We start from the raw sequence: 113666 nt of genomic DNA, 5'->3' as shown, positions 1-113666 counted from the left end.
GACCTACGCGGATTACGTGGCCTCCGGACGGGCGCTGCGCAGCGTGGAGGAGAGGGTCATGACGCTGGCCCTGCCCCTGTACGCCAACACCCACACCGAGGACAGCGCCACCGGAGCGCACAGCACCCACATGAGCCACCAGGCCGCCGACTACATCCGGGGGCAACTGGGCGGCGACGCGACATGCAAGCTGGTGTTCTGCGGTTCGGGCAGCACGGCGGCGGTGCGGCGCATTCAGGACATTCTGGGCCTGACCGTCTGCAGCGATTACCGCGCCACGGTGCTGGCCTCCATGCCGGAACACGAGCGCCCGGTGGTGTTCGTCGGCCCCTACGAACACCACAGCAACGAGGTCAGCTGGCGCGAGACGCTGGCCGAGGTGGTCGAACTGCCGCTGTGTGAGCGGGGCAACCTCGACCTCGACGCGCTGGTAGGGGCGCTCAAGTCACCGCAGTACGCCCGCCGCCCCAAGATCGGCTCGTTCAGCGCCGCCAGCAACGTGACCGGCCTGCTGACCGACACCCGCACGGTGGCGCGGATTCTGCACCAGCACGGGGCCTATGCCTTCTTCGACTTTGCCGCCAGCGGTCCCTACGTGAAGATCGACATGAAGCCGGGCAGGCCGGACGGCTACGACGCCGTGTTCCTCAGCCCCCATAAATTCGTGGGGGGGCCGGGAACACCGGGTCTGCTGTGTTTCCAGGAGCATCTGTATCATCTGAACGTCCCCAGCACGGCAGGGGGCGGCACGGTGCGCTACGTGAGCCGCACCCGACAGGTGTACATCGAGGACATCGAGGCCCGTGAGGACGCCGGCACCCCCGCGATTTTGGGCAAGGTCCGCACTGCACTGGCCTTCAAGGTCAAGGAGGAACTGGGCGTCGATGCCCTGACAGCGCGGGAGCACGAGCTGTTCGCGCGGGCGCTGGAGCGGCTGGGCCGCAATGAAAGGGTGAAGCTGCTGGGCAACCCCCACGCCCAGCGTCTGGCCTTTCTCTCTTTCCTGATTCGCACCGAGGGCGGCACCATGTTGCACCCGCGGCTGGTGGTCCGGCTGCTCAATGACCTGTTCGGCATTCAGGCCCGGGGCGGCTGCGCCTGTGCCGGTCCCTACGGACATGTGCTGCTGGACATCGACGACGAGCGCAGCGAGCGCTACATGCAGTGTGCGCTGTCCAACATCGACGGACTCAAGCCCGGCTGGACCCGCCTGAACCTGGCGCCCTGGGCCAGCGATGAGGAGGTGGAGTTCCTGCTGAGCGCCATCGAATTCGTGGCCGAGCACGGCGCGCGCTTCCTGCCCCTGTACGATTTTGACTGGATGAGCGGGGCGTGGACCCACGCGCAGGACGAGGCCCCGCTGGACCTGTTCGGGGAACAGCGCCCGCTGACGGCTGAGGAGAATGTGCCCTTCGCCGCCTATCTGACCGAGGCCCGGCGGATCCTGGAGACCCTGGCTCCCGCAGGGGAGGGGAGGGCTGTGCCCGATTACGTTCCTGGCGACCTGGTGTTTTTCGCCCACTGATCAGAGTTTTCAACCCTGAAGTACCACCCCTGGTCCAGCATCGTCCGGGGTGAATGGACAGAGCCGTCTCCTCTCTTGCCTATGTCCAGCGGCTAGAATGCCTAACGCCCGTTAGGTTAGACATCAGTTAGACATATTCCGCCGATGGCAGAGCAGGTTGGGCGCTCTGCCGCCCGTACAGGAGGCCCGCCTCAAATGACCACATCCCCTCCGGTTGAATCCCTTGCTACTGCGGGTATTCAGCCTTTCACTGCCGAACCGATCCGCTACGTGGGCGAGGACGGCCTGCCTGTTCAGCCCCTGCCAGCCGCCTACACCCCCGAACGCCTGCGTGAGCTGCACGCCGTGATGCTGCGGGCCCGCGAGTTCGACCGCAAGCTAATCACGCTGCTGCGGCAGGGGCGCACGACCTTCTACGCGCAGTCCAGCGGCATGGAGGCCACCCAGGTGGGGCTGGCGCACTCGGTGCGCCCCGGCCACGACTGGGTCTGGCCGTACTACCGCGATCACACGCTGGCGCTGGCGCTGGGCGTGCCGATGTTTGAGCTGATCAGCCAGTGCCTGGGCAGCAACTCCGATCCCAGCCGGGGCCGCCAGATGCCGCACCACTTCGCCGCCCGCAAGCAGAACTTCGTGTCGATCAGCAGCTCCATTGCCAACCAGGTGCCGCCCGCCACCGGCACTGCGATGGCGCAGAAGTACCTGGGCACCGACGAGATCACCGTCTGCACCTTTGGGGACGGGGCCACCAGCGAAGGCGACTGGCACGCCGGGATGAACATGGCCGGGGCGATGGCCGCGCCGTGCCTGTTCGTCTGCGAGAACAACCAGTGGGCCATCAGCACCAACCTGCGCGGCCAGACCGCCAGCGAGAACATCCATATCAAGGCCAAGGCCTACGGCATGCCCGGTTTCTACGTGGACGGCAACGACATCGTGGCGGTCATGGAGGTCTGCACGCACGCTGCCGGGTGGGTGCGTGCCGGCAACGGCCCCGCGCTGGTGGAGTGCCTGACCTACCGCGTCGGTTCGCACAGCAACGCCGACGCCGACGCCGAGAAGAACTACCGCACCCGCGAGGAAGTGCAGGAGTGGCTGGGCCGTGATCCGGTGGTGCGTGTCGAGAAACTGCTGGAGCATCTGGGCCATCCCATTGAGTCCGAGGAACGCGCGGCCATGATCGCCGCCGTTCACCGGGAGGTCGACGAGCAGGTTATCCGCGCCGAGGCCACCGGGCAGCCGGACTGGCGCATCATGTTCGAGGACGTCTATTCCGACATGCCCGCCCACCTGCGCGAGGAGGCCGCCATGATGCGTGCCGAGCAGGAAGGGGGCAGCCGATGATCGCCACCCAGGAGAGACAGGACATGCCCGCCGCCGAACCCCGCACCATCAACCTGATTACCGCCGTGACCGAGGCGCTGCACGAGGAGATGGAGCGCGATAGCCGCGTGGTGCTGTTCGGGCAGGACGTGGGCGCCCGCGGCGGCGTGTTCATGGCGACGGCAGGCCTGCAGGCCACCTTCGGCAAGGACCGCGTGTTCGACACCCCCCTCAGCGAGGCCAGCATCGTGGGCGCGGCGGTAGGCATGGCGGTGCGCGGGCTGCGGCCCGTGGCCGAGATCCAGTTCGCCGATTACATGGGGCCGGGCTTTGACCAGATCATCAGTCAGGCGGCCAAGATGCGCTACCGCAGCGGCGGGCAGTACACCGCGCCGCTGGTGATCCGCACGCCGTCTGGCGGCGGCGTCAAGGGCGGGCACCACCACAGCCAGAGTCCCGAGAGCTACTACACCCACACGCCGGGCCTGAAAGTGGTGATGCCCAGCACGCCCTACGACGCCAAGGGGCTGCTGAAGGCCGCCATTCGCGGAGAAGACCCGGTGATCTTCTTTGAGCCCAAGCGGCTGTACCGTGCCTCCAAGGGCGAGGTGCCGGGCCACGACTACATCGTCAGGATTGGCGAGGCCGTTATCCGCCGCGAGGGCACGGACCTGAGCCTGATCGGCTACGGCGGCGTGATGCCGGATCTGGAACGCGCCGCCGACGCGCTGGCCGCCGAGGGCGTCAGCGTGGAAGTCATTGATCTGCGCAGCCTTGTGCCCTGGGACAAGGAGCTGGTGGTGGCCAGCGTGCAGAAGACGGGCCGCGCCGTGCTGGTCAGCGAGGCGCCGCGCATCAGCAACTTCATGGGTGAGGTGGCCTACAGCATTCAGGCCGCCGCCTTCGACTCGCTGCTGGCCCCCGTCGGTCAGGTGGCGGGTTTTGACACGCCGTATCCCTACGTGCAGGACAAGGTCTACCTGCCCGGCCCCAACCGCATCACGGCGGCCTGCGTGCAGGCCCTGAACTATTAACGCCCCTGCCTCCCGCGTTAGGCTGCGCCCATGAAGCCCAAGCTGAACCCGGAGTTGCTGCGCCCGCTGCTGGGCACCCTTGGCCTGATGATCGGCTTCGGCGTGTACGCCGTGGCGGGCAAGCTGCCGCAGCCGTGGCAGAGCCTGAGCATCGGCGTGATGTTTGTTGCGCTGGGCCTCAGCGCCTACCGGTACGCGAAGGGCGAACGCTGGATTCAGGTGCTGGGCGGCGTGCTGATGCTGTACGGCGTCCTGCGGGCCTTCCTGAACGGGTAGGGGAGGGCAGGCGTCCCACCCCCTAGTCTCCCTCCCGAAATTTGTCCGCACCCCATAAGCCCCATCCCATCTCCGAGGTAATCCGTGAAAGAAATTCTGCTTCCTGAACTGGCCGAGAGTGTTGTCGAAGGCGAAATCCTGAAATGGCTGGTGGAGGAGGGCGACACCATTGCCCTGGAACAGCCGCTGTGCGAGGTCATGACTGACAAGGTAACGGTGGAACTGCCCAGCCCGGCGGCGGGCATCCTGAGCAAGCGCATGGCCCAGGAGGGCGACGTGGTGGCTGTTCACGCCGTCATCGCCCTGATTGATGAGGGCGGCGAGGCTGCCGCGTCAACGCAGCCCAGCGCCACCCAGGCCATTCAGGACAGCGGCGAGAATCCCACGACCGCCGACGCCCAGCTGCCTCCCCAGGCGCAGGAGGAACGCGAGCAGATTGCCCAGGAGGACCAGGGCGGCAGCATCGTGGAGGCGGGCCACATGAAGGGCGGGGCCGACGACGATTCCAGCAGCCTGTTCAAGGCCTTTGCCTCGGACGAGCAGGTGAAGGTGCAGGGGCTGGGCAGCCGCAGCGGCAGCGGTGCGCCGGGCAGCTCTACTGCCGGGACAGGCACGCTGAACCGCGAGCCTGCGCCGCCCGCCCCAGCCCGTGCCGATGGCCGCGTCCTCGCCGTTCCTGCCGCTCGCCAGCTGGCCCGCGAGATGGGCATCGATCTGGCGCAGGTGCAGGGCAGCGGCCCCAACGGGCGCATCCGCGTGCAGGACGTGACGGCGCATGGGCAGGGTGGGGCCGCGCAGGCCGCCGCGCCTCAGCCGCCGGCCCAGGCCCCTCAGACCCAGGCTCAGGCTGCCCCGACTCCGGCCAGCCCACCCCAGCCTGCCGCCAAGGGGGCAGGCGGCATGCCTGTCGCGCCCGTGCAGTACCGCACGCCCAAGGGCTACGAGCACCTGGAAGACCGCGTCCCGCTGCGGGGCATGCGCCGGGCCATCAGCAACCAGATGCAGGCCAGCCACCTGTACACCGTCCGCACGCTGACCGTGGACGAGGTGAACCTGACCAAGCTGGTGGAGTTCCGGGGCCGGGTCAAGGGTGAGGCGGCGGCGGCGGGCGTGAAGCTGTCGTACCTGCCGTTCATCTTCAAGGCAGTCACGGCGGCCCTCAAGAAGTACCCCAGCCTGAACACGTCCTTCGACGAGGCCAGCGGCGAGATCGTGCAGAAGCGCTACTACCACATGGGCATGGCGGTCGCCACCGACGCGGGCCTGACCGTGCCGGTGCTTAAGGACGTGAACCAGAAAAGCATCTTCGAGCTGGCGCGTGAGGTCGTTGATCTGGCGGGCCGCGCCTCGGCCGGCAAGCTGGCCCCGGACGAACTGGCGGGCAGCACCTTCTCGATCACCAACATCGGCTCGATCGGGGCGCTGTTCTCGTTCCCGATCATCAACGTTCCCGACGCCGCCATTCTGGGCATCCACAGCATCGTCAAGCGCCCCATCGTGGACGAGCATGACAACATCGTCGTGGCGCATATGATGTACCTGAGCCTGTCGTTCGATCACCGTCTGGTGGACGGCGCGGAGGCCGCCCGCTTCTGCAAGGAAGTGATCCGCCTGCTGGAAAACCCCGACCGGCTGATGCTGGAAGCGATGTGACTCTCCCGGCCCGCTGCCTCAATGGGCCTCACAGCATCCCAGGCTGATCTACAAGCTGATCTAAAGGTGCGCCCGTGATTCGTCAAGGGCGCATCAGCTTGAAAGAATAAAGTGAGGCGGCAGGAGGGCCCACCAGGCTTCTCCGTTCCCGCCCCCCCACCCAGGAGACTTCGTTACACTGCCATGATGACCCGCATTCTGTTTTTCCTGCTGTGCCTGACAGCCCTGGCCCCTGCGGCCGGGGCGCTGAAGGTGCAGGTCTGGGACCGCGAGTTGCAGACCAAGGTGGGAGACGGCGAGAGCAGCGGCAGCAAGCTGGTCATGCAGTTTGTCGGTGACTATGACGGCCCGGTGGTGGTGCTGTTTGCCCAGACCGACGAGGAAAAGGCGCGCGTGACCTTCCCCGGCCTGAAAAGCAGCTACAACGGCACCCTCAGCAAGGGCCAGCTGACGTTGCAGGTGCCGGCCAGCGCGGCCTCTGCCGCGGCGGACCGCAGCGCGAACACCACCCTGACCCTGGGTAAGTTTCTGCTGCCCTACAAACTCACCCTCAGTGCTCAGCCGGCCGGACAGTCGCTGAGCCTGCCGGGCCTGAGGAACGCCGAGACCCCGTTCAGAGACAACGCTGCCAAGGAAGGCAAGTAGCACCCGTTTGACCCCAAGGAGACCCCATGCTGGCGCAGATTCTGGTTGTAGAAGACGATCCACACCTCGGGCCGCTGCTCAAGGAGTACCTGTCCGGCGACTATCAGGTGCACCACTCTGCCACCCTGCGGGACGCGCAGTCGTGGCTGGGTATGCACAGCGCACAACTGATCCTGCTGGACCTGAACCTGCCCGATGGCGACGGCCTGGATCTGGTGCAGGCGCTGCGGCAGTACAGCAGCACCCCGGTGCTGGTGCTGTCGGCCCGCAGCGGCGTGCAGGAGCGTGTGGCCGGGCTGAATGCCGGGGCAGACGACTACCTGACCAAGCCGTTTGCCATGCCGGAACTCGACGCCCGTATCACCGCCCTGCTGCGCCGCACCGCTGCCGGCACCGGCGTGAACCTGGGCAACACCAGCCTCAGCACCTCCAGCCTGCTGCTGACGGTGAACGACAAGAGCATCAACCTGACCGAGCACGAGGCGCGCATCCTGGAACTGATGATGCGCACGCCCGAGCGGGTCTTCTCGCGGGCCGATATTGAGTCTCACCTGTACGGCTGGGAGACCCCCAACAGCAACAGCGTGGAGGTCCGGATCTCGCAGCTGCGCAAGAAGCTGGAGCAGTCCGACAGTGACCTGAAGATTCGCACCATCCGCAACGTCGGCTACGTGTTGCAAGCCTGAGCATGCCCCTGCCCCCGCGCCCTGCCCCGAACGTGCCCACCGCACCCTCGCGGCGGGGCGCCGTATTGATACCGGGAGCCGGATTGTCCTCGGCGCGGGTGGCGTGGCGCCACAGTCTGCGTTTCCGGCTGGCGGCCACCTACAGCCTGCTGGCGCTGGCGCTGATCATGCTGATCAGTCTGGGCGTGGTGTCGCTGCTGCTGTCGCGTATGGACCAGCAGTTCAACGCCCGCCTGAATGACCGCGCCGACACGCTGGCCGAGGCCTTTGCCAATCCCGGCGCGGGCCTGGGCAAGACGGCAGGCGGGGCCAACGCCTACACCATGCTGATTGACGGTGACGGCACGGTGGTGGCGGCCAGCCCGATTCTGCGGGTATTCGAGAAAACGCGCGATCCTTTCGGGAACCAGTCGCGGGTCAACATCGGGGACACCCCGGTGCGGGCGGTGCGGCGCGAGGCAGGGGCGTTCGGCACGCTGTGGGTGGGCCTGCCAGAGGATGATCTGGTCTCTGCCCGCCAGAGTGCCATCAGCGCCCTGCTGATCGCGCTGGTGTGCACGCCGCTGATTCTGCTGGTGGTGGGCTGGTGGGTGGGCCGCCGGGCGCTGGCAGGCCTGCAGGGCGCGGCGAACCTGGCCGATCAGATCGACCCCACGCGCAGCCTGGCCACGCTGCCGCTGCCGGCCCGCGAGGACGAGGTGCACCGCCTGCTCAGCGCCATCAACCGCCTGCTGGTCCGCATCGAGGCCGGGCAGGCCCGCGAGAAGCAGTTGCTGGGCCAGATCGTGCATGAGCTGGGGGCGCCGCTGACCGTCCTGAAGGCCAGCCTGCGCCGCGCCGAACAGCGCACCGACGATCCCGAGGTGCGCCGCGCCGCCCTGGTGGCCGACGAGCTGACCTTTACCACCCAGGACCTGATGCAGCTGGCACGCGGGCAGCTGGAGCTGAAGTTGGCGTGGCACTACATTCCGGCGCGGACCCTGCAGGAGCGGCTGGAACGGCTGGTGCCCGGCACCGACTTCATGGGCGACTGGACCGGCGGCATCCTGTGCGATCCCGACCGGTTGACCCAGGCCGTCCGCAACCTGCTGGCCAACGCCCGCCGCGCCGCCGGGCCGGAGGGGAGCGTCACGCTGACCCTGGCCGAGACGGCGGACCACATGACCTTCACGGTGCGCGACAGCGGTCCCGGCCTGCCGCCCGAACTGGGGGAGCGCATCTTCGAGCCGTTCGTCAGCGGCGCGGGCAGCAGCGGGCTGGGCCTGAGCGTGTCGCGCCAGATTGCAGTGATGCACGGCGGCGGCCTGAGCGGCGGCACCCACCCGCAGGGCGGGGCGGAGTTCGTGCTGACCATTCCCGGTGCGGCGCTGGGCGACGAGGACTGACCCGGAATGCGGCCGAAGTGTGAATGTCCACCCGACGGGGAAGGGCCGCCACCCGTCTGAAGCGGGGCCGGAAAGGAAGCTGAAAGTGTCACTGCCTATCCTGACAGGGTGACCCGTGCCGCGCCCATCGACGACATTTCCGAACTGCTGGCCCTGTTGACCCTGCGCCTGACGCCGAACCTGGGACCGCGCCGGATTGAGGCGTTGCGGCGGCATTTTGGCAGTGCGCAGGCTGCCCTGAGCGCGCCGCTCACCCGACTGCGCGACGTGCCGGGCCTGGACGCCCGAAGTGTTGCGGGCATGGGCCACGCCAAGGCGGCCGCCGGCGCGCAGGCCGAACTGGCCAGGGCCGGGCGTATGGGCGTGACCCTGCTGGGCCGGGGCCTGGACGGCTATCCGGCGGCCCTGGAGGCCCTGGGAGACCCGCCGCCGGTGCTGTGGGTGCGGGGCGAGTTGCCGGAGCTGGCGGTCGTGCCGTATGCGGTCGGCATCGTGGGCACGCGGGCGGCCAGCCCCCACGCCATCAGCCTGACGCGCCGCATTGCGGGCGATCTGGCACGGGCGGGCGTGGTGGTGGTCAGCGGTCTGGCGCGCGGCGTCGACACGGCGGCGCACGGGGCGGCGGTGGAGGCCGGGGGCCACAGCATCGGCGTGCTGGGCAGCGCCGTGAACGTGATCTACCCCCGCGAGAACAGCGCCCTGGCCGAACGGTTGACGTTGCTCAGCGAGTATCCGCTGGACACCGGCCCGGCCCAGCACCACTTTCCGACGCGCAACCGCCTGATCGCGGCCCTGTCCGCCGGGACGCTGGTGGTGGAGGGCGAACGCAAGTCCGGTTCGCTGATCACGGCCACCCACGCGCTGGAATGCGGACGCACGGTGTTCGCGGTGCCGGGCCGGGCCGGCGATCCCCGCGCCGCCGGCCCCCACGCCCTGATTCGCGACGGCGCGGTTCTGACCGAATCGGCCCAGGACGTGCTGGACGAGCTGGGCTGGGGTCAGGCGCCCGCCGCTCCCGTACCGGATCTGCCGCCCGAGCAGACCCGCGTGCTGGCTGCCCTGGGTGCCCCCGCCACCCTGGACGATCTTCAGGCTGGAACGGGCCTGCCGCTGCCAGACCTGCAGACCGCGCTGGTCATGCTGCAACTGATGGGTCTGGCCGAGGAGGTCGGGGGGCGCTGGGCGCGGCGCTAGGCCGCTTCAGGCATGTTGAGGCCCGAAATCTTTCTCCACGTCCACCCGCGGCGGCCCCTCCAACATGACGCCCTCGTGGGCCGGATCGGTCAGCTGGGGCAGGAGCTTTCTGAGGCCGACCCTCAGCCCACCGCCAGCACCCGACACGCCGTCTGACAGCGGATCGAGGCTAAGCGCCCAGCCTCCACCCTCCCAGCGTGTTTCGAGCGTCAGCCCCTCGCCCCGCTCCAGCGCCGCGAGCTGCAGATCATCGATACGGACGCGAACGCCCCGGTTGGTGAAGCGAACTTTCATGCGTCCTATTGTGCCCGCTCTATGGTGGGGGCATGAACATCCTGATTCTGGGCGGCACGCAGTTCGTGGGGCGGCACATCGTGGAGGCGTTTGTGGACTCGGGCCACGCGGTCACGGTGCTGACACGCGGGAAGTCGAAGGACGAGCTGCCTGCAATGGTTGAGCGCGTGCACGGCGACCGCGACGACGGCCCGGCGGGTCTGGCTGCCCTGGACGGCCGGGAGTGGGACGCCTGCGTGGACGTCAGCGGCTACACGCCCAGGCAGGTGCGCGCGAGTGCGGAGGGGTTGCAGGGCCGGGTGGGGCGCTACGTCTTTATCAGCACCGTCAGCGTCTACGCCGAGCCGGGCCGCCACCCGGTGCGCGAGGACGATCCGCTGTCCGCGCCCACCGCCGAGGACGTGACCGAGGTGTCGGGCGCAACCTATGGCCCCCTGAAAGTGGCCTGCGAGAACATCGTGCATGAAGTCTACGGCGGGCATTCCACGGTGCTGCGCCCGCAGATCGTGGCCGGCCCCTTCGATCACACCGCGCGTTACCCGTACTGGGGGGACCGCGCCGCGCGTGGTGGGGCCGTGCTGGCCCCCGGCGACGGCTCGGATTTTTTGCAGGTCATCGATGCCCGTGATCTGGCGCGCTTCACGGTTCGGGTGGTCGAGCACGGCATCGACGGCATCTTCAATCTGGCCGGGCCGAGACTGGGCTGGGCCGATTTCATGGTCCTGCTGGGCGTCACTGATCCGGTGTGGGTGGACGCACAGGCGCAGAAGGCCAGTGGGCTGAGCTCCCGCGAACTGCCTGTCTACGTGCCGGCGGGTGGCGAACAGGGCGGCCTGATGGATGTCGACCCGGCCAGGGCGCTGGCGGCGGGCCTGACCCTGACCGATCCGCTGGTCACGGCGCAGGACACGCGGGCCTGGAGCAGGGACGCGGGCCTCCAGTACGCGCTGACACCGCAGAGAGAGGCAGAGGTGCTGGGGGCACTGGGGCAGGGTTAGTCACCTCAGGTGATGGTTGCCGTTGCGGTGGCGCTGGACCGGGCCAGTGAGTTCCGGCCCAGCGCCACCGCGAAAAAGAGGCACTACTGAGGCTGCAACTCCGCGTGACCCGCCAGCTGGCGCTCGATCTCGGCCACCGCCAGATCGGCGTGGTGGCGTCCGTTCTCGATGAACACCTGGTTGGTCTTGCCCGCAAAGCCCGCGCTGCCCACCACGAACAGACCCGGCACGCTGCTCTGATAGTGCCCGTCCAGCACCAGACACTCGTCGGGCTGCTGGGCCAGATTCAGCCCCCCCAGGAACGACAGGTCCGGGCGGTACCCGGTCAGCGCGAAGGTGAAATGGGTGGGCAGCTCGAAGGTCTCGCCGTCCTGACCTTCCACCCGTACCGTGTCCTGGCCGATGTCCACCACGCGGGCGTTGAAGTGGGCGCTGATGCTGCCCTCCCTGATGCGGTTTTCCAGATCCGGACGGACCCAGTACTTGATGGTGCTTTTCAATTCCGGGGCCCGGACGACCATCGTGACGTTCGCGCCGCCCCGCCACAGGTCCAGCGCCGCGTCGGCGGCCGAATTGCCGGCGCCGATCACGGTCACGTTCAGGCCCATGAAGGGGTGGGCCTCGGTGTAGTAGTGGCTGACGTTGGGGCCGTCCTCGCCGGGAATGCCCAGGTGCAGCGGATTGTCGTAGTAGCCGGTGGCCACCACCACGCGCCGCGCCTCCAGCACGTCCGGCGTGCCGTCGCGCCGCTCGATGGCCACGGTGAAGCCCGCCGGGGCGGCGTGAACGGCCGTCACGGCGGTGTACTGCGCGACGTTCAGCGCCTCGCGCTGCGCCACCAGGCGGTAGTACATCAGCGCGTCGCGGCGGTCCGGCTTGTCGTGGCCCGTCACCATCGGGTGGTTGCCGATTTCCAGTTCGGGGGCGGTGGTGAAAAAGGACATGTAGGTGGGGTACTCGAAAATGGCGTTGACCACGCAGCCCTTTTCCAGCACCACGTAGCTCAGGCCCGCGCGCTTGCAGGCGATGGCGGCGGCCAGCCCCACCGGGCCAGCGCCGACGATGGCGACATCGAACAGATCAGAGGGAGGCGCAAGATTCATCCGGCCATTGTGTCAGCCCCGGCCCCCGTGAACCGTGAGATTTATAGACGGTGGGCGTGGGCAGGAGAGAAGCGAGGTGGCCCCGCTGATGGGTCAGGCCACCGCGCTGCGCCCCGGCGGCCACGGGAAATCTCTCAGGGCTGCGGACCGCGCCAGCACCTGAAAGACTTTCTTTCTGGGGCGTGCTGGCGGTGCCCCGCCTACTCCTTGCTCAGCTCCCGCCACAGCGTGCCGGTGAAGCCGAAAGAACGCATGGGGTTGCAGGCGGCGGCCGACGCACCCTGCAGGTTGCTGCGCACGGCGCGGATGTTGGTCTCGGCGGCCAGCACGATAAGGGGGCTTTCCTGGTACGCACGGTCGGCCACCTGCTTGTACAGTCGGCGCGGGAAAAAGAAACGCTTCTTGCTATGAATGGGGACGGCCCATCGAACGGCATGAGAGTTCGGCCGGAAGGGGGCGGAGGATGACGCCTGCACGGAAAAAGCCCCCAGCTGATGAACGGGCTGGGGGCGGGAGGCAGCAGCTGCGCTCAGGGCAGGCGGTAGTTCAGGCCGATGCGGGCGGTGCTGCCGAAGCCGATGTTGGTGGTGTTGGCCCCGCTGCCGACGCGGATGTAGGGACCGGCATTGCCCTCGACGAAGACGCTGAGCGGCGCGGAGATGTTGTAGTTCAGGCCCAGGGTGACGTGGGGGTACGCGCTCAGGCCCAGGTTGCTGCCCAGCCCCGCGCCCGCGCTGAGGCCCACGCCGTAGTACGGGGTGAAGCCGCCCAGCGGGCCAGTGCCGGCGAAATCGGCCAGGTAGTCCACCGAGGCGTTGACAGACAGCGCGTTGAAGTTGAAGTTCACTGCGTCGAGGTTCAGGCCGTAACGAATGGCCGAGTTGGTGGTCAGGTCGCTCTGGTAGTGCACGCTGAGGCCAGAGCCCACGGAACCGCCGATGTAATTTGCGGCGGAGGCGGTGGAAAAGGCGGTGAGCGCCAGCAGGGTCAGGGTGACTTTCTTCATGAAGCCACCATATCCAGAATCACCCTCGCGCTGAAAGGTCACGGGCTTCACATAAACAACCAGAGACCTTTACGGCTCACTAATCTTTGAGCCAAATATGCAGGTGACTTGCGGTGGTTGGGAGTGAGGAGGTTACGCCGTGGCCGCCGTGATTGCTGTGAGCCGCTCCAAGGCCTGCACGATCTCATCGCGCGATTTGCAGAACGCGACTCGCAGCAGGCCCTCGGGTGCCGGGTGCTGCGCGTAGAACGCCTCACCTGGAATCACGGCGACCCCGCGTTCCACCAGCGCCTCGGCCCGCCACTCGGGGTGAATGGCCGTCAGAAAATAGGTGCCCTGCGGCTGGAACACGGTGGCGCCCAGCCCTCTCAGGCCACCGGCCAGCAGATCCTGCCGGGCGCGGTACTCGGCCCGCAACCCCGCGTAGAAGCCCTCGGCGCGGGCCAGCGGCAGGGCCGCCGCCACCGCCGCCTGTAGGGGTGTGGGCGAGCAGAACGAGCCCTGCTGGCGCACCCCGGCGATGTTGGCCGCCACCCCGGCTGCGGCCCTGTGCGGGTCAGCGCTGGCCGGCGGGCACGCAATCCAGCCCACGCGCCAGCCGGTGGCCTCCAGCCGTTTGCCCGCGCTGCCCACCGTGAAGGTGCGCTCGGGGGCCAGTTCACGGAGAGGGACGGGTTTTTCGCCGAAATACAGCTCGTCGTACACCTCGTCGCTGATGATCCACAGGTCGTGCCGGCGGGCCAGCGCCACGATCTCTGTCAGTTCCTCACGGGAGAACACCGTTCCGGTCGGGTTGTACGGGCTGTTCAGCAGCAGCGCCCGCGTGCGCGGGGTCACGGCGGCCTTCAGCGCTTCCAGGTTCAGTGACCAGCCCCCGGCCTCACTGAGCGTCATGGGCACGGTGACGGGCGTGGCTCCGGCCAGCCGCGTCTGGGGAATGTACACGTCGAACACCGGCTCCAGCATCAGCACCTCGTCCCGGCTGCCATCATCACGGGGACCGTACAGCGACAGGGCCAGCACGTTCAGCGCCTCGGTAGCCCCACAGGTCACGATCACGTCACCTCCGTCTACCCCCAGGTCCGCGCCAATGGCGTCGCGCAGGGCAGGCAGGCCCGCAGGAGGGCTGTACTGGTCCAGCGTGCCCACCGCCCGCCGCGCCGCGTCCAGCAGGAAGGCCGGGGGGGCGTCGGCTGGAAAGCCCTGGCCCAGATTGACGGCCCTGTGGTGCGCGGCCAGACGGCTCATGCGGGCAAACACGCTCTCCTGAGAGGCGCGGGCGCGGGGCAGCAGTTGGGGCATGGTTCAGTCTGCGCCCCGGCGACGGGCGGCGGGGCCAGGTGGGTCAGACAGGGGAAGGTTGACGGTTCTGGCGACATGGGACGGCCTCCAGACCTGAGCGGCCCTGACCGCGTGGGTGCCCTGCACTATGCGAGGATGCGCCCCGTGAGTGGCGCCCTGACCCCCGGCTCAACCTCCCTGCCCGCCGTTCCCCGCACCTTGAGCCTGGGTCTGGTGCTGGTGGTGCTGATCGTGGCCTTCGAGTCGATGGCGGTCAGCACCGTGCTGCCGCGTGTGGCCGGGGAACTGCGCGGGCTGGCGCTGTACGGCTGGGCCTCCAGCGCCTTCTTGCTGTCCAGCCTGTTCGGGGCGGTGCTGGGCGGCGTGCTGGCCGACCGGCGCGGGCTGGCCTTTGGGGCCGTGCTGGCGCTGCTGCTGTTCGCCGCCGGCCTGCTGGTGGGCGCAGCGGCCCCCACCATGCTGGTGTTCGTGCTGGCCCGGCTGCTTCAGGGACTGGGGGCCGGCGGGCTGGCCACGCTGCCGTGGGCGGTGATCAGCACCCGCTACCCGCCGGCGGCCCGCGCCCGGATGCTGGCGGCCATCTCCAGCGCGTGGCTGCTGCCGGCCCTGATCGGCCCGCTGATCGCCAGCGTGATGGCGGACCAGTGGTCCTGGCGGGTGGTGTTCTGGGGGCTGGTGCCGCTGCTGGCCCTCAGCGCGCCGCTGTGCGTCCTGCCGCTGCGGGTGCGGGTGCGTCAGCCCAGCGGGGGCAAAGAGGCGAGAGGCGGCCGCCGCCTGCTGTGGTCCGCGCTGGGCCTGGCGGTTTCGGCGGGTGCCCTGGTGGAGGGCCTGCGCCGCGCCGACGCGCTGGGCCTGGGGCTGGGCGCGGCGGGGCTGCTGGGCGTGGCCCTCAGCACCCGCACGCTGTTCCCGGCGGGCATGTGGCGCTTCGGGGCCGGGCTGCCCAGCGCCCTGATGGTCCGGGGGCTGGCGGCCTTCGCTGTGATGGGGACGACCTCCTTTCTGCCGCTGGCCCTCAATGAACTGCGCGGTCTGACGCTGACCGGGGCAGGGCTGGTCCTGTCGCTGGGCGGCGTGACCTGGACCCTGGGGTCATGGATTCAGGCCCGCATCGAGGACGCGTACGGCGAGGCGTCCCGGCCCCTCCGCATCCGCGCTGGTCTGGCAGGGGTGGCCGCCGGTCTGGCCCTGTCCGCCCTGAGTGTGCTGGGCCTGCTGCCGCTGTGGGTGCTGTATCCGGGCTGGGTGCTGGCGTGTCTGGGCATGGGCATCGGGTACACCAGCACGTCGCTGTTCGCCATGTCCAGCACCCCGCCGGAGGGCGCGGGGCAACTGTCCGGGCAACTGGCGAACATCGAGTCGTTGATGGTGGCCCTGGCTGCCGGCATCGGCGGCGCACTGATCGCCCGCGTGCGCCCGCTGGACGGGGCCTTCACGCTAGCCTTTGGCGTCACGCTGCTGGGGGCGGTGCTGGCGCTGGCCATGGTGGGGCGGTTGAGGCGTCCACCCCAAGCCTGAAGCGGCGTGCGGTGCCGCTAGCCCAGCATCAGCGCGTGCAGCTCTTCCATCAGGGCCTCGCCCTCGTCGGTGGTGCGGGCCACCACGAAGATGGTGTCCTCGCCGGCAATGGTGCCCACGATGTCGTCGCGGCGCAACCGGTCCATCAGCAGCGCCACCCCGGAGGCGTGGCCCTCGGCGGTGCGGACCACCAGCACGTTCTCGCCGCGGTCCACGTCCTGCACGAAGTTCTGGAACAGCCGGGCCAGCTCGCCCTGCACGTCGCCGTGCCCGCCCGACTGCGACAGGGCGTAGCGGTGGCGGCCCTTGCCCACCGGCACGCGCACCAGCCGCAGCTCGTTGATGTCGCGGCTGACGGTGGCCTGCGTGACCAGCACGTCCTCGCGCCGCAGGAATTCCACCAGTTCCCCCTGCGTGGCGACGCTCTCGCGGGCGATGATGTCCTGAATGCGCTTCTGACGCTGGTCCTTGCTGAGCTTGCCTGGCACGCCGGACACTCTATGCAGTGGCGGTGAATAATGCAATTGGGGGCGGGGCTTAATCTGCCGTCCTCTGCGCCCTCACCCGCAGGGCCTCGTCCAGCAGCCGCCGCGCCACCTCGCGCTTGCTGGTGCGGGGCCAGTCCTCAAAGGTGCCGTCGGCGCGGACCAGGGTGACCTGGTTGTCGTCGCCGCCGAACGCGGTGCCGGCCTGCGTGGGGTAATTCAGCAGGATGAAATCGGCATTCTTGCGCGCGGCCTTGGCGGCGGCCCGCTCCACGCCCGCGTGCGTTTCCATCGCGAAGCCCACCAGCACCCGTCCACCCTTGTTTTGCCCCAGTTCGGCCAGGATGTCGGGGTTGGGGGTCAGGTGAACGCTCACATCACCCGCCACCTTGGCCTGTTTCTCGCCCTTCAGTTCGGCGGCGCGGTAGTCGGCCACGGCGGCGGTCATCACCACGATGTCGGCGGTCTGCGCGGCCCGGATCACGGCGTCGCGCAGCTCCAGCGCCGCCCCGATCCGCACCACCTCCAGGCCATGCGGCTCCGGCAGATTCACCGGCCCGGTGACCAGCGTGACCCGCGCCCCCCGGTCCCGCGCGTCCTCGGCCACCGCGAAGCCCATCTTGCCGCTGCTGGGGTTGCTGATGAAGCGCACCGGGTCCAGGTACTCGCGGGTGGGGCCTGCCGAGACCACCACGTGCAGGCCGTCCAGATCACGCGGGGCGGTGGGCTTCAGCAACTCCAGCACGGCGGCGGCAATCGTCTCCGGCTCGGCCATGCGCCCGATGCCCGCGCCCTCGCCGCGTGTGCCGAACGCGCCCACTGCCGGCCCCAGGAAGTGATGGCCCCATTCCCTCAGCCGCGCCACATTGGCCCCCACTGCGCGGTTGTTCCACATGGCGTTGTTCATGGCCGGCACCCACAGCACTGGCCCCTGAACGCTCAGCAGCGTCGCCAGTGCCAGATCGTTCGCGTGCCCGTGTGCGGCCCCGGCCAGCAGCTCGGCAGAGGCCCCCACGATTACCGCCGCATCGGCCCGTGCCAGCGCCAGGTGCAGCGCGTCGGGGCGGGGCGAGAACCACGCCGCGTCGGTGCCCACCGGGCCATCGGCGGCGGTGGACAGGCTCAGTTCAGTCACAAAGGCCAGCGCGGCGCGGGTGGCGATCACGTTGACCTGCACGCCGCCCTCGCGCAGCCGCCGTAGCACGGACGGCGCTTTCACGGCGGCCATGCTGCCGCCCACGATCACCAGCGCCGTCTTATGGGGTCCTGCCGCTGCATCTGCCATCACCCCAGGAGTCTAGCGGGCGGGTGGTTGCCACAGGGTCAATCGCTGCCATCTCGGTTGTGCTTGACCCCAGCCTCTTACCCCAGCCCCTTATCTCAGCGCTGGCAGCAGCGCCACCACCGCCGCCAGCGTCAGTACCGACCCCAGCGTTGTCACCAGCACCACACCGGCCACGGTCTCAGAGTCGCCGCCGTACTCCTGCGCGATCAACAGGGCGTTGACGGCAGTGGGCATGCTCGCCGAGAGAATCAGCACCGCCAGCGATTCGCCGCGCAGCCCCACCAGAAAGCCGACGCCCAGCGCGATCAGCGGCCCGCCGATCAGCCGCGCGGCCCCCGCCAGCCACACACGGCGGTGCAGCGGCGGCCAGCCGCCCGCGCCCAGTTGCAGGCCCAGCGACAGCAGCACCAGCGGCAGGGTGGCCTCGGCCAGCAGGGAGACTCCGCGCGTGACCCCCTGCGGCAACGGCACGTTCAGCACCCGCAGGCCGACGGCAACCAGCGCCACCCACAGCGTGGGCAGCCGGAACACCGAACGCAGAATGTCGGCCACGCCGTACCGCTGCCCCGATCTGGAGGCCGAGCCGTAGATGGCCGGGCCGACGATGTACATGGCGACGATGGAGACCAGGAAGACCACCGTGGCCCGGTCAAACCCGCTGTCCCCGAACACGAACAGCGCAATCGGCAGCCCCATGTTGCCGCTGTTCCAGATGCCCGAGGAAGCGCTCAGGCTGCGGCGCTCGGCAGCCGGGCGACCCAGGCCCGTCAGCCAGCCCAGCGCCAGTGACAGCCCCATCACCAGCACAAAGGCCAGCCCCAGTTGCCCGGCCTCGGCGGCCCGCACGGGCGTGCGCAGAATCACGTCCAGCACCAGCGCCGGAATCAGCAGGTACATGGTGAGGCGCGAGACGGTGACCTGATCGATGCGCATCCGTGAGGCCAGCAGCGCCCCCAGCCCGGCCACGATCATCACGGGCAGCAGCACGTTGCTCAGGGCCTGGAACATTCGGCCCGCATCCTGTCACAGATGGGGTGCGGGAAGGCCGCCCGCTCTGGGCTGCAGACATGAACAGGCCCTCTTCACCGGGAAGAGGGCCTGGGGGGGAGGGCTTCTTCCCGGCTGCCCGGTTAGTTGCCCTGCTCGATGTACGCCTTGAGCGCGTCCATCCGGACGATGATCGGCGTGCGGGCGCGCACGATGGCCCCGTCCTGCTTGAGCTTGCCCAGCGAGTGACTGACCGTCTCGCGGGTGGCCCCCACCATGCGGGCCAGGTCTTCCTGATTCAGTTTCAGGTTCAGCTCGACGCCTTGGCTGTGGGGCCGCCCGAACTCGCGGGCCAGGCGGTACAGCAGGCTGGCCACGCGCTCGGGGGCGCTGTAGGCACTCACGGTGGCACTCCACGACTGCGCCTCGAACAGCCGGGCGGCCATCAGGCGGATCAGCTTCATGGCCAGATCGGGTTTGCTGTTCAGCAGGGACTGCAGTTCGCTGCGCGGCAGCACGATCAGCGTGGTGCGCTCCAACGCCTCAGCCTGGGTGGGGCGGCGTTCCTCGGGCTGCAGCAGCAGTTCGCCGAAGGTGTCGTGCTGCCCGATCACCCCCAGAATCGCCTCCTTGCCGTTGGGAAACAGCTTGCTGATCTTGACCAGCCCGCTTTTCACGAAATACAGCGCGTCGGCGGGATCGTCCATGCGGTAGACCACCTCGCCCGGCCCGTACGAGCGGTACGGGGTCGTGGCTGCCACCTTTTCCAGCTCGGCAAGCTCAAGGTCGGCAAACAGCTCGGTGCGTTTGAGGTGCCAGACCAGGCTCGGATAATTCATGATCTCCAGCAGGATACTCGAACCGGGCTGTCCGGGGGGCAGATGTACCTTCGTGCCCCTGCGGCCCGGCGCGGTCCGGTTGCCGCACGCAGCCGCGTAATGGATGCCTGGAGCCACGCCTTCACCTGCCCGGACACCTCTTCTGCAGCATCCATGCGGGGCAAAAGGGGATGGGCCTACGTGACTTTCGCCCTCAGAAGTTTTATACTCAGTCTAAACAACAGTGCCGGGTATCGTGCCAAGAGGGCATGGGTCCTGCACCACAAGGAGACTGCATGCCCACCTACAAAGCACCGCTGCGCGATATCAAGTTCCTGATCAACGAACTGCTGGACGCCCCCGCCGAACTGGCGAAGATGCCCTACTACGCCGAGAACGAGACCGCCGACGCCGCCCTGATGGAACAGGTGCTGGATGAGGCTGCGCGCTTCGTGGAAGGCGAACTGGTGCCGCTGAACGCGGTTGGCGATCAGCAGGGCTGTGTCCGGCACGATGACGGTGAGGTGACCACCCCAGAGGGCTTCAAGGCCGCCTACGACAAATACCGCAAGGCCGGCTGGACCGCGCTGGACGCCGATCCCAACTACGGCGGCCAGGGCATGCCCCATCTGGTGTCCAACGTGCTGGTGGAACTGCTGAACAGCGCCAACGTGGCCTGGAGCATGTACCCCGGCCTGAGCCACGGCGCCTACAGCGCCCTGCACGCGGTGGGCAGCGACGAGCTCAAGGACCTGTACCTGCCCAAGATCGTCTCGGGCGAGTGGACCGGAACCATGTGTCTGACCGAGCCGCACGCCGGAACGGACCTGGGCATCATCCGCACCAAGGCCAAGGACAACGGCGACGGCACCTACGCGGTCAGCGGCACCAAGATCTTTATCAGCGCCGGCGAGCACGACATGGCCGAGAACATCGTGCATCTGGTGCTGGCCCGTCTGGAAGGCAGTCCGGAAGGCACCAAGGGCATCTCTCTGTTCCTGGTGCCCAAGTACCTGCCCACCGCTGACGGCAAGGTCGGCGAGCGCAACGGCGTGGTCTGCGGCAGCCTGGAGCACAAGATGGGCATCAACGGCAATGCCACCGCCCTGCTGAACTTCGACGGCGCCACCGGCTTCCTGGTCGGCGAGATCAACAAGGGCATGAACCACATGTTCATCATGATGAACGCGGCCCGGCTGGGCACCGGCCTGCAGGGCCTGGGACTGGGCGAGGTGGCCTACCAGAACGCGCTGGCCTACGCCAAGGACCGCCTGCAGATGCGTCACACCCCGCGCGTCAACCCGGCCGAGAGTGCGGACCCCATCATCGTGCACCCCGACGTGCGGCGCATGCTGCTGACCGGCAAGGCCTACACCGAGGCGGGGCGCGCGATGGCAATGTGGCTGGCCCTGAGCATCGACACCGAGCACCACCATCCCGACGAGGCCGCGCGCAAGGAGGCCGGCGATCTGGTGGCCCTGCTGACACCCATCGCCAAGGCGTTCATGACCGACAACGGTTTCCACATCGCCGTGCAGAGCCAGCAGATTTTCGGCGGCCACGGGTACATCCGCGAGTGGGGCATGGAGCAGTTCGTGCGCGACGCCCGCATCGGCCAGATCTACGAGGGCACCAACGGCATTCAGGCGCTGGACCTGCTGGGCCGCAAGGTCCTGATGGACGGCGGCAAGAAGCTGCAGAAGCTGGCCGGTATGTTGCAGGAATTCGTGGACGCCAACGAGGAAGACGAGCACATCGGCGAGTACGTCACGGCGCTGGGCAAGGCGTCACAGCAGCTGGGCAGCATCACCATGGTCGTGGGCCAGAAGGCCATGAGCGGGCCGGAAGGGGCCGACGAGGTCAACGCCGCCGCCGTGGATTACCTGCGCTTCTTCGGCCACGTGGTGTACGGCTACCTGTGGGCGCGTATGGCCAAGATTGCCCAGGAGAAGATTGACGCCGGACAGGACAAAGACGGCTTCTACCTGGGCAAGGTCCAGACCGCGAAGTTCTACTTCACCAAGCTGTTCCCCGAGATCAAGGCGCTGGCCGCCACCATCAAGGCCGGTAACGAGCCGCTGGCCGTGGATGACCGCCTGTTCGGTCTGGAACGAGCACTCATCACAGCCTGAATGATTCAGGGTTGACCGGGCGGCGCCCACCCCTGCGGGGGTGGGCGCCGCTTCGTGGAGCGCGTTGCATCCAGGCAGTACATTCGGGCTGAGGACTTTCTCCGTGTATCAGGCGACGGGGCGAGGTCGCAGCCCGCGGGCCGCCCTGAATCCTCAGCGCTGCTGGCCCTGGCGCCCGTGGTTGACAGTACGACTGGCCTGCCAGTAGTGCAGAAACTTCTCCAGCTGTTCCAGAAATCCGGCGAAACTGGAGGACTTGACCAGATAGGAGCTGGCGTGCAGGGTGTAGGCCTCGCTCACGTCCTGCTGAGCGCTGGAGGTCGACAGGATCACCACTGGAATATGGACCAAGTGCGCGGCGCTCTTCATCTCGCGCAGCAACTCGAAGCCACTCATGCCGGGCATGTTGAGGTCGAGCAACACCACGTCAGGCTGAAAGTGGGGGGCCTGCAATAGTTCCAGCGCTTCTCGGCCGCTGCCCGCACAGGTCAGCAGGCACTCAGGACACAGGTGTTCAAAGGCCTCCCGCGCCAGGAGCTGATCTTGCAGGCTGTCGTCTACCAGAAGGTAGTGAAAGGGAAGGGCCATTCCACAGATCATAGAGCCTTCAGGTCATACAGCACGCACAGTGTGATGCTGCTGTAGCCTCGAATCACGTTGGGACGGTGACTTCCGGAAAATTCGGTTGTTTCCTAATGCAGAAGGTACAGATGGGAATGATGTCCATCTACGGTTCAGGGGAAGCCCAGGGAGGCCTGGACAGGTCAGCCTGCGTGAGGTCCTTCCAGAGCCGGGCGCGGCGCATGGGCCACAGGGCTGGACATGTCCTGATTCGGCAGCTGGGCCACCAGACTGTGCCGGGCTGGTGGCAGGGGTGTCAGCAACAACAGAATGGCGGCAACGCCAAACAGGACCGTGACAAGGAGAAGCAGGCTGAACATGCAGAGAGTATTCCAGCACAACCCGCACACGCCAATTACGAACTGCTTCATGAGGGTTGAATGGGGCGCCGGGCGACATCGCCAGCCCAAGTCGGCGGGGCTGAGTCCATCCACCAGAACAGGCTCCCAGGACCACCGACAGAGGGCAGTCGAAGGACCGCCTGTGAACAGGAAATCCGCTCCATGAGCGGACCTGTGCCGTACGGCTGTCGTCGCCTGCGGCTGGTTAGACGTGGATCTGGCTCTCGTGAATGGCCGCGTGCAGCAGGGCACGGATGGAGGGCCCATTGTCCTGGCCCGCAGCTGCGGTGAGCTCCGCGAGCAGGCAGGCAAGCTCGCCCGGCTGCACCTGCTGCAACTGTGCCGAGAAGATCTCGGTGTGCCGGGTGGGAATCACGTCCTCGCCGCTGGTCAGCAGTTCCTCGTACAGCTTCTCGCCGGGGCGCGTGCCGCTGTACACGATCTCGATGTCCTGTGCCCCTGACAGACGGATGACGTCGCGGGCCAGATCGGCGATCTTGACCGGCTCGCCCATGTCCAGCAGGTACACGCTGCCGTTATTGGCCAGTCCACCTGCCTGCAACACCAGGCGGCTGGCCTCCGGAATGGTCATGAAGTAGCGGGTCATGTCGGGATGGGTGATGGTGACGGGACCACCCAGCCGGATCTGCTGCAAGAAGGTGGGTACCACGCTGCCCCGGCTGCCCAGCACGTTGCCGAAGCGCACCGAGACGAAGGCCTGTCCCGGCGCGGCCCGCGTCGCAGCGTCGGCGATCACCATCTCGGCCACGCGCTTGCTTGCTCCCATGACCGACGTCGGATTGACCGCTTTATCGGTTGACACGTTGACCAGGCGGGTGACCCCGTACTTGAGGCACAGCTCCGCCACGTTGCGGGTACCTAGCACGTTGTTGTGGATGGCCTCGCTCGGCGCGGCTTCCATCAATGGGACGTGTTTGTGGGCGGCAGCGTGAAACACCACGCCTGGGCGGTACGTCTCGAAGATGAACTCCAGCCGGGTGGGATGACGGACGTCGGCGATCAGGGCGTTAATCTGGACCTCCGGCCACTCGCGACGCATCTCCTGCTCAATAGCGAAGATGCTGTTCTCGCCGCGCCCCACCAGCACCAGTCGGGCCGGACCAAAGCGGGCCAGTTGCCGCACCAGTTCCGAGCCGATGGACCCGCCCGCACCCGTGACCAGGACGGTCTGCCCACTCAGGTAGCCCGAGATGTTGCCCTGATCCACCTCCACCGGATCACGCCGCAGCAGATCCTCCACGCTGACATTGCGAATCTGCTCGGTGGTGACCTGTCCACCCATCAGTTCGTACAGACCGGGAATCGTGCGGGCCTGCAGGCCCGCCTGACGCGCCGCGTTGACGTATTCGCGGATGATCTGGCCGCCCGCTGAGGGCATGGCGATCACCAGCAGCGTGGCCCCGGTGTCGTGCGCCGCCTGGGCCAGGTGGGACAGTGAACCCAGCACCGGCAGCCCCACCAGCACCCGGCCCGTTTTGACCGACGAATCGTCGATGAAACCCACCGGCAGCATGCCCTTGTCCGGCGAACGCAGCAGTTCGGCGGCCATCAGCCGCCCAGCATCGCCGGCCCCGGCGATCAGGACCCGTTCCGGGGTTTGTGTGGACTGCCTGTGGGCGCGGCTGCGGCTGCGGCGACGTCCCAGGTGCCAGCGCGTCAGCAGCCGCAGGCCCGAGAGCAGAGCCAGGGCCAGCACGCCCTCGATTAGGGGAATGGACCACGGCACAAAGAGCTGTGATCGCAGCACCGGCGTCAGCAGCAGCAGGGCCAGGGTGACCACGCCGGTCATGCGGGCCAGTTGACTCAGGTCCTCGAAGGTGACGTAGCGCCAGATGTGCCGTGAGACCTTGAAATAATGCAAGGCCAGCCACTTGATCGGTATTCCGATCAGCGTGTAGATCAGGACCGAGCGGGCCGTGTCGCCCAGTACAACGTCAAGCCGTAAGACGTAGGCCAATGCCGCAGCGGCTGTAAAGACCAGCAGATCAAGTAGAAACTTGCCGTGGACAGTGTTGATCGTCATAGTTTGTTTATCGCCTCTACATCAATCTGCCGTTCACTGGCGTCGGGATAGATGAAGTCGCGTGTCATTTTACTCATACACTACTCCCGAACCCACTGCCCTCACAATTCAAGCCTAAGGCGAGAACATATCGTGTCCTAATCTAGCAGAAGAATAGAAGCTCTTTTAACTCAAAGTTTGCATCAGGCCAAGGGTGCGGTGCTGAAGTCAGCTCTCATGTCATGACATTGAAGGCACCGAATAGTCCGGGAGAAGCCCCTTTCCATGCCCTGTAGATGGAGGCCTGCGGTGGGTGCCGTTGCCATGTCGCTCATCCACTCTGAAGTCCGCTGTTCAGATAAAAGAAAACCCCCCGCCTGAGCGGGGGTTCTTGCGTGGTAGACCCGAGCAGATTTGAACTGCTGACCCCTACAGTGTCAATGTAGTGCTCTACCCCTGAGCTACGGATCTGAAACGAGGGTTGGAGTTTGGAGGCGCTGACCGGACTCGAACCGGTGGTGGAGGTTTTGCAAACCTCTGCCTTACCACTTGGCTACAGCGCCGAACTGTGGGCGGCCACCTAGCAGGGCTTTCCTCTCCAGCGCAAAGAATACTAGCACGCCCTTGTTGGACTGTAAACCAGGGTGCGGCTTTCGCCTGTTGCCGCGCGCGTTCCTTCCTCTTTCGCCCCCGGATAAACGGTGCGGCGGCGCTGAGACGGCAGGGCAGGGTCCGTCCTGTAAGGGCGGGTCCAGGCGTGTGACAGGTGAGGAACGTCGCTACGGCGCACGTTCCGGGTTCGCCACACGCTCCATGCCGCCGTTCTGCTAAACTCTTGGGCGGCACCGAGCGGCTCCCACCTGGTGATCTGCCTTCAAGGCAGGGCGAAGTTGAGGCAGCCCCGGTTGGCACAGCGTCTGGCGCGGCCCTCACTGACCGTCAGACCTTCAAGGAGCAAACATGATCAGCGTTACCGAACTGAGAAACGGCACCAAGGTGGAAATGGACGGCGGACTCTGGGAGTGCCTGGATTACTCTCACCTCAAGATGGGCCGCGGCGGTGCGAAGGTGGTGACCAAGTTCCGCAACATGGAATCCGGCAGCATTGTGGACCGGACCTTTAACAGCACTGAAAAACTGCAGGACATCTACGTGGAAGGCAAGACCATGCAGTACCTGTACAAGGACGGCAACGACTACATGTTTATGGACATGGAGACCTTTGAGCAGGTCACGCTGCCCCCCAGCCTGGTGGGCGATTCCTCCAAGTTCATGAAGGAGAACACCGAGGTTGAGGTGGCCATGTACGGCGACAAGGCCCTGAGTATTACCCTGCCCAACCAGGTCATCCTGAAGATCGTGGAAACCGATCCCGGTCTGCGCGGCGACACCGCCTCCGGCGGCACCAAGCCCGCCAAGCTGGAAACCGGCGCCACCGTTCAGGTGCCGCTGTTTGTCGAGCAGGACATTGACATCAAGGTGGACACCCGCACCGGTCAGTACCTCAGCCGCGCCTAGAGCGTGATACTGGGCCGCCCCTGCCTGCGGGTGGGGGCGGCTTTTTAATGAGCATGGTTTGATGGGCACAGCATGCTGATCTGCACCGACACGGATCATCGCCCGGACCGCCCGGTGTGTGCGTGGTGATTCAGGACTGGACAGGCCACACGCCGGGGCAGAAGCTGACCGTTCCGCTGGCGGAGGAGGCGCCCTCTCGGGCCAGGGCGCTCTCCCGGCAAAAACTGCGTGTGTCTTCTGGGCCTTCCTGGGTTGGCGGCCCAGACTGATGCCCTGGAGGCGGTGGCCGTCACGCGCGGCGGCAATCTGAGTTCCCTGCTCCTGACCTCAGGGGGATCTGGGCCTGACTGGGCAGCGCGGAACCTTGTGCGGGTGGCAGAGTCAACAGCCCGTGTCTCCTGCTCAGGTGTGCTGGCCCTCAGGGGACCAGCACCTGTCAACTCCGGCTGGGACGCGATTTGCCACGGGCACTCTTGAATCTCCCTTAAACCTGAGCGTACTACACTCAAGTCTATTGACTCTAGGGAAGTGTAGCGTTATGCTGTTCGGAGTTTCAGAACTGTTGCCCCTGCGGCGGCAGAATCCTCTCTAATCCAAGGAGTCAGACACATGGCTAAAGCTGTTGGGATCGACCTGGGCACCACCAATTCCGTTATCTCTGTCATGGAGGGCGGCCGTCCCGAAGTGATCGTGAACGCTGAGGGCGCCCGTACCACCCCGTCTGTTGTGGCGTACAAGGGCGACGAGCGCCTGGTGGGGCAGATCGCCCGCCGTCAGGCCGCGCTGAACCCTGCGGCCACCCTGTTTGAAGTCAAGCGCTTTATTGGCCGCCGCTGGGACGAGGTCAAGGAAGAGGCGGACCGCAGCCCTTTCAACGTCAAGGAAGGCGAGGGCGGCTCCGTTCGCATTGAGGTGAACGGCAAGGACTATGCCCCCGAGCAGGTCAGCGCCGAAGTGCTGCGCAAGCTGGTGGCTGATGCCAGCGCCAAGCTGGGCCAGAAAATTACCGACGCCGTGATCACAGTGCCCGCATACTTCGACAACTCGCAGCGTGAAGCCACCAAGCAGGCTGGGGAAATCGCAGGCCTAAACGTGCTGCGCGTGATCAATGAGCCCACCGCTGCCGCGCTGGCCTACGGTCTGGAGCGCAAGGGCAACGAGACCGTGCTGGTCTTCGACCTGGGGGGCGGCACCTTCGACGTGACCATCCTGGAACTGGGCGACGGCGTGTTCGAGGTAAAATCCACCGCCGGTGACACCCACCTGGGTGGAGCGGACTTCGACCACCGTATCGTCGACTGGCTGGCCAGTGAGTTCGAGAAAGAGCACAAGTTCGACCTCCGCAAGGACAAGCAGGCCCTGCAGCGCCTGATCGAGGCCGCCGAGAAGGGCAAGATCGAGCTGTCCAACGCGTCCGAGACCTCCATCAGCCTGCCGTTCATCACCTTTGATCCGGAAACGCGTACGCCGATGCACCTGGAGCGCACGCTGACCCGCGCCAAGTTCGAGGAACTGACTGCCGACCTGCTGCGCCGCGTGCGCCAGCCTGTCGAGCAGGCCCTCAAGGACGCCAAGCTGGACGCCAGCAAGATCGACGAGGTGATTCTGGTGGGCGGCTCGACGCGTACCCCCGCCGTCAAGCGCATCGTGCAGGAGCTGATCGGCAAGACACCCAACGAGTCGGTCAACCCCGATGAGGCTGTGGCCCTGGGCGCGGCGGTGCAGGCCGGCATCATCCAGGGTGATTCCAGCCTGGGCGACATCGTGCTGGTGGACGTGACCCCGCTGACGCTGGGGGTGGAGGTCAAGGGCGGCATGATCGCGCCGATGATCACCCGCAACACCACTGTTCCTGCCAAGAAGACCGAGATCTACACCACCGCCGAGAACAACCAGCCGGGCGTGGAGATCAACGTGCTGCAGGGTGAGCGCCCGATGGCGAATGACAACAAGAGCCTGGGCCGTTTCAAGCTGGAAGGCATTCCGCCCATGCCTGCTGGGCGCCCGCAGATCGAGGTCACCTTCGACATCGACGCCAACGGCATCCTGCACGTGACCGCCAAGGAAAAGAACAGCGGCAAGGAAGCCAGCATCCGTATCGAGAACACCACCACGCTCGACAAGAGCGACGTGGAGAAGATGGTCAAGGAAGCCGAGGAAAACGCCGTGGCCGACAGGCAGCGCCGCGAGAAGGTCGAGAAGCGCAACAATCTCGACAGCCTGCGCGTTCAGGCGCTGGGCCAGATTGAGGAGAACGCCTCGGCCCCGCAGGACGCCAGGGACAGGCTCAAGGCTGCTGCTGACAGCGCCGAGGAAGCGGTTCGCAGCGACGACGACACCCAGATCGCCGAGGCGCAGAAGCGGCTGGAAGAGGAACTGCGCGAGTTCATGACCGCCAACCAGAACGCGGCCCAGGCCGAGGGTCAGCCGGAAGGGCAGGACGGCGGCGTGAACATGGGCAAGGATCAGGCCGAGGACGACGTGATCGACGCGGATTTCAAGCCCGCGCCCTGAGCTGACGTCCACCCCACAGCACCCCACCAGGGAGAGGACGGCCCATCCGGCCTCCTCTCCCTCTTTCCATACAGCCTTACGGCAAAGTCCCCGCACCAGAAAAGTCCCTATGCTGGTGTGATGTTCAGAAGGCGAGGTAACCCCGTGGCAGACAACGACATGAAGAACGGCAAACCCAACCCGGAAGCCGAGACCGAGACAGCCGAGAACCTGAAATTCACCCCCGCGCGTGACGGCGAGCAGACCATTGACGCGGACGGCGAGATCCTGGATGCCGAACTGCTGGACGAGGACGGCGAGGACGCCGATTTCGCGGGCTTCCCCGGCATGGACGAGGGCATGATGGCCCAGGTGCAGGAAATGATGGGCAAGCTGGAACGCGTCGAAGTGCTGGAGAAGGAAAACGCCGACCTGCGTTTCAAGCTGGGCCGCCTGGCCGCCGACTTCGACGGGTACCGCACCCGCACCGGACAGGACCTCGAATCCGCTGAGGACCGGGGCACCGCCCGGGCCGCCGAGCAGCTGATGCCCGTCTATGACGACCTGGACCGTGCCCTGACCATGGGTTCGGAGGACCCGGCCAAGCTGATTCCGGGCGTTAAGGCCGTTCAGGGTAGGATGCTGACCATTTTCTCGAAACTGGGTCTGGAACTGACCGGTCAGGAGGGCGAGCACTTTGATCCCCAGTGGCACGAGGCGCTGCAGGTGGTGACCGGCGACGAGGACGACCGGATTGTGCAGGTGTTCCAGGCAGGCTTCCGCATGGGTGACCGGCTGGTGCGCCCGGCCCGCGTGGTCGTGAGCCGCAGGGGCTGAGCGCGTGACCTCCTCCGATCCCCTCCACGGCGTCACGTTGCAGCTGATGCTGGAGCGGCTGCACGACGCTTACGGCTGGGATGGGCTGGCCCGCCGGGTGCCGATCAACTGCTTCAGTTCCAATCCCAGCATCCAGAGCAGCCTCAAATTTCTGCGCCGGACCCCGTGGGCGCGGGCGAAGGTGGAAGGGCTGTACCTGGAACTGGTCAGCGTCTAGACGCTGTAGTGCTCGGGCCACCGTCCAGGCCCTGACTTGCAACGTCGCCCCATTTTCCCGCCAAGGAGGCGCGATGGCTTACAAAGATTATTACGACGTGCTGGGCGTCTCCCGTGGGGCGTCCGATGCAGATATTAAAGCCGCTTACCGCAGGCTGGCGAAGCAATATCATCCTGACAAGAATGCGGGCGACCAGAAGTCTGCCGAGCGCTTCAAGGAAATCGGCGAGGCGTATGCCGTGCTGAACGATCCCGAGAAGCGCAAGGTCTTTGACCAGTTCGGTCACACCGGGCAGGTGCCGCCGGGCTACGGCGACATGGGTGGCGGCTTCCAGGGCGGCGACTTTGCCGGATTCGATCCGGGGCAGTTCAGCGACTTTTTCCAGGGACTGTTCGGTCAGGCCGCGCGGGGCCGGGGCAGTGCTGGCGGCATGGGCGGCGGCTTTCCCGGCGGGCAGCAGGTCAATCTGGACGATCTGCTGGGTGGACTGGGCGGCGCAGGGCAGCAAAGGCGGTTCGTCCAGAACGTGGAGGGCGAGTTGCAGGTCACGCTGGAGGAGGCCTTCAGCGGCAGCGACGAGGTAATCAACGTGGACGGCAAACGCTTAAGTTTGCGTGTTCCGGCCGGCACCCGTGACGGCGCCCGCCTGCGGCTGGCCGGGCAGGGGCCGGGGGGCGGCGACGTGTTGCTGACCATTCGCGTGCTGGAGGACGCCCGCTTCGAACTGGAGGGCGATCACCTGACCACCAGCGCCGACGTGCCTGCCCCGGTGGCCGCGCTGGGAGGTGACATCAGCGTGCAGACCCTGAGCGGGCGCGGCGGGCTGAGCATTCCCCCTGGCAGCAGCGGGGGCCGCCGCATGCGGCTGCGTGGTCAGGGCTGGCCCAGGAAGGACGGCACCCGCGGCGACCTATACGTGCGCCTGAACGTGACTGTGCCTGCCACGCCCAGCGACGAGGAGAAGGAACTTTACCGGAAGCTGCGGGACTTGCAGAAGTAGTGGGGTCCCCAGTCAAAATGGGGAGACAGGCGATTTCGCCTCCCCATCCCGTTTGACCTACCCCCTGCGGCTACGGCACGTCGTCGTCGTGCAGCACCGGCACGTCCCCGATAGGCAGCTGCACGTGGGCCGCCGTGCCCTGACCCACCTTGCTTTCCAGCCAGATGCGGCCCCCATGCGCCTCCACGATGCCGCGCGCAATGCTCAGGCCCAGGCCCGCGCCGCCCACATCGCGGCTGCGGCTGTCTTCCAGGCGGTAGAAGCGGTCGAACAGGCGGTCCAGCTGGTCTTCAGGAATGCCTGGGCCATCGTCTTGCACGCTCAGGCGGACCTCTGTGCCGTCCTCTTCAGGGCGGCTGCTCAGGGTGATGGTCCGTGCGCCGGCCTTCAGGGCGTTGCTGACCAGATTGATGATGACCTGCTTGAGCCGGTCCGCGTCCCCCTCGAAGGTGACCTCCTGCCCGGCCACCATCAGGGCCGTGCGCTGGGCCTGGGCCAGCGGCATCAACTCCCGCACGATCTCCTCTAGGAACAGGCCCGACAGGATCGGGTCGCGGGCCATCACCAGGGCGCCGCTGTCGCTGCGGGCCAGTTGCAGCAGGCTGGCGATCAGGTTGGTCAGGCGCTCGGACTCGCTGCGAATGATCTTGAGGCTCTCTTTTTGCTGCTCGTTTGGGCTGGTGCGCCGCAGCAGGTAGCTGGCGTGCCCGCTGATGGCGGTGACCGGGGTCCGCAACTCGTGGCTGGCGTCGCTGGTGAACCGGCGCTGGGCCTCGAAACTGTCCTCCAGACGGGCCAGCATGTTGTTGAGCGCTCCGGCCAGCGCCTGCACCTCGTCGCCCGTCTCGGGCTCCGGCACGCGCTCCGTCAGGTTCTGCCCGCCAATGCCCTCGGCAGCGCGCTGCACCAGTCCCAGCGGCTGCAGCGCCCGCCCGGCCAGCAGGTACGCCCCCACCCCCGCCGTGACCAGGCCGGCCAGAAACAGCAGCAGAATAACGGTGCGCAGGTCCGACAGCGTGTGCTGGATATCGTCCAGGCTGCGGCCCACATACACGATGGTCAGCGTGTCGTTGCTGCCCGGCAGCCCCAGCGGTGAGGGTTGCAGCGCCAGCGGGGCCAGCCGCACCAGCACCCGCATGGGCGTGGGTTTGTTCAGGTACGCCTCCTGCACGTTCTGGTCAATCAGCAGCTGGCCGCTCGGTGACCGGATCAGCTCGGCCAGCTGCTCGTCGGACAGGGTGATGGGCTGATCCCGGTCAATGCCTGTGGAATCTCGGCTCCCGCTGCGCAGGAAATTAAGATCGTCGAACAGGCTCTCGCGCTGTGCGGGCGTTTCGGCCTCTTCCAGTCTCTCGGTCAGCAGCGGCAGATCGTAAAAGGTCAATTGCTCAATCTGAATGGCGTAGCTGGGAAACTGGTAGCGCACGCTTCGGAGATCGCCCGCTGCGTCCCGGTTGACAGTGTTGGCCGGCGTCAGGCCCAGCGAGGGCAACACCTGCACGAAGCGGCCGTAGATGTCGCTCAGGTCGCGGTTGACGCTGGTGATCAGGTTGTTGCGCATAATTACCAGCGTGGTCACGGCCACGGTGGTCAGCAGGACGGCCAGCAGCGCCGTGTAGAACACGGTCAGTCGCCAGCGCAGGGTGATGCGGCGCCGGCCCGGCCGCTGCCCTGTGCCCCCGGTGGGCCGGACTTTCCTGGCGGCGCGGGCGGCCCCAGTCAGCTGGCGTGGAAAACGGACCCTCACGCCCGGCAGTGTAGCGGTCAGGCGTGAGGGTCACGGTGATGGGGCTCTGGAAAGGCAGGCGGAAGGGAAAACAGGAAGGCGGCGCGCGTGCCGACCTACTGCCTACTCCTCGCGCAGCACGTAGCCGACGCCGCGCACGGTGTGGATCAGCCGCCGCTCGCCTCCTTCTTCAAGCTTGCGGCGCAGGTAGCCGATGTACACGTCCACCACGTTGCTGCCTCCGGTGTACTCGGGCCAGACCTTTTCCTCGATCTCGAAGCGCGAGAACACCTTGCCGGGGTTGCGGGCCAGCAGTTCCAGCAGTTCGAACTCCTTGGCCGACAGTTCCACGCGGCGCCCGCCCCGGAAGATCTCGCGGCCATCAAGGTTCATGACCAGATCGGCTACGCGCACCTCGCCGGTCACCGCCGGATTGACCCGGCGCAGGTGCGCGCGCACGCGGGCCAGCAGTTCCTCGATGGAAAAAGGCTTGATCAGGTAGTCGTCTGCGCCCGAATCCAGCCCCTCGACCTTGTCCTGAATGCCGTCCTTGGCCGTCAGAATAATGATGGGGGTGTTGCTCGTCTTGCGGATGCGGCGCGCCACTTCCAGGCCGTCGAGGACCGGCAGCATCAGGTCGAGAATCACCAGATCGGGGTTCACTTCGCGGAATTTGGACAGACCGGTCACGCCGTCGAAGGCCACTTCGGTGGCGTAGCCCTCGGCGGCCAGTTCGAGTTCAATAAATCGGGCGATGTCTTTCTCATCCTCAATCACGAGGACTAGCGGCTTGCGTTCCATGCCGCCAGTGTAGGGACCGTTCTCATGAGAAGACGCGAGGGGTGCTTAATCGACTTTCATCCGGGTCTGAGAATGCAGCGTGTCGTGCAGCGTCAGGCGGTTGACCCGGCAGCCCCCGCCGAAGCCCGGCAGGGCCAGCGGCTCACAAGGCTTGGCAGCGACAGTCGCCCCGAGGTGCTCAGCCGTCCCGGCACAGGCCAGGGTCTCGCCGGACCGGGCCGCGTCGCACAGCCGCCGGGCGTAGTTGACCGGCAGGCCATAGGCACTGGGCTGTCCGCCCACCAGTCCGACAATCACCTCGCCCAGCGCGACACCTGCCCGCAGCCGCATCTCCGCGCCCAGCAGGCCCGCCAGCGTCAGCCGCGCGGCCCGGTCATGCGCTTCCAGTGCCACCCGGCAGGCATCGTCCGCTGCTGCGGCAGGCCAGTACCCCAGCACCGCGTCCCCCTGGTGTTGCAGCACCGTTCCGCCGTTGGCCTCGAAACTGAGGATCATCACCTGCACAAATTCGGTCATCAGCGCCATGTAGTGAGGCAGTGGCAGCGTGTGGGCCAGCCGCGTGCTGCCGGTCAGGTCCACCAGCACCACGCAGGCGAGGGTGGCCTCCGGCGGCCGGGCAGACAGGGGGAGTAGCAGTTGCGGCATCGAATGACCCCATTCTGAACCCTTTCCCGTCAGAATGAAAGCTGTGTGTGCGTTGTCTTCAGATCTGGCATGGTGTTGGGGTGTTAGTTATCTAGACCTCTCCGGGAGCGCATCATGTGACGACGAAACCGTGGAGCGGCGGCAGCGTCTTGAAAGTGATCCACTGGCCCGGTTCCAGCCTGGGCAGGTCCCCGAAAGACGCCAGCACCAGCGGCAACCGGGCCTGCACCACCCAGATTCGCCCCACCACATGGGTCACCTGTCCGCAGCCTTCCAGCGCTGAGACGCCCTGAACACTCAGGGTCTCGCGGTGGGCCGCGCCCGCGAGCAGCACCACCGAGTCCGGCTCCAGCACACCGTGCACCACCACCTGTGCATCACCGGGCGGCGCCGCGTAGGGACCGCAGCGGTCAAACAGATACAGCACCCGGCCGCCCGCCACGAATTCCAGCAGCGGGCTGCCCTCCGGTTGCGGGTAGACCATGCCCTGGGCGGCGTGGGGTGCGAAACGCGCCATGAATTCCCGCTCGGAGCTTTCCAGCGTCAATGGGTCCTCCGGCACGGATTGGTGTTCCGGCGCGGGGTGCAGGCAAGCGCGGCGCAGGTCATGGGCGAAGTCTAGCGGACGCGCCGCGCTCAGGCTCCAGCCGGTCGTCGAGCAGCGTGAGGGTAGGGCGCGGGGCCTGCGGCGTCCACCGGTCCAGCAGCGCGTCTGCCCGCTCCAGGGCAAAGGTGCCCTCGACCTCACGCAGGACATGAATCAGGACCAGACCGTGCAGCCGCTCCAGCACCGCCCACCCCCGGCTTCCAGCCGGCTGAAGGTCACGGGCGCGGGCCAGCAGCGTCAGCGCCAGCCGCTCGTCGCCGTCCGCAAACGCCTGGGCCGCTGCCCGTGGAATGAGCGTCAGGTCAGCGTGCGCCACGTCACGTCCACGATGACCCCCGCGAGCATGGTCAGCGCCAGCCACATGTTGGCGTCGAAAAAGGCCACGTTGACCCGCCCCAGATCGTTCGGGTTGACGATGCGGTGCTCGTACAGCAAAATCGCGCCCATTGCCAGTGCCGCCAGGTAGTACCAGCCGCTGGCCCCCGCCACCACCCCCACCAGCAGCAGCAGCACGAAGGTCAGCGCGTGGCTGGCGGCGGCGATCTTCAGCGCCCGCGGAATGCCGAAGCGGGCGGGAATGCTCTTGATGCCGTTTCTGACGTCAAAATCGCGGTCCAGCGTGGCGTAGATCACGTCCAGGCCGATCATCCAGAAGATCACGACGGCCCACAGCACCCAGGCGGTGGGGCCAAAGGAACCGGTAACGGCGATGTAGCCTCCCGCCGCCGCCGCGCCGTCGCTCACCCCCAGCCACGCGTGGCACAGCCAGGTATAGCGTTTGGTGTACGGGTAGCCGATCAGGAATACCACGGCCAGCGGCAGCAGCGCCAGACACAGCGGATTAAGCTGCGCCGCCGCAAAGGTCATGACGGCGAGGCTGACCACCACCAGCGCCCAGGCCTGGGCCGGGCTGACCTTGCCTGCTGGAACCTCTCGCCCCGCCGTGCGCGGATTGCGGGCGTCAATGGCGCGGTCAATCACACGGTTGGCGCCCATCGCCGCCGTGCGGGCCGCCGCCATTGCCACCGTGACCCATAGCACGACACCCAGGCCAGGCCAGCCGCTGCCAGTGTGGGTCATGCTGGCCAGCAACATGCCTGCGTATGCGAAGGGCAGGGCAAACACGGTGTGCTCGAACTTCACCAGATCCAGATAGGTTTTCAGACGCGGGGCCACGCTCATGCTGGGGGCAGCATACGCCGAATGGCCAGGGCGGGCAGTGCACACGCGACATAGCGCCCAGACTTTTGCTATAGTGCCGCCTGCGCGTGAATGTCGAGGCGTAGCGCAGGCTGGTAGCGCACTTGGTTTGGGACCAAGGGGTCGCTGGTTCGAATCCAGTCGCCTCGACCACACTTTCCCCGTTTCCCAGCGGGGCACGCGCAACGGGCGAGATTGGTGTAGTGGTAGCACAGCAGCCTTCCAAGCTTCTGGCCTCGGTTCGAATCCGTGATCTCGCTCCACACCCTGTTAAGGCTCCCCCCGTGGGAGCTTTTGCCCTTTCGAGATGTGCGGGTCCGGTTTGCACCCTTAGCTCAGTTGGATAGAGCAACCGCCTTCTAAGCGGTCGGTCAATGGTTCGAGTCCATTAGGGTGCACCACAAGAACAATGCCGTCCAGGACGGCAAGCGCAGAAAGAGACCCCGGGGCTGAACAGGCCTCCTGGGGTCTCCGACTGTAATAGCGACTGTAGTAGGTCAGTCTTGAGGGTCTGGCGGCGTAAACAGGTCGATGACCTGCTCCCTGGCCTCGCTGGGCAGCACATGCCGGTAGATGTCGTTGGTGATCGACACCCGGGCGTGTCCCAGCGTCTTGCTGACCACTGCGAGCTGGATTCCACGGCGCAGCGCCGTCGTGGCGTAGGTGTGCCTGAGATCATGGGGGGAGAGCTGGGGCAGGGCGCCCCGGTCCCTGTGGATCGCCTGCAGCGGCTCGATCATCCCGGGGGGACAGTTCCATTTGCGGCCGGGCACCGTGGCCGCACCCTTGCGGCTCCACGCCACCATGCTGCTGAGGGCGCGGTTGAAGTTGTCTGGATGCGTGAAGGTGCCGCTGGCTGTTGCGAACACCGGGCTGTCCGGGGTCCAGGGCAGGCCAAGGGCGGTGCGTTCCGCCCGCTGCTGCGCCTGGTGCTGCTTTAAGAGCGTCACCAGGCTGAGCGGCATGTGAATGTCCCTGCGGGCGTGGTCCGTTTTCAACAGATCGCTGACCCTGGCCCCGCCGCGGTGCCCGGTGATCTGCTGCTGGATGCGGAGCAGGCCGTGCGCGAGCTCTACATGGGCCCAGGTGAGTCCCAGGACCTCGCCGCGCCGCAGGCCCACACTGAGCGCCGTGAACAGCGCCGGCCACAGGCGGCAGAGTCCAGCCTGCCACAACAGGGTTCCGAGGGCGTGGAACTGCGCCAGTTGCGGCTCATCCAGGACCCGCCCTTCCGGGGCGATTGCGGGGCTGGGCACGCGCTGGCGTCGGACGCCGTTCATGGGCGAGACCTTGATGATTCCGTCGGTCACGGCCTCGGCGAACACGGCGCGCAGCCGGGTCACGATCTTGCCGAGGGTGCGCGGCGACATGGGTTTTCCCCTGCCGAGTCCTCCGGCCATCTCACGCCGACTCAACCCGGCAACCAGGTCCTTCATGGTTGCCACGGTGACCTTCTGGACCCGCTCCCCGCCGATGATCGCCAGAGCGTAGCCGAGCTCCTGGCGATACAGCGCCAGAGTGCGCGGCCGTGCCGTCGTCAGACGGTTGAGCCAGACCTCGGCGTACCTCGCCACGGTAATGGTATTCGGGTCCTGCAGGTCACCTTGTTCGTGGGCAACGAGCGCGGCCCGCATGGCCTTCACCGCCCCCGTCTTCGTCTCAGCCCTGCCGTTAAGGGTCTTGCGCCGTCCGCCAGTCAGCGTCTGAAGCGTGATCTGCCACCTGTATTTGCCGATGGCCACATCCCACCAGACCGTTCCGCTGCCGTTACCGCGCCGCTTGGTCTTGCGCTGTTTGCTGGCGTCAGCGAGAAGGGCGGGGGCGTCGTTTCTGGTTGGACGCTTTGCTTTTCCTGTCATGGTGCCCCCGGGCAGGTCCCGCTGGAGAAGGGCTGCCTGTAAAAGATGGCGTTGATTCTTGCTGTGAGCTTTGATTTAAGAGGGGTGGCCCATCGCTGGTGACCACCCCCCGGGAGCCGTTCAGGCGGCGAATGTGTTCAGGGCTAGAACGGCTCGAACATCAGGTTGTCGAGCATTGTCCCTTCCTGTCCTGATGAAAGAGAAGAAGGAGGTACAGGGCCAGAGGCCGTTGGAGTGGAAGAATTCTCCCCGACGGTCCCTGCTGTCCCGGTGTCGGGGGCAAACACCTCCCAGCGGATGTGCCAGAGGTCAGCCCGTCCGGCGGCGCCGTGAACCGCACGGCGGTGGGTGGTCTTGCCCGTTTCGCACGGCCCCAGAATCCCAGCTTCTTTCAGGCGGGAACCGAGCGGGCCGCTCGTGAGCGGGAGGGGAGCGCCGCTGTCTGCAGCAAGCTTGCTCACGGCCGCCACCGTGGTGTCGGGCTGGAGAAACAGGCACAGCTCACCTTTGCCCGAGTGACCCACCCAGCCGAGCCGTGCAGCCGAGGGCTCCCGGAGAAACCCAAACTGGGGGTCTGAACGCCATCCCAGCGTTTCAGGGTGGTCTCTGGGCCCCCTGCCTTCACGCGCGTCTTCCACGAACGCCCGCCGACTGGCGAACAGCTCGCGTAGCAACTGCAAAAAGCGCTGGACAGGGTCCACATCCTTGTGATGGGCGCTTTGCGTGGCTGCCACATCGCGCAGTGCCTTGATGACCCGCGCCAGCAACGCGTCGGCGTCGAGACGGGTCACGGTGCCGCTGGACACGGCGAAGTCCAGAAAAACCTGCCAGCCCCGGGCCAGTTCGCCGCACATGCGTGGCGTCCGGTCGTGCGCCTGAATGTCATCGAAGTGTGCCGTCAGGGCCCGCACGGCCTGTTGGTGCGCCGCACCTCCGGCATGCAGGCTGGTCCAGTTCTGCGCGATGTACTGCACGAACCCTGCGAGCGTGCCGGCGTAGGTTCCAGACTGACCGAGTTCTGCCGCCGCGTAGAATGCCCCTGATTTCTGGCGGCCAGGGCCCAGCAGCGGCGCGGTGACGTTCACGAACAGCGCCCGGGCCTGATCGCTGTGTTCCTTGGGAACGGTCTCGGCCGACGTGATCATCAGGCCGCGGGGATGGTACGTGGTCTGCGAGGTCTGGCCCCCCTGACCGAGTCTGGAACGCCCGGCACCATCCGCCTGACCCCGCAGCAGTCTGGAAAGAACCCCGTACACAGGATCATTCGGATCGCGCGGCTTAAAATCATCGACCCCGAACAGGGCGTCCTTGACGATATATGCGTTGCGCTCCAGGGCGTTGGCCGTACTTGCCCAGCTCTCAGGCATGTGGTCATGTCGCCAGGCCCCGCCGAAGTGCGCCAGCGCCAGCGCCGTGAACGTCGTTTTGTGGCTGCCTGTTCGCCCGACCAAGAACAGCGTGAAATCACTCTTGCCAAGGACAGCGCGAAACACCGCGCCGAGGACTGGCACGCTGATGGAGTCTGGCGCGAGGTCCAGCAGGGCCAGGGACGCGCGCACACAGCGGACCAGTTCGGAATGCTCCGGAACGGGTGGCAGCGCATAACCAGTCAAACGTCCGGGCACCTCCACCGTGATTCCCGGCACCACCCCCTGCGCGCCGATGACCGCGCCGGCGGACAGGTACAGCGCCTTGTGTTCGGGATGCAGGGTCCAGCCGAGGTGGCGGTAAATGGTGCGGGTCACGAAACCCTGATGAACACTCAGAGCCTGGATGGCACAGCGGACGTGGTCACGGTTGCCAGCGCCGGCAAACACGTTGGCGTGGGCCCCCCACTGCGCCAGCGGCCAGCCCATGGCCTCAAACTCGCTGGCCTTCAGGGTGATGGGCGAGAACGCCTGCCCTGATGGGCGCTGACCAGCGAGCTCGAAATGAAGCTCCCGGCCACCGTCGCCATCGTCGTAGCGGATCTCCGACGTGATCCAGGCGGCGAACGAGGTCAGGGGGACTTCCAGCACGCCGGCTCTGGTGGACTTTTCCTTCAACATCTGGCCGTCACGCATGATGTAGGTCCCAGTGCGAACTGTGCTGTCCTGCACGTCGAGCTCAGCGCCGACAGCGGCGCGCGCGGCACCCTCGTCGCCGGCATGCTCCAGCAGCGCGCGCGCGCTGAAGGCATCGTGCGGATACCCCGTCGCCAGCACGTCTGCGGCGTGGTGCGAATACACCTGCGCCGGGCCAGTTGTAGTGGGCGGCAGCAACGTCACGCCGGGCATGCCCGTGGTGCTGTGCGGCGCGGTCCAGCGGCCAGAGCCCTGGGCTTCATACCCGTTGCGTTCGAGCACCCTGGCCACTGGGTAGGTGGCGTTGAACGCCTGACGGACGCGGTCAGTGGTGGGAACCCGACGCAACCGGCTGGAACCCCTGGACCGGGGGAGGGCTTTCGCCGGGGGCTGAGGTGCGTCCGAGCAGGCCGCTGCCATCTGGGCTTTCAGATGGTCAAAGTTCTGCCAGAGCCAGGCCAATGGGTCAGGCAGTTCGGGGATGTCCTCGCGGGTGAGAGGCATCCCGTCGGACCAGGTGTACAGCACGCCGCTGGGATGCATGCTGGGTGGCAACTGGTCCTGCAAATTTCCCACCCGCAGTTCAAACACCGTGTGGTTCGTGCCGTCCCTGTCGCGTGCAATCAGCTTGCGTGGCCTGAGGTCCAGACCCCCGGGCACGCGGTACAGCGGTTTTTTGCCGTTGCGGCTGCAGATGCAGCATTTCGATGTCAGGATTCCGTCCAGGTCGAGGCCGACGCTCGCCAGCGCGCGGCGCGTTCCTTCCAGATGATCAATGTCAAGGACGGCCGTGCCGCTGGTGGCGTGATACAGCGCGATGTTAGGCGGTTTTCTGTCCTCCCTGTTGTGGTGCCAGTGGGACTCGGCCTGTTCGGGCGTGATGACGAGTTGCTCAGGCTGGTTCCAGCCCTTGGTGATCGGTGCCTTCGAACCGTGAGGCGTCGGCGCCAGCGCCAGCCCCAGCGTGATGTAGTGCTGCACCGCCTCGGGGTGTTTCAGCGGCTCGGTGGATTCCATGGGGCTCTGCTGTCCACTGTCGTGGCCGAACGCGCTCACCCCCGGGCCCCGCTGAGGAACTCTTCGAGGGCCGCGGCGGGGATCAGCCACTTGCTGCCCACCCGCACCCCCCGCAGCTGGCCGGAGCCGATCAGCTTGTAGATCAGGTTGCGCCCGAGTCCAAGGTAATCCCCGACCTCGCTGGGGGTGTAGATGAGCTTCTGCTGTTGCGTCGCGTTCTTTTCTTTGGGCCGTCCTTCTTGTAACGTGTTCACGTATGCCTCCTGGCATGCATGCGGCGTTGGGTGGATATCCTGGTAGAGAAACACCCAGACGCAGCTTCTGTGCCAGAGAGCGCCTGTTCATTTGGGCGTTCCCTGGCATTCAAAATTTCATGACAGCGAATTGAAGTCAACAAAGAGTCGTGTCCTGAGACTCCGCCAGATTATTCAAGTGAGGACCGGATTTTCTGCCTACTAGGCGCTGTGTAAGCCAAGTTTCTCATACACTTTGAAGAAGGGCCTGTGTGTCGGAAAAATTGATTTCGAAACGTGAGAGGCTACAGCCACTCTTTCCTAACAACTAGGAGTTGTGCGCGCCTAGACATCTGGGGATGATTCACCCTACCCCTAGACTATACAGCTTTTTATTATGTAAAATCAGCGAAGACCCTGAAGATAAGCCTTGTTTTGAGGAAAAAGGCGATGCAGATTTGAAGAGATTTGAGAGATTCATGCATTCTGTAACTGGCACCTTACTTTTCGATCTCCCTGTAAAGATGATCAGATGGTCATCCGGGACCTCTCACCAGGTTTCAGTGAAGTCCAGTTCCACCGTCCAGGCCCAGCGCCCGTCCACCCACTCGCGCTCGATGTACGCCCAGCCGGAGTACCGGATTTCGGTGTGTGCAGGAGCGGGCGAGGCGTCCCTGTCCTCGGGTTCCGGCCCCCGCCGCAGGGCGTTGAGTGCCCAGTCCGGCAGGCGGTGAAGATCGGCGCGTACCATCCCGACGCCGCCGATGCTGAGGGTGCTGGGTCCCGCCAGGCTGACCAGGCTATGTCCGGCCACGATGCGCGAGGTGCCGACCCCGGGCAGATCGCTGTAGTTGTGCACCTTGCACCGGTGCAAACTGGCCCGGTACGACGAGACGGCGTACTCCAGCGTGCTGGCCGGGCAGTCCGCAAACAGTGGCGTCGCCGCGAGGGCCGCTGCCTCGCCTGCAGGCGTGCGGTCCGGGTGATCGGGGCCGTCGACCAGGGCGGTCAGCGCGACGTCCTGGTGGCCGATCGCCAGGTACGCCTGATCCATGGCCAGCAGCCCGGCGAGACTGTGTGCCTGGCCGAGGCGCAGCAGGGTGCGCGCCTGAGCGGGGGTGGGGTGCAGCGGCAGTTCGATCAGATGCGAGAGCGGGGCATTCAACAGGGGTCTCCTTTGCGGCCGAGCACAAACGCGACGGAAACGTCGCCGCAGGTCCGGCCATCGTGTGTGGCGCTGGCGTGCCAGCGGGCGGGGCGAAACAGGGCGCTCTGCGCAAACAGGCGGGCGAGCTGCTGTGGATCGGACGTGTGGTAGCTCAACTGACCCAGCAGGGCCGCGTCGGCCCGGCTGTGGTCCCCGCCGTGGAGGCCCAGGTCACCGTGGTCAAAAAGGCAGGCAAACTTCGCCGCACCTGGGCCGGCGCGCAGACGCCGCAGCACCTCGGCGTCCGCCGGGCTGGTGGACGGCTGGCGCTGGCTGCCTGGCCGGGGCGCTGTCATGCCCGCGACCAGGGCGTCCAGCCCGGTCTGGCGCGGCCCGATACCAGGCGGTGTCCCTGGAAGGCGGTGGCCGGTCAGCGCCAGGAATCCGCTGGCGATGAGTTCCACGCTGCCGGCGCGGCGGTTGCCGGGCACGCGGCCACCGACGACGACGTGCAGTCCGGACCCCGAGCGCGACACCTCGGTGTACGAGGCCAGCCGGTCCACCAGCTGTTGCGTGGCTGCGGGCAGCGGCTGGCCCGGCCGGAAGACGTGGTCGAGATCGGCGGCCACCAGGGGCCAGCCATCAACGACGGCCTGCTGGGGGTCCAGCACGACGCCCACCCCGTCGGCAGCGCCGGCTTCCAGGTGCAGGAGCGCCCCGGCGAGGGTCAGCCGGAACCGGGAGTCGCGAGCGTCGGCCGGGTACCAGCGCCGACCTGCCCAGCGCACCGGGACCTTGCCCTGCCGCCCAGATGCCCGGGGGCGGAGCTGGTAGGGGAGATACAGGCGCCTGGCGTGCAGCGCCTCCGGCCAGCCTGCGCGCAGGCGGTCGGCTGGACTGCCGGTCACGGCGACCGCCACGCGCCGCCCAGCGCACGCTGCCGGTGAATCTGCGCGGCAGCGACGTCGCCGATGGCCTCGGTGTGGCCACAGGTGCGGCACGCGAACGGCTGGCCGGACCAGGGGCGGCGCCCCAGCGTCAGACACGCCGGACAGGTGCGCGAGCTGTTGTAGGGGGGGGTGAGCCGCACCTGAACGCCGTGGTGCGGCGCGAGCGCCACGAGCCAGCCCAGCGCCGCCCGCAGCCCCACGGCCTCGGCGTAGGCGGGAAACGCCGATCCCCGGCGCTGCAGCGCCTGCCACGAGGTGTCCTCCAGGGCGACGGCCCGGAACTGCAGCGCCAGCGCCAGCAACGCGTCGTACGCCGGCAGCATCTTCAGAAACAGGGCCCGCCGGTGGTAGATGCGTGCGCGCGGCTCGTCCAGGGCCACCTCCAGCAGGCCGCGGGGTGCGGGCAGCGCTGGAAGCTGCCAGGCCCCCCGCAGCGGCCGCCCGATCACGCCGCCCCCTGCACCAGCCGCGTAGGCCACGACATGGCGTCCTCCGGGGTCCAGGCCAAGACAGTCGTCGACCGTCCAGGGTGAGGCGGTGACCTGAAAGGCCCAGGCGATCTCCCAGCCCGGCTGGCCGCCGCGCCCCACGGTCTGCCGGATGACGGCGCGGTCCAGACTGCGCGGCTCACCTGGGTTCAGGTCGGGCGGTGGACGCTGGCCCTCCAGCACGACGCCGGCGGCGAGGTGACGCGCCCGCAGCCGGTGTGCCTGGCCCGCCGCCTCCAGGTCACCGCCGGCCAGCCACGCCTGCTCGAACTGTTGCAGGCGCTGGGCCTCGTGCGCCAGGCGGCGCTGCCGCCGGTGGTGCAGGGCGCGGCGGTACGGCCCAGGCAGCAGGTAGAGATCACCCAGCACCAGGGCGTCGCGCCCCAGCGAGGCTACCTCCAGGGTGGTCTCGTCCAGCGGCTGCGCCGCGCTGTCCAGGTGAAGTTCCAGCGGCCGTTCAGGTCCCCAGGGGGGCGGCAGTTCCGAGGCGCGGACGGTCTGCCCGGCAAGAGCACGCCAGTCGCGGGCCGTGTCGACGACCACCTGGTGGTACACGGAGGCGGGGACGTCATGCGCCCAGCCCAGCGCGTCGCGGGCCTGCCTGAACCCGGTCTGCAGGTCGTCCAGCGTGACCGGCGGAACGACGACGGTCTCTCCTGGTGCTGGCAGCCCCGGCAAGGCCACCTGGCCTGCCGCAACGTCGATCAGGTGCAGGTGGTGACCGGCGGCGCGCAGGGTCAGGTGGCTGGTCAACACGTGTTGTGCGTTCAGGGCGCGGGCCCAGTGGCGGCGCAGCGCCTGTTGCTGCGCGGTGTCTGGATACAGCGGCTGGCTGAGCCAGACGGTCCGGTTTTTTTCATGGGGTCTCCGTGGATGAAGCTGCGGCGCGCCCGCGCCCGGTCCACTGCTTGCGGCGCTGGCGTCCTGGCATCTTTTCCATTCCCCCTTCCCTTCCCCTGGTCCTCCGGGGCTTGCTTTTCCTCCCCCCCTCCCCGTGTTTTCCCTGCGCCGGGTGCCTGTTCTGCCGCCGCGTTCCCGTCCCGTCTTTTGCTGCGAACAGACCGGGGTGGCCGGGGCCACCAGGCCCAGCTCCCCCGGTCTGTTCGCAGGTCCCGGCAGAAATGGCCCCGGCCCCGGTGGTGCCGGGGCCGGTGGAGCAGAGGGCGTCGGGTTGTTTTGCCCAGGACAGCGCGCGCGGCTCAGTCGAAGGCGTGGGGGTCGGCGAGCCAGAAGTCCGGATCGAGTTGCAGCGACAGCCTGGCCAGGCCCCGGGCCCGGTCGGCCATGACGACGGCCTCGCGTTCCGCACCGTGGCACCGGTACGTGGCGGCCAGCTCGCTGCCCAGTTCGGCGGCGTCCATCAGGTAGCAGGCCACCTGGCCGTCGTCGGGCAGGGTGTTGACGACGATGTCCCAGCAGGTGGCCGAGTCGATGACCAGCTGCTCGCAGCGCTGGGTCAGAGGCGAGTTGCCAGTGCGGATGGCGTGGACCACGCCCGCCGAGAGCACCTGCTGCGCCTGGGCCAGGGCGCGGTGGAGTTCGGCCTCCGGGGGGTAGGCGTCGGGCCCGCAGAAGGGGGCGGTCCCGGCATCGGCGCGGGGTGAGGGGGTTTCCTGGCCGCAGTGGAGGCAGCGGTTCAGGTCCTGGGAGGGCTGGTTGGGGGCCATACCTCGAAGCTAGCAGGCCCCCTTTTTGAAAAGTTTCTCCAGGTTTGTCGCTCTTCTCTTGAGGCTGGGCCTGGGCCTTCGGCGGTGTCCAGGACAGCCCTGGGCTGGACGCCGCACAGAGGGGGCGGCCCGCAGCGGACGCTGCCTGTCGGCTGGTGGGGGCTGCCTGTCGAGAAGTCGGCTGGTGGGCGGCTGGCCGGGAAGCCCGGAGTTTTCCGGGACTCTGGTGTGGCTGGGGTGGGGCGTGATCAGGTGTGTCAACCACACCACGGTGGGAGAGCCAGGCGGCCCCAGGTGAGTGCCTGGCCCCGGCGGGTCAGGTCAGGTTGGCGCTGGCCGCACCCTCTTGCGTAAGGCGCCGGAGCATGGGCCGTGTGGAGTGTGCTGTTCGCTGGAGGCTGCTGCCGGCGGTGCGGGGGGATCTGGACCTGAGCGGTTGCGGGGGCCGGGTAAAAGGCACTCGGAGATCGCTGGGGTTGGTCGGGGTGTCGGTGGCAGGGGGGCCAGCATCAGGAGCGTCTGGGCTGTGGCGTCGCGGGTGGTCTTCCTGGCCCCCGGGGGCCATCCTGGATCCAGAAACGTGAAAGTTGCCGCCCCCGTCTGGAACAGCCCCGCCAAGTTTGTCGGCTTCCTGTTCCAGGCAGCTCTGGACTTCAGGCTCGTGCTGGACGGCCTTGAAGCTCATGCTTCGTCGATCCAGTTGCACGTCAGAAAAATCCCCAGTCGTCAGGGTGCCGGGGCCATGTCGAGCATTCTGTGGCGTCCTGTCGTGATGTTCGTCGGGCAGCTCTCAGAACCCAAGCGGCGCGGCGCGGCTGCAGCGATGCTGAAAGTACTAATGACCAGGACAGAAAAGAAAAAGACAGGCGTTGGCCGAGCCAAGTCGTTTGCCAAGGGCCAGGCGGGCGACGCCAGCCACGCGCAGGCGCTCACCGACCTGGGCTACCCGGCGCGGCCACGGCCCCAGGCGGCAGGCCTCGGGCGGGTGCGCGAGGCCGAGGCACGGCGGCTGATGGCCGCCTACGGCATCACCCACGACGCGGCGCTGGAACTGATGCGGGCGTCCGGCACGCTGCCGCAGGTGCCCACCGACATCGAGTCGACGCTGCTGGCGCCCGTGGCGCACCTGGAGAGCAAGTTCTACCGCGAGTGCCAGGTCTCCCGCGCCGCCGTCATGGCGCAGTGGCGCACCCAGGTCCACGCTGACGCCAAACCCCACCAGATCCCGGTGGTCCTGCACTCCTGGGATTACAGCCGCGAGCCCTGGGTGCTGGTCTTTCCCCGCGACCCCCGCCAGGGCTGGACCATGCAGCTCCTCAGCGAGTGGATTCACGGCCTGGAACGGACCGGCTACATCGTCCGGAACGCGGACGGCACCCCGGCGCTGGATCCCGCGACGGGCAAGGCGAAACGGGCCTACCTGCGACCCGCTGCCGGCGCCGGCACCCCCCTCAAGGCCCAGGCGATGCTGTCGGTGTCACCGGCGGCCCGGCTGGATGCGGCGCGGTGGGCGCGCACGGCCGGGGGCGATTACGCCGCAGGTGAGCGCCGCGCGGCTCAGCTCCGAAGCGAGTGGACGGACTGGGTGCGTGCACCTGAAGGTCAGCGGGCCTGGCTGGATTTCTGCCGCGCCCACAGCCCTTTTGATGACCGGCTGGACGCCCTGGCCGGGTTCGCCGTGGACGGCAGGCGGTACACCTTGCAGTCCCTGCGTCCGGTGATCTTGTGGGAGAGGGGCGGCCTGAATCTGCAGATGATTGTGGCCAAGGATGCGCGGGCCGATGGCCGCAGCCCCGAGGGCGCGCGGGACTACCGGCGGGCACGGCCGGTCCGCATCGTGGACGACTGCGTTTATGACCTGGAGGATCTGGTGATCGAACCTGATGACCAGGGCCAGCCGCGGCGCGACCCCGGCGGCGAACTGGTCTGGCGACTGAGTGACGGTGCCCTGCCTCTCGCCCTGGCGGCGGCTGAAGACTGGTCCGCAAGCTGATCTGCACGCACTGTCCGGTCGTCAAAGGGCTGAGGCGGTGCGTGACTGCCTGCGGTGCCGGGCCCGCACCGCGCGGTCCCAGTTGTTCAGGCAGTTCAGCAGGGGCTTGCCGTCACGGGCGCAGTCCTCGGCGCGCTTCATGAAGGCGTCGAACTCGTCGGCATAGTTTTTCCTGGCAGGTTCGGTGTAGACCGTGCCGTGGGCGATGCGGTTGCGACGGTCTCGCCAGTCGTCCAGCCGGGCCGATAGATCCACATGGCGGTCATTCTTGAATATGGTCAAAGTCCAGATGGAAGACCTTGATCAGGTACCCGAGGTTGCCATGCCCGGTGAAGGTCTTTTGTTCGCGGATCAGGTCATCGGCCCAGCCGGCGGCCTGCAGCTTGGGCAGCACGTACTGGCGGCAGGTGTCGGCCTCGGTGATCATGCGGCGCTTGGTGCGCCGACGAGACGCTGGTGCCTTAGCCTTGTCGGGCCGACGCTGGCCTTGGCATCCTGCCAATTCCCGCGGCAATGACCTGGAACAGGTCTCATGCACCACAGTGTAGAGCGGACCCACTCACCGGAAGCCCACAAATTGTTTGGGGCATGTGCCGTCGTCTCACCGCCTTGCAAACCAACAGGGACATGAGGACAGGGAGAGAAATACGCGTCTAGTACACGGATTTTCTCGTCCCGGCCATGGTCAATGCCTGAGGCGAGGCCAGGACACCCTTGCCCGCCTTGAGCGATCCTTCAGAGAATAAATGCCTTGTCAGTGGATCCGCAGGGGCCTGGTTTGATCAGGCCGTCGCCAACGGGGTTGCCTTCTGAGCTGCGAGGATTCGTGTAGGACTGTACTAGGCGGTAGGCGGCGGTTTTCGTCGTTCCAGACGAAGAAAAACAGCGTTTCGGCGTGCTATCTTTTGGTTGCTGGGAACGCTCACCCCGGCGGAGGTAGAACATGAGTCGTCCACCATTCGGCCCCTCTGCTCGCAACGGCGTTCAGCGCCGCCGCAGCGTACGGCATGCCCCGCTGAACGCCGTTGGTGAATCGCATGCCGCGTGACCGTATGATCTGGAACCCCAAAGCCATCGCTGGCGTGCCCGAGGGGATCGTGCTCGACATGACCCGGTTTATCGAATCCGGCGACATCTATGAATGCACCTGGTTCGTCCGGCACATGCTGCAGTGCAACTTCTACAAGCTGGCCCGGAACGCCGAAGACCACGAACTGGACCTGGTGGGCAGGGTCTACCGCATGATGCTGGCCGACGTCCCGCGGGGCTGCTTCGGCTCCGAGGAGGCCACGTTGCGGTGGCCCGGGCTGCGCAACATCAAGCGCTCCAGCCCCCCACTGGTCAAACCTTAGCCGGCCAGCTTGTACCAGGACGTCTGTGTAACGTCTCCTGACCCCTGCTTTTCACTCTTCGTGGCGACCCATCTGCCAATACTGGCTGAGACGCCCGGGCTCCTCGCCTGGGCGTCTTTTTGGGGCGCGGGTGTTATATACCCCGGCCAGGGTCAGCGGCCCCATCTGGGGTGCCCCTGATCTTCCTGTTCCCCCTCCCCGTGTCTATGGCCTTTTTCTTGCCCGTGAATACGGGGCGCGAGGACAGAAACGCCAATTCTTGAAAACCCGCGCCACGCCTGGCCGAAGAGCTGGCCGGATCAGGATCCGTTCTGGCCCCCATCCCTGCCGCTCCAGCCCACCCCGCCGACGTTGTACCCCGATGGATGCAACTCGTCACGGGCCCCTCAGGCGAGCAGGGCGTTCATCTGCCGCTCGAAATCCTCCCAGGCTGCCGGGTCTGGCGCAGTGGGGACACGTCGATCCTCGGCTGGAGCGAGCAGCCACTCGCTGAAGGCCGGCGGGTTGACCTGGATCTCGCTGCCGTCCCTGACCATCGCCATGTAACGCTCACTGAGTGGCAGCCCCCGGTCGTCTGGCCAGCGCAGTGGCCCGCACCTCACCTGATCACCAGGCAGCGCGGCGGTGGCAATCTGGCTGCCGCGGCAAATCTGGGGTTCACTGCATCAATGGGGTTCACTGCATCAATACGACTCTTGAGTTCGATCAAGTTCTCAATGTGCCGCCAGGCTGCCAGACGCCCCGCCAGGGCTCGTCGTCCCTCAGCGACGTCCTGCGTCCACAACACACGAAGGCTGCCCTACGACTCCGGATCAGCTTCGCCGCGCAGTTGGGCGGCGGCCTCGAGTCGCTCGCGCACGGCCTCCGGGGTATCCAGAGCCGCCAGTTCGGCATTCCACTGAGCGATTTCAGCGTTCATCACCGCGATGTTGACGGTCGATTCCACGATCCGTTCCTCGGCCAGAGCGATGCGCTCGTTCTGACTCTTGATCTGGCTCTGTGTGTTCCAGATACGGAACTTCAGCGAACCGGCACGCCCGACGATCGCCTGCAGGCGCTCACGCTCGTGTAACTCGGCCGACGTCAGCGGGAAATCCACGTCGCCCCGTTCCAGCGGCGCGCCGGTGAGCAGCGCCACGCCGGTCGGCAGCCGCGTGCCGGCCAGTTCGGCGAGCAGCCGCTGCGCGTGCGCCTGCTCCAGTGGCATGGTGGCGGCGGTCAGTTCACGCTCCCGGATGAAGTTGCCCTCGTTGGGCATGTTCCCGCCCAGTGCGTCCACGCCCACACCGTGGAGGATGGTCAGCCCATGGGCGTTGGCCGCGCCGCACACGGCGTCGTTCAGGATCTCGCCCAGATCACCGCTGGCGGCCGTACGCGACAGCGGCATGACAACGCGCGCCGCAGGGTACACCGCGGCGGCAAGCACGCGGCGGCCGTCGACGTCCACGTTGACGTAACACACCTTGTCGTCACGGTTGACCACCACCCGCCTGACGCAGGGCAGGGTTTTGAGGGCGGCGCGCAGGACCGGCAGGGCTTCGGGCGTGCTGATGGAGGCTGGAGAATTCGCCATGCCCTGATCCTTGCACCACCCCCTTCGGCGGAATCTGACCCCTGCGGGTGGCTGAGGCAGGGGCAGTGACACCCGCATCGACGCGCCGTATCGGGAGCCGCCCTGATGGTTGCCGCATGCGAGGGCCACTGGCGCGGTCCACGCCCCGGAGGTCAAACCGTCTTGCCCGCCGTGCGGCCTGCTTGCCTGCTCCCAGTACGCCAGACCGCACGATGCCACGGCCCATCCCCCAGCCCTGAATCAGGAATCCACCAGATCGGCTGGACTCGCGTCGTGCGGCGCGCTGCGCTCCTCCCAGCCCCACGCCTCGACATGGCCCAGGCCGAAGGTGGTCTTGTACCCGACCCCGGCGTAGTTCGCGAACTCGGTGAGGAGCCGCACGAAGGTCGGTTCGGCGTCGCCGGGCCGGGCGAGCTGGTAGTGCACCTCGCCCAGGCTCGCGGTCATCGCCGCGCCACGCGCTCCCTTGAAATGCACGCTGCGGGGCCGGAGGCGGTAACCCCGGATCCGCACGGCGCGGCCCACCCAGTCGTTGAGTTCCGGTCCGAAGTGCAGGTCGCTGAACGCCTCCCAGCGCCGCTGCAGCCCGTAGTACACCGTCTTCGGGACAGGGAAGGGCATATCGAGGTCCGTGGTGCGGAACGTCGTCGGGGTCAGGAAGCTCAGATGCAGGTCCCGGCCTCGCACGTCGGCGGCGTGCCGCGCGTACAGGTCACTGTAGGACTCCTGCGCCGTGACGCGGACCGTTTGCGTGGTCGCCATGAGGGTCATCTCCGCGCTGCCATGGTTCCGTCCAGGGGTCAGCGCGCTCAGCAAGGGTTCCAGCAACCGATCGTCCAGGACGCCCACCTGGAACGTGAGTTCCGCCCCGCCCTCGCCGTCGGTCCACTGGGTCTGACCGATCCGGAATCCCTTGACTTCCGCCGCGTGGATCTGCGCCGAGAGGGCCACGCTGACCCGTTCCAGGGCGCTGAACAGCAGGCCGTGAAGGGGCACGCCCAGCAGCCCCGCCGGCCGGGGCGTGTGCACACTGAGCGTGACTTCCAGCAGGGCCGGCATCAGGCCACCCACCCGTGCAGGTCATCCGCCAGCTGGGCCAGGCCCGCCGCCGAGACCGGACACGCGTCCGGATGGGCCGCCCAGGCCCGCGCCCACGGTTGCTTCCACGGGTAGGCCCCCAGCAGCTGCCGCACCACGCCGTCCACGGCCGCCCGGTCCACCTCCCCGGGCACGCGGCCCTGATGCAGGGTCAGGTTGCGCCACTCGCGCACCTGCGCCAGCGGCGGGTTCGGCGCGGTCCGGCGGTCACCGGCGTCGAACACGTCCACGTTCTCGAGCCCCAGTGTGGGGGCGCGCAGCACGGCCAGCTTGTCCCGGAGCGACAGGAACCGGAGGCGCCCCTGCGCGTTGAGCAGTTCAGGGGCAAGGTCCGCCTTCAGCCGATCGAACAGCCCCGCGCCGAGGTCACCCGCCGTCAGCGGACGTTCCGTGTCCGGCAGGCCCGCCTGCTCGGCCAGTTTCACCACCAGCAGCTCGTGCAGCGCCACCGCCCACACCAGGGCGTCGGCCGTGCGTTCCTGCGCGGCTGCCCGGTTGTAGCGCCCCCAGGTCAGCCAGATCAACACCTCCGCAGGGGCGTGCCCCGCCTGCTGGATGAACGATTTCAGGGCATGCAGCGGCGGGACCTGCATCCCCAGGGCGCTCAAGGCCTCGCCGGCCGCCGCCGCGTCCCGCGCGTCCATCCACCACAGCGCGTCCGCCACGGCTTCCAGGACCCCTGCTACCGCCTGACGCCCCGGCAGTTCCAGCGGGCCGGCTGCCAGCGCCGCAAAGGCTGTGCGCGCGCCCGCGAAATCAAACCGGCGCAGTGCGCCGAACGCGCCTTCCAGGCGCAGCACCTCCTCGAGAAACGGCAGGGTCGCCTCGCGCCAGTGAGGCCTATCCGGCGCGCGGTAGGTGGGCCGGTCCACCTGGTACAGCCGCACGTCGCCGGCGCCGAACCAGCCCGAGCCGCGCAGCACCTTCATGGCCTCGAGCATCTGCGGGGTGCCGCTCGACACGTTGACCCGGGCCTGCCCGGCGTGCCGGAAGCGCCCCAGTGCGCGCGCGAACACCGGCAATACCTCCGAGGCGACGTTCGGCGTGACCTGCACCGGCACCGCCGAGACCCGGACCCCCGGAACCCGGTCCCGCACGGCCTGTTCCAGCGCGGTGCGCTGGGCATCGTAGCCTCCTGGCCACGCGGCATTCTGCGCCCCGGGCGTCCAGGCCAGCAGCACCTCCGACACCGCCTCGCCCGAGGCCAGCAGCGCGTCCAGCAGGTCCAGCGCTGGCCCCTGCTCGCCGCCTGGCCGGACCTGTGGATCCTGACTGCCCACCACCGTGAAGAACGCCACGCCACCTGAAGCTGAATCCGTCATGTGCTCCCAGTATGGCCACCGCACCCCACAACCGGAACCGCATGTGTGCGCCGCCGTCAGAAGGAAACCACCAGCGGCACCTCCAGCACCTGCACGCCGCCCACCTGCCACCAGGTTCCGGACGCGACCACCGTCATCAGCAGCAGGTCTTCCCCGTGATCTGCGACCCGCTCCAGCGCCTCCCGCAGCCGCTGCACCTCGCGCGCCGAGCCGCTCAGCCGGAAGACACTGCGCTGCACCCGCACCCCATACCGCGACAGCAGCCGCGTGAAGCGCCGACGCCGCCCGTCGCTCGGCGTGTCGAAGGCCACCAGGATGTCCTGCCGGAGCGTCACTCCTGGCCCTCAGGCGCGAACCGGCGGCACCCAGCACGCGCAGCCGCCGCCTTCGGCCCACGTGCGCTGCACCGCCGCCACCTGCTTTTGCAGCGCGGCCACCACGCTCCATTCGGTCATGCGCTGTGCCACCGCGCCCGCCACCGCCGCGCTGCCTGCTGCCCCCAGGCGCACCTCGCCTTCCCGCGCCTCGAACCCGTCCAGCTTCAGGCGCCCGCTGCGCAGCAGCGACGCCACCGTCAGGTCGCACACCGGCCCCCGGAACGGCTCCATGACATCCAGGGCCAGGGCCGGACGGCGCCCGTGCGGCACGTGCAGGGTGCCCAGCCCCGGATGCAGCCCGGCCCGCGCCACCGCCACACGCGCCTGCCCCAGCAACAGCATGTAGGCAAAGGACAGCGCCGCGTTCACCGGGTCCGGTGCCGGGCGGTAGGCCCGCCCCACAAAGCCCCACTCCGGCAGCGCCCCGGCCAGGGCCGCAAAGTACTGCCGCGCCGCCGCGCCCTCCATGCCGCGCAATGCGTTCTCGTCCGCGGCCTCCTCCACGGCTGGCGCGTCCAGGACCCCGCTGACCCGCAGGCGGCGCAACACCCAGCCCGCGTTGGTCACCTTCGCCCGCACCAGCGCCCGCGCCGCCACCAGACGCGCCTGGGGTGAGGCCAGCACCTGAACGCGCAGGGCTTCCACCTGTCCTTCCACGTTCCCCAGCACGCTGAAGGGCACGGTCCCGGCCCGCGCCTGAAGATGCACCGGTACGCCCCGGCCCGCCAGATCCGCAATGACTGCCGTGCTGATCCGCGCGTTCCCGATCACGATCAGCTCGGTCACGTGGCCCAGTGGCACCGCGTGCTGGCCTGCTCCTGTCTCGACGATCAACTGCCCGCCCCGCGCACTGATGGCCGCCCCCGGCGTCTGAACCAGAACAGATGTCATGCCCCCGTGTGGCCGGGTGTGACACAAAGCGGAAACAGGGGAACGGGAGAATCCCTTGACAGGGAAATGGTGCGGAGACGAGCGGGCATATCTGGTAAAGGACAGTGTAGGCGGGTGTTAATCCCTTATCAGGGAAATGCTGCTGAGACTACCTGACGAGCGAGCTAGAGGAAATGGGAGAAGGGCTTCAATCCCTTATCAGGGAAATGGTGCTGAGACGGCCCACCGCCTGACGGGCGCATCGTTCACGGTGTTTCAATCCCTTATCAGAGAAATGGTGCTGAGACCATCCGCATCATGAACGGGTGGCGGGCGCTGGGGCTGTTTCAATCCCTTATCAGGGAAATGGTGCTGAGACCAGACGCCCCGCATCAAGGCCAGCAACCCGTTCGAGGTTTCAATCCCTTATCAGGGAAATGGTGCTGAGACGATGCGCATCGAGATGATGATCAAGGAGGCCAGGTTTCAATCCCTTATCAGGGAAATGGTGCTGAGACTTCATCACCGTTAGCAAGATGGTCAAGCGTAGCAAGGCGCAGTTTCAATCCCTTATCAGGGAAATGGTGCTGAGACATCTCCCGCAACGGAGGTTACGATCAAGCTGGACCGTGTTTCAATCCCTTATCAGGGAAATGGTGCTGAGACGCGGTACAGCGTGAGTGCAACGCGGTGATGTATCAGTGTTTCAATCCCTTATCAGGGAAATGGTGCTGAGACCCCGTGGACGAGGCGATGCGCGTGGGCTTCGAGGGTTTCAATCCCTTATCAGGGAAATGGTGCTGAGACTTGATGAATTTGATTTCACGTACATCCCGGTCGGAACGTTTCAATCCCTTATCAGGGAAATGGTGCTGAGACGATCAACGCTGCCCTGATGATTGCCATAAACAACAGTTTCAATCCCTTATCAGAGAAATGGTGCCGAGACGGTACGATTACACTGTCCTCAAGGGCGCGGAAGTTTCAATCCCTTATCAGGGAAATGGTGCTGAGACAGCCGCGTAAGGCAGGCTCAGCGCACAGGGGAGAGGGTTTCAATCCCTTATCAGGGAAATGGTGCTGAGACACGCAAGACAACGGGCCAAGCGGGAGTCGGAGATTCTGTTTCAATCCCTTATCAGGGAAATGGTGCTGAGACTGGACCTGCACGACTACACCGGCAAACGCACCCAGTTGTTTCAATCCCTTATCAGGGAAATGGTGCTGAGACCCTCAACCCGGAGTTCTCTTCCGAGCCGCTGGATGATAGCGTTTCAATCCCTTATCAGGGAAATGGTGCTGAGACGATCGCTGACGCAACCGAGTTCAACGCGGACTTCTTGTTTCAATCCCTTATCAGGGAAATGGTGCTGAGACCTGATTATCGCACGCGACCTGAACGTGCACGTCGCAGAGTTTCAATCCCTTATCAGGGAAATGGTGCTGAGACCAGAGGCCTTTGCTCCTGAGGGCTGGGGTGGACGCTGGTTTCAATCCCTTATCAGGGAAATGGTGCTGAGACAAGGTGGTCGAGATCGAGGCCGCACAGCAGGAGGTTTCAATCCCTTATCAGGGAAATGGTGCTGAGACGCCCGTATCCGGGTTCACACCCTCAACGCTGATCTGGTGTTTCAATCCCTTATCAGGGAAATGGTGCTGAGACCTGGGCCAGAGCAGCGTTGTTGACGAAAAGTGCCAGGGTTTCAATCCCTTATCAGGGAAATGGTGCTGAGACCACATAACCAGCACAGTCATAAGCACTGCTGCTGGTGTTTCAATCCCTTATCAGGGAAATGGTGCTGAGACCCCGTGGGCTGTGCTGCGCAGGGCCGTGGATGCCGCGTTTCAATCCCTTATCAGGGAAATGGTGCTGAGACGACTGGACTGGGCCAAACCCAAGCCGGATCAGGGAGTTTCAATCCCTTATCAGGGAAATGGTGCTGAGACCCGTCGCCTGCTGGGCTGGTACTTCCGCCACCAGCTCCAGGTTTCAATCCCTTATCAGGGAAATGGTGCTGAGACCACTGAGACAGGTTGAAACACGGCACCTGAAAAGGTTTCAATCCCTTATCAGGGAAATGGTGCTGAGACTCTGCCCTTCAGCGGAGCCGTACAGCACGTTCTTTCTAGCATGTGAACTGTAAGCAGATGATGAGTATGCATTCACCCGCTGAAGATGAGAGCCCGTATCCCCTCCGAACATCGTGCCAGTAGACGGCGGAACGAAAATGAGAGAAATGGAGTCGTGTATAGCTGTTCCTGCTGTCCTGCGGCGGATTTTTCTCTCTCATCTGCATAATCTTCATTTTCGTTCCGTCATGGGCGTGTGGGCCTTTCCGCTTTCCCCCGGTGGGGGCCATACGCAAATGTGGAAGCGGGCCTTACCCGTTTCACGTAATCTATCGTGGGCTCTAATACTTCGCTAATACAAAAGGTGGCCAATGGAACAGGAATTGCAGGCGCTGCTCCGGCATTTGCGGAGCGGTCAGGCCCGGGGGCTGGACGTGGTCTTCCAGCATCTTGGCGAGGGGGGAGGGAAGCCCGGGGCGTACCGCGTGGCGTCCTCGCGGTATCCGCTGGCCGAGGTGGACCCCCTGACGCCCACGTTGCCCGGTGGTTCTGGAGACGCGGCGGGACTGGCCCGGGGACTGGAGGCCGCGCTGGGCGGCGCACGGACACCCGACGCCCGGCTCACGGTCCTCGAGCGGTTCGGGGGGTTCGTGGCGGCGGTGGACGCCAGCGGGGCAGAGGTGGGAGGCGTGTCGTGGTTCGATCAGGCGCGCCTGCGGGCCGCGCTTGAGGCCTGCGGCGAGCAGGTGCTGGTGCTGCGGGCGGATGTCAGCGGCATTCAGGACTTCATCTACCGCGCGGAATCCGGCCGGGCCTCGCGGGCACTGCGGGCGCGGTCGTTCTACCTGGAACTGCTGGCAGTGCATGCACTGCGGCAGGTCCTGGCGCTGTGCGGGTTGACGCGGGCGAACGTGGCGTACCTGGGCGGCGGCGGGTTCCAGCTGTACCTGCCGGCCCGCTGCGCGGATCAGGTCAGGGCGTTCGCGGCCGGATTCGATGCCTGGCTGTGGAACGAACATCAGGGCACGCTGGGCTTCTCGGTGGCGTCGGTGGGCGTGCCGATCGCCGGCGTGCTGGAGGGCCGGGAGTTCCAGCGGGACCTGTCGGCACAGCTGACCCGCCAGAAGGCCCAGCGCCGCCGGGGACATCTCACGGAAGTGTTCGGGGGCGCGGTGTCTCCTGGCCAGCGGCAGCGTCAGGAAGAGGCGCTGTCGGCGGCCCTGATCGACTTCGGGGGGCTGCTGACGCGTGCGACCCACATCGAGGTGCGGGACGCGGCGCAGACCGGCGGCAACGGGTGGATCACCATCGGGGAGCGGGCGTACCGGCCCCTGCGGGCCTCGCCGGGCGACGCCCTGCCCCCGGAACGGCTGGCGCTCAACAGCCTGAAGGACCCGGACGCCTTCCCGATGCTGACGGGCAACTACGTGACGCGGGTGCGCGACGTGCCGCCGGCCCAGCGGAACCTGGACGCCACTCAGGCCGAGGGGCCGCACAGCGTGGCGTCCCACGAACAACTGGTGGACCTCGCGCTGGGGCAACCGCGCCTGGCGCTGTTCCGCTGCGACGCGGACAACATGGGCACGTACTTCGCGGGCGGCATTCCAGGCCACTCGGCGGCGCGCCACGCCACGCTCTCCCGGCTGATGGGGCTGTTCTTCCAGGGCTACGTGAACGCCATCTGCGCCCGGCGCGACCCACTGCTGCCCGGTGTGCCGCAGGCCCCGCGCAGCGACGCCGGGGGTCACGGGCGCTACCTGAACATCATCTACAGCGGCGGCGACGACGCGGTGGTGGTGGGCGCGTGGAACGAGGTGCTGACCTTTGCCGTGGACCTGCGCCGCGCGTACCGGGCCTTTACCGGCGGCAACGACCGCCTGGGCCTGAGCGGCGGGGCGTTCATCGCAAAGGCGAAGTACCCGCTGCGGCGCATGGCGGACCTCGCCCATGAGGCCGAGGGGCTGGCCAAACAGGCCATGGTGGACGGACAGGTGGTCAAGGACGGCTTCGTGCCGTTCCTGACCACCGACGCGCCGGGGGGCGACCCTGGCGCCGCGGTGCGCTGGAACGTGTTCGCGGCGCTGGACGGTCAGGCCGGCGCGCTGGACCGCACCCTGGACCTGCTGGCGGCCTTCCTCCAGCTGAGCACTGAACACAGCGGTCCGGACGGTATCGAGCTGAGCGTCAAACGGGCGTTCCTGTGGAAGCTGCAGGCGTTCGCGCAGCGGGAAGGGGACGCGTGGCGGTTGCCGCTGCTGCACTACGCCCTGGCCCGCGCCACGCCGCCCAGTGACCACCTGCCCGACTGGCAGGCACTTCAACGCACGCTCCTGCGCCGCGACAGCTGGCCTCACCTGGCGCACGTGCTGGGCTTCTTGCACCTCGCACGCCCCACGGCCCTGGAAAGGAAGGACTGACATGAGCTGGACACAGACATTCAAGACCGCACGCGGCGACGCCGCCACCCTCAGTGACATTCAGGATTTCAACGCGCTGGTCTCGCTGGCCGATCAGGTCGGCCGGGAGCTGCAGGGCGGCGGCGTGAGCAGCCGGCAGATCCGCGTGCTGCTGTCCGAGACCACCGCCGGGGTCAGCCGCATCCGGCGGGGCCGCACGCTGGGCATCGACGCGGCCTCCCCGGACCGGGCGCAGCAGGACCGCGCCGCGCAGCGCGAGGCGGCGCTGCTGAACATCAGCCTGGTATACAACGCCGGGCGGGCCAAGAGCGGCGAGGCGTACATCCGCCAGTTGACGGACCTGATGGGGGACGTCACGGGCCACGTGAAGACCTTCGAGGATTTCAAGGTGCTGCGCAAGTTCAGCGAGGCGGTCATGGCGTACTTCAAATTCCACGGGGGCAAATGAGCATGGAACGTCAATTTCACGGAAAGATCATCATCGAGCTGCCGTTCAAGCTGCTGACCGGAACGCACATCGGCAACGCCAACGACGGCTTTGCCATAGGCGGGATCGACAAGGTCGTGATCCGCGACGCCGTGACGCGCCTGCCCATCGTGCCGGGCAGCAGCCTGAAGGGCAAGCTGCGCTCCATCGTCGAAGCCCTGGAGGGCATGGAAAAGGGCCAGCCGCTGGAGCAGGGCAAGTGGTACAACCGCGGTCACAGCAACCTGTACCGCCATGAGGCCGACACCCGCGAGGATGCGCTGAAGAACGCCGTGGACCGCACCTTCGGCACAACCGGCAAGGGCAGCTCGGACACCAACCACCCGGCCAGGCTGGCGGTCGGCGACGCGCAGGTGACGCGGGAAACGGCCGAGGTGCTCTCGGAACTCGAGGGGGACTTTCCGTTCACGGAAATCAAGAGCGAGAACTTCCTGGACCGCATCACCAGCGCCGCGAACCCCCGCAGCCTGGAGCGCGTGCCCGCCGGTAGCGTGTTCGTCAGCCGCGTAACCTACACGGTCGAGAACCTGGACCACGTGAAAGACGACCTGAAGTTCCTGCTGGCCGCCCTGCGGTGGCTGGAAGACGACTACATCGGCGGCAACGGCAGCCGCGGCTACGGCCGCCTGAAGTTCGGGCGGGCGGAGCAGCTGCCGCTGGACACCATCAGCAGCCTGCCGATCCGCGTGACGGTCAAACCGCGCCGCGCCTACCTGGAAGACACCGAGCCGCCCGCGCAGGACTTCGATTCGGTGCAGGCCCTGCGCGAGGCGCTGAGCGGCACGCTGCTGCAGCCGCTGCAGGGGCGCTGAGGGGTGGGGCGTCACGATCTGGTGGTCCTGACCTTCACTCAGCCGCTGCGCGGGCGGGACCTGCGCGCTGGCTACCTGCCCAGCGACCTGCTGTGGGGCGCGCTGTTCAGCGCCGACGTCCTGCTGCAGGGTGGGCCCCTGCCGCTGGACAATCCGTACCGGGTCAGCAGCGCCTCGCCGTACGCGGGTGGGGAGTGGCTGCTGCCCCGCCCACGCGCGGCCGACGCGCCGGACGATAGTGGCGCGGAAAGCCCGTCCAGTGACCGCAAGGCGGTCAGGAAACTGGAGTTCGTCAACCTGGCTGACTTCCTGACCCTGGCGGGCGGACAGCGCCTTGGCCCGGAGCAGTTGCGCCAGGCGGAAGCCCGGCAACGCCGCGCCCTGCTGCCAGTCACCGCGCAGGACCTGCCGCTGACGGTCACAGAGGCGCAGGTTAACCGGAGCCTGCGCGGCACCAGGTACGACGGCAGGGCCGACGCCCTGGCGCGGGAGCGCTACGCCGCCCCGCTGGCGGCCCTCTCGCCGGCCGAGCGGCTGCACCTGGGCCGCGAGGCGCGGGGGCAGGGCGCAGGCGGCAGCATGGAGCGGCAGCGCAACGCGCAGGACCGCGTCACGCAGGCCACCGAGACCTTCATGACCGCCACACTGGCGCAGCCGCGACTGGCGTTCCTGCTGGAGACCACGTCTGACACGCAGCGGGCGCGGCTGCTGGCGGCGCTGCGCCTGCTGGCCGACACCGGTCTGGGCGGGCTGCGCACCCACGGCAGCGGTCAGTTCACGCTGGACCTGCAGCCTGTGCCCGCCGGCGTGGCCGACCGGCTGACCGCCGGTGGCCGCCACGTCCTGCTGGGGCTGACGCATCCCACCCGGGAAGAAGCGCAGCTGATCGACAGCAGCGAACAAGCACGCTACGGCCTGCGCCGCCGCGACGGCTTCCTGGACGGCACCACGCTGGAGCGGCAGGACGTGTGGATGCTCACCGAGGGAAGCCTGATGCCCGGCCCCCTTGGCGGCCAGGTGGTGGACGTCGCCCCGCCCGACTTCGCGCATCCGGTGTGGCGCAGCGGCCTGAGCGTCAGCCTGAGCATCGAGCAGCCGGGGAGCGCCGCATGAACCGCAATCTCCTGACCTTCGACGTCCGGATCCGGCCGCTGTCGCCGGTTCACATCGGGGTGGGCAACGAGGTCGTGGGCCGCGGCGCCTACCACCTGTACACAAGTGAGCGCAACCACGCTCTGGCCCTGGTGCAGCCGCGCAAGCTTGCCGGGCGCCTGCTGGACCATTACGGCGATCAGGGCCAGATCACCGCGACGGTGAAGCGGCTCATGGAGCAGGACGAATACCCGCCGGTCATCGCGCGGGACATCGAGTCCGGCGCCCTGGCCCTGCGCCGCATGGGGGTTCACCCCGGCGCGCTGCCGCTGCTGAAGGCCACCGACCGCAACGGCGGGCTGAAGGTCATCACCGCGCAGGCCAATGGGCTGCCGTACCTGCCCGGCAGCACCGTCAAGGGGGCCCTGCGGACCATGTGGCTGGACTGGCAGACCCAGCAGGACGGGGCGTACCCCCGGTTCGTGCAGGACGTGCAGAAGGCCAACCTGCGGGGCCGGGACCGTGCCGACGACCCCCTGATGGACCGCAAGCAGATCGCCGAGGACCTGAGCGGCGCGTCCGGACGGATGCAGCCGCAGAACCGTGACCTGTTCCGTGCGGTGCAGGTCAGCGACCTGGTGCCCGACCGCACACAGGACCTGACGCGTGTGTACGCCGTGCTGTCCATGTCGTATCAGGCGGGCTCTCACGCCCGGCCCAGCAACGGGGGCAAGGCCGGCGCGCAGGCCTGGGAGTGTCTGAATCCGGACGCCGGAACCACCTATACCGGAACCGTGACGGTGGACCTCGACCTGCTGGGCCGCATGCAGGTCCGTGACCCGGACGCCCGGAATCTGGCCCGGGGCCTGGGCCGCGCGGAGGACTGGACCGACGCGCTGGCCGGGTACGGCGCCCGCGTGTACGGCACCGAGGAGCAGCACTACAACAGGCTGGCCGATCTGGAGCGGCAGGGCCAGGAGGGCGTGCAACTGTGGGGCGAGGGCGGCCTGGTGCTGGACTGGGTGCTGGCCGAGGCGCAGGAGCAGGCCGAGGAGCGGCTGTTCCCCCTGGGAATGGGCACCGGGCTGATGGCCCACAGTGTGCTGGGTGCCCTGGCGCCGGAATCCAGCGGTCTTGCCTTCCTGGGCGACGAGCAGGGCCAGGACGATACCCTGCTCAAGGGCGTGCTGGACACCGGCCTGCGCCGGCAGAACAACGCCTACGCGGAGCCGGACTTCCCTTCCCCCAAGTCCCGCCGGGTCACGGGCAGCTTCAACACCCGCGTGGTGCGTGAGATGCGCGCCGAGCGTCCCCTGGGCTGGACGGAACTCACGCTGGCCCGGCGGGGAGGGTAGTTGAGACACCGGGTGGTGGCCTTCGTGGGCAAGCAGGACCCCCACCGGGGTGACGGAACGCCGGGGCCGGTCCTGTCGGCGGCGGCCCTGCTGACCGTGCCGGTGACCGAGGCGCTGCTGCTGTTCGCCGAGGGGGCCAGCGACCGCGCGGACCGGCGCGATGAGTCGCTGAGTGCTGGAACGCAGGAACTGAGGGCGCAGGAGCTGGAGGCCCAGCTGGCTGAGCAGTGGCCGGGCCTGCGGACTGAGCTGGTGCCCCTGGTGGTGGACCCGTCGGACGCACGGGCGGTGCTGCGGGCGCTGCGCGCCCACCCGGGCGTGCAGGCAGCCCGGGCCGACAGCGCTGACGTGCAGACGCACCTGCTGGTGGCCGGGGGCACGCCCGCCATGCGCGAGGTGCTGTCCTCGCTGCAGGTCACGGAGTTCTTCGGAGACACGCGTGGCTGGTACCAGCCTGACCGGGGCGGCACTCTGCGTGAGGAAGTGCCGGTGGTGGCCGAGGCGGCGCTGCTGGCCTCGCTCCGCACGGCCATGCAGGTGGGGGAGTTCCGCGCGGCGGGGCTGCTGCTGGGTGACCTGGGGCATGCCGGGACGGACCGGGCCGGGACGCTGCTGACCGTGCTGGCCCTGGAACAGCAGGGGGACGTTGCGGAGGCCCTCAAGGGGCTGCGGCGCTGGAAGGCACCGGACCTGCTGGCCGGCTGGCAGCGCGAGGCCGGGCCGGCGCTGGCCCTGCACGGCAGACCCGGCGGGATGCTGATGCACCTGTGGAACGCCACGCAGGTGCAGTCGCCGCGTGCGGCGCTGCTGGCCTACGCCACCCTGCTGGAACAGGCCCTGCGCGCGCTGTGTGAGCTGAGGCGTGTTCGCATCGACCGGGACGCCCCCACGGAATCAATGACCAGCGCCCTGCTGGTTGCGGGACAGGCCCTGCCGGAGGCGCTGAACGCGGCGGCTGGCACGCCAAGACGCCTGTATCGCCTGCGGAGCGACGCCATCCATCAGGGGCACTCCGTGTCCCCGGAGGAACGGCCCGTCATTCACGCGGCCGCCACCGACCTTCTGCGCACCTTTCCGGCGCCGGATGAGGAGCTGAGGGCCTTCCTGACCCGTCCCCACCGCAACCCGTTCGCGCCGCAGCGGCACGCCGAACTGGCGCAGGCCATGTTCAGGTGGCTGAACGGCTGACCCGGGCGGGTGGTGGTCACGCCGCCCCCTGGGCGGTGGGTTCCAGGGCAGCCACGAGCCCGGGGAAGCCGCGGAAGTGCCCGCTGAGGTTCAGGATTGTCAGCGAGCCCTGCGCGCGCGTGATGGCGGTGAAGGCCAGCATCGCCTGCGGCGGCGAGAGTGCGCCGACCGTGTCCAGGACCGCCACGACATGCCGCGCCTCCCAGCCCTTGAAGGAATGCACGGTGCAGGCCTTCAGGCGGGCGTCGCCCATCCAGAAGGCATATTTCTGCCGTTTGTCGTCCTGGTCCCCGGTGAAGACGTGGTTCACGTTCACGCCCTGGGCGCCGAGCCGCGCCACCAGTTCCAGGCCGAAGGCGTGGTCGGGAACCAGCAGCGCCACGTCGCTGGCCTGCGCGCCCGCATGCCGCAGTTCCCGCGCCCGCTCGACCAGGGCGTCGAGCGCCGCGTCCCGCGAGGGCAGGTCCCGCCACTGCAGTTCGGGGGCGCCCAGCGGCAGCATCGGCTGGTCCGACTCGGCCAGCAGGCCCACGCCCGGCAGGTAGGCCCGCGCAAAGGCGTTGGCCCAGCGCACCACGTCGTCGTGCAGCCGCACGCTGGAACGCAGCTCACGCCAGCGACCGAAGCGCGTCGCACTCAGCCACCCGCCGCCGCGCCCATACACGTTCTGCAACTCGTCGCCCGCCGCCACGAACTGTCCCCCCTCGCGCACCAGGCCCAGCAGTGCCTGACCCCAGTCGTCTTCCAGGTCCTGGGCCTCGTCCACCAGCACCGCGTCGAACGACACGCCTAACTGGGCCGCTGCCCGCCGCACCAGCAGCGCCGGATCACCCCCGCACTCTGCCCAGGTCAGCCCCGCCTCGTTGCCCAGCGTGGAGGCCAGGCCATGAAAGTGCCCGAAGGTCACGTTGCGCAGGGCCGCGCCCCCGCCTGCCCGCCGCACGCCGTCGCGCAGCAGGTGCCACAGCGTGATGTTGAAGCTCACGACCAGCACCCGCCCGCCCGCCAGCGCCACGCGGGCCGCGCGGGCCGCCAGGACCAGGGTCTTGCCGCTGCCTGCCACGCCGCGTATGCGCACATGCCCCGGCGCGGGCTGGGCCAGCTGCTCCTGCGACCGCGAGAGCCGCAGCGGTGCCTGCTGTTCCGCCGCGTGCAGCGGCGGGTTCAGCCAGGCCCGCAACAGCGGGGCGAACACCGCCGGCGCGTTTGCCCGGCGTGTCACCCAGCCCTCCGCCGCGCCCGGCACCAGGCTGTCGCGTCCCAGCTGCCACACCGCCCGGTGAACCCGGCCGGCCGTGAAGCGTGCCAGCTGCGCCGCGCTCGCCCCGTGAAAGTACACGCCCACCCGCACCACGCCCAGCGCCTGCCAGCCCTGCTCGCGCACCAGCGCCCCCACCTCCGGCACCAGGAAGCGCAGGATGTTCTCCCGGTAGAATTCCACCTTCCCGAAGGGGTTTTGCACCGCGCCCTCACCGTGCGAACCGCGCACCCGCCACTCCCGGCGCCCCTGGCCCCACGAGTAGCACTCCAGCGCCCAGTCCTTGACCTCCAGAATCAACGCCCCGCGCGTGGGGTGCAGCGCGACCACGTCCGGACGGGTGCCGTTCAGGTACGGCTGCGCGAACACCTCCCACTCTGGCCCCAGGTCCCTTTCCAGGAACGCCAGCAGGTGCGCCTCGCCCGCGGTCAGCGGCGTGGACAGGGTATTCAGTTCACGCCAGCCGGGAATCAGGGTTGCCATATCCACCGTATGACGCGCCGCGCGAACATCCGGAAAGACTGCTTCCGGAGAGCGCCGTCGGCGTGCAGTTCAGCCATTCGGCGGCGTTCTGCCTGGACAGCGCGCGAAAACGAACCCGGGCAGTGCAGGCGGGTTCGTTTCAATCCCTTAGCAGGGAAATGCTGCTGAGACACGCTCAAGAATGAGCGGGAAAAGTTGCTCAAGCTGTTTCAATCCCTTAGCAGGGAAATGCTGCTGAGACCCCGGTGATGTCTGGGAGGTGGACATGGACACCGAGTTTCAATCCCTTAACAGGGAAATGCTGCTGAGGCCATCGCAGACGTGACGCAACTGTACGCCGCTGCCCGTTTCAATCCCTTAACAGGGAAATGCTGCTGAGGCCTGAGTACACCCTCGCCAATGGCGCGGCGACCGAAGTGTTTCAATCCCTTAACAGGGAAATGCTGCTGAGGCACCTGTCGGTGGTGGCCACGGCCAACATCGGCTACTTCGGCACCGTGTTTCAATCCCTTAACAGGGAAATGCTGCTGAGGCAACCATGAACATCTTCCGAGAGAAGTTGCTGAAAGACATGTTTCAATCCCTTAACAGGGAAATGCTGCTGAGGCACCGCATCCGAGTTGCTACGGGCAAGGCTCATCGTGTTTCAATCCCTTAACAGGGAAATGCTGCTGAGGCAAGAGAACGGCCTGCGTTACGTGCTGAACAAGCTGTTTCAATCCCTTAACAGGGAAATGCTGCTGAGGCTAGATACCTATAGTTTATATGAGTTAATTCCTGATAGTTTCAATCCCTTAACAGGGAAATGCTGCTGAGGCACGTACACCGAGTCGGCCACCGGGCACCGCCCTGACAAGTTTCAATCCCTTAACAGGGAAATGCTGCTGAGGCACCATCAACCTGACCACGTTCAGCGGTTCGGACCCGTTTCAATCCCTTAACAGGGAAATGCTGCTGAGGCTCTACCGTCAGGCAAGGCCGTGCAGCACGTTCTTTTTAGCATGTGAACTGTAAGTAGATCATGAGTATACATTCATCTGACGAAGATGAGAGTCCAGATCGCTCCTGAACGCCGTGCTGATCGACGACGGAACAAAAATGAGAAAACGAGGACCATGTATAGTGATTTTCGCTGTCCTGCCGCACATCTGGTTCTCTCATCTGCATAACCTTCATTTTCGTTCCGTTCTTGCCCTCTCAGAACGCTCAGGGTTCCTGGGGTTCATCCAGCTCGTCCAGCCATGCCCATTCGTCGCGGTCAGGGCGCGTGCTGAAATCAAGGGGGGTGCCGGTGCCCCCGCAGGTGTGGCACTGGCCATCGTCGTAGCCGGTGCCGGCGCAGTCCGGGCAGGTGTCGTTAAAGTACAGATCGTTCATGGGGCTCCTTGTGGGGGTGGAGGTCAGGCGGCGCGGGCGCGGACCTGGGCGGCCAGCGTGGTCAGCAGCGCCTCGACCTCGCGGGCGCGGTTGCGCAGGGTGCGGGTGCTGACGCCCAGGCGGGTGGCCAGGGCCTGCTGCTGGCCGTAGGCCCAGCTCAGGCTTGCCAGACCGTTGTGGAACGTGACGGGGCAGTCCGCGTTCAGGGCATGGGCGGCCAGCCAGTCGCGCAGATGCTTCAGGGCGGGGTGTTCTCCGGCAGTGGCCAGCAGGACATGCAGTCCGGTGGCGGCCACCTGCCGCTCGTAGCGTTGGGCCGGATCTGCGGCCTCATCCACCAGCGGCAGCGGCTGGAGAACACCGTCCTCGTCGGGCTGGTGGTCGCTGACAAGGGTCAGGACCGTGCCGCTGGAGCGGTGGTACCCGACGAGGCGCTCGTCGTGGCGGCGGCCGCTGTTGTTGTACTCGTACATGGCCTGCAGGCCCCACCAGCCGGCCAGGGGCGCAAGGTGTTCCCGCCAGTTCAGCAGGTCGTCGGTGCGGCGGAAGGCGGCGCGCAGGACCGTGGCGGTCGCCTCCTCGGCCGCCAGGTGGAACATGGGGCCGGTGATGCCGGCGCGGCGGACGTTGGCCAGAAAGGACGTGCGGGCGTCCTGAATCAGCAGGGCGTCCTCGAGAAGGCCGGTGACAAAGGCGGTGCGCTCGGCGTCCGCGCCCGTGACGAGCGCGGTGGCCTGACGGCGCTGATGAAGTTCCTGATAGACGCGACTTTGCATCTCCGCGTCGGTCGCGGCGTCCTGAGACAGTGTGCGGCACAGTGAGGGGGGGCGGCATCCGCCGACCGGCGCAGTGGAGGCTAAGCCATCTGGCCAGGCTGGGGCGGCCAGCGCGCGAACCGGGTGGAGCACGTGGAGGGCTCGCGTTTCTGGATGAGGTGCCTTCTGGTCTGGGGAGGTGTCTGCGTGGACAGCGCCGCGCAGTCGATGGCCCCGGATCAACCATCAGGCCCGCCCTGGGCCTGAACCATGTCCAGCGGTCAAGACGTTGTGCATGGGCGTGGGCTGAAGGATCCTGGTGTGGCAGCACCCGCCCGGCACGCCCGTGGTGACTGCAGGCCGCCACATCACTGTGGACGCGCCGTCCGCTGCCGATTTTCCAGAAAAGGGGCCATGCCAGGGTGAAGGGCATGACCAGCCTCCACAGCGTCACCACCCGCCTGCATCTCGCGCAGCTCATCACCCTCCTGACCGCCACAGAAACGGAGCCGCTTTTCGAGCAGGCCAGCCGTCACCTGACGGGCGAGGCCACCTACGTCAGTGGCGGCGAGGAGTCCTGTGCCGTCACGGGACACCTGTTCACGGTCACCCCCGAGGGCACCGCGATCCGCGGGCTGCTCGATGGTCTGCGCCGGGACGGCGTCCGCCTGACCGCGGCCCAGTTCAACGCCGAGTTCGACGGGCTGCTCCTGGACCGGCTGGACCGCTGGTCCCTGGGCGACACGCCGGAAGACATGGTCAAAGGAACCATGATGGCCCACCTGATCGACACCACCGCCGTGGCGGCGCTGCGTCAGGGGCTGGCCACGCCCCGGCACTGGACGTGGTGGGACGCGGACCTCGTTGACGTCCCGCCTGAGTCCAGCGACTGGCTGATCCGGCGTGCGGACGATGGCGGGACTTTCGGAAGCCCCGGACGGACCGGGCAGGCCACGTATCTGTGCAGTGCCAGGGGCAACGAGATCTGGGTCACGCAGGTGGATGCCGACATCACCACCGTCCGACAGGCGCAGGCGGCCCTGGCCCGGCGCACCCTGCGCGCATGACGTCGAGACCCAGGCAGCTCGCAATCTTCAGACCTGTGGCCCAGCAGGGCAGCGCGCGCCAGAAAACGCCGTCTCTGACTGGAATAGATCAGTCCTGGGGGCCCACCAGCGGCGCAAACAGCGCGGTGACACTCGCCTTTAACGGCGCGGGGCATTCATGGTCCCCTTCAGGGGACGCGTGCCCCGGTCCGCGTTTCAGACACGATGCGTGTCCCGTGATCGCCGCGCTCGGCGTACGCAGCCAGCAACCCCTCTTCCAGCAGCGCTGCGAAACGTTCGGTGCCCGCCGCCCCTGCGGCCGCCAGCGCCGCCGCCGTGCCGCGCTTTGCGGCGGCGGGCAGGTTGTTGTACGCCGCCTGAAAGAGCCCCCGCACCCTCAGCGAGGCACGGTAGTGGCCCATGAACACGTCATAGAGCTCCGGATTGCGCAGATGGGCCCGCAGTCCCGTGCGGTGCCGCTGCAGGTGTTCCACGGCCAGCGCCGCCTCGACGGCGACGGCCTCCCCGTCCAGGCCCGCGTTGAAGAAGCGCTGTGCCCAGCCGTCCCAGCGCAGCTCGTCGCGGGTGGCGGCCCCCCGGATGGCCCCCTGCTCGGCGACGCTCCGGCCCTGCCGGGTCCAGCTGTATGTGCGGGCGGGGTCCAGCTCGATGCCGTGACGGGCAAAGGCGGTCCCGGCCCGGCGAATCCACTCCTGCAGCTTGCCGTGCTGGAGGGTCCACTGCATGAAGCCAATGCTGACCACGGCGCTGTCCCAGGTGTTCAGCCCCTGGATCAGCCCTCCCGTCTCGACATTGGCGACGCGCTGCAGGGTGTCGATGTCTTCCCTGGTCAGGGAGATGTGGCCCGCCGCCGCCAGCTCCCCCAGCACCTCGTCCACCCGTCTGCCCCCGTAGCGGGCCAGCCCCCGCACCTGACCCCGCCGCGCCACCGCCCGGAAACCCGGGGGGACGCGCGGGCCGGTGAGGGGAGCTGGGGCGTATCCGGCCCCAGGTGCGGTGCCGCCGGCCACCTGCTCTGCCGGGGCCGGCGCCGTGTGGCCTTCCCCCCGCGCCTGCAGCGCGAGCAGGTAGCGGGTCGGGTTGAGCAGGCTTTCCGGGCGCGGGCGGTCGGGCCACCACTGGAAGCTCCGCTCCGTGCCTGGCGTGTAGGTTTCAAAATGCAGCATGTTCGTGTCGCTCACCACGCCGATGGGCTGCCCCGCCTGCACCCGGTCCCCGACGGCCAGGCCGTGGCGGGTCAGCGAGTCGGCGGTGACTTCACCGTAGTTGACAACCACCCCCGCATGGGCCACCAGCAAGCGGTAGGTGCGCTGCCCGGACCGCGCCCGGTAGAAGAAGGCGAATTCGACGATGCGGCCCGTCTCGCAGGCGACGACCGTGTCGCCGGCCCGGGCGAAGAGGTCCAGGCCCACGTGCCAGCGGGGGAGCGTCTGGCCGTCACGGACGCCCTGGCGACGCGCCATGAAGGCCCGCCCGGCGCGGCCCACCGTCCGGCCCTCGGCGGTGACGTGGGACACCAGCCGTCCGCGTGGGTCGTCGGTGCGCAGCGGCCAGAAGGCGCCGGGGGCGGGGAGCGGCGCGAACGGCACCGGATCATCTGGCGGCACCGCCCGGGGCTGGGCGGTCACCGGCAGCGGGGGAGGCGCCCCTTCCGCTTCCTCGTCGGCGAATTCAAAGGTTTCTTCCGCAAGGGGAGGTGTCCCGGGGAGGCCCGCAGGTTGCGCTGTCCCCACCGCCTCCAGCCGGGCCCAGGTTGCCGGACCGATCACGCCGTCGTGCCGCCCCGGTTCGCCGGGAAAGGCCAGGCGCTGGAAGGCGATGACGGCCGCCTGCGTCCCCCGCCCGAAGGCCCCGTCCTCGGTCAGGGGAGCGCCGGGGAGGCCGGGCCGCCCGGCGGCCACCTCGCGGGCGTGCGCGGCGTTGAGCCTGCGCTGGGCCTCCCGCACGGCCCCGCCCCGCGCACCGGGGCGCAGGGTGGGCTGTCCGCCAGTTCCCAAAGGGGTGGCCGGCGTGCCGGAGGACGAGAGCCCTGGCAGCGCTGCCCCCGCGTCTCTGAGCAGCCTCCAGCCGAAGCGGCGCGGCACCTCACCGTGCGGCGTGGCCGTGAGTTCGGCGGCGTACCAGCGCCGGAGCCCAGGGTGCGCGGCCAGCATCCGGTCCAGCCCCCGCCGCGCCTCGAGACTGTTGCCAGCCGTGCCCCCATGCGCGGTGTAGATCACCCGCAGGGCGCCGCCCCGCTCGCGCATGTGGGTTTCCAGATCTCCAGGGGCCGCCGCGTCGTCCTCGATGCGCCGCCCCGCCCAGCGCAGCAGGGGAGCCGGGCTCTGGTAGAGGGCGTCAAACACATGGACCTCGTGGGGGTTGAGGTCGCCCAGCACCCGCCACAGCGCCGCGCCCCCGCCCGAGTGTGCCGTGAGAATCAGGCGGCCGGGGGTCAGCGTGGGCACGCCCACCCGCGCCGCGAAACGCGCCAGGCTCCAGTCGATCAGCGCGCGCGCCCCGCCAGGCCGCACCAGGGCCGGGAAGTCATACCCGCTGCCCGTGCGCCCACCGTAGAAGTGGCCGCGGGGCAGCAGCGCCAGGGTGGGCCGGGTCCGCCCCGGCGCCGGGTCCAGCCCGCGGGGGTCGCTCCAGTCGAGGCCGCTGGCCGCCTCCTTGTCGCTCACCAGGTTCATGGCCGCGCCGCGCCCCGAGAAGCCGTGGAAGTGCAGGACCACGTCCACCGTGTCCGTGACGTCCAGGGTGTTCCAGCGCAGGATCAGGACCGGCCCCGGGCCCCGGTGGCTCTCGAGCCCCGGCACGTCCCGCACCTCCTCCCGGCCCGGGGACGCGCGGGTAGAGGGGTTGGGGGACAGGGTGAGGGTGGGGGGGTCCAAGGGCGCGGTCATGTGGCCTCCTGTGGCTGGTCTGGTTCTATTCCTGGCCGGGGTCGGTGCGCACCCGCAGCACAGCGAAATACTGGCGCTGTCCGCCGTCCGTGAGCACCCGGCCATCTGCGCCGATGCGCAGCACCTTGCGCCCCACCGTGTTGCCCACATTGCCGCCGATCACGCCGAGCCGCCCGGGCGTCACCTCCACCACCAGGTCACAGTGAGAGAGGCGGAACTGACCGTCGTCCACGTTGGCGTACGTCACCCCGCTGTTCTGGCGGCCGGTGCACACGAGATCGCCCACCTCCGGGGCCCGTTCGGTGACGTCGTAGAGCCAGAATGGATTGCCGAGGTCACCCGCCGTGCGGTTGCGCTTGGCCGCGGCGCAGTAGACGGTGTGGCCCGAGGCGTAGCGGAACTGCGGGCCTGCCCCTGCCCGCCGCATCACCCAGGAGATGAACGCGGCGCTCCAGGCGCGGCGGTCCTCGATGGCCTGATCGGCGGCGGCGCCCCCCAGCCCCACGCCCTCCATCCAGTACCCACGCAGCACCGGGCGCATCACGGGGTCGGTTTCCGTGAGGGCCGTCCCGCCGGGGTGCCAGCGGGCGTATTCTTCCAGCGCGATCCGCACCGCGTCTGCCCTGAGGGCCGTCCAGGGGGTGCCCGGGGTGGGCGGGCCAGGCTGGGGCGGATGCGGTGCGGGCGGCACCGGACCCGGTCCGGACCCACCCGCCCATTCGTCGAGCTGCGCCCAGGTGCGCGCCCCGATCACGCCGTCGTGCTCGCGCGGCTGACCTGGAAAGGCACGCTGCTGGAAGGCGACGACGGCCGCGCGGGTCCGGGGACCGAAGGCCCCGTCCCCGGCGAGGGGAGCGCCGGGCAGACCCGGCTGGCCGGCGGCAAGGAGGCGAGCGTGAACGGCATTGAGCCGCCGCTGCGCCTCCTGCACCGCAGGGCCCCGGGCACCGACGCGCAGGGTGGGCCGCCCGCCGGGCCTGGGAGGCGTGGGGCCGGGTGGAGTGGGCGGGTGGGGCCGCGGCGAGGTCCCCTCCAGCCGGGCGCGGGCCTCTTCCCAGCGAGGGCCCCGGCACTGCCGCTCCACCGCCGCCGTCAGGTCGGAGACGCGAATGGTGCCGTCATCCCGGCGGTCCAGGCCAGGGTTCCCGGCGTAGGCGCCAGGGTAAGGACCCTCGCGCCCGGCGAGCACCGTGTCCGGGTCTGAGCCCAGCGCCAGGGTCGCGGGCAGGAAGGTCGCCTGGTACAGCCGGGCGGTGGAGGTCAGCCCTGCCGGGCGGTACGGCAGGTAGAAGCGCAGGACGAAGGGCAGCTGTTGCACGGCCCCCAGTTGCCGGAAGGCCTCATGGCCCGCCGTCCAGCCCAGGCGCACCAGGGTGGCGGGCATGAACTGGATCAGGCCGCTGGCGTGGCCGTGCGGATTGTGCGCGGCCGGGTTGATGCCGCTCTCGGCCATCATGACCTGCAACAGGTGCAGCGGCTGGGCGCCGATGGTGGCCGCGACCTCACGCACCCCGGCAAAGAAGGCGTCGGGCAGGTCGGCACTCTCGCCCGCCTCGGCGTCTCCCGGCAGGCCGCCCTCCCTGGCCCCCGAGGGCAGCGGGCGCGGCCCCCGGATGTTGTGGAAGGTCGTGAAGTCCCAGTAGCCCCGGGTGTCGAGGGCGACCGCGTTCCAGGCCCGGGCGGCCTCATTCACCTCCAGCCAGTCGCGCGCAAAGTCGCGTGATCCGGCCGCCATCCGGGTGGCCATCGCCCGGGCGATGTCGTCGCCGCCTCTCGCGTCGGCCGGAGCCGAGCCGCCGTAGCCCAGGATCGCCCTCAGCGGGCCGCCCTGGGTGGTCAGCAGCCGCGCCCAGGCCAGCCCGTTGCCGCCCGGATCGCCGAAGGTGGGAAAGTCCACCCGCAGCACCGAACAGCCGGCCAGAATCAGGACGTCGAGGTCCAGCGGGCTGCGCCAGTGAGGCACCAGGTCAGCGGGTTTGAGCCAGCACGACTCCTCGCGCGAGATCCCCTCAAACAGCAGGCAGTTGTGCGCGCTGGAGCCGTGGCCGGAGTAATACACGACATCGGCGGGGCTGCGGACCAGGGCCCGTGCGGGCGGGGCTGTGACCCGGACCCCTGGCAGCGGCAGGGCCGTGACCTCCAGCACCTCCACGCCCGCGGCCAGAAAGAGTTTGCGGGCGTCAGGCACCTCGCCGGCCGGATCGCCCGTGGTGCCGCTGCGGCTGTTTGGGAGGGTAGCCCGTCCGCGCGGCGCCCAGCCCAGCGCGTCACGGAACGCCCCGTCACTGGTGCCCGGCCCCAGGTGATCGGTTTGCCGGACCAGCGTCGCCACCTCCTTGCGCTGCGTCTCCACGGCCAGAAAGGCGCCCAGATCGCCGGGAGCACGCGACAGCCCGTACCGCGCGCGCCCGCCGGGTCCGGTGGACACGCGCGGCAGGCGCAGCAGGGTCCCCGCGTCCAGCGTGGCGGTCCCCGCGTCGCGGTTGGGCGGGCGGCTCGACACCACAACCTCCATCTCGGCAGGCAGCACCGCCGCGGGCAGGCCAGACACCGTCAGACGGACGTTGGCCCGGGCCGCATCCAGCCCGATCACGTCGTCCCAGGTCAGCGGCCGGGTCAGGCCGTCGTCCAGCAGAGCGAGCCCCTCGACCGTCAGCGCGGCCAGCGGCCCCGCGCCGGGCAGCAGGACCACCGCGTCGAGCTGTGCCCAGGTGCGCTCACCGACCTTGCCGTCGTGTTCGGCGTTCAGGCCAGGGAAGACCTGACGCTGGAATTCCAGCACCGCCCCCTGGGTGAGCGCGCCGTAGACGCAGTCCTCGCTGAGTGGTGCGCCCGGCAGCCCCGGCTGGCCGCGCAGGAGCTGGGCGAGGTGAAAAGCGCTCAGCTTCCGCTGCACCTCGCGCACGGCGGGGTGAACCGAGCCGCGCGTGAGGAGCCGGGGGCGGTCGGCGGGGGCCACGGTGACGTCAGGGCAGCGCCCGGCCCCTTCAGCGGCGTCGGTGGTGTCAGGCGCGGCGCGGGGGCGCAGCACGACCGTGTGTGCGCCCACCCGCCCCGCATCGTCGAGCGCCCGGGCGTGGGTGGGGCGCACGTCCCCGGCGGCCACCCGCCACACCGGTGCGGAGCCCAGTCCCGCGGCACGCACCACCGACACCGCGGTGAAGGGGCTGCCGCCGGCCCGCTGCACCAGCAGGTCGCCCGGCTCCAGCCCCGGCAGCGTGTCGCCCGGGGCCCCGACCAGCGCCAGCGCCGGCTCCAGCGCCGCGCGCACCGCCGGGAACGCCCCCTCGCCGTAGGCCTGCCAGACCTCGTGCGGCCGCAGCGGGCCGCGCCAGGCGTCGGCGGCGTGCCGGCCCCAGGCTGCCTCCCGCAGCACCTGCGCCGCCGAGGGGGGGTGATCCCGGTCCAGTCCCGCCTCGAAGTGTTCGAGGAAACGCAGGCCCGCCGGCGGGTCCCGGTCCAGAGCTTGATCCGTTCCTGCCTGGGAGAACCCTTGCGTCCCGTCCTCCAGGGCGGAGGCAAATTCCAGGGCAGTCAGGTCCGGGTCCACGTCGGAGACGAAGGGCTCCTCCTCGCCGTCCGGCAGGGGAGTGAACTCCGGCGCCGTGTCGGTGGATGCTGCGTCAGGGGGGAAGGCCTCCAGCTTTCCGGGGGAGTCGCTGTCCGGCAGGCCGCCCACGCCCTCCGGCGCGGCTCCGGCTGGACCCGCAGCGGGTGAAAGGTCTTCGGGCAGGGGACTGAATTCAGACATGGGCCGGGCCTCCTCTCTCACAGGCAGTGGGGCGACGTGGCCGGACTGCGCCGCCTGCACCGCCCGCCGGGTGTCCAGGTAGCCGCTGCCGACGCGGGCAGGGTCCAGCTCCGGTCCGGCGGGTTCACAACTGGCGAGCAGCAGGCGCCGGGTGGTGACGATGTCGAGCGGCTCCCCGGCGGCCTCAAACATCAGGGCCAGCGTGCCGGTGACGTGGGGCGCCGCCATGCTGGTGCCGGACATGCGGGTGTAGAGCCGCTTCTCCCCCCCGTCCCGCGCCCGCGAGCGGGGGGCCAGGACCATCACGCCGGGGGCGATCAGGTCGGGCTTGGGCCGCCCATCACGGGTGGGTCCGCAACTGGAAAAGCGCCCCAGCGGCCGGTCCTCGCGGTGCGGGTCGTAGGCGCCCACCGCCAGCGTGCGGTACCCCGTGCAGATGGTGCCCAGGGTGACGCGGGTGTCGGCCTCCTCCCGGGGAAAACGCGACTGACAGCTGCCGCAGGCACTGTCGCGCTCGATCCAGGCGTGAACGCGGCCGTCCTGCACGTCCTCGCCGGTCAGGGTGACCTGCCAGGAGGCAACGCCCGGCACGACCTCGAAACGCACGCTGACCTGATGGTCCCCGTTGTTGGGGTCAAAGGCGCGGTGGTAGAGCCGCACGACCTCGCGGCCTTCCAGATGCGCCGTGGCCCGCTGGCCCCGCGCCGCCCGCAGCCGGAAACGTCCGTCCGCCGAGCAGACCTCCACGCCCAGACGGTCACGGCCCGGGTACCACAGGTCAAGTTCGTTGGGGCTGCGGTCGTCGGGATTGACCCGGATCTTGAAGCGGTGCCTCCCGCCGGGGCGCAGGGTCCACTCGGCGTGGGTCCGGCGCTCAAAGTAGTTCCCGCAGCTCTGCCCGATGGCCCGCCCCGGCGCCAGCGCCACCCAGGCGTCCAGCGCCCGCTCCACCAGACTGCGCCCGGTCTTCTCGCCCGCGTGCCGCCCCAGGCTGAGGTTGACCGCGCAGGGCCGCCCTGCCGCGATTTGTGAGATCAGGTCCAGTCCCTCCAGCAGCTCGGCCGAGTTGCCCAGGGGGACCGCGTCCGGCCCTTCCCGGGCCCCCATGTGGACAAACACCAGATCGGCCTCAGGCGCCACCCCCGAGGGGCCGCCGCCCCGGCCGTTGCCGCCCGCGATGCCCAGCGTGTGCGTGCCGTGGGCACCCAGGCCAGGGTCGGCGTCAGCGGGATGATAGTCCAGCGCCGCATAGGGGTCGGAACGTTGCAGGGCCGCATTGATCCGCTGCGCATCAAAGATCCGGCCATAGCCGTAGGGCATGGCGTCCGCCCTGCCGCGCGGGCGCTGGTCCCACAGGGTGAGCAGACGTGTGCTGCCGTCCGGGTGGCGGAAATCCGGGTGCGCGAAATCGCAGCCCCAGTCGATGACACCGATCACCACCCCGCGCCCGGTGACGCCGAGCCCGGGTGGGCGCCGCGTATCGTTGGGGGTGAAGACCAGCTCCTCGGCGAGGTCATACAGCTGGGGCGGCTCCAGGTCCGCGCTGAGGCCACGGGGCGCCTTGACGCTGTCCACACGCGGATCGCGCCACACCTCGGGGATGGCGCCGCGCCGCACCCGCGCCGTGACGATCTCCCCGAAGGCGGCAACCACCCGCATTCCGGCGGGGGGACGCGCCGGGTCGAGCAGGCGCACGACCACTGCAACCTCGTCCCCGGGGTCACCTTCCTCCAGAAGTTCGTACAGCTCGGGGTCCATGGGGCGCCTCGGGAGAGAGCGGGACGGCCAGCCGTGGGTTGCAGGCCGCCGTCCCGGACAGAGCAACGGCTAGGAGGATTTGCCCTTGGTGCCGGGGGTGGGTGCGTCTCCACCGCTGCTGTTCGCCTGGATCAGGCGCTTGAGTTCCTCGAACCGCTTGCGGGCAGGCTCCTCCTGTTCCAGGGCTCCGGTGGCGCTCTGAACGTCTGTTCTGGTGGCCAGGTTTTGCAAAGCGCCTTGCACATCCTGCTTTGTCGCCAGGCCATCTATCTTCCTGAGAAGCTCCGCGTGGGTATCCCTCACGGCGGAGACGAACTGCTGAACATCCCTGTCGTCTCTCAGGACCTGCCCGAAGTTCTCTGCCGTGAGAATTTTCGCGTCGTTGAGCACCTTCCGGATTTTCTCGAGATCACTGAGTTCCCGGGCCTTGATGATGTAAAGCGTGACCTGCGTGCCAGCGGCTGCGACCTCGCCTGCGTCGGGCGTCTGGCGCCTGACGGTGCCGGGGGCGCCGTCGGCGGTCATCCACCGAACCCGTGGGGTGAGCCGACGTTCCCGGAGACGTTGCTCGGCCTCGGCCTGCTCCAGACCCGTGAGATCGGGCACCTCGATCAAGATGTCCCCGGCAGGCACGGGGGCTGGCCCCTGTCCCTGCACCGGATTGCCGGTGAACAGCTCTTGCAATGTGCGTCCGAAGCCTCCTCCAGCACTGGAAGGATTTGTCATGGCATTCCTCCGTGGCTTGTGAGCCGTTCAGCGGCGCGTGAGCAGCATGGCGAGCAACAGGGTGCTTGAGCTGTCGCCGCCCAGCAGGCCTCCACCCGAGGAGCTGTCGCCCGTGTTCCCGCCCATGAGCAGCATGAACGGCAGAATCGAACTCAGGCTGTCACTGGGCTGGGTGACCACCTTGGCCGTGGTGCCGTCGGCCCGGACCACGTCCTCGGTCTTCTGCGAGATCATCGGCAGCAGCACGGCCAGCGTCTTGGTCTGCTGCAGGTCGCGGCGGATGCCGTCACTGCTCTTCTTGCGCTCGTCCATCTCCTTGCGCAGGGCGGCGGCCATGCGGTCCTGCTCCGCGGCGACCGAGTTGGTGCGGGTTTCCAGTGTCTTGACACTGCCGGCCAGCGTGGTGATCTTGCTGTCAAGCGTCCGCACGGCCGCCTGAAGCTGCGCCTGGGTGACGGTGTTGGCCGAGGGGCGAGGCTGGAAACTGCTTTGCGGCGATGGCGTCCGCACCGGGGTCTGGTTGCGCCGTCCCCGTGACCGGGCACGCTCGTCGGACTCGTCGAATTCGAAGTTGTCCAGGTAGGAGTCGAGGTCATCGGCGTACATGGTCATAGCGGTCTCCTTTCGGGTTCGGGCGTCTCACGGCCCACGAGCGTCCTGGGATCAGTGGGGAACGAGGCGGCCTCCAGCGCGGGGGCCACCAGCCGCCGGAAGGCCGCCGCCTCCGGCCGCACGAAGCCAGGCTGACCCCTCCCCCGGCACAGACGGCACCCGGGATCCTCGCCCCAGCAGGCCGGACAGGCGCCCAGCGCCAGCGCGAGGTCGTCCAGCAGCGCCTGACGTGCGGCGAGTTCGGCCTGCAGTCCCTCCAGCCGCAAGCGCAGCCGTTCCAGCCGGGCGCGGCGCTGCGCCTGCCGCCGCTCCTCTTCCAGTTGCCGCAACTCCTCCAGTTGCCGGGCCTCCTCCCCGGCGCGGGCCAGGGCCGCCAGCCGCTCTTCTTCCTGCTGCTGCGTCTCCAGGTCGTGCGTGAGGGTCTGCTCCCGGTGCGCGAGCATCTGGGAGAGCAACCCCAGCGCCGGATCGCCGCCGGCCATCCCGGCCAGGGTGCCCTCCAGGCTGCCGCCCCCGGCCGCCTGCTGACGCAGCGCTTCAAGCAGCGCGTCGTTCACGGTGCTCAGCCTCCCCAGACCGGATGGGCCTCATCAAGCTCCCACAGCTCGAAGTCCAGGGCCTCGCTGTCGGCATAGGCCTCGTCCTCGTCGTAGGCCTCATCCTCGCCGTAGGCCCCGTCCTGCATTTCCATGTATGGGGCAGGGCGCTGACGCAACATGGGCGGCGAGGCCTGGAGCATCTGGAGCAGCCGCGCGGCGCGCCCGTCGGGGTCGTTGGGGTCGACCACGAACTGGCCTGCGCTGTTCATCAGGTAGGCGGGGGGGCTGTCCAGCGACTCGCCGGAGCCCCAGGAAGTCTCGGCCTCCGCTTCACGGCCCAGCGCACCCAGCAGGCCGGCAAAGGCGCTTGCGGGAACGGGCGTGCCGCCCGCGCCCAGCGGGATGGCGCGGTTCTGGCCGCCTGCCAGCGCCTGCAGCGCCTGCCGGGTTTCGGGCCGACCCAGCAGGCCCATCAACGCGCCGGCCGCTCCGCCGCCGCGTCCGCCCCCGCCCAGCAGGCCGCTCAGGGCCCCCATTGCCCCGCTGGCCATGCCGCCGCGCCCGGTCAGTGTCCCGGCGGTGTTGACCACGCCGCTGATCGCCTGACCCACGCCGCGGGCCCCCCGGGGGCCGTGCCGCGCCAGGCCCGAGCCGACGCCGCCCGCGATGGCCCCGCCCAGGGCGCCCCAGGGGCCCAGGGCCGAGCCGGCCATGGCGCCCTGGGCCGCGCCGGAGAGGACGCTTCCCGCGACCGGGGCGGCCCGCTGGGCAAAGCGGCCGACATCCCGGGCCGCGCCGCTCAGCGCCCGGCCCAGGCCGCCGAAGAACTCCTCGTATTCGGCGGGCGTCACGCCCTCACCGAAGGCCGACTCGAAGGCCGACTCCAGCTCCGCGTCCGAGAGGTGGGCGAAGTCGGGGCTGAGCATCTCCCGCAGGTGGGGGTAGAAGGTATGCGGCTCGCCAGTGAACGGTGCGGTGGTCATAACCCCTCCTCGAAGGTGTGGTGGATTCCGGGCCGCTCAGGGCGGGCGGCGCCCCGTCCAGGTTCTCCAGCGCAGACGCCAGCGCCAGCGCCATCCAGGGTCCGCCCCGGAGCGCTCCAGACATCTGGCGATCACGGCGATGATCTCGTCGAGGCGCCGAACCGCCCGGCTCTCACGGCTGGGCAGGTGGGTGATCTGGCCGCGCCACGGCGCGCTGCCGCCCGCCCGGCCTTCCGGCTCCAGCCAGATCTTGATGACGAACGACTGTGCACTGCTGAACATGGACACCTCGGATGGCGAGAGGGATGGCGTGCCCCCCCATCGTCCAGGCGGGCCGTCTCGCCGGCGTCTCGGTGCTGTCTTGGGTGCGGTCCTGGCGGGAAGAGGTTCAGGGCTCCTCGCGCAGGCGCCCCCCCTCGGCCAGCAGGCTCCGCAACTCGCGCACGGCGTCGCGCAGCTCATGGAGGAGTTCCAGGACCGGGTCTGGCCTCGCCTGCCCGACCGTCGGCGCTCCAGGAGCCGTGTCCAGCGGCTGGTCATCGCGGATGCTCTCGTACAGGGCCAGCGTGGCGTGCGAGGGCCGGACGTTCAGCTCCTCGCGCAGGGCGAGTTCGCAGAGGGCAAACTGGCGCAGGGCGGCGGTGCGGTCCCCCGAGCGGAAGTGCAGCCGCATGACCCGGCGGTGAGTGTCCTCGCTGGCCCGGTCGAAGGCCAGCAGGCGTCCGGCATAGTGCAGCCCACCTTCCCAGTCCCCGCAAGCCTCGCAGTGGTCGGTCAGTTTCTCCAGCGCCGCCAGATGCATGTTTTGCAGGCGCTCGCGCTCGGCCAGGCACCAGTCCGCCATCCAGCCCTCCAGCAATTCGCCCCGGTACAGCGCCACCGCCGCCCGTAGCGCCCACGCCTCCGCGGGGCTCAGGTCTGGCCCGGCCCGGCCCCGCAGGGCGCCCACCGTCCCCTCAAAGGTCAGGGCGTCGCAGCTCAGGTCGGGATGAGCGCGCAACTCCACCTGGTCTCCCGTGAGGTGCAGCAGTCCGGCGTGCAGCCCGGGCGGCAGGGCCGAGTGCAGGTGCCACAGCGCCTGGCGCAGCCCCTTGAGCGACTGCGAGGTGGACAACATCCCCACCTCGCCGCCCCACAGGATCGTGGCGAGCACCTCACGCGAGTGGGGCTGGTACGGGCGCAGCAGCAGGAAGCTCAGTAGCTCGCGCGCCCGCTGGCTTTCAAGTGCAAGGGGACGGCCAGCGGCGTCCCGCGCCTGGAAGACGCCGAAGAGCAAAACCTGCAGCATGACCCGGTCCTCCTTTCTTCTCGATGCCGTCCGGTAGGTGTCCCCAGATGTTCCGGATACACCACAAGCTGAATGTTCATCACGCGAGGGTTGTCCGCTGCCTCGACCGGAACACCTCGCCCCGTTCTTCGACACAGGTCCACAGGCGAAGCGCACTCGCCGCGGCGGGCGTGGTCAGCCCACAGCCCGGTGTCCGGGCGAAGGGTCTCTTCGGCAGCGCGTTGCCACATGGGTTGACGGTGTGGATCTTCAGAGACACCGTGCCCAGTGTGGGCATGCTAAGGCGCGCCACCGGGCGCGGTTCGGCAACTGAGCGGCAGGAAGCATGATGGAGGTGATGACGAAGGCAGCCCAGCGGGTCATGTTCATGGCATCTCCTGGTCTCCAGGGAGACCTCTACACATAAGAGATTTCCGGCAAGTTTTTTGTGATGCGGGTTTCGTTTGGGACTCCTGATTTCGTATGGCCGTCTTGTGGTGCCAATCAACTGCCACAACTGGTCACCACCCATTCCTATTTATTTACGTGTTTTTTGAGAGTCATTAGCTACGGTGGATTCAACCAAATCAAGCTCCACCGGAGGATCACATGAAAGCTACCCAGTACTCGGCCCTCGGTCTTTCCCTGACCCTGATTCTCGCCTCTTGTGGTCAGCAGAGCCTGACCACAGGCACTGCGCCTGTGGCCACAACACCTGGCCAGTTGCAAGCCCAGGGAGGCAAGAAAAAAGCGATCGTTACTCCTGAGCCCACGCCTGTGAGCGAATGCTCCGCTCTGTATTCAGGCCCTGCGGCGAACGCTACCACCGCCAATGCGGTGATTGACCCCACGATCGATTACGGGCAGGTGGGTACCCTGATTCTCTCCTTTAACGTTGATGATGCCGTGACGCCTGCCGTGAATTTCATTGCTTCCAGGCTGGGAATCAAGCCCGGCAATGGCCTGGGTGCCTTCGGTGAACTTCCGATGGTGGCCGTGAAGGTTCCAATCACCCAGGAACTGGTCAACATGCTCAAGGCCAACCTGCAGTCTTACGGCCTGCTGTCCATCTATCAGGACCGTCCACTGGAATACTTCCTGGACGAGAGCGTCGCGTACATTAAGGGTGACAGCGCACGCAGCGCATTCAAAACCACAGGTAAAGGCATTGGCGTGGCGGTGATCGACTCCGGAGTCGACGGCACGCACGGTGATTTCCCTAATCTCGTGAAGAACGTCAAGATTGCTGCTCCGATCATTGCTCCAGGTCTGACGGGCGCCCTGTATGTGGATACCCCCAATTCTGATCTGACGTCGGGCCACGGCACCCATGTGGCCAGCACCATCGGCGGTAGCGGTCAGATGTCTACCGGCGGCAAGTATAAGGGCGTGGCTCCCGGCGCAAATCTGATTGGCGTGGGTTCAGGGGACGCAATCAGCATTCTGTATGCGCTCCAGGGCTTTGAGTTCGTGTTCAAGCCAGAAGTGCGGGAAACCTACAACGTCCGCGTCATCAGCAACTCCTGGGGCACTTCTGGCAGCCGTTTTGCTCCGTACAATCCGATCAGCATCGCGTCCAAGCGGGCCTACGATTACGGAATGATTGTCAACTTCGCTGCCGGCAATGATGGTCCCGGCGCTGACACGCTCAACCCGTACTCGGCCAGCCCCTGCGTTATCAGCGTGGGTGCCGGACACGCCAAGAACACCATGAATGCCCTGAACCCCCGTATCCGCAAGGGCGTTCCCGGTGAGCTTGCCAGTTTCTCGAGCCGCGGTGTCAAGGATGATCCGTTCCATCACCCCGATATCGTGCTGCCCGGCGTGAACATCGTCGCCGCCCGTGCGGTCAGCGGCCCAATCGTGGAACCTTACCTGGGCAAGGACGGCAACAGCCCGGAGCCGCTGTACTCCTCAATCTCCGGCACCAGCATGGCTACTCCGCACATGAGCGGCGTCGCGGCCCTGATGCTGGAAGTCAATCCCGCCCTGAATATGGACGGCGTGCTCGCTGCTGTGACCAGCACCGCCGATCCAATGTTTACCAAGACTGATGTGATTCGCCAGCTGGAGAAGTGGGAAGTCGGTGCCGGGTACGCCAACGCCTACGCTGCAATTCAGAAGGCTGCGAGTACGGCGGGCAGCCGCACGACCGTGGAGACCTCCGCACTGACCAGTTGGACCGGCGCGGTGGGGACCACCGTAGACGGGACCCCACTGGTCGGTGAACACAACCAGAGCGTGAGCGTGCCTTCGGGCCTGTCGGCCGTGAAAATCACCACCGACTGGGGAAACCCCACTTACGATCTTGACCTGTATGTCTACGATCCGGCGGGCAACCCAATTGCCTCCAGTGCTCAGGGGGCCAGCGCTTTCGAGGAAGTCGTGATTCCCAACCCGGTGTCTGGAACTTACCGTGTGCAGCTCAAGGGCTGGCTCAATCCTGAGACCACCTACAAAGGCACGGCCACCGTTGACCGCATCGTGCCTCTGAAGTAGATACGTCCTGTGGAGGCCAGGGCTGTATAGAAGTGGGAAAGGGCGCTTGTGCGTCCTTTTCTTCTTTCAGTGAGCGATGTTGGCTCTGGCCCTCTCGAGGCTAAAATGAGGGTCTAGCGTCGGGTCACCCCCACACCCGTGGGGAGGTTCTGGCAACTTAGCCTCGACCAAGTCATGTTTTCCAGCGGCGGTCTGAAATTCAGACCGCCGTGTCCACGGTGTGATGCCAGGCCAAATTGGTCTACGATTGACGTGTTATTTGATTGAGCGCAGTGCCGGTGGCTTGGGTGTGCTGGTGAAGGTTGAAAGGCGGGGATGCAGTGTCAGAAATTCCTGTGCTCGTCGTGGATTTGTGAGGCTGAGCTGACTTCGCTCCTAGTTTCGGGGCGGGCGGTGGGACAGCTCAATCAGGATCAGGTTGTCGCAGCGTGCAGAGGAAATGACCTGAGGTGCTCCACAGCATGGAGCACCGGAAGCACTCGAAGAGCTGCCCTATAGCTCCACAGCTTGTCGGCGTCAATCACGTCTGGGACGTCATGATGTACCAACAGTCTTGCGAAAAAGGTCCTGGCCGCAGACGTGTCCCGGGGAGATTTCAACAGGATATCCAGCACCGCGCTGGTATTATCGACGGCCCGCCACAACCAGTGTTTTCTACCGCCGGTCTCGCCGCACACCTCGTCCGGGAACCACCGGGAACCCCGTCGGGGTTCGGGTTCCCGGTGACGTAGATCCTCGTTAAGGAGTGGTGCGAACTTGATGTTCCATTGCCGCAACGTTTCGTGGCTAACCTGAATGCCGCGCCGGTGCAGTCATTCCTATACATCGCGCTCGCTTAGAGGAAACCGAAGGTATAGCCAGAGGGTGTGCTGGATGATGTTCAAAGGGAAACGGTGGCGGCAGGGCTTGCGATCAGACACGAAAGATCAGCCTACTGCGGTTAGCTTGCTAGAACCCCGTCAGGCCAGGTGCGTCTCCCCAAACGGAGCTTGACTCCGGGTAGCCTGGCATCTTTGCATCACTTGAGGTGCTGGTTGACAACCGGCACCGCCAAAGTTGCCCTGCTGGAGGGGTGGCAGGCTCCTGTATCCAGGTGAAGTTGTCACGCGATGAAGGCCGCCCACTAACGCAATTGCACGATATCAGTGAGGATTTCGCGAATCACCTCATTAGACGTGAGATTTCTGTAATTACTCCCCCAATATGCTCCTCATGAAGACCCAAACGTGTTCTGTAGACCAACTACAGGGCCTCCTGGAGTGTCTATGAGGAACATCCGTCATGCCCTGTTTCCCACCCTCGCCCTGCTGATCGCCTCCTGCGGCCAGACCCCAATGCCGTCCGCTCACCTGAGCGGTTCCAGTGTGGTGGTCACCCTGGCTTCCCCGCTGGCGGGCTTTGGTGCCCAGGGTCTTCCCACCGGCACCGATGGCAGGAGCACCGTCACCAACTTCCACGTCAAGGTGCGTGACGCCGGCGGACAGCTCATGAAATTCGACGGTCAGAATACTTATAAGGCTGGCGGCACCCAGACCGATCTGGTCATGTCGTCCACCCAGCCCACGGCGACCGTGGTGCTGCCACGCGGCATCTACTCCTTCGAAACGGTCGGCAAGAGCACCGAGGGCGGCACCTTCCTGGCCTACGGCACAGACGCTGGCGTGAACCTCAGCCAGGGCAGCGCCACCGTAAACCTCAGCGTCCATGCCCTGGCCGACGCGGCCAAAACCACCTTCGGCGACAAGATGCAGTGGGCCTGGGTAGCCACGCAGGACACGCTGGACATGCGCCTGAACGTGATGAATTCCGCCGGTACCCTCGTGCCCACCACGGATCTGGGCATAGTGACGTACCAAGTGGTCGATGACCAGGGCTTACCTCTGAACGGCATCGGTGACGTCCTGGCCGGCAGCAGCAAGCTGGGCGCTCGGGTGAAGATTTTCGGCAGCGCGGCCACCGAGACCATCTTCATCAAGGCGACCATGAGCGCGTGGCTGGTGACTGGCACCGACACCGCCGCCCAGAGCACCCTGAGCAAGACCTTCAGCATTCCCTTTGCGAAGACCGGCCTGAAACTCGACACAGTGGCCCCTGCACTGAGCGTCGCGCCCATCGCCGACACCACTGCCGGCACACCTGTCACGCTGAGTGGCACAGTCAGCGACGACTCCGGCAGCGTCCACAGCGTCAAGGTCTACAGCGGCACGCAACTGGTCGGCAGCACCGACGCTACCGAATTCGTGGGCGAGGTGCAGATCGGGCCAGGGGTGTGGTCGCTGAACTGGACACCCGACGTCACCGGCACGCCTGAGGTGCTGGTGATTGCCGCCGACCGCGCTGGGAACGAAACCCGCATGCAGGCTGCGGCTGCCCTCACGTACATCCGCAGCGTCGACCTGGCCGGCGCGCACTTCAATGTGGCGGTGAAGCAGGACGGCACTGTGGTTGGTTGGGGTGGCAACACCTACGGTCAGACCACCCCGCCTGCGGACCTGACTGGCGTCAAGGAAGTCGCTGTCGGTGACTGGCACAGCCTGGCCCTCAAGACGGACGGCACCGTCGTCTCATGGGGCGTCAGCAACACCCAGGGCAGCCAGTACTACATCGGTCAGACGGACGTGCCAGCAGATTTGAGCGGCGTGATTGGCATCTCCGCGGGCGGCCAGCACAGCCTGGCCCTCAAGGCCGATGGCACCGTTGTCGGCTGGGGCCGCAACGATTACAACCAGACCAGTGGCGCTGCTGGACTGACAGACATCGTCTCAGTCTCTGCCGGGAAGAACCATAACCTCGGGATCAAGAAGAATGGGACCGTCGTCGCCTGGGGAGCCAACACCTACGGCGAGTCGAACGTCCCGAATGAGCTGACGGACGTGGTGTCCATCACCGCCGGCAACAACCGCAGCTTCGCTGTGAAGCGCGACGGTACCGTCGTCTCATGGGGAGAGGACTCCTACAGCGCAAGGACTGTGCCGGCGAGCGTGACTGGCGTCAAGAGCATCGCCTCCGGAGATGATTTCACCCTGGCGCTCAAGAAAGACGGTACCGTCGTCGGCTGGGGTTACAACGGCACCGGGCAGATCAGTATCCCGGAAGGCCTGAGCGGCGTCGTGGCCATCTCGGTTGGTGGGTACCACAGTCTGGCGGTTAAGAGCGACGGCAGCATCGTCGGCTGGGGCGATAACACTGACGGCCGCGCTACCCCTCCCGCTGGCCCCTACCTGCTCCCCTGATTTGGTGATTCCGATTTCGCTCCGGTCGCGCCCCGCGCGCACCGGAGCGATTTTCAATGGTTGCTCGCCAACACCTGAGACTGTGACGGGAATGATGACTCGATGATCTCCAATGCCCTTAAAGTTTTCGTTGCACTTCTCCACGCTGATTCACGCTTCATCGGGGGCATTCCCGCACTGGCTCCGACTGTAATAGCGACTGTAGTAGCAGCTCATCTCAGACAATATGGAAGAGGATTGGAGGGAATGCAGGGTTTGTTTTCGCCGTACCAGGCGTGGCCACAAGTGACGAAAAGGGAAGTGTGGATCACGTAAAATACGCGTCCAGGGTACCTTTTAAGCGGTCGGTCAATGGTTCGAGTCCACTAGGGTGCACCACAAAAAAAGTTATCCAGGAGAGGAGACGAGGGGGCGGGTATTTCGGCTCCCTCACCTTGTTCTCTCTGCCGAATTTCTATATCCCGCCGCATCTCGTGGGAGAGCGCAAAGTGAAATGCGTAGGTGCGTGGCGCAACACCCATATCGGGCCAGGGATCTGTATGGGTCTCTGGGGAGAGCGGTCTGGTGGTGACCCGCCGACTAGCCTACCCGACGGCCTGCGGCACTGCGTGGGGCCGGTACACGCTGTGCCCGGCAGGTGATTCAGCAGACCGATGAGCTGGTGCCTGTGGAGCGGCATCCCGGGGGCGCTGACCGCCTGCAGACTGTGGGCGGTGTGTTCCGGGCGCTGTAGAGCAAACTGAGAATCAGTGCGGACGGCAGCTTCGGGCTGGGCACCGAGACGGCGCTGCAGAGCTTTCAGGCCGCGAGTGGCGTGGCCGCCAACAGCTTCGCCGGGCCAGCCACCTCGTCAGCCCTGGCCGTGGGTACCTGACGGCGGGAGGCCGGGGTGGTCTTCAGCGGGCTCCGGCTTTTGGCGCGGCGCAGGGCAGGACAGGCTAGCGTGTGGGTCCTGACAGACCCGGCAAACCGCTGCAGAGAGTCAGGACGTGCAGGCGGGCGGCTCAATCCAGGATCAGGAGCAGCCCCAGACCAGCAATCAGGGTCAACAGGAGGTTACGGGTCTTCCAGGCCACAGCGGCAGCCAGCAGGCCCGCGGCCAGACGGGGGCCAAACGGGGCGAAGGTGCCTGTTCCCGGGGTGTACAGCAGTTCCGGCGCGATCAGCGCCGCCAGCACCGCCGCAGGCACCAGACCCAGTGACAGGATGACGCCTTCCGGCAGCTTCCTGCCCCGCAGCAGCACTAAAAAGGACGCACGCAGCATGAGGCTGCCGGCGCCGACGCCGAGAATCAGCAGCCAGATGGTCATCCCTGCCGCTCCTTCCAGCGCTGGACAAGCAGGCCGGCCGCCATCCCACACACCGCCCCCAGAATCAGATTCAGACGAAACGGCAGGCTGTGGGCGGCCACTGCAATCACGGCGGAAACGCCTGCTGCCAGCACCTGCGGCTGACTTTTCAGCACGGGAACGAGCAGCGCGATGAAACTCAATGGCACCGCGAATTCCAGCGGCCAGCTGGCAGGAATTCCTGCACCGAGCAGCGCGCCGGTGGCCGTTCCCACCTGCCAGGTGAGCCACATCAGCACGGTGGCCCCCGTGTAGTACGCCACCGGGTGGGGTTCTGCAGCGGGCCGCCCCATGGTCACCGCGTAGCTCTGATCGGTCAGGCCGTACGCCAGGAGCCAGCGCCGGGCAAGCGGCACACCGTCAAAAAGGGGCAGCATCGACGCCGAGTACATGGCAAACCGCAGGTTGACGACCAGGGTGGCCAGGATGATCAGCAGCGCGGGTGTCTGACCTAACATCTGTGCGGCAACCAGCTGCGCCGATCCTGCGTAGCCGATCAGGGAAAAGGCCATGGACTGGAGGGGGGAGAATCCGGCCTGGACCGCCGCAATGCCTGCCACCATGCCGAAGGGCATGACGCCCGGCACCAGGGGCACGAAGGCGCGCAGACCTTGCCAGAAGGAACTGGAACCTCCCGGTGAGGACATACAGGGCTCGGTCATGCCTGCAGGATGGCGCATCCGACGGGCGAATGCGGCACTCCTCCACCTTCTCCTGGATGCCGTGCCGTGTGGTGAAGGTGTTCAGGCCGGAGCAGGAGTCCGCTGAGGAGGCCGGCCCGGAGTGCGCCGTGATCTACAGTTCCTGAAGTTAGACGGGTCCTCTGGAGCCTGCGCCCTCTGCTGCCCTCCTTCGATCCCCTTTGATGTTTGGACAGGATGCAGGGCAATTCTTCATGTGCGGGACGAACGTCATGCTCCTGTGACAGTGGGCGGGCTAACCTCCTGGCAACAGCAGGACCTGCCCGGGTGAAGGCAGGAATACCGCCCCACCATGCGTGGGGCTTTTTCTTTGGCTGGATATGGTGGCGTTGTCGAAGTGTTGACGGGGGTGCAAATTTGAACCCAGCGCACGCCCATTGGGGCAGACCCCTTCCTCTATTGCCATGCAGGCGGGCAGGCCTCAATACTCATGTGTGATGAAAAAATTAACTCTTCTGATTGCCGCCGCCCTGCTGCTGGGACCTTCGGCACTGGCCACGGACTTCGTGACGAAATCCAACCTCACCGGCATCGAGCTGCCCAAGGGCGCCCTGGAACTCACGGATGACGATTTCTCCGACGAGATGGTTGACCTGCTCGAAGACGTCGCCGCCACCATCAACGGCAAATGCCAGTACCACGAGCTGCTGTACTGGGAAGGCGATCCGGTTGCGCTGGGCAAGGCCCTGGGCGCTAACATCCCATCAACGCTGAAATACAAGAGTCTGGACATGGGCGAGATAGACGGCGGCACCTACGAACAGTTTTCGCTGACCAGTGCCAAGGTCTGGTACGCCGGCGTCTGGATTGACAGCGCAGATGACGTGATTCTCGCGTGGTGTAACGTCGTCAGAAAATAAATCCGCAGCTCCGGCCCGCCTCACCAGGCGTGAGGCTTTTTCATGTCTGGAGGTGGCGATGTCGGGGAAAGCGAACAACCGCGCCCGCCGCCTCCGACTGCTGGGCTATCTCTCGAAACCTGTGGACCCCCTCCCAGCATTGCCCCGGCCCAGGGTCAAGGAGCCGTTCTACCTGCACGAGCTGGGCCTGACCCGCGAGTGCTTTGGCATCTGCCCGGCCTGGGCGGAGCTGCCGCCGGTGATTCGGCGGGGTAGACCATGACGGCTGACTCAGGCCGCAGGTGAAACGGCGAGAGCCCGCTCTTGTTTGCTCAGCGCCTGTGCCCGCTGCAGGCCCAGCTCGGCCATGTGGTTCGCGGAGGCCTCATCATTGGTGGCCTCGACGAATTCACTCCAGTCCGTGATCTGCCCGTCGAACTTCAGACCGTAACGTACTTCAACGCCGAGCCTGGGTTCGAACTTCGAGAGGGGCGGGAGGTTTCTACGCTCCCTGACGATCACTATTTCGTGATCCAGGTGGGTGAACGTGCGGACTGGAACTTTTCCCATAGAGGCAGCCTAATCAGGACCCGATTCCACGCACGTCACAACCGCGCCCACTTAGCATCTGCTGAAGCCTCGCTCAAGAAATGATGAAGGCGACACACGGTGTAGGAGCCGTAGCGTGGACCGTCTGGCCTTGATCTATCCTTCCCACCCCAGGCACGCCAACTCGATAGCTGCCCGGAGACTCAGCTGTCTGGTACGCTGCCCGTTAATCTGGCATGCCCAGTACCAGCGTCTCCAGTGTCTGGTAAGCGATCCAGGCTCAGCGCGACAGGCTTGCGTCAGGGTGCTGTATGTCCGAGTGTGGGTAGCGGTCGAGCTTGAAATCAACGCCTGGGAAACAGCCCGCAACGCGCGGTCTGTCCGCGTGAGCTGGCAGTTCTCAACACCCGCATCTCGGGAGAAACTCAGGTACCACTGTCCGACTCAGGGAATAGCTGTGAACATGCCTGTGGTCATGTACTAGTAGGCGCCGGAGCCCCGCAGCACCACGCCCACGGTACGCATCAGGATCACCAGATCCAGCCAGATGGACCAGTTGCGGACGTAATACGGATCCCAGCGTTCCATGCCCAGGTTGCCTGCTTCCGAACGTCCCGACACCTGCCACAGGCCAGTCAGTCCAGGGCGCACCATGACGCGCAGGCGCTGTGCGGGGACGGACAGCTGTGACTGGTGGTAGGCCGGCAGCGGACGCGGTCCCACCAGCGACATGTGGCCCAGCAGAACATTCACCAGCTGAGGCAGTTCATCCAGGCTGGTTTTGCGCAGCAGGCCGCCGACGCGTGTGATGCGGGGGTCACGGCGCAGCTTGAAATGGGTTTCCCATTCCAGGCGAAGTTCGGCATTCTGCTCCAGCGTGCGGCGCAGCACTTCCTCGGCATTGGGCACCATGGTCCGGAATTTCCAGGTGGCAAAGGTCTCGCCGTTCAGGCCCACGCGACGCTGCAAGAACAGCGGATTGGTGCGGTCTTCCAGCCAGATCACGGCGGCCAGCAGCGCGCACATCGGCAGCCACACCGGCGCGGTCAACACCACCGCCAGCAGATCGAAGGCCCTCTTGACCAGCTGGGCGAATGGATCGACCAGATTGCGCGCCACTTCCAAGCCCAGCACGCCGCCGAAGTCACTGGCCTGGATCCACAGCGACTCGACCTCGAACAGGTCAGGCACGATAATCACTTTGGGGTAATGCGCCAGCGGACCTTCAAGAAGCTGTACCAGCCTCGCGCGGTCCAGGCCCGGCATTGCCACAATAGCCACCGGGGCCTGCTGCTCCCAGGCGTGGGGCAGCCGGTCCACCGGCCCAACGACCGGCACACCCAGCACTGCACTGCCGTGCAGCAGTTCATTGTCGTCCAGAATGGCGCTGGGCTGGTACCCATAGGCCGGATTGTCGCGCAGCGCCTGTACCATCAGGGTGCCGGTGACGGCGGCCCCGTAGATCACGGCGGGCACACCCCACAGCCCTGCTCGCAGCAGCGCACCCTTGACCAGCCCGCGCATGACCAGCACCAGACCCCAGCTCAGGATCAGCCCCAGCGTCAGCGAAAAACGGCTGACCGTGTCGGTCTGCTGGGTCATGAACAGCACGCCGGTCACAGCGGCGAAAACCAGGGCGGTCAGCTGGGTGACGCGCTGGAGTTCGGTGGGCGCGGCCAGGCCCCAGCCGGGCAGCAGGCGCAGGAAGGCGGCCCCCACCACCCAGGCCACCCACAGGAAGGGGATCAGGCCAGGAACCGTGCCGTCCCCGGCAAACCAGCCACCCGCCAGCCAGGGGCCGTCCGGAACTTCACCCATCAGCGCCGTGCGTGCGGCAGAGGCCAGCAGCAGCGCCAGGGTCAACGCCAGCAGATCGCCGAGGACCAGCGCCGCGCCGTTCAACAGCCGCCGGACCAGCATCAACCGCACGGCCCCGCGGCTGGCCTGCCTGGGAAACGTGGACGTTGGGACATTGCGAATCGCTTGCATAGTGAAACTCCTGCTGGGCCGTGCCGGTCTGGCGGCGGTGAAGAGAACGGAGAAGGCAGTGCTAAAGGGGTCAGGATGCTACGGCGCGAGGCTGGCCGTGGACATTCAGGGGATTTAAGAAGGAAAAAAATTGAGCACAATCACATGTAAAGCTTAGACAGTGTGGAGGTGAGGTGGTCCAACCCATAACGTCTCCTGAATCTGGCTGATCGTTGGCTGATCGGCGCGGCCTGAGAATGAACAGAAAGAGGTCAGTACTGTAAACCTGACCGGTCGACGCATGAGAGAACCCAGCGCTACAGCGCACGGGACGCACGCCGGTACGGGTACACCATGGCGTGAATCTCGTTAAATGAACGTAAAACCAATCGTCGCCCCCTTTCCTGACAGGGGTAGAGGCTGCCAAGAACCCTACCCAAGAAAGGGCCTGATTTTCGCCAACATGAGAACGCAAGCGGCGACGAAATGAAAGCCGATAAGAGTGGAAGAAAGGCGTTCTAAATCTCGTCCCAGGCGACGAAAGCGTGATAACCACGCCAGGGAACGCTCGACCACCCAGCGCCTGGGGAGCAGCACGAAGCCACGTGAAGCGTCTGAACGCTTCACGACCACCAGTTCGATATTGCTCTGCCTGGCCGCGTCCTGAGTCGCTTGTCCGGTATCGCCCTGATCCACGAAGGCGACTTCCAGCACCCCGCCGGTGATCGCCTGTGCTTCTCGGCACAGGTCAAAGACCTGTGCCCGGTCCTGTTCATGCGCTGGGGACGTCATCAGGGTCACCAGGTGGCCCAGCGTATCGACGACCAGGTGGACTTTGGTGCCCTTGCGCCGCTTGGCGCCGTCATACCCGGCACGATGGCCGCTCTCTGGCGTGCTCTGCAGGGTTCGACGATCCACGATGATCGCGGTGGGTTCCCCACCGCGTTGCTGCTGCACTCGGGTGAACAGTCGTAGGTCATGCACGGCGTTTTCAAAGCAGTGGGCAGCGAACCAGCGCTGAGCCTGAGATCGTGCGATCTCAGGCGGGGGAAAGTCATGCGGAAAATATTCCCGTTGCGCTCCAGTGCGGCTCATCCAGAACAATGCGTTCAACACGTCTCGGAGGGGATATTTCCGCTGTGGAGCGTGTTCTGGACTCAGGGCCAGATACGGCAGCAGGACGTGGTACGTCTCGTCATCGACATCGCTGGGGTAGGCACGTCGCGTCACACCCGATGCTGAACCCAGCAGAGTCCCTCCCGCAATTTTGGATGGCCTGTCCTCCAGCCTCTAGGGCGTCAACCGAATTTTTTGTCCTTCCAGGCGGATTGAGGTGGGCAATTCAGCCGCAGTTCGTCTCAGGTCCAGCGGGCGGCGTAAGCATCAGCATCGAATTTGCGCTTCAGGCCGCCTGCATTCATGTAGCGCACGGTGCCGAAAATTGGGCGGCGTGCCCAGGGGCGGTCATGCAGGCCCAGCACCCAGCCCAGGCCTGCGTAGCTGTTGGGATCTCGCCCGTCCTGCTCGTGGCGGTTGTTCAGCCACAGCATCTCGGCGTGGGCGGTGCGGGGGTCAGGCGTCCATTCCACAATCTTCTTGCCCCAGTACATCCGCATGTAGTTGTGCATGCGCCCGGTCCGCACCATCTGGGTTTGCGCGGCGTTCCAATATGGATCGTGGGTCTGCGCGGCGTCCAGCTGTTCACAGGTGTATACATGCTCGCGTCTGTCTCCAGCGTGTTCCTCCAGCGTCCTGCGGGACCATTCGGGCAGTCCGTCGTACTGGTCATACTGCGGGTTGAAGGTGCACAGGTTGAAACTCAGTTCCCGGCGCACGATCAGTTCTTCCAGAAAGATGTCCGCGCCGGGGCCGCCGTGTTCCTGGGCGGCCAGGGCGGCAGTCAGCGGCGAGAGGTGGCCGTAATGCAGGAACGCGCTCAGGCGGCTGCTGCCCTCTACCGTGGGGTCGCTGCGACGCGCGCCGTACTGCGCCAGATCCAGGCTGATGAATTCCTCTACCCGTTCCAGCGCCGCGTCCTCGCCGCCCACCTCACTGCCGGGAGGCACGCTGTGGTCCACCGGCAGGGTGCGGACCAGCGCCGCCGGATCGCCCACGTCCAGCCCCATCTCCCAGTCGTTCGTCTGCGCCCTCAGCTCCTGTTCTTCGAGCGGCACGAGGTAGTCGCCTAGCAGCCGGTGAAGCTTTGGCCGGATGGTGCGCGCCGCGTATTCCAGCCTGCCGCTGACGGTGCGAACGGGAATCACAGCCTCGGACTCCACCTGCACGAAGGGGACTTCCAGCTGGGCCTTCAGCCAGTCCCGCCATGCCCGCTGAAGGTTCAGGTAGCCCACGTCGGTGACCACCAGCGCCGCACCCTCGCGGGCCGCCTCCAGCGCGACCTCGGGCGGCCTGCCCATCCGGATCGACAGCGGAACGCCGCGCGCCGCCAGATTCACGCGCAGATCGCGCAGCCCTTCAAGCAGATACTGGAAGTGCCGGGCGTTGGCCTCCGGGTAGTCGGGGGTCAGGCCGAACACCGCCACCAGGGGCAGGCCCAGGTTATTGGCCCGCCGCACGGCGTATTCCAGCGCGTGGTTGTCGCGGGTCCGCGCGCTGGCCTGCACCCACAGCAGGACGAATCGGCCGGGTCCTGGCGTGCCGGGCCGCAGGGGCTGGATGCGCGAGTCGTGAATCATCCGGAGCGTTCTAGCGTGTCGGGCACGGCGAGACGGTGGGCTGTACGGCAGAGGCAGTAACTGCGGGTCAGTTGAAGGGTGCAGCGCTGCGCCCTGCGGCCGTGCAGCCCCAGTCGGCCCTGGGAAGGGGAGACGTCGTTGACACCTCAGCCCCCCGGCAACCGGCGGACCGGCAAGTTCACCCAGCCCCGGCGGGAAATCCAGCGCAGTGCGATCACGGTCAGCACGCCGCCCAGCTGGGACTGAAACGGCGTGACGTGCGGGTGCAGCAGCAGCACCGCCAGAGCGCCCGCCGCCGCCGCCGTGGCGTACAGCTGATCGCGGCGGTACATCACCTCGGGCACCTCATTGGCAATCAGGTCGCGGATGATGCCGCCGCCCACGCCGCTGATCGCCCCGGTAAACACCACGCCCAGCGGGCCCAGCCCGAAGTTGATGGCCCCCAGCGCCCCCGAGGCGGCAAACAGCGCCAGCCCCGCCGAGTCGAACAGACTGATGGTCCGCTCGAACCGCGCCAGCCGCTCGCCGAAGCCGAAGGCCAGCACTGATCCCAGCAGCGCCGCGTACAGGTACGTCTCGTCGCGCAGAAACAGCGGCGGCGTCTGCCCGGTGAGGGTGTCGCGGATCGCGCCGCCGCCCACCGCCGTCACGCAGCCCAGCACCAGCACCCCGAACAGATCGAAGCGCTTGCGGACGGCCAGCAGTGCCCCCGACAGCGCAAAGGCCAGCACCCCGATCAGGTCCAGCCAGTGCAGCCCGACTTGCAGGGTGATGGGCTGCGGCAACAGTTCATGCACGTCCTGCACTGTACGCCGTCTCCGCGGGGGACAGGCGTGCAGACCGTCACCGGCGGCAGCGCAGCGCGTGTCCTGAAGAACCCTCAGGCACGGCATTTGTGCGCCAGTTTATGCTTTGTTTTCTAAACTAGAGTATGATGTGGCCATGACTGCCACTGCTGCCAATCCCTTCACGCCCTCTGTGCCCGGCAGGCTCCGGGTGGATATCTGGTCCGACATCGCCTGCCCGTGGTGCTACATCGGCAAGCGGCGCCTCGAGGCGGCCCTGAGCGACTTTCCCCAGAAAGATCAGGTAGAGGTGGTGTGGCACAGCTTCGAGCTTGATCCCTCCGCGCCGGTGGGCAATCCGCATTCTATGCGCGACGCGCTGGCCCGCAAGTATGGCCGCAGCCCCGCCCAGGCCCAGGAGATGATGGACAACATGACCCGCACGGCGGCAGACGAAGGGCTGGAGTACCACTTCGAGAACACGCGCCTGACCAACACCTTCCTGGCGCACCAGCTGCTTCATCTGGCCGCTGAGCACGGCCAGCAGGACGCCATGAAGGAGCGGCTGCTGCGCGCCTACATGTCCGAGGGCCAGGACGTGGGCGACGTGAACACGCTGGTGGCACTGGCGGGGGACGTCGGCCTGAACGCCGCCGGGGTCCGCGCCGCCCTGGAAGGCGGGCAGTACGCAGGCGACGTGCGCCAGGACGAGGCGCAGGCCCAGGCGCTGGGCATCAGCGGTGTGCCGTTCTTCGTATTGGGCGGCAAGTACGGCGTGAGCGGCGCGCAGGGGCCAGAGGTACTGGGCGCCGCCCTCGAGCAGGTCTGGAATGAGACGCACCCCGCCCCCCTGACCTTGCTGGGTTCCGCCACCGAGGCCGACGGCTGCGAGGACGGGCAGTGCGCGGTGCCTGCGCGAGACTGAGACTGAGTGCGCTACAGGCTTGTCTGGGACGATGTCCTGCCGGGCAGCCAGGGAAGGGGAGAGAAACAGAGCGCGTCTGTTTCTCTCCCCTTCTTGAGAAGCCGCGATCAGGCCGAGGTGGGCGGCTCACTTACGGGCGGACGGGTCTTGATCAGGCTGACGATCACGCCGCCGGCCAGCAGGCTCAGGGTCACACCCAGGCTGATGGCCGGGTCCAGCTTGCCCCACAGTTGCGAGTAGAAGATCTTGAGGCCGATAAACACCAGCACCAGCGACAGCGCAGGCTTGAGGTACTCGAAGCGGTGAACCATGGCGGCCAGTGCGAAGTACAGCGCCCGCAGGCCCAGGATGGCGAAGATGTTGGAGGTGTAGACGATAAACGGGTCCTGCGTGATGGCGAAGATGGCCGGAATCGAGTCCACGGCGAAGATCACGTCGGCGGTTTCCACCATGATCAGCGCCAGCATCAGCGGCGTGGCGAAGGTCCTGAGCCTGCCGCCCACTTCCTTCTTGACGATGAAGCGCTCGCCGTGCAGCTGGTCGGTGACGCGCAGGTGCCGGCGCAGCCAGATCAGCAGCCGGTTGTTGGAAAAGTCGTGCTCCTCGTCCCCGCTCCTGAGCATCTTGATGCCCGTGAACAGCAGGAACGCCCCGAAGATCCACAGCACCCAGTCGAACTGCGTGACCAGCGCCGTGCCCAGCCCGATCATGATGGCGCGCAACACAATCACGCCGATGATGCCCCACAGCAGCACGCGCCGCTGTAGCTTCAGCGGAATGGCGAAGAAGGCGAAGATCAGGCTGATCACAAACACGTTGTCCAGCGCCAGCGCCTTTTCCAGCGCGAAGCCGGTGTAGAACGCCATACCCGACTCGCGGCCCAGCGTGAACCACACCCACACCCCGTAGATCAGCGCGATGGCGATGTAGAACGCCGACAGCCACAGGCTCTGGCCCACGCCCATCACCCCGTCGTCGTCCGGGGCCAGTCTGCTCCTGCGGCGCCGTTCCAGCACCCCCAGGTCAAAGGCCATCAGCGCGAGAACCACGCTCAGGAACATGCCCCACATCCACGCGGGTTTGCCCAGCCACTCGCTCATTGTCAGAAAAGAAAGATCCATGGTCGTCTCCTTGCACCGAAGACGCCACCGGGGGCGGGAATCAGGGATAAAAAAAGCCCGACACGTCTTCGCGTGCCGAGTCTTGCCGATTATGGAATGCACCGGGATTGGGGCCCGTACTGACGACACATTCCCCTGCGTTTGCAGGTGGCTACTCCCTCGTTGCCGAACAGCTTAACGTCGGGTCATCGCAACCTGCCTTAATAAATATTTAAGGTGCGGGCTGGGCGGGACTCGCTTTGAAACATCGTCGTCCCTCCCGTCCATCCGTTACTGGCTGGTGAACGGGGTGTCCACGTGCAGGGTGTAGCGCTGCACGGCGCTGCTTTCCAGGCTGCGCCGGTAGGTCCTGCTGCCCCCCGGCAGGTAGACGTAATGCTCGGCGCGGGACCAGCCTGCCTTCAGGTTCCAGGTCTGCTGCATGTCGGGCGTGGTGGTGCTGAAAGTCGCGGTGACCGGCTGGCTGGCATAGGTCACGCGGTCATGGGTCATCAGGTTCAGCGTCTCGCCGTCGTCGCGGACGCCGTTGGTGTTTGCGTCCCGCCACATGGCCCAGTGCAGAAACAGCACCGTGGCGTCGCCCGCGTTGAAGTTCAGGCTGCCTTCCACGATGCCGGTGGGCAGCACCAGTGCCGCGTCCTGCGCGTTCTTCTCCTCGGCCTTCCAGCCGTCTGGATTGGCCTCGCTGCGGGTGGCCCCGGCTGTTACGCTCAACTGGTACACGCTCCTGCCGTCCCCGGCCAGCAGCGACAGGTAGGCGTTGGCGGGGGCGGCGGGAAAACGGACCTCCACGCCGGTTGGCAGCGGTGGGCGGCCGCCGTCGGGTGCGGCGGGACTGCCGGCCGAGCAGGACGCCAGCAGCAGACCCACCCCGGCCAAGACCGTCAGGTTCAGGCGCTTCATTTCAGACCCTCCAGACCCATTGAGATCAGCCGATTGGTCGACTCGTGCGGGCGAACGGTGAGGCCCAGGTCAGCGGTACTGGCCAGGCGTGGCTGCCCCGCTCCACCGAGGTGCCGTCCATGCTGCTGAAGCTGTAGGTGAAGGCCGTGTCGGCGCAGCTGTAGATGCTGTGGGTGTTGAACAGTCCCTCTCTGCTCTCGGGCGTGCCGTTCCGGTTGGCATCGCGGAACAGCGTGAAGTACACGTTGCAGGTTCTGGCTGTTTGATTGGGCAAATCTGAGGCAGTCATAGGCTACTGGCGGGTCGCGCTGCCCTGGCTAGAAGCGCGGATTCACGGCCTCGCCGCCCAGCCGGTACTGAAAGGCCATGCGCTGCGGCCCGATGATCTGCGAGCCGCCCACCGTGCCCAGCGGCGCGCCGCGCGACACGCGGTTGCCCACGCTGACCAGCGGTTCGGCCAGCCCGAAATACGCGCTGATGGCGCTGGAGTGGTCCACCAGCACCACCCAGCCCAGCGAGGCGTAGTAGGTCACGGCCAGCACGTTGCCTTCCAGCGCGGCCACTGCCTGCGCGCCGTCGGACCCGGCCAACACCACCCAGGGCGAGCCGCCGCTGCCGTAAGGGGCGCTGATCTGCCCGCCGGGCAACGGAAACCCCAGCGGGCCGCTCAACGCTGGCAGCGGCTGCAACTCCTGTTCCACGCGGTCCTGTGCGGCCTGCACCTGTTGACCGCGCTGCTGCAGCGCCTCCTGCTCGCGGCGTAACTGCTGTTCGCGGGCGCGCTGCTGCTGTTCGCGCTGGGCCTGCGCCCGGGCGTCGCGGGCGGCCTGCGCCCTGGCCTGCGCCTGGGCCTGCTGCGCGGCCTCTTGCCGGGCGCGTTCGGCGGCCTCGCGTGCGCGCTGGGCGGCCTGTTCACGGGCCACACGCTCCTGCTCGGCGCGGATGGCCGCCAGCCGGATGGCCTCCTGGCGGGCCCGTTCCTGGGCCACGCGAATGCGGCGGGCCTCCTCCTCGCGGCGCTTGCGCTCCTCTTCCAGGCGGCGCTGGCGCTCGGCCTCGATGCGCTGGCGTTCGGCCGTGACCTGGGTGATCAGGCCGTCGATGGTGCGGGCGGTCAGGGCGCGGTCCGCCTGCCGCTGCGTCGCCAGGGCGCGCTGGCCCTGCTCGCTGTCACGCAGGCTGGCCAGCAGGCGGCTTTGCTCGCCGCGCCGCGCCTTCAGGCGCCCCAAGGCCGCGTTGCGCTGCGCCCCGATGTCCTTGAGGGTCTGGGTCTGCTGCGCCTGCTGACTGCGCTGCGTGTCCAGCGCCGCCACCTCTTCGCGCAGATTCTCGATGATGCGGGTGTTGTACTGCCCGGCCATGTTGGCGTAGCGCAGCCGGATCAGCAGGTCCGAGAGGCTGCGCGACTGTGACAGCAGCCCCAGGTAATCGTTGCTGCGGCTGCGGTACTGGATGTTCAGGATCTCGCGCACGTCGCCCTTGAGACGCTCGACGCGGGCGGTCGTAACCCCCAGCTGAGAGGTGGTGTCGGCCAGTTGCCGCTCTGCCAGCGCGGTGCGGGTGTTCAGGACCGCCAGCTCGTTTTCCAGGTTGGCGACCTGACCGGCCAGCGTGTCGAGCTGCGCCAGCGCCTGTTTCTGCTGGGCGCTGAGGTTCTGGATGCTGCGGCGGATGCGGTTCAGTTCTGTGGCCTGCGCCGCGCTCAGCTGCTTTTGCTGTTGCAACTCTTGCTGCAATTGCTGCAACTTCTGGGAGGTGGTCTGCGCCCCGGCCCCCTGGCCCAGCAGCAGGGCGCCCAGCAGCAGCGTGGCGGCCGCGCGCGCCGCGCCCCCCACTACTCCAGCTCCCGCAGGTAGCGCCGGCTGGCAAACAGGCTGCCCAGAAAGCCGATCAGGATGCCTAGCCCCGCCACGCCGCCCAGCACCGGCAGCAGGGTATCGGTGTCAGTCACCACCGGCAGCACCGGGGCCAGCTCGCGCACCCGTCCGGCCAGCCCCAGATACGCCGGGGTCAGCAGGGCCAGCGCCAGGGCGGCGGCCAGCAGGCCCACGATCAGGCCCTCAATCACGTGCGGCATGCGGATAAACGACCGCGTGGCCCCCAGCAGCCGCATTACGCTGATTTCGTCGCGGCGGGCGTACATCGCCACCCGCACGGCATTCAGGATGTTGAACAGCGTGCCCAGCAGCAGCAGGCCCACCAGCGCGTAGCCCGCGCCGCGCACGGCGGTCAGGGTCTTGACCGTGGGGTCCACATAACCTGCGCCGTACTCCACGCCGTCCACGCCGGTCAGTTCCGCCACCGCCGCCGCCACCGTGCGCGAGTCGCCCACCCGGCTGACCTTCATCCGCAGGGTGTCGGGAAAGGGGTTGCCCACCAGCCCCGCCGCGTCGCGGGTGTAGGGCGAGGTCTGGCTCATCTCCTCCAGCACCTCGGCGCTGGTCACCAGCCGGGCCTCGCGCACCTGCGGCAGGCTCCGGACCTGCGCCAGCAGCCCGGCGTCGTCTGCATCGGGCGTCAGGAAGGCCGCCACCTCCACCTGCGATTCCAGCTGGCCCAGCGTGCGGTTCACGTTCAGCGTCAGCAGCAGCACGAAGCCCAGCATCAGCAGCGTCAGCGTCATGGTTACCAGCGTCGCCAGCGTGGCCGTGAAATTGCCGCGCATCGCCAGCAGCGCCTGACGGAGGTGGTAGATCACTGGCCGCTCCCGGACGGGGAGGAGGCCTGGAGGAGAGGATGGCGGCCGGTTTCGCTTCCGCTCACAGGGCGTACCCGCCGTAGGGATCGTCGCGCACCAGTTTGCCCTTGCGCAGCGTCAGGGTGCGGTGGCGGTAGCTTTCCACCAGATCGCGGGCGTGGGTGGCGACGACCACGGTGGTGCCCCGCAGGTTGACGTTTTGCAGCACCTTCAGCACCTCGCGGCTGTTCTCGGGGTCCAGGTTGCCGGTGGGCTCGTCGGCCAGCAGCAGCGGCGGGTCAGACACGATGGCGCGGGCAATCGCCACGCGCTGCTGCTCGCCCTGCGACAGCTGCACCGGCAGGGCGTACTTCTTGTGCTCCAGCCCCACCGTCCGCAGCGCCGCCGTGACCCGCGTGGGCCACTCGCGCTGGTGCACGCCGGTGACCCGCAGCGCGAAGGCCACGTTGTCGTAGGCGTTCAGGTGCGAGAGCAGCAGGTTGTCCTGAAACACCGTGCCCATGCGGCGGCGCAGCAGGGCGGTTCGGCGGCCCCGGTAATGGCGCAGCGACTGTCCGGCCACCCGGACCTCGCCGCGGGTGGGCAGCGCCCGTTTGAGCACCAGATTCATGAAGCTGCTCTTGCCCGCCCCCGAATGCCCCACCAGATACGCGAACTCGCCCTTGGCGATCTCCAGGCTCACGTCGTCCAGTGCCAGCGTGCGGGTCACGGGGTACGACAGGGTCACGCTATGAAACTGGATCACGCGGACGCTCCGGCGCGGCGCGGCGGGACGGGGTGGGGGGGGCTGCTCATGGTCACGTCCCAGCATAGCCCAGACCATGAAGGGAGGCTCAGGGCGGCTCTCAGCATTGTGGCTCCCTGCCCTGGCCCGCCGCAGCCTGAGCTTTTTCTGAGCCGGGCCTGTCACCTGCACTTCAATGGCCGCGACCGGCGGCGCACTATTCTGGACGGGTGAATGCCAAACGCCTGACCATGGTGGGGGCGGCCGTTGCGGCCACCGCCGCAGTCGCCTACGCCCAGCTCGGCGGCTACAGCCAAGCCAAACTGAGCAGCACGCCCATCGGCAAGACGCTGCTGGAAGTGATCGGTGACCTCAAGCAGTATTACCTGTACCCGATTGACGAGGAAAAGTTGCTGCGCGGGGCGATCAACGGCGCGGTGGGCAGCCTGAACGACGAGTTCACGTACTACAGCCAGCCCGAGGACAACGCCATTGATCAGGAGAACCTGGCCGGCAACTTCTACGGCATCGGCGTGCAGCTGATCGCCGCCAATGCGGACGGCACCGGCGGCAAGATCGACAACGTGTTCAAGACCGGCGCGGCCATTGGCGCGGGGGTGCAGATCGGCGACGTGTTTGTCAAGGTGGACAACACGGAAGTCATCAACAGCAAGCTCAATGACATCGTGCGGCTGGTGCGCGGCAAGCAAGGCACCACCGTCACCATCACCTTCGCCCGCAACGGCAAGCCCTACACCGTCAAGATGGAGCGCCAGCCGGTGACCATCGTGGACGTGGAGCAGACCATCCTGCCGGGCAACGTGGGGTACATCGCCCTGAACACCTTCTACAACGAGAAGGTCAGCCAGCAGTTCCGCGCCGCCGTGGCCGACATGAAGAAGAAGAACGTGACCAAGCTGATCCTGGACATGCGCGACAACGGCGGCGGGCTGCTGAACGCCGGGGTCGACGTGGCGGACCAGTTCATGCAGACCGGACCTATCGTGAGCCTGCGGGACCGCAACAAGAAGACCGAGGTCTTTGGCCGGGCCAGCAACCAGAAGACCGATTACACCGGCAAGCTGGTGGTGCTGGTCAACAAGAACAGCGCCTCGGCCAGCGAGGTGGTGTCCGGCGCGCTGCAGGACGTGGACCGCGCCCAGGTGATTGGCGAGCAGACCTTCGGCAAGGGCGTGGCCCAGATTCCCCTGAACCTGCCCGACGGCGGCAAGATCGCCATCGTCGCCAACGAATGGCTGACCCCCAAGGGCCGTCAGATTCACAAGAAGGGCATCACCCCCGACATCGTGGTGGCCGACACCCGCTACATCGCGCCCCTGAACTTCGCCGGCAGCGGGCTGAAGGCCGGCGAGAAGATCACCCTGAATGTGGACGGTAAGCCCGTGACCGTCACCGCCGACAAGGACGGCAAGTTCACCTACACCGGCGAGGCCAAGCGCCCCGGCAAGAGCGCCACCCAGGGCGAGGCCGTGGTGGACGTCCAGAACGACGCCATCCTGAGAAAGGCGCTGGAAGTGCTGAAGTAAGCCAGTAAACCGCGCCTGAGCGCGGCCCCTCCCTGCGGCCAGGGGAGGGGCCGCGCTGTGTCTGGACAGGGTGGGATGATGCCCGGCCCACCCCCTAGCGCCGGCCCAGGCGGTCTGATAAAGTGGTGAGTTGCGCTGTATGGCGAGGCCTGACCTTGCCCGGACACGGCGTGAAGCGAGGTGAACTATGAACCAGTACGACCTGAACCTGATCCTGAACCCCAACCTCAGCGCCGAGCAGGTGCAAATCGAGAAGGATTACATCGAGACCACGTTGAAGAACAACGGGGCCGAGATGAGCAACCTCGACGACGTCGGCAACCGCCGCCTGGCTTACGCCATCGAGAAGGACCGCGAGGGCTATTACCTGATGTACACCATCAAGGCCGGCGGCAACCCTGAAAAGGAGATCGCCAGCACCCTGCGCCTGCGTGACCACGTGCGCCGCGTCCTGGTGGTCAAGGACCGCCCGGAATGGAAGACCAAGAAGGCCTGAAGGTTGCTGGGAGCGTTACGCTCTTGACAGAACTTGGCCGCCTTGTTACAGTTTTCCTAACCCGCACAGGGCCCCACTGCCAGCCACGCTAAAGCCCCAAGTACGGATACATCACGTATCCAGCCAGCCACCAAGGAGAACACTGTTATGGCCCGAGGCATGAACCATGTGTATCTAGTCGGCGCACTCGCCCGCGATCCCGAACTGCGTTATACCCCCAACGGAACCGCCGTTTTCGAGGCCACTGTGGCCGGAGAAGACCGCGTCGTCGGCAACGACGGACGTGAGCGGAGCCTGCCGTGGTATCACCGCGTGTCCATTCTGGGCAAGCCCGCCGAGTGGCAGGCCGAGCGCAACCTGAAAGGCGGCGACGCCGTGATGGTTGAAGGCGCTCTGGACTACAGCTCCTGGGAAGCCCCCGAAGGTGGCAAGCGGAGCGCAATCAAGGTCAAGGCCCTGCGCATGGAAGGTCTGGATGCCCAGCCCGAACTGATCCAGGACGCCGGAGGCGGCGTTCGTATGGGCAACGGGCTGAACGAAGTGGTGTTGGTCGGCAATGTCGTTCGCGACCCCGAACTGCGCTACACCCCCGCCGGAGACGCCGTGCTCGGAATCGGTTTGGCCGTGAACGAGACGTGGAATGACCGTCAGGGCAACAAGCAGGAAAAGACCCACTGGGTAGACGTAACCTTGTGGCGCGAACTGGCCGAGGCCATGAAAGAGCTGCGCAAGGGTGACCCCGTGATGGTCAAGGGCCGACTGGTCAACGAGAGCTGGACTGACCGGGACGGCAACAAACGCAACTCCACCAAAGTAGAGGCGACGCGAGTCGAAGCCCTGTCCCGAGGCGCGGGAACCGGTACCCCCGCAGCCACCCCCGCCGGACCTCGCACGCAGACCGCGAGCAGTGCGGCGCGCCCCCAGACCCAGAGCAGCGGCTACGGCCAGGATCAGGGCCGGGCGGCGAACACGGGGAACCGTTCGGGCGGCTTAGATATTGACCAAGGTCTCGACGATTTCCCACCGGAAGAAGAAGACCTGCCGTTCTGAACTATTTGTAGGAACCCAGCAGGCACAAGGAACATATGACGCAATCCAGCGACCGCAAACCGCGTGGCAAGGGGCCCAAGCGTCCCCGCAAGCCCAAGGTTGACCCCTTCTCCATCGGGGAACTTGAAATTACCGACTACAAAGACGTGAAGATGCTGCGCCGGTTTGTCTCCGACACCGGCAAGATTCTTCCTCGCCGCCGCACCGGCCTCTCGGCCAAGCACCAGCGCCGCATTTCGCAGACCATCAAGGTTGCGCGTCAGCTGGCCCTGCTGCCCTACACCGAGAAACTGGTTCGGAAGTAAGGAGAGGTAGCAGATGCAAGTCATTCTGATGGAACCCGGCAAGCTGGGCAAAACCGGCGACATTGTGGAAGTCAAGAACGGGTACGCCCGCAACTGGCTGATTCCGCAGGGTATCGCCACCAGCGCCACCGCCGCCAACATGAAGAGCCTGGAAGCCCGCATCCGCGCGCGCCAGAAGATTCAGGCCCAGGAAAAAGCCACCGCCGAGGACCTCGCCAGCCGCCTGAACGGGGTTGCCGTGGAAATGAGCGTTCGCGCGGGCGAAGGCAAGATCTACGGTGCCGTCACCCACGCCGACGTGGCGGGCGCCCTGGACCAGCTGGGCTTTGACATCGACAAGCGCAAGCTGGAGATGCCCAGGATCGTCAAGGAAATTGGCGAGTACGACATCGCCTACCGCGCCCACCCCGAAGTGACCATCCCCATGAAACTGGTGGTCCACGCGCAGAAGGAAAGCCAGAAGTAAATTCTGAGCTCAAATCTGCCTTGAGAAAGCCCCCGCCCGTTGTGGTGGGGGTTTTGCTTTGGTGGGGCCGTTCCCTGGCTGCGCCGCTGACTGTCGTGCTGGCTATGCCCACTGGCAGGGGCGGGGAGACGGGCGAACGACGCCGCTAATTTCCTTACATTGATAAAGTGGCAGCCCTCCCGGAGTCGTTTGGCATTCGTATCGGTTACCCCCGGATCGCCTGCTGCTGCCAGATCCATCGCCAAGACGATTCACTTCACCAGAAGAGTGGCCCACAAGGGACGCTGGTATCTGCCCCCTCCTGCATCCTGAGCGTTTCTTCATCTGGTGGCCCAGACCACCCCACCGGCTCCATTTGTCCCATTAAGGTGGACACTGGAGGTTTCACCCATGTTGAAGCACGCCATGACCATGTCGGCCCTCGCCCTCTCCTCTCTCGCGCTGGGACAGGCGGTGAAAGGCGCTGATCTGGACGTGACCAGCGGTGGCAAGGCATACAGGAGCTATCTGGCCGCGCCTGCCTCTGCGACACCGAAGGCCGCTGTGATCCTGCTGCATTCCTTCAACGGGCTGGAACAGGGTTACAGGGATCTGGTGGATGAGATGGCAGCGGCGGGCTACGTGACGCTGGCGCTGGGCTGGCAGACCTTCGAGAAGGGGCCGAGCGACGCCACCGTGAAGGCGCTGGTGGAAGACGGTCTGAAGACCCTGGCCGCACGCGGGGACGTGAACATGAACGCGGTGGGCCTGACCGGCTTCTGCGCGGGCGGGCGCTACACCATGCTGCTGCTGCCACAGATGAAGGCGTTTAAGTCGGGCGTGGCGTGGTACGGCTTCCCCGATTCGGGCGGCACAGCCACGCAGCCCCAGGCTCCCAATGCTTTCATTGATCAGCTCAGCGCGCCGCTGCTGATCTTGCACGGCACCCGGGACCAGCCCAGCCCCATCGCGGGAATCTACAGCTACGCCCAGAAGCTGGACGCCGCGAACAAGAACTTCAAACTTACGGTGTACCAGGGTGAGCCGCATAGTTTCCTGCTCAAGGACGGCAAGATTGCCGACACCTACGCCAGCCGGGACGCCCGGCGCGAAATGCTGGCCTATTTCAGCGACACACTGAAATAACCGTGCTGCCCCGGCAGACCCCCACCCCATAGAGATTCCAGAGAAACCACCGACCGAGAAACAACAGCGCTTTCAGACTTCATGTTTGGGGCTAGACTGCGAGGCGAACGTCCGAATTCAACCGGCGTTCGTCTTTTCTCACTTTTTTGCGGGGTAGGGCCGGGCCTCCGTGGCCGGGAGCTGCTCCGAAACAGAACCATAAGGAGCCGATATGCCAACGATGTTATGGATGATCGTGGCGCTCCTGATCGGATTGGTCGGCGGGTTTTTCGGGGGACAGTCGCGGGGTCTGCGGGAGCGGGCCGAAACCGATGACCGCCTGGAACGGGAAGCCCGCGCAGAGGCGGAGCGGATTCGCGCGGCGGCAGAGGCCGAGGCGCGGAGCACGCGGGAGCAGGCCGACCAGGCCAGACAGGACGCAGCCAGAAGGATTCAGGAAGCCGGGGAGCGGGAAGCCCAGGTTACGGCGCTGGGGGCACGCTTCAGTGCGGAGCGCGAGGAGATCGCCAAGCTCAGGACGCAGGTCGAGGCCGAGCGGACGGCGGCCAAGGCCGAGGTGTCGCGTGACCGCGAGGCGCTGAGTGCGGACCGCAAGGAAACGCGGGCCGAGCGCGAGGAACTCAAGCGCGAGATCGAGCGCCTCAATCGCCGGGCCGAGCAGCTCGACGCCCGCGGCGACAAGCTCGATTCACTGGAAGAACGGGTCGAGGAGCGTTCGCGCACCCTGGCCGAGCACGAGGCCGATCTGGCCGAGCGGGGCCGGGCGGTGGACCTGCAGCTGTACGAGGTGGCCAACCTCTCGCCGCAGGCGGCCCGCGACGAGATCATGGGCCGCCTGGAAAACGAGCTGGAAGAGGAAAAGGCCATCCGGGTCAAGGCCATGCAGGAGCGCACGGTCGCGGAGGCCAAGCGGCACGCCCGCCACATCATTGCCCAGGCCATCCAGCGCAGCGCTTCCGAGACGAGCGCTGCGCTGAGCGTATCGGTGGTGCCGATTCCCAACGACGCCATGAAGGGTCGCCTGATCGGGCGCGAGGGCCGCAACATCCGCGCCTTCGAGGCCCTGACCGGCGTCGACCTGATTATCGATGACACGCCCGAGGCGGTGATTCTCTCGAGCTTCAACCCGGTGCGGCGCGAGGTGGCCAAGCATGTGCTGGACGCGCTGGTGGCCGACGGACGCATTCACCCCACCCGCATCGAGGAGATGGTGCACAAGGCGCAGGACGAGATGAAGACCTTCATCCACGCGCAGGGCGAGGAGGCGGCCATCGAGGCGGGCGTGATGGGCATCAAGCCGGGACTGACGCAACTGCTGGGGCGCATGTACTTCCGCACCAGCTACGGCCAGAACGTCCTGAAGCACAGCATTCAGGTGGCGCACCTGACCGGCATCATGGCCGACGAACTGGGTCTGGACCCGGCCCTGGCCCGCCGCGCCGGCCTGATGCACGACGTGGGCAAGAGCATCGACCGCGAGATCGAGGGCACGCACGTCGAGATCGGCATCAACCTGGCCCGGCGGTTCGGTGAGGCCCACGAGGTCATCGACGCGATTGCCCACCACCATGACCCGGAAAACGGCGAGACGCTGTACAGCGTGCTGGTGGCCGCCGCCGACGCCATCAGTGCGGCCCGGCCCGGCGCGCGGCGCGAGGAGCTGGAATCCTACGTGCGCCGACTGGAGCAGCTGGAGCAGATCGCTGTGTCGTTTCCCGGCGTGCAGCAGGCCTACGCCATCCAGGCCGGGCGCGAGGTGCGCGTGATCGTGCAGCCTGAGAAGGTCACGGACGCGCAGGCCATCCTGCTGGCCCGTGAGATCGCCGGACGCGTCGAGCAGGACATGGAGTATCCGGGGCAGGTGCAGGTCACGGTGGTCCGGGAAAGCCGCGCCGTGGAAGTGGCGCACTAGGCCAGAACGGTGGCGGGGGCGGTCAGGCAGATCTGGGTCGCCCCCTTATGCACGGCGGGCCGATGTAGTCTCTGTTGTTTTCGTCGGCCCAGCGCGGGAAATTTAAGCCACTGCATAGGTTTGACACCTGCTGGATTCCACGCTATATTTACCCTATCACCGTCCGAGAGGACGGGCTTTTTATTTCCCGGGTCGTTGGCAGTGGTGTTGTGGAGCGGAGTCGCTGGAACTCAGGTCATCCGCGGCGGAGAAAGGACATGCTGGAACGCCGCCCGGACCCAGCGTATGCAGCCCCAGAGACGGAGAGTGCTTTTTGGTGGCGTCCCAGCGCACAAATTCTGGTCGAGTGCATAGATTTGACACCTGCCGCATCCCACGCTATATTGGTCTTATCACCGTCCGAGAGGGCGGGTTTTTCGTTTCCTGGACCCTTGATAGGGTTCATGGGGGTTCGGCCCTGGGCACCAGCGCTCTGCCGGTAAGGGAGCGGAGCGAGTCCGGTGCTACCAGGACTATGCAGGGCTACCGAGGAGATATTTGTTTTTGCCCTGTCCCAGCGCGCCAATTCTGGCCCGCTGCATAAGTTTGACAGATGCCGCATTCCGCGCTATATTGGTCTTATCACCGTCCGAGAGGGCGGGTTTTTTTATGGCCCGTGTCTTTCACGGCTTCAGGCCGGTTCGTCGCGCCGGAAGCGGCCGTTCAGGGTGCGCCACTGCTTGCGCCCGTAGGCGTAGACCGGATGCGTCCAGCGTCCGCCCACCACGCTCTCGCCCAGCGTGGCCAGCAGGTCGGCGGGCGTGTGGATGAGGCGGAAGGGCGTCTCTGCCCACGCCTCGCCGATGTCGCGCAGGGTGTGGGCGTCGCTGCCCGCACACACCGGAAGGCCACGCCGGTTGGCCCAGGCCAGCGCCACCCCGTTCCAGTGGTGCCGCGACAGGCGCGAGTTGAAGACCTCCACGATGTCGATGTCGGCGGCGATGCGCTGTGTGGCTTCGGGGCGCAGGCGGTAGCGCTTAAGGGGATCAAAACCGTGCTGGAGCATCACCAGCCCGCCCTGGGCCTTGATTTCGCGCACGGTTTCTTCGGGGCTCAGGCCAGCGGGAATGCGCTGTTGCAGGAACAGGGCGTTCAGCTCCCCCTCGGAGGTGGTAACTTCCTCGCCGGGAATGATGCTCAGGCGGTTGTCCAGGCCCAGATCGGCCACGATGCGGGCCAGTTCGGGGCCGCCGCGCTGCTGGTCGTGATCGGTGACGGCAATCACGCGGGTGTTGGTCCGCAGCATCCAGGCGGGAATGTCGCGCAGCCGCGTGCGGCAGTCGTGGCTGACCTCGGTGTGGACGTGCAGGTCCACCCGCATGACCTGCACGCCGTCCCGGAAGACCAGGTTGTTCTGCATGGCTAGCCTTCCTCCGGCGCGGCAGGCACCAGCACGTGCAGGGCCGCCGCCCAGACCTCCACCCGCACCACGCTGGGGGTACCGGGCCGGGCCAGATCAGGGCGGGCCGGGCGGACCTCGCCGTCCACGTGGAAGGGCTGGCCGTGGTACGGGATCTCGGTGCAGCGGGCCGGAGTGCTGGTGACACTGGGCAACTGCGCGAAGTCGCCCGCCGCCAGCGCCGCCGCGTAGGTGAGCAGGCCCTCGCCCTCCCCGGCGTCCACCCGCACCACGTTCAGCAGCCCGTCGCCGGGATCGGCTCCGCTGCACAGCGGCAGGCGGGGGCCAGTGGCGGGGGTGTTCATGACCTCCAGCAGCAGGCAGTCCAGCGGGGGCTGGGCCACGCCGTCCAGCGTCAGGGTCAGGGGCGGCGGCGTGAAGTCGCGCATCACCGCGCCCAGCGCTCCTGCCGCCCGCAGCGGGCTCTTGCCCTGCTCCGGGTCATAGGCGGCCATGACCTCGGCAAACAGGCCGCACCCCATCGCCTCCAGAAACATGTCTTGCCCCCAGGGGGCCGTGACCCGGCCCACATCGAACGGCACGGCCTGCGCTCCGGCGTAGGCGGCGATCACCGTTTGCGGGTCTCCAGCAATGCCCAGCGTGCGGGCCACGTTGTTGGCGGTGCCCATGGGAATGATGCCCAGCGTCACGTCGTTGCGCCCGGCCAGATACAGCGCCGCCGCACGCACGGTGCCGTCACCGCCCGCCACGAACACCGGCCCGGATACGTCGGCCAGCACCGACTGCAACTCGGCCTCGCTGTCGGTGGCGCGGTAGACCGGGCTGTAGCCGGCGTGGTGCAGCGCCTCAGCCAGCACTTCGGGGCTGCTGTGGCCGCTGCCCCCGGCCCCGGCATTGAAGATCAGGGTGGCCGCCGCCTGCGGGGCAGGGGCAGGGGAAACCGCCGGAACCGGATGGGCCGTCATGGCAGAACTGTAGCGGTTCTGACCGAAGCGTGGGTGGGGCAAGGGTTGAAGAAGGGTGGGGTGTCAGCCCCGGAAAGATGTTTAGCCCGTGGCATTGCGCTTGTCGCCCTCGGCTTCTTTCATGGCCTTCCATTCCTCGTAGGCCAGCGCGGGCAGCAGCGAGAAACTGCCCACCGCCAGCGAGGCCAGCGCCGCCGGGACACGCACCCGTGACTTGCCGTTCAGCGCCAGATACAGCGCCCCCAACGTGCTGAGTGCGCCGATGTCCATGAACATGACCCGCGCAAAGGGGCTGCGTTTCAGGGTCTCCACCGTGCCCAGATCGCCGTCGCGCTTTTTGCCCAGGATGGCGGTCAGCACCAGCATCAGCAGCAGAGACAGATATAGGCGGAGGCGGGCCGGGCCAGGGCGGCGGTAGTCGTCGAGGTTCATGGTGCAGGGTAGAGGAAAATCTCCCCCTTGAGAGGCAACGGCGAAAACGCCCCCACCCTTCGGCTTCAAGAACACCGTGGGCAGGGGCCGGAGCTTAGTGAAAGCAATGCCGTGAGCGACGAGAAGTTTTTACCATTGATAGACAGATATCACGATGTAGAAAATATAATTTTAGCGCATTGTTATGTAAATAGATAAACTTGTATATACAAGTCAACAATAGTACCCCCAATCATGTTGTCAAGTTTAACAGTTTTCGCTGTAAGCTGTGAGGTAGCAGGATAAACTGTTGGAAATCGCTGAAGCGCCAAGGTGCATTTGAAGCCTTGAGCCGTAAGCGTTTCTAATGAGAACTATGAAGGAGGGCGAAATGACACTTAGGACACAGGGAAGTGTACCAATTAACTTACACGTAGGCCCTACTTGGGAAAGATTCGAAGACATAAGAGTAGGCGCAGCAACTAAGCTTAGCTCTATCCGTGATGGCACTATGGGTATTCTCAGGCTAAAAAAAGCACAGTATAGAATCATCAGCGAAGATGACTTCCAGAAGTTGTATGGCATTGCTGCAGAAGCCGACCATCTTAGAAGAGATGTTCAACTCATCATACAAGCAGCCACTATAGTGAGCGAAAGTGACTCCGAGGCATCAAGAAAAATGCTACAGATGGTTGCTTTCCAAATAAGCGAGAAGGTTACGTTCTCATGTATTGATGGCTCACAGCCGCTGAAGCTAACCGACTTTGAACTTGGCGAACACGACAGCGATGACTCGCTCGTTCTTCCGAGGCGGTAATAATCTAAGTCAGCGAGGCTAGTCAACTGACTAGCCTCGCTTTGATTTACTATGCGCTATCCTCTATTTTTTCGATAATTTCAAGGTTGTTTCTAAATATTTCATCGCGCGGATCTTGGCGACTAGTGATAAATCTGTAGACTGCTCCAAAAATTCTCCAGCCCAAAGAAGTTAGTGAGTATACTCGATGGGCCAATCGTAGATTCTGAGAAGTTATAGAATGGGGCCTAGAAAGTTCAATTATATTATAAATGACATCTTCATCTTGATAAGGAAATTTTGGCAAAATCATAGATGTCGTGCTTTTAAATTTGAAATTATTGCTTAATAATTGCTTAATTATCTTCTCTTCATCATCGTTTCTGGGAGCTAGAATTGGTTCTACTCTAAATAGAGTAATACATTCGCGCCTATCTTTGACTAAATCACATGCCGAAGTTCCAATAATAAACGTCGGACTATTAACGACTCGCTCGCCAATATAGTAAGCGGACTCCGTTCTGATGATATCGCCTTGTAAAAAATCAAATTCGTCACTTTCGAGACACAACCGATTAGCAAGCATCACCTCAAATTCGACTGGTGGTTGTAAAATATTTTCAAACTGGCCGAGGATTTTGTCCACACCTGCCGTGTTTTTCTGTTGTTCAGCGAAAGACTTGAGAATGTCAATCGCTTTTGTAGAGTGCGATTCTTCTCTCAATTCGTCGCTTAACTTTGCAATCTTATCTGCAATATCCATAATTCAGCCACACTTGCTGTAGCCGCACGCCTGGCACTTCAGGCAGCCCTCTTCGCGGATCACCGCCTGTTCCTCGCAGACGGGGCAGCGTTCGCGGGTCATGGCGTCCATGCTGTCCACGCTCACCCCACTGACGGCGGGGGCGGGCGCGTCGCCGCTGCCTCCGGCCAGGGGCGGCAGGCCCGCCGCTTCCTGCCCGGCGATCTGCCCGGCGGCCATGTCCTTCTGGAAGGTTTCCAGCGCCACAGCGATCAGGTCTGCCTTGCTGCCCACCAAGCGTCCGTTGTAGCTGCCGTACAGCCCGCCGTTGATGCCGCGCAGGGTCTTGATCAGCGCCTGCGCCGGAACCCCGTGTTGCAGGGCAATGGACACCACGCGCCCCAGCGCCTCGCTATCGGCGTTGGCCTCGTCGCCCGCACGCCCGCTGATGACCATGACCTCCACCGGCTTGCCGTTCAGGTGGTTGACCGTGACCAGGAACGAGCGCCGGTGTCCGCTGGTGGGATCGGTCAGCTTGACCATGTCGGTGATGCCCGAGAGGCGGGCGGGCCGCTCGTACTGTGGTTTGGCGGGCGCGGCGGCCTGGGACCGGCTGGCGGTGGTGGCGGCAGGCGTGGCAACAGGCTGTGCCGACGCGGTTGCTATGGACACGGTCTCGCCCATCACCTCTGCGGCGGCCTGGGCAGGCGCCTCCTCGGCTTTTTCCTTCTTCTTGCTGGTACTCAGCACCTGAAACTGGCGCGAGCCGTCGCGGTAGACCGTGATGCCCTTGCAGCCGGTGCGGTAGGCCTCGCTGTAGGCATCCTGCACGTCCTGCACGGTGGCGCTGTTGGGCAGGTTGATGGTCTTGGACAGGCTGTTGCCCGCAA

The 113666-nt window shown here is 66.7% G+C and carries 101 protein-coding genes, 5 tRNA genes, 1 pseudogene and 2 CRISPR repeat arrays (2 of these 109 cut by a window edge); of the genes and pseudogenes, 43 read left to right on the top strand and 64 right to left on the bottom strand.

Annotated elements, in window-relative coordinates:
* The 9 genes from IEY31_RS07590 to dprA form a co-directional block, all read left to right on the top strand.
* Positions 1 to 1525 carry the 3' portion of an aminotransferase class V-fold PLP-dependent enzyme gene (locus tag IEY31_RS07590; protein ID WP_188970543.1) on the top strand. The gene continues 77 nt to the left of window position 1, outside the view, so the window shows 1525 of its 1602 coding nt (coding positions 78-1602); its start codon lies off the left edge, out of view; its stop codon occupies positions 1523 to 1525.
* Between the two features lie 195 nt (positions 1526 to 1720).
* Complete coding sequence (locus tag IEY31_RS07585; protein WP_188970542.1) at positions 1721 to 2869, top strand: thiamine pyrophosphate-dependent dehydrogenase E1 component subunit alpha; 1149 nt, start codon at positions 1721 to 1723, stop codon at positions 2867 to 2869.
* The gene (locus IEY31_RS07580; RefSeq protein WP_188970541.1) at positions 2866 to 3882 is read left to right on the top strand and encodes an alpha-ketoacid dehydrogenase subunit beta; all 1017 of its coding nucleotides are present in this window, start codon (positions 2866 to 2868) and stop codon (positions 3880 to 3882) included. The genes IEY31_RS07585 and IEY31_RS07580 overlap by 4 nt, the downstream gene beginning before the upstream one ends.
* Before the next feature lie 30 nt (positions 3883 to 3912).
* Positions 3913 to 4158: a hypothetical protein gene (locus IEY31_RS07575; protein ID WP_229723400.1), complete on the top strand. Its 246-nt coding sequence runs from the start codon at positions 3913 to 3915 to the stop codon at positions 4156 to 4158.
* Between the two features lie 84 nt (positions 4159 to 4242).
* Positions 4243 to 5811, top strand: a complete 1569-nt coding sequence (locus tag IEY31_RS07570; protein WP_188970539.1) for a dihydrolipoamide acetyltransferase family protein — start codon at positions 4243 to 4245, stop codon at positions 5809 to 5811.
* A 186-nt stretch (positions 5812 to 5997) separates the two neighbouring features.
* Positions 5998 to 6456, top strand: a complete 459-nt coding sequence (locus tag IEY31_RS07565; RefSeq protein WP_188970537.1) for a hypothetical protein — start codon at positions 5998 to 6000, stop codon at positions 6454 to 6456.
* A gap of 26 nt (positions 6457 to 6482) precedes the next feature.
* Positions 6483 to 7142 (top strand): response regulator transcription factor, encoded by a 660-nt coding sequence (locus IEY31_RS07560; protein WP_188970535.1) that lies wholly within the window; start codon positions 6483 to 6485, stop codon positions 7140 to 7142.
* 2 nt (positions 7143 to 7144) lie between these two features.
* Positions 7145 to 8527 (top strand): sensor histidine kinase, encoded by a 1383-nt coding sequence (locus IEY31_RS07555; protein ID WP_188970533.1) that lies wholly within the window; start codon positions 7145 to 7147, stop codon positions 8525 to 8527.
* A 108-nt stretch (positions 8528 to 8635) separates the two neighbouring features.
* Positions 8636 to 9721 (top strand): DNA-processing protein DprA, encoded by a 1086-nt coding sequence (dprA, locus tag IEY31_RS07550; protein WP_188970531.1) that lies wholly within the window; start codon positions 8636 to 8638, stop codon positions 9719 to 9721.
* 6 nt (positions 9722 to 9727) lie between these two features.
* On the opposite strand, the gene IEY31_RS07545 is transcribed toward dprA, so the two are convergent.
* Entirely contained in the window at positions 9728 to 10015 is a 288-nt protein-coding gene (locus tag IEY31_RS07545) for a hypothetical protein (RefSeq protein WP_188970529.1), read from the bottom strand.
* A 32-nt stretch (positions 10016 to 10047) separates the two neighbouring features.
* Here IEY31_RS07545 and IEY31_RS07540 point away from each other — a divergent pair, with 32 nt between their 5' ends.
* Complete coding sequence (locus IEY31_RS07540) at positions 10048 to 11013, top strand: NAD-dependent epimerase/dehydratase family protein (RefSeq protein WP_188970527.1); 966 nt, start codon at positions 10048 to 10050, stop codon at positions 11011 to 11013.
* An 83-nt stretch (positions 11014 to 11096) separates the two neighbouring features.
* Here the strand turns inward: IEY31_RS07540 and IEY31_RS07535 are convergent, their stop codons facing one another.
* From IEY31_RS07535 to IEY31_RS07520, 4 genes are all read right to left on the bottom strand, one after another.
* Entirely contained in the window at positions 11097 to 12116 is a 1020-nt protein-coding gene (locus IEY31_RS07535) for a YpdA family putative bacillithiol disulfide reductase (protein ID WP_188970525.1), read from the bottom strand.
* A gap of 200 nt (positions 12117 to 12316) precedes the next feature.
* Positions 12317 to 12481 (bottom strand): hypothetical protein, encoded by a 165-nt coding sequence (locus tag IEY31_RS07530; RefSeq protein WP_188970523.1) that lies wholly within the window; start codon positions 12479 to 12481, stop codon positions 12317 to 12319.
* Between the two features lie 164 nt (positions 12482 to 12645).
* Complete coding sequence (locus IEY31_RS07525) at positions 12646 to 13122, bottom strand: hypothetical protein (protein ID WP_188970521.1); 477 nt, start codon at positions 13120 to 13122, stop codon at positions 12646 to 12648.
* Between the two features lie 132 nt (positions 13123 to 13254).
* The gene (locus IEY31_RS07520; RefSeq protein WP_188970519.1) at positions 13255 to 14424 is read right to left on the bottom strand and encodes a pyridoxal phosphate-dependent aminotransferase; all 1170 of its coding nucleotides are present in this window, start codon (positions 14422 to 14424) and stop codon (positions 13255 to 13257) included.
* A 144-nt stretch (positions 14425 to 14568) separates the two neighbouring features.
* Here IEY31_RS07520 and IEY31_RS07515 point away from each other — a divergent pair, with 144 nt between their 5' ends.
* A complete protein-coding gene (locus tag IEY31_RS07515) occupies positions 14569 to 15942 on the top strand; it encodes an MFS transporter (protein WP_229723399.1) in 1374 nt (457 codons plus the stop codon).
* A 17-nt stretch (positions 15943 to 15959) separates the two neighbouring features.
* Here IEY31_RS07515 and argR read toward each other — a convergent pair whose 3' ends face one another.
* The 4 genes from argR to IEY31_RS07495 form a co-directional block, all read right to left on the bottom strand.
* Entirely contained in the window at positions 15960 to 16430 is a 471-nt protein-coding gene (argR, locus tag IEY31_RS07510) for an arginine repressor (RefSeq protein WP_188970517.1), read from the bottom strand.
* Positions 16431 to 16479: 49 nt separating this feature from the next.
* On the bottom strand, positions 16480 to 17712 hold the full coding sequence (coaBC, locus tag IEY31_RS07505) for a bifunctional phosphopantothenoylcysteine decarboxylase/phosphopantothenate--cysteine ligase CoaBC (protein ID WP_188970515.1): 1233 nt from the start codon (positions 17710 to 17712) through the stop codon (positions 16480 to 16482).
* A 90-nt stretch (positions 17713 to 17802) separates the two neighbouring features.
* Entirely contained in the window at positions 17803 to 18720 is a 918-nt protein-coding gene (locus IEY31_RS18915) for an AEC family transporter (RefSeq protein ID WP_188970514.1), read from the bottom strand.
* 122 nt (positions 18721 to 18842) lie between these two features.
* Positions 18843 to 19538 (bottom strand): Crp/Fnr family transcriptional regulator, encoded by a 696-nt coding sequence (locus IEY31_RS07495; RefSeq protein ID WP_188970513.1) that lies wholly within the window; start codon positions 19536 to 19538, stop codon positions 18843 to 18845.
* A gap of 275 nt (positions 19539 to 19813) precedes the next feature.
* Here IEY31_RS07495 and IEY31_RS07490 point away from each other — a divergent pair, with 275 nt between their 5' ends.
* The gene (locus IEY31_RS07490; RefSeq protein ID WP_188970512.1) at positions 19814 to 21649 is read left to right on the top strand and encodes an acyl-CoA dehydrogenase C-terminal domain-containing protein; all 1836 of its coding nucleotides are present in this window, start codon (positions 19814 to 19816) and stop codon (positions 21647 to 21649) included.
* A 153-nt stretch (positions 21650 to 21802) separates the two neighbouring features.
* On the opposite strand, the gene IEY31_RS07485 is transcribed toward IEY31_RS07490, so the two are convergent.
* From IEY31_RS07485 to IEY31_RS07470, 4 genes are all read right to left on the bottom strand, one after another.
* The gene (locus tag IEY31_RS07485) at positions 21803 to 22237 is read right to left on the bottom strand and encodes a response regulator (protein WP_188970511.1); all 435 of its coding nucleotides are present in this window, start codon (positions 22235 to 22237) and stop codon (positions 21803 to 21805) included.
* A gap of 579 nt (positions 22238 to 22816) precedes the next feature.
* On the bottom strand, positions 22817 to 24655 hold the full coding sequence (locus tag IEY31_RS07480; protein ID WP_188970510.1) for a polysaccharide biosynthesis protein: 1839 nt from the start codon (positions 24653 to 24655) through the stop codon (positions 22817 to 22819).
* 375 nt (positions 24656 to 25030) lie between these two features.
* Positions 25031 to 25105, bottom strand: a tRNA-Val gene (locus tag IEY31_RS07475).
* A gap of 18 nt (positions 25106 to 25123) precedes the next feature.
* A tRNA-Cys gene (locus tag IEY31_RS07470) sits at positions 25124 to 25197 on the bottom strand.
* Positions 25198 to 25594: 397 nt separating this feature from the next.
* Between IEY31_RS07470 and efp the strand changes: the two genes are divergently transcribed.
* The 5 genes from efp (at position 25595) to IEY31_RS07445 (ending at position 30699) form a co-directional block, all read left to right on the top strand.
* The gene (efp, locus tag IEY31_RS07465; RefSeq protein ID WP_188970509.1) at positions 25595 to 26152 is read left to right on the top strand and encodes an elongation factor P; all 558 of its coding nucleotides are present in this window, start codon (positions 25595 to 25597) and stop codon (positions 26150 to 26152) included.
* Between the two features lie 609 nt (positions 26153 to 26761).
* Positions 26762 to 28666, top strand: coding sequence for a molecular chaperone DnaK (gene dnaK, locus IEY31_RS07460; protein ID WP_188970508.1), 1905 nt, complete (start codon positions 26762 to 26764; stop codon positions 28664 to 28666).
* A gap of 159 nt (positions 28667 to 28825) precedes the next feature.
* Positions 28826 to 29482 carry a nucleotide exchange factor GrpE gene (locus tag IEY31_RS07455; RefSeq protein ID WP_188970667.1) on the top strand — a complete coding sequence of 219 codons (657 nt, stop codon included), beginning with the start codon at positions 28826 to 28828 and terminating at the stop codon, positions 29480 to 29482.
* Between the two features lie 4 nt (positions 29483 to 29486).
* The gene (locus IEY31_RS07450) at positions 29487 to 29699 is read left to right on the top strand and encodes a VF530 family protein (RefSeq protein WP_229723397.1); all 213 of its coding nucleotides are present in this window, start codon (positions 29487 to 29489) and stop codon (positions 29697 to 29699) included.
* Between the two features lie 73 nt (positions 29700 to 29772).
* Entirely contained in the window at positions 29773 to 30699 is a 927-nt protein-coding gene (locus tag IEY31_RS07445; RefSeq protein WP_188970506.1) for a DnaJ C-terminal domain-containing protein, read from the top strand.
* A 70-nt stretch (positions 30700 to 30769) separates the two neighbouring features.
* Here IEY31_RS07445 and IEY31_RS07440 read toward each other — a convergent pair whose 3' ends face one another.
* The 6 genes from IEY31_RS07440 to mqnP all read right to left on the bottom strand — a co-directional run bounded on the left by IEY31_RS07440 (position 30770) and on the right by mqnP (position 35660).
* Positions 30770 to 32446, bottom strand: a complete 1677-nt coding sequence (locus IEY31_RS07440) for a sensor histidine kinase (protein WP_229723396.1) — start codon at positions 32444 to 32446, stop codon at positions 30770 to 30772.
* A 102-nt stretch (positions 32447 to 32548) separates the two neighbouring features.
* On the bottom strand, positions 32549 to 33226 hold the full coding sequence (locus IEY31_RS07435) for a response regulator transcription factor (RefSeq protein WP_010887388.1): 678 nt from the start codon (positions 33224 to 33226) through the stop codon (positions 32549 to 32551).
* 45 nt (positions 33227 to 33271) lie between these two features.
* A complete protein-coding gene (locus tag IEY31_RS07430; protein WP_188970504.1) occupies positions 33272 to 33871 on the bottom strand; it encodes an adenylate/guanylate cyclase domain-containing protein in 600 nt (199 codons plus the stop codon).
* A 112-nt stretch (positions 33872 to 33983) separates the two neighbouring features.
* Entirely contained in the window at positions 33984 to 34418 is a 435-nt protein-coding gene (locus tag IEY31_RS07425; protein ID WP_229723395.1) for a hypothetical protein, read from the bottom strand.
* Positions 34419 to 34476: 58 nt separating this feature from the next.
* Positions 34477 to 34794 carry a hypothetical protein gene (locus IEY31_RS07420; protein WP_229723394.1) on the bottom strand — a complete coding sequence of 106 codons (318 nt, stop codon included), beginning with the start codon at positions 34792 to 34794 and terminating at the stop codon, positions 34477 to 34479.
* Entirely contained in the window at positions 34776 to 35660 is an 885-nt protein-coding gene (mqnP, locus tag IEY31_RS07415; protein ID WP_188970502.1) for a menaquinone biosynthesis prenyltransferase MqnP, read from the bottom strand. The genes IEY31_RS07420 and mqnP overlap by 19 nt, the downstream gene beginning before the upstream one ends.
* Positions 35661 to 35754: 94 nt before the next feature.
* On the opposite strand from mqnP, the gene IEY31_RS07410 reads away from it, so the two are divergent.
* The 3 genes from IEY31_RS07410 to IEY31_RS07400 all read left to right on the top strand — a co-directional run bounded on the left by IEY31_RS07410 (position 35755) and on the right by IEY31_RS07400 (position 36079).
* A tRNA-Pro gene (locus IEY31_RS07410) sits at positions 35755 to 35831 on the top strand.
* Positions 35832 to 35867: 36 nt separating this feature from the next.
* Positions 35868 to 35941, top strand: a tRNA-Gly gene (locus tag IEY31_RS07405).
* A 61-nt stretch (positions 35942 to 36002) separates the two neighbouring features.
* A tRNA-Arg gene (locus IEY31_RS07400) sits at positions 36003 to 36079 on the top strand.
* 96 nt (positions 36080 to 36175) lie between these two features.
* On the opposite strand, the gene IEY31_RS07395 is transcribed toward IEY31_RS07400, so the two are convergent.
* The 7 genes from IEY31_RS07395 to IEY31_RS07365 form a co-directional block, all read right to left on the bottom strand.
* Complete coding sequence (locus IEY31_RS07395) at positions 36176 to 37537, bottom strand: tyrosine-type recombinase/integrase (RefSeq protein ID WP_188970500.1); 1362 nt, start codon at positions 37535 to 37537, stop codon at positions 36176 to 36178.
* 143 nt (positions 37538 to 37680) lie between these two features.
* The gene (locus tag IEY31_RS07390; RefSeq protein WP_188970498.1) at positions 37681 to 40617 is read right to left on the bottom strand and encodes a bifunctional DNA primase/polymerase; all 2937 of its coding nucleotides are present in this window, start codon (positions 40615 to 40617) and stop codon (positions 37681 to 37683) included.
* A gap of 35 nt (positions 40618 to 40652) precedes the next feature.
* Complete coding sequence (locus tag IEY31_RS07385; RefSeq protein ID WP_229723393.1) at positions 40653 to 40871, bottom strand: helix-turn-helix domain-containing protein; 219 nt, start codon at positions 40869 to 40871, stop codon at positions 40653 to 40655.
* 529 nt (positions 40872 to 41400) lie between these two features.
* Positions 41401 to 42015 carry a hypothetical protein gene (locus IEY31_RS07380; RefSeq protein ID WP_188970496.1) on the bottom strand — a complete coding sequence of 205 codons (615 nt, stop codon included), beginning with the start codon at positions 42013 to 42015 and terminating at the stop codon, positions 41401 to 41403.
* Entirely contained in the window at positions 42012 to 42905 is an 894-nt protein-coding gene (locus IEY31_RS07375; protein WP_188970494.1) for a phage NrS-1 polymerase family protein, read from the bottom strand. The genes IEY31_RS07380 and IEY31_RS07375 overlap by 4 nt, the downstream gene beginning before the upstream one ends.
* Positions 42902 to 44191: a zinc ribbon domain-containing protein gene (locus IEY31_RS07370; protein ID WP_188970492.1), complete on the bottom strand. Its 1290-nt coding sequence runs from the start codon at positions 44189 to 44191 to the stop codon at positions 42902 to 42904. Before IEY31_RS07370 ends, IEY31_RS07375 begins: the two co-directional genes overlap by 4 nt.
* A gap of 443 nt (positions 44192 to 44634) precedes the next feature.
* A complete protein-coding gene (locus IEY31_RS07365; RefSeq protein ID WP_188970490.1) occupies positions 44635 to 45102 on the bottom strand; it encodes a hypothetical protein in 468 nt (155 codons plus the stop codon).
* 580 nt (positions 45103 to 45682) lie between these two features.
* Between IEY31_RS07365 and IEY31_RS07360 the strand changes: the two genes are divergently transcribed.
* On the top strand, positions 45683 to 47095 hold the full coding sequence (locus IEY31_RS07360) for a hypothetical protein (RefSeq protein WP_188970489.1): 1413 nt from the start codon (positions 45683 to 45685) through the stop codon (positions 47093 to 47095).
* A gap of 21 nt (positions 47096 to 47116) precedes the next feature.
* Here the strand turns inward: IEY31_RS07360 and IEY31_RS07355 are convergent, their stop codons facing one another.
* Together IEY31_RS07355 and IEY31_RS07350 are read right to left on the bottom strand one after the other, a co-directional pair.
* Positions 47117 to 47377 carry a hypothetical protein gene (locus tag IEY31_RS07355; RefSeq protein ID WP_188970487.1) on the bottom strand — a complete coding sequence of 87 codons (261 nt, stop codon included), beginning with the start codon at positions 47375 to 47377 and terminating at the stop codon, positions 47117 to 47119.
* Positions 47358 to 47522, bottom strand: a complete 165-nt coding sequence (locus tag IEY31_RS07350; RefSeq protein WP_188970485.1) for a hypothetical protein — start codon at positions 47520 to 47522, stop codon at positions 47358 to 47360. The genes IEY31_RS07355 and IEY31_RS07350 overlap by 20 nt, the downstream gene beginning before the upstream one ends.
* A gap of 610 nt (positions 47523 to 48132) precedes the next feature.
* Between IEY31_RS07350 and IEY31_RS07345 the strand changes: the two genes are divergently transcribed.
* The gene (locus IEY31_RS07345; protein WP_188970483.1) at positions 48133 to 48447 is read left to right on the top strand and encodes a hypothetical protein; all 315 of its coding nucleotides are present in this window, start codon (positions 48133 to 48135) and stop codon (positions 48445 to 48447) included.
* A gap of 386 nt (positions 48448 to 48833) precedes the next feature.
* Here the strand turns inward: IEY31_RS07345 and IEY31_RS07340 are convergent, their stop codons facing one another.
* The 6 genes from IEY31_RS07340 to cas1 all read right to left on the bottom strand — a co-directional run bounded on the left by IEY31_RS07340 (position 48834) and on the right by cas1 (position 53708).
* On the bottom strand, positions 48834 to 49049 hold the full coding sequence (locus IEY31_RS07340) for a hypothetical protein (RefSeq protein ID WP_188970482.1): 216 nt from the start codon (positions 49047 to 49049) through the stop codon (positions 48834 to 48836).
* Between the two features lie 197 nt (positions 49050 to 49246).
* Positions 49247 to 50020, bottom strand: coding sequence for a hypothetical protein (locus tag IEY31_RS07335; RefSeq protein WP_188970480.1), 774 nt, complete (start codon positions 50018 to 50020; stop codon positions 49247 to 49249).
* A 240-nt stretch (positions 50021 to 50260) separates the two neighbouring features.
* Positions 50261 to 51079, bottom strand: a complete 819-nt coding sequence (gene cas6 / locus IEY31_RS07330; RefSeq protein ID WP_188970478.1) for a CRISPR system precrRNA processing endoribonuclease RAMP protein Cas6 — start codon at positions 51077 to 51079, stop codon at positions 50261 to 50263.
* Positions 51079 to 52440, bottom strand: a complete 1362-nt coding sequence (locus IEY31_RS07325) for a hypothetical protein (RefSeq protein ID WP_188970476.1) — start codon at positions 52438 to 52440, stop codon at positions 51079 to 51081. Before IEY31_RS07325 ends, cas6 begins: the two co-directional genes overlap by 1 nt.
* 56 nt (positions 52441 to 52496) lie before the next feature.
* The gene (gene cas2, locus IEY31_RS07320; protein ID WP_188970474.1) at positions 52497 to 52775 is read right to left on the bottom strand and encodes a CRISPR-associated endonuclease Cas2; all 279 of its coding nucleotides are present in this window, start codon (positions 52773 to 52775) and stop codon (positions 52497 to 52499) included.
* Positions 52776 to 52784: 9 nt separating this feature from the next.
* Complete coding sequence (cas1, locus tag IEY31_RS07315; RefSeq protein WP_188970472.1) at positions 52785 to 53708, bottom strand: CRISPR-associated endonuclease Cas1; 924 nt, start codon at positions 53706 to 53708, stop codon at positions 52785 to 52787.
* A 44-nt stretch (positions 53709 to 53752) separates the two neighbouring features.
* A CRISPR array of direct repeats spans positions 53753 to 55778; the repeat unit is 35 nt; unit sequence GTTTCAATCCCTTATCAGGGAAATGGTGCTGAGAC.
* 350 nt (positions 55779 to 56128) lie between these two features.
* Between cas1 and cas10 the strand changes: the two genes are divergently transcribed.
* From cas10 to IEY31_RS07285, 6 genes are read left to right on the top strand one after another with little or no spacing between them, the layout of a single operon-like run.
* Complete coding sequence (cas10, locus tag IEY31_RS07310) at positions 56129 to 58174, top strand: type III-A CRISPR-associated protein Cas10/Csm1 (RefSeq protein WP_188970470.1); 2046 nt, start codon at positions 56129 to 56131, stop codon at positions 58172 to 58174.
* Between the two features lies 1 nt (position 58175).
* Complete coding sequence (gene csm2 / locus IEY31_RS07305; RefSeq protein ID WP_188970468.1) at positions 58176 to 58622, top strand: type III-A CRISPR-associated protein Csm2; 447 nt, start codon at positions 58176 to 58178, stop codon at positions 58620 to 58622.
* A 2-nt stretch (positions 58623 to 58624) separates the two neighbouring features.
* Positions 58625 to 59473 (top strand): type III-A CRISPR-associated RAMP protein Csm3, encoded by an 849-nt coding sequence (gene csm3 / locus IEY31_RS07300; RefSeq protein ID WP_188970466.1) that lies wholly within the window; start codon positions 58625 to 58627, stop codon positions 59471 to 59473.
* A 3-nt stretch (positions 59474 to 59476) separates the two neighbouring features.
* Complete coding sequence (gene csm4 / locus IEY31_RS07295; protein WP_188970464.1) at positions 59477 to 60586, top strand: type III-A CRISPR-associated RAMP protein Csm4; 1110 nt, start codon at positions 59477 to 59479, stop codon at positions 60584 to 60586.
* Positions 60583 to 61920 (top strand): type III-A CRISPR-associated RAMP protein Csm5, encoded by a 1338-nt coding sequence (csm5, locus tag IEY31_RS07290; protein ID WP_188970462.1) that lies wholly within the window; start codon positions 60583 to 60585, stop codon positions 61918 to 61920. Before csm4 ends, csm5 begins: the two co-directional genes overlap by 4 nt.
* Positions 61921 to 63108: a hypothetical protein gene (locus tag IEY31_RS07285; protein ID WP_188970460.1), complete on the top strand. Its 1188-nt coding sequence runs from the start codon at positions 61921 to 61923 to the stop codon at positions 63106 to 63108.
* A gap of 16 nt (positions 63109 to 63124) precedes the next feature.
* Here the strand turns inward: IEY31_RS07285 and IEY31_RS07280 are convergent, their stop codons facing one another.
* From IEY31_RS07280 to IEY31_RS07270, 3 genes are all read right to left on the bottom strand, one after another.
* Positions 63125 to 64849 (bottom strand): nuclease-related domain-containing DEAD/DEAH box helicase, encoded by a 1725-nt coding sequence (locus tag IEY31_RS07280; protein ID WP_188970458.1) that lies wholly within the window; start codon positions 64847 to 64849, stop codon positions 63125 to 63127.
* 136 nt (positions 64850 to 64985) lie between these two features.
* Positions 64986 to 65810: direct repeats of the CRISPR family, unit length 35 nt; unit sequence GTTTCAATCCCTTAACAGGGAAATGCTGCTGAGGC.
* 245 nt (positions 65811 to 66055) lie between these two features.
* The gene (locus tag IEY31_RS07275; protein WP_188970456.1) at positions 66056 to 66226 is read right to left on the bottom strand and encodes a hypothetical protein; all 171 of its coding nucleotides are present in this window, start codon (positions 66224 to 66226) and stop codon (positions 66056 to 66058) included.
* Positions 66227 to 66249: 23 nt separating this feature from the next.
* Positions 66250 to 67002 carry a hypothetical protein gene (locus IEY31_RS07270; protein ID WP_188970454.1) on the bottom strand — a complete coding sequence of 251 codons (753 nt, stop codon included), beginning with the start codon at positions 67000 to 67002 and terminating at the stop codon, positions 66250 to 66252.
* 410 nt (positions 67003 to 67412) lie between these two features.
* Between IEY31_RS07270 and IEY31_RS07265 the strand changes: the two genes are divergently transcribed.
* Positions 67413 to 68048 carry a hypothetical protein gene (locus IEY31_RS07265; protein ID WP_188970452.1) on the top strand — a complete coding sequence of 212 codons (636 nt, stop codon included), beginning with the start codon at positions 67413 to 67415 and terminating at the stop codon, positions 68046 to 68048.
* Positions 68049 to 68215: 167 nt separating this feature from the next.
* On the opposite strand, the gene IEY31_RS07260 is transcribed toward IEY31_RS07265, so the two are convergent.
* From IEY31_RS07260 to IEY31_RS07225, 8 genes are all read right to left on the bottom strand, one after another.
* Positions 68216 to 70936, bottom strand: a complete 2721-nt coding sequence (locus tag IEY31_RS07260; RefSeq protein ID WP_188970450.1) for a peptidoglycan-binding protein — start codon at positions 70934 to 70936, stop codon at positions 68216 to 68218.
* Between the two features lie 25 nt (positions 70937 to 70961).
* Positions 70962 to 76445, bottom strand: coding sequence for a DUF2272 domain-containing protein (locus IEY31_RS07255; protein ID WP_188970448.1), 5484 nt, complete (start codon positions 76443 to 76445; stop codon positions 70962 to 70964).
* Positions 76446 to 76514: 69 nt separating this feature from the next.
* Entirely contained in the window at positions 76515 to 77051 is a 537-nt protein-coding gene (locus IEY31_RS07250) for a PASTA domain-containing protein (RefSeq protein WP_229723409.1), read from the bottom strand.
* 147 nt (positions 77052 to 77198) lie between these two features.
* Positions 77199 to 77783, bottom strand: coding sequence for a hypothetical protein (locus IEY31_RS07245; protein ID WP_188970444.1), 585 nt, complete (start codon positions 77781 to 77783; stop codon positions 77199 to 77201).
* On the bottom strand, positions 77780 to 78340 hold the full coding sequence (locus IEY31_RS07240) for a hypothetical protein (protein ID WP_188970443.1): 561 nt from the start codon (positions 78338 to 78340) through the stop codon (positions 77780 to 77782). The genes IEY31_RS07245 and IEY31_RS07240 overlap by 4 nt, the downstream gene beginning before the upstream one ends.
* A 5-nt stretch (positions 78341 to 78345) precedes the next feature.
* The gene (locus IEY31_RS07235; RefSeq protein WP_188970441.1) at positions 78346 to 79305 is read right to left on the bottom strand and encodes a hypothetical protein; all 960 of its coding nucleotides are present in this window, start codon (positions 79303 to 79305) and stop codon (positions 78346 to 78348) included.
* A 36-nt stretch (positions 79306 to 79341) separates the two neighbouring features.
* On the bottom strand, positions 79342 to 79587 hold the full coding sequence (locus tag IEY31_RS07230; protein WP_188970439.1) for a hypothetical protein: 246 nt from the start codon (positions 79585 to 79587) through the stop codon (positions 79342 to 79344).
* A gap of 106 nt (positions 79588 to 79693) precedes the next feature.
* Complete coding sequence (locus tag IEY31_RS07225; protein WP_188970437.1) at positions 79694 to 80593, bottom strand: AfsR/SARP family transcriptional regulator; 900 nt, start codon at positions 80591 to 80593, stop codon at positions 79694 to 79696.
* A gap of 588 nt (positions 80594 to 81181) precedes the next feature.
* On the opposite strand from IEY31_RS07225, the gene IEY31_RS07220 reads away from it, so the two are divergent.
* Positions 81182 to 83071 (top strand): S8 family serine peptidase, encoded by a 1890-nt coding sequence (locus tag IEY31_RS07220; protein ID WP_188970435.1) that lies wholly within the window; start codon positions 81182 to 81184, stop codon positions 83069 to 83071.
* Positions 83072 to 83312: 241 nt separating this feature from the next.
* Here the strand turns inward: IEY31_RS07220 and IEY31_RS18635 are convergent.
* Positions 83313 to 83991 (bottom strand): annotated as a pseudogene (locus IEY31_RS18635) (IS6 family transposase).
* A gap of 345 nt (positions 83992 to 84336) precedes the next feature.
* Here IEY31_RS18635 and IEY31_RS07210 point away from each other — a divergent pair.
* The gene (locus IEY31_RS07210) at positions 84337 to 86304 is read left to right on the top strand and encodes an RCC1 domain-containing protein (protein WP_188970431.1); all 1968 of its coding nucleotides are present in this window, start codon (positions 84337 to 84339) and stop codon (positions 86302 to 86304) included.
* Positions 86305 to 87043: 739 nt separating this feature from the next.
* On the top strand, positions 87044 to 87178 hold the full coding sequence (locus IEY31_RS19020) for a peptidoglycan-binding domain-containing protein (RefSeq protein WP_188970659.1): 135 nt from the start codon (positions 87044 to 87046) through the stop codon (positions 87176 to 87178).
* Positions 87179 to 87308: 130 nt separating this feature from the next.
* Here the strand turns inward: IEY31_RS19020 and IEY31_RS07200 are convergent, their stop codons facing one another.
* Both IEY31_RS07200 and IEY31_RS07195 read right to left on the bottom strand, forming a co-directional pair.
* Entirely contained in the window at positions 87309 to 87614 is a 306-nt protein-coding gene (locus tag IEY31_RS07200; RefSeq protein ID WP_188970429.1) for an AzlD domain-containing protein, read from the bottom strand.
* Entirely contained in the window at positions 87611 to 88315 is a 705-nt protein-coding gene (locus IEY31_RS07195) for an AzlC family ABC transporter permease (protein WP_229723392.1), read from the bottom strand. Before IEY31_RS07195 ends, IEY31_RS07200 begins: the two co-directional genes overlap by 4 nt.
* Positions 88316 to 88791: 476 nt before the next feature.
* Here IEY31_RS07195 and IEY31_RS07190 point away from each other — a divergent pair, with 476 nt between their 5' ends.
* Positions 88792 to 89214 carry a hypothetical protein gene (locus IEY31_RS07190; protein WP_188970427.1) on the top strand — a complete coding sequence of 141 codons (423 nt, stop codon included), beginning with the start codon at positions 88792 to 88794 and terminating at the stop codon, positions 89212 to 89214.
* A 58-nt stretch (positions 89215 to 89272) separates the two neighbouring features.
* Complete coding sequence (locus IEY31_RS07185; RefSeq protein ID WP_188970426.1) at positions 89273 to 89476, top strand: hypothetical protein; 204 nt, start codon at positions 89273 to 89275, stop codon at positions 89474 to 89476.
* An 8-nt stretch (positions 89477 to 89484) separates the two neighbouring features.
* Here IEY31_RS07185 and IEY31_RS07180 read toward each other — a convergent pair whose 3' ends face one another.
* From IEY31_RS07180 to IEY31_RS07160, 5 genes are all read right to left on the bottom strand, one after another.
* Positions 89485 to 89763 (bottom strand): hypothetical protein, encoded by a 279-nt coding sequence (locus IEY31_RS07180; RefSeq protein ID WP_188970425.1) that lies wholly within the window; start codon positions 89761 to 89763, stop codon positions 89485 to 89487.
* A 459-nt stretch (positions 89764 to 90222) separates the two neighbouring features.
* A complete protein-coding gene (gene wbaP, locus IEY31_RS07175) occupies positions 90223 to 91731 on the bottom strand; it encodes an undecaprenyl-phosphate galactose phosphotransferase WbaP (protein ID WP_188970424.1) in 1509 nt (502 codons plus the stop codon).
* 411 nt (positions 91732 to 92142) lie between these two features.
* On the bottom strand, positions 92143 to 92940 hold the full coding sequence (locus IEY31_RS07170; RefSeq protein ID WP_188970423.1) for an IS5 family transposase: 798 nt from the start codon (positions 92938 to 92940) through the stop codon (positions 92143 to 92145).
* Positions 92941 to 93068: 128 nt separating this feature from the next.
* Entirely contained in the window at positions 93069 to 94406 is a 1338-nt protein-coding gene (locus tag IEY31_RS07165; RefSeq protein WP_188970422.1) for a deoxyribodipyrimidine photo-lyase, read from the bottom strand.
* A 146-nt stretch (positions 94407 to 94552) separates the two neighbouring features.
* Positions 94553 to 95203, bottom strand: a complete 651-nt coding sequence (locus IEY31_RS07160) for a trimeric intracellular cation channel family protein (RefSeq protein ID WP_229723391.1) — start codon at positions 95201 to 95203, stop codon at positions 94553 to 94555.
* Between the two features lie 145 nt (positions 95204 to 95348).
* Between IEY31_RS07160 and IEY31_RS07155 the strand changes: the two genes are divergently transcribed.
* Positions 95349 to 96116 (top strand): DsbA family oxidoreductase, encoded by a 768-nt coding sequence (locus tag IEY31_RS07155; protein ID WP_188970419.1) that lies wholly within the window; start codon positions 95349 to 95351, stop codon positions 96114 to 96116.
* A gap of 107 nt (positions 96117 to 96223) precedes the next feature.
* Here the strand turns inward: IEY31_RS07155 and IEY31_RS07150 are convergent, their stop codons facing one another.
* From IEY31_RS07150 to ftsE, 6 genes are all read right to left on the bottom strand, one after another.
* Positions 96224 to 97237 (bottom strand): TerC family protein, encoded by a 1014-nt coding sequence (locus tag IEY31_RS07150; RefSeq protein ID WP_188970417.1) that lies wholly within the window; start codon positions 97235 to 97237, stop codon positions 96224 to 96226.
* Positions 97238 to 97507: 270 nt separating this feature from the next.
* A complete protein-coding gene (locus tag IEY31_RS07145) occupies positions 97508 to 98140 on the bottom strand; it encodes a hypothetical protein (protein ID WP_188970416.1) in 633 nt (210 codons plus the stop codon).
* A 25-nt stretch (positions 98141 to 98165) separates the two neighbouring features.
* Complete coding sequence (locus IEY31_RS07140) at positions 98166 to 98429, bottom strand: hypothetical protein (RefSeq protein WP_188970414.1); 264 nt, start codon at positions 98427 to 98429, stop codon at positions 98166 to 98168.
* Positions 98430 to 98457: 28 nt separating this feature from the next.
* Positions 98458 to 99975, bottom strand: coding sequence for a murein hydrolase activator EnvC family protein (locus tag IEY31_RS07135; protein WP_188970412.1), 1518 nt, complete (start codon positions 99973 to 99975; stop codon positions 98458 to 98460).
* Complete coding sequence (locus IEY31_RS07130; RefSeq protein ID WP_229723390.1) at positions 99975 to 100838, bottom strand: cell division protein FtsX; 864 nt, start codon at positions 100836 to 100838, stop codon at positions 99975 to 99977. The genes IEY31_RS07135 and IEY31_RS07130 overlap by 1 nt, the downstream gene beginning before the upstream one ends.
* 61 nt (positions 100839 to 100899) lie before the next feature.
* Positions 100900 to 101583, bottom strand: a complete 684-nt coding sequence (ftsE, locus tag IEY31_RS07125) for a cell division ATP-binding protein FtsE (RefSeq protein ID WP_188970410.1) — start codon at positions 101581 to 101583, stop codon at positions 100900 to 100902.
* A gap of 209 nt (positions 101584 to 101792) precedes the next feature.
* Between ftsE and IEY31_RS07120 the strand changes: the two genes are divergently transcribed.
* The 7 genes from IEY31_RS07120 to rny all read left to right on the top strand — a co-directional run bounded on the left by IEY31_RS07120 (position 101793) and on the right by rny (position 108463).
* Entirely contained in the window at positions 101793 to 103109 is a 1317-nt protein-coding gene (locus tag IEY31_RS07120; RefSeq protein ID WP_188970408.1) for a S41 family peptidase, read from the top strand.
* A gap of 187 nt (positions 103110 to 103296) precedes the next feature.
* Positions 103297 to 103605: a 30S ribosomal protein S6 gene (gene rpsF, locus IEY31_RS07115; RefSeq protein ID WP_188970406.1), complete on the top strand. Its 309-nt coding sequence runs from the start codon at positions 103297 to 103299 to the stop codon at positions 103603 to 103605.
* A gap of 147 nt (positions 103606 to 103752) precedes the next feature.
* A complete protein-coding gene (locus IEY31_RS07110; protein ID WP_188970405.1) occupies positions 103753 to 104655 on the top strand; it encodes a single-stranded DNA-binding protein in 903 nt (300 codons plus the stop codon).
* 35 nt (positions 104656 to 104690) lie between these two features.
* Positions 104691 to 104960: a 30S ribosomal protein S18 gene (rpsR, locus tag IEY31_RS07105; RefSeq protein WP_029477417.1), complete on the top strand. Its 270-nt coding sequence runs from the start codon at positions 104691 to 104693 to the stop codon at positions 104958 to 104960.
* Between the two features lie 13 nt (positions 104961 to 104973).
* On the top strand, positions 104974 to 105426 hold the full coding sequence (rplI, locus tag IEY31_RS07100; protein ID WP_188970404.1) for a 50S ribosomal protein L9: 453 nt from the start codon (positions 104974 to 104976) through the stop codon (positions 105424 to 105426).
* Positions 105427 to 105816: 390 nt separating this feature from the next.
* Entirely contained in the window at positions 105817 to 106551 is a 735-nt protein-coding gene (locus IEY31_RS07095) for a dienelactone hydrolase family protein (RefSeq protein WP_229723389.1), read from the top strand.
* A 211-nt stretch (positions 106552 to 106762) separates the two neighbouring features.
* Positions 106763 to 108463 carry a ribonuclease Y gene (gene rny, locus IEY31_RS07090; RefSeq protein ID WP_188970403.1) on the top strand — a complete coding sequence of 567 codons (1701 nt, stop codon included), beginning with the start codon at positions 106763 to 106765 and terminating at the stop codon, positions 108461 to 108463.
* Positions 108464 to 109133: 670 nt separating this feature from the next.
* Here the strand turns inward: rny and IEY31_RS07085 are convergent.
* The 3 genes from IEY31_RS07085 to IEY31_RS07075 form a co-directional block, all read right to left on the bottom strand.
* Positions 109134 to 109862: a PHP-associated domain-containing protein gene (locus IEY31_RS07085; protein WP_229723388.1), complete on the bottom strand. Its 729-nt coding sequence runs from the start codon at positions 109860 to 109862 to the stop codon at positions 109134 to 109136.
* Positions 109863 to 109864: 2 nt separating this feature from the next.
* Positions 109865 to 110827, bottom strand: coding sequence for a diacylglycerol/lipid kinase family protein (locus tag IEY31_RS07080; protein WP_188970402.1), 963 nt, complete (start codon positions 110825 to 110827; stop codon positions 109865 to 109867).
* 81 nt (positions 110828 to 110908) lie between these two features.
* A complete protein-coding gene (locus IEY31_RS07075) occupies positions 110909 to 111259 on the bottom strand; it encodes a hypothetical protein (RefSeq protein ID WP_188970401.1) in 351 nt (116 codons plus the stop codon).
* 355 nt (positions 111260 to 111614) lie between these two features.
* On the opposite strand from IEY31_RS07075, the gene IEY31_RS07070 reads away from it, so the two are divergent.
* Complete coding sequence (locus tag IEY31_RS07070; RefSeq protein ID WP_188970400.1) at positions 111615 to 112055, top strand: hypothetical protein; 441 nt, start codon at positions 111615 to 111617, stop codon at positions 112053 to 112055.
* A 49-nt stretch (positions 112056 to 112104) separates the two neighbouring features.
* Here IEY31_RS07070 and IEY31_RS07065 read toward each other — a convergent pair whose 3' ends face one another.
* Positions 112105 to 112797 (bottom strand): hypothetical protein, encoded by a 693-nt coding sequence (locus tag IEY31_RS07065; RefSeq protein ID WP_188970399.1) that lies wholly within the window; start codon positions 112795 to 112797, stop codon positions 112105 to 112107.
* Between the two features lie 3 nt (positions 112798 to 112800).
* A protein-coding gene (locus IEY31_RS07060) for an adenosylcobalamin-dependent ribonucleoside-diphosphate reductase (protein WP_188970397.1) crosses the window boundary here: on the bottom strand, positions 112801 to 113666 show its 3' end. Its footprint extends 2182 nt past the window's final position; the window shows 866 of its 3048 coding nt (coding positions 2183-3048); its start codon lies off the right edge, out of view — the gene reads right to left on this strand; its stop codon occupies positions 112801 to 112803.

The sequence above is a fragment of the Deinococcus aerolatus genome (genome assembly GCF_014647055.1).
In the GTDB taxonomy this organism is placed as follows: Bacteria; Deinococcota; Deinococci; order Deinococcales; family Deinococcaceae; genus Deinococcus; species Deinococcus aerolatus.
The sequence above is the reverse complement of the archived record's forward strand: the minus strand, read 5'-3'. Positions and strand labels throughout refer to the sequence as shown.

Bases quoted from the DNA above. Each gene is read 5' to 3' on its own strand.
- IEY31_RS07585 (WP_188970542.1), top strand. From the start codon at position 1,721: ATGACCACATCCCCTCCGGTTGAATCCCTTGCTACTGCGGGTATTCAG.
- IEY31_RS07580 (WP_188970541.1), top strand. From the start codon at position 2,866: ATGATCGCCACCCAGGAGAGACAGGACATGCCCGCCGCCGAACCCCGC.
- IEY31_RS07575 (WP_229723400.1), top strand. From the start codon at position 3,913: ATGAAGCCCAAGCTGAACCCGGAGTTGCTGCGCCCGCTGCTGGGCACC.
- IEY31_RS07565 (WP_188970537.1), top strand. From the start codon at position 5,998: ATGACCCGCATTCTGTTTTTCCTGCTGTGCCTGACAGCCCTGGCCCCT.
- IEY31_RS07560 (WP_188970535.1), top strand. From the start codon at position 6,483: ATGCTGGCGCAGATTCTGGTTGTAGAAGACGATCCACACCTCGGGCCG.
- IEY31_RS07555 (WP_188970533.1), top strand. From the start codon at position 7,145: ATGCCCCTGCCCCCGCGCCCTGCCCCGAACGTGCCCACCGCACCCTCG.
- IEY31_RS07545 (WP_188970529.1), bottom strand. From the start codon at position 10,015: ATGAAAGTTCGCTTCACCAACCGGGGCGTTCGCGTCCGTATCGATGAT.
- IEY31_RS07540 (WP_188970527.1), top strand. From the start codon at position 10,048: ATGAACATCCTGATTCTGGGCGGCACGCAGTTCGTGGGGCGGCACATC.
- IEY31_RS07535 (WP_188970525.1), bottom strand. From the start codon at position 12,116: ATGAATCTTGCGCCTCCCTCTGATCTGTTCGATGTCGCCATCGTCGGC.
- IEY31_RS07525 (WP_188970521.1), bottom strand. From the start codon at position 13,122: ATGAAGAAAGTCACCCTGACCCTGCTGGCGCTCACCGCCTTTTCCACC.
- IEY31_RS07520 (WP_188970519.1), bottom strand. From the start codon at position 14,424: ATGCCCCAACTGCTGCCCCGCGCCCGCGCCTCTCAGGAGAGCGTGTTT.
- coaBC (WP_188970515.1), bottom strand. From the start codon at position 17,712: ATGGCAGATGCAGCGGCAGGACCCCATAAGACGGCGCTGGTGATCGTG.
- IEY31_RS18915 (WP_188970514.1), bottom strand. From the start codon at position 18,720: ATGTTCCAGGCCCTGAGCAACGTGCTGCTGCCCGTGATGATCGTGGCC.
- IEY31_RS07495 (WP_188970513.1), bottom strand. From the start codon at position 19,538: ATGAATTATCCGAGCCTGGTCTGGCACCTCAAACGCACCGAGCTGTTT.
- IEY31_RS07490 (WP_188970512.1), top strand. From the start codon at position 19,814: ATGCCCACCTACAAAGCACCGCTGCGCGATATCAAGTTCCTGATCAAC.
- IEY31_RS07485 (WP_188970511.1), bottom strand. From the start codon at position 22,237: ATGGCCCTTCCCTTTCACTACCTTCTGGTAGACGACAGCCTGCAAGAT.
- IEY31_RS07480 (WP_188970510.1), bottom strand. From the start codon at position 24,655: ATGACGATCAACACTGTCCACGGCAAGTTTCTACTTGATCTGCTGGTC.
- efp (WP_188970509.1), top strand. From the start codon at position 25,595: ATGATCAGCGTTACCGAACTGAGAAACGGCACCAAGGTGGAAATGGAC.
- dnaK (WP_188970508.1), top strand. From the start codon at position 26,762: ATGGCTAAAGCTGTTGGGATCGACCTGGGCACCACCAATTCCGTTATC.
- IEY31_RS07455 (WP_188970667.1), top strand. From the start codon at position 28,826: ATGAAGAACGGCAAACCCAACCCGGAAGCCGAGACCGAGACAGCCGAG.
- IEY31_RS07445 (WP_188970506.1), top strand. From the start codon at position 29,773: ATGGCTTACAAAGATTATTACGACGTGCTGGGCGTCTCCCGTGGGGCG.
- IEY31_RS07435 (WP_010887388.1), bottom strand. From the start codon at position 33,226: ATGGAACGCAAGCCGCTAGTCCTCGTGATTGAGGATGAGAAAGACATC.
- IEY31_RS07430 (WP_188970504.1), bottom strand. From the start codon at position 33,871: ATGCCGCAACTGCTACTCCCCCTGTCTGCCCGGCCGCCGGAGGCCACC.
- mqnP (WP_188970502.1), bottom strand. From the start codon at position 35,660: ATGAGCGTGGCCCCGCGTCTGAAAACCTATCTGGATCTGGTGAAGTTC.
- IEY31_RS07395 (WP_188970500.1), bottom strand. From the start codon at position 37,537: ATGACAGGAAAAGCAAAGCGTCCAACCAGAAACGACGCCCCCGCCCTT.
- IEY31_RS07390 (WP_188970498.1), bottom strand. From the start codon at position 40,617: ATGGAATCCACCGAGCCGCTGAAACACCCCGAGGCGGTGCAGCACTAC.
- IEY31_RS07365 (WP_188970490.1), bottom strand. From the start codon at position 45,102: ATGGCCCCCAACCAGCCCTCCCAGGACCTGAACCGCTGCCTCCACTGC.
- IEY31_RS07350 (WP_188970485.1), bottom strand. From the start codon at position 47,522: ATGATCACCGAGGCCGACACCTGCCGCCAGTACGTGCTGCCCAAGCTG.
- IEY31_RS07345 (WP_188970483.1), top strand. From the start codon at position 48,133: ATGCCGCGTGACCGTATGATCTGGAACCCCAAAGCCATCGCTGGCGTG.
- IEY31_RS07335 (WP_188970480.1), bottom strand. From the start codon at position 50,020: ATGGCGAATTCTCCAGCCTCCATCAGCACGCCCGAAGCCCTGCCGGTC.
- cas6 (WP_188970478.1), bottom strand. From the start codon at position 51,079: ATGCCGGCCCTGCTGGAAGTCACGCTCAGTGTGCACACGCCCCGGCCG.
- IEY31_RS07325 (WP_188970476.1), bottom strand. From the start codon at position 52,440: ATGACGGATTCAGCTTCAGGTGGCGTGGCGTTCTTCACGGTGGTGGGC.
- cas1 (WP_188970472.1), bottom strand. From the start codon at position 53,708: ATGACATCTGTTCTGGTTCAGACGCCGGGGGCGGCCATCAGTGCGCGG.
- cas10 (WP_188970470.1), top strand. From the start codon at position 56,129: ATGGAACAGGAATTGCAGGCGCTGCTCCGGCATTTGCGGAGCGGTCAG.
- csm2 (WP_188970468.1), top strand. From the start codon at position 58,176: ATGAGCTGGACACAGACATTCAAGACCGCACGCGGCGACGCCGCCACC.
- csm3 (WP_188970466.1), top strand. From the start codon at position 58,625: ATGGAACGTCAATTTCACGGAAAGATCATCATCGAGCTGCCGTTCAAG.
- csm5 (WP_188970462.1), top strand. From the start codon at position 60,583: ATGAACCGCAATCTCCTGACCTTCGACGTCCGGATCCGGCCGCTGTCG.
- IEY31_RS07280 (WP_188970458.1), bottom strand. From the start codon at position 64,849: ATGGCAACCCTGATTCCCGGCTGGCGTGAACTGAATACCCTGTCCACG.
- IEY31_RS07275 (WP_188970456.1), bottom strand. From the start codon at position 66,226: ATGAACGATCTGTACTTTAACGACACCTGCCCGGACTGCGCCGGCACC.
- IEY31_RS07270 (WP_188970454.1), bottom strand. From the start codon at position 67,002: ATGCAAAGTCGCGTCTATCAGGAACTTCATCAGCGCCGTCAGGCCACC.
- IEY31_RS07265 (WP_188970452.1), top strand. From the start codon at position 67,413: ATGACCAGCCTCCACAGCGTCACCACCCGCCTGCATCTCGCGCAGCTC.
- IEY31_RS07260 (WP_188970450.1), bottom strand. From the start codon at position 70,936: ATGACCGCGCCCTTGGACCCCCCCACCCTCACCCTGTCCCCCAACCCC.
- IEY31_RS07255 (WP_188970448.1), bottom strand. From the start codon at position 76,445: ATGGACCCCGAGCTGTACGAACTTCTGGAGGAAGGTGACCCCGGGGAC.
- IEY31_RS07245 (WP_188970444.1), bottom strand. From the start codon at position 77,783: ATGACCATGTACGCCGATGACCTCGACTCCTACCTGGACAACTTCGAA.
- IEY31_RS07235 (WP_188970441.1), bottom strand. From the start codon at position 79,305: ATGACCACCGCACCGTTCACTGGCGAGCCGCATACCTTCTACCCCCAC.
- IEY31_RS07230 (WP_188970439.1), bottom strand. From the start codon at position 79,587: ATGTTCAGCAGTGCACAGTCGTTCGTCATCAAGATCTGGCTGGAGCCG.
- IEY31_RS07225 (WP_188970437.1), bottom strand. From the start codon at position 80,593: ATGCTGCAGGTTTTGCTCTTCGGCGTCTTCCAGGCGCGGGACGCCGCT.
- IEY31_RS07220 (WP_188970435.1), top strand. From the start codon at position 81,182: ATGAAAGCTACCCAGTACTCGGCCCTCGGTCTTTCCCTGACCCTGATT.
- IEY31_RS07210 (WP_188970431.1), top strand. From the start codon at position 84,337: ATGAGGAACATCCGTCATGCCCTGTTTCCCACCCTCGCCCTGCTGATC.
- IEY31_RS07200 (WP_188970429.1), bottom strand. From the start codon at position 87,614: ATGACCATCTGGCTGCTGATTCTCGGCGTCGGCGCCGGCAGCCTCATG.
- IEY31_RS07195 (WP_229723392.1), bottom strand. From the start codon at position 88,315: ATGACCGAGCCCTGTATGTCCTCACCGGGAGGTTCCAGTTCCTTCTGG.
- IEY31_RS07190 (WP_188970427.1), top strand. From the start codon at position 88,792: ATGAAAAAATTAACTCTTCTGATTGCCGCCGCCCTGCTGCTGGGACCT.
- IEY31_RS07185 (WP_188970426.1), top strand. From the start codon at position 89,273: ATGTCGGGGAAAGCGAACAACCGCGCCCGCCGCCTCCGACTGCTGGGC.
- IEY31_RS07180 (WP_188970425.1), bottom strand. From the start codon at position 89,763: ATGGGAAAAGTTCCAGTCCGCACGTTCACCCACCTGGATCACGAAATA.
- wbaP (WP_188970424.1), bottom strand. From the start codon at position 91,731: ATGCAAGCGATTCGCAATGTCCCAACGTCCACGTTTCCCAGGCAGGCC.
- IEY31_RS07165 (WP_188970422.1), bottom strand. From the start codon at position 94,406: ATGATTCACGACTCGCGCATCCAGCCCCTGCGGCCCGGCACGCCAGGA.
- IEY31_RS07155 (WP_188970419.1), top strand. From the start codon at position 95,349: ATGACTGCCACTGCTGCCAATCCCTTCACGCCCTCTGTGCCCGGCAGG.
- IEY31_RS07150 (WP_188970417.1), bottom strand. From the start codon at position 97,237: ATGGATCTTTCTTTTCTGACAATGAGCGAGTGGCTGGGCAAACCCGCG.
- IEY31_RS07145 (WP_188970416.1), bottom strand. From the start codon at position 98,140: ATGAAGCGCCTGAACCTGACGGTCTTGGCCGGGGTGGGTCTGCTGCTG.
- IEY31_RS07140 (WP_188970414.1), bottom strand. From the start codon at position 98,429: ATGACTGCCTCAGATTTGCCCAATCAAACAGCCAGAACCTGCAACGTG.
- rpsF (WP_188970406.1), top strand. From the start codon at position 103,297: ATGAACCAGTACGACCTGAACCTGATCCTGAACCCCAACCTCAGCGCC.
- IEY31_RS07110 (WP_188970405.1), top strand. From the start codon at position 103,753: ATGGCCCGAGGCATGAACCATGTGTATCTAGTCGGCGCACTCGCCCGC.
- rpsR (WP_029477417.1), top strand. From the start codon at position 104,691: ATGACGCAATCCAGCGACCGCAAACCGCGTGGCAAGGGGCCCAAGCGT.
- rplI (WP_188970404.1), top strand. From the start codon at position 104,974: ATGCAAGTCATTCTGATGGAACCCGGCAAGCTGGGCAAAACCGGCGAC.
- IEY31_RS07095 (WP_229723389.1), top strand. From the start codon at position 105,817: ATGTTGAAGCACGCCATGACCATGTCGGCCCTCGCCCTCTCCTCTCTC.
- rny (WP_188970403.1), top strand. From the start codon at position 106,763: ATGCCAACGATGTTATGGATGATCGTGGCGCTCCTGATCGGATTGGTC.
- IEY31_RS07085 (WP_229723388.1), bottom strand. From the start codon at position 109,862: ATGCAGAACAACCTGGTCTTCCGGGACGGCGTGCAGGTCATGCGGGTG.
- IEY31_RS07080 (WP_188970402.1), bottom strand. From the start codon at position 110,827: ATGACGGCCCATCCGGTTCCGGCGGTTTCCCCTGCCCCTGCCCCGCAG.
- IEY31_RS07075 (WP_188970401.1), bottom strand. From the start codon at position 111,259: ATGAACCTCGACGACTACCGCCGCCCTGGCCCGGCCCGCCTCCGCCTA.
- IEY31_RS07070 (WP_188970400.1), top strand. From the start codon at position 111,615: ATGAAGGAGGGCGAAATGACACTTAGGACACAGGGAAGTGTACCAATT.
- IEY31_RS07065 (WP_188970399.1), bottom strand. From the start codon at position 112,797: ATGGATATTGCAGATAAGATTGCAAAGTTAAGCGACGAATTGAGAGAA.